Below are 115,343 nucleotides of genomic sequence, written 5' to 3'. Positions count from 1 at the left end.
GCGTGATGGTGAGCATCGACGGCGGTAAGCCGGTGGCGGCGACGAAGACCGCCGACGGGCAGTGGCATATTGACAGCACCGCGCTGGCCGACGGCGACCACACCATCGTGGCCACCGTCACCGATCTGGCGGGCAACACCGCGGACTCGGCCATCCTGACCTTTACGGTGGACACCACGCTGTCGGTGCCGACCATCGATCTGGCGGATGCGTCAGACAGCGGCAGCCTCAACAGCGACAACATCACGAACGACACCACGCCAGCCTTTACGCTGGGGAATATCGATGCGGATGTGACGAAGGTGCAGGTTCTTATCAACGGCACCGCCTATGACGCCGTGAAGGCTGAGGGCAAGTGGACCTTTACCGCCCCGGAACTGGCGGACGGCGACTACAGCATCAGCGTGCAGGTGACCGATGACGCCGGCAACACCGCGACCTCGGCGGCGCTGGCTATCACGGTGGATACAGAGGTTCTGCCAGTCAATATTGTGCTGGATAAGACGTCTGACACGGGAGAGAGCTCGACAGATAATTATACTGCGGACACAACACCGACGTTTAAGTTCAGCAATATTCCGGACGATGTCGCCACTATTACCCTGACGTTGAGCACCGGGCAGCACTACACAATAGATCTGAGCAAGAGTACTTCTTTCACCCTACCTGATGAGTTGCAAGATGGCAGTTACACTGCAACTGTGACGGTGACTGACGTGGCAGGTAACAGTGCTGACAGTAAGATTAGCTTTACTATCGATACCATTGTCGATAAACCGACAGTCGAACTTGCGACGGTATCTGATTCGGGTGACAGCCAGACCGATGGGCTGACTAATGAGACGAAGCCGCAATTCCAGATTAGTGGCGTGGATACTGATGACGTCAATACGATTACGATAGCGATTGTGAGTAGCGATGGCAGCTATAAAGATAGTTGGACACTGGACAGTGAAACCTACGAAAGCGGAGCCTGGGCCTGTCCGGTTGCGCTGGACGATGGGCAATATACGATAACGGTCACGGTTGAAGACATGGCGGGTAATCAGAGCACCTCTGACGCTGCCATGTTTGAAATAGATACTGTCACTCACATCGACTCTATCGTGCTTCTGGATGATACCGGTTCAAGCACCACCGATAACCAAACCAATGTGAATACACCTGAGTTTGCGATCGGCGTGCCGGATGATGTCACGCATGTCAGCATAATGATTGATGGTAAAGCGGCTGGTGAAGCTTCTAAGCAGACCGATGGAAAGTGGCATTTTTCCACCGCGGTGCTCGCCGATGGAGCACATACTGTGTCGGTTACCGTAACAGATGAAGCGGGTAATACCAGTAATAAAGATCTCAATTTTACGGTTGATACGACCCTTTCTGTGCCGACGCTGCAGCTTTCAAGCGATAGCGATACGGGGCACAGTGATTCAGATAATGTCACTCAGGATGTGCGCCCAACGTTTGTGATCGGCAATATCGATAGCGACGTTGTCAGCGTTTCACTGACGATTAACGGTCAGACATGGCCTATTACGGTTGAAAATGGCAGTGCTACCTTTACCGTTCCCGCCGATCTGCCGGATGGGGTTTGGCAGGCCCAATTGACGGTTGTTGATGATGCAGGTAATGAAAAGACGACCTCACTCTCCGTGACCATTGACACCTCCACCAGCGTGGACGGTATTACTCTGCAAAGTGATACCGGCGTGCAAAACGACTGGATGACCAACGATTCCACCCCAACGTTTGCGATCACCGCGCCTGCTGATGCGCATGCTGTCACTGTCAGCATAGGCTCACTGACTCAGGATGCCATTTTCCAGGAAGGGAAGTGGGTGGTGACTCTGCCATCTGCCCTTGCGGACGGTGAATATACGCTTACGGTGACCGTTACGGATGACGCAGGCAATACGGCGAATCGCGCGCAAACATTCACCATTGACACCACCCTGGAGCCGCTCACCGTCAAGATGATGGCGGCGGATGACAGTGGTGTGGTAGGCGACAATGTTACCAACGATACAAAACCTACGTTTGAACTAGGCAATGTGCCGGCAGATGTTTACAGCATCGAAGTGACGCTGAACGGCGCGACGACAACCATTAAGAAACAAGCGGATGGCAGTTGGACCTATACTCCAGAAACCGCCCTTGTTGAAGGGAAATATACGCTGGATGTACGCGTTACTGATGAAGCAGGAAACCAAAGAACGTCGACATATGATTTCACCGTGGATACCTCGGTGGATATTAATTCCATCACTCTGACGACAGATACCGGGGATTCGTCCTCCGATGGCATCACGAATGCTGCCCAACCGATATTTAACGTCACCACCTCTGATGATGTCGTCAGCCTGACGGCAACGATTAACGGTCTTGCCTGTACCGTGGTGAAAAATGCCAACGGTGACTGGACCGTCACCTCGCCGATACTCTCTGTCGCTGGAGATTACACGCTGACCGTTACCGTTGAAGATGCTGCAGGGAACACCACCAGCGACACGAAAACGATCACCTTTGATAACCAGCTTTCCGTACCGACTATTGCGTTCGACGCGGGTGATGACACGGGTTATGACGCTACCGATCATTTGACGAGTAACAATAAGCCCACGTTCCTGATAAGCAACATGGACAGCGACGTGACGCATGCCGTCATTACGCTTGATGGGGTGCCGATTACGCTGACGCAGGATGGCAGCGGTAACTGGAGCTTTACGCCTCCATCGGCACTTTCGGATGGCAATCATAAAATGATCCTGGAAGTGCAGGATCGGGCGGGAAATACCTCAACGCAGACCTTCTCCTTTACAGTAGATACTACATTATCGACGCCAACTATCGATCTCAGCAGCTCATCCGACTCGGGTGATAGCGACGACGATAATCTGACGTCGAAAACGCAGCCCGAATTTGTTATCAACAATGTTGATAGTGATATCTATTCAGTTATCGTCACCCTGAAAGGTGTCGACTATGACGTCACCAAAAATGCCGACGGCGAGTGGGTATTCCAGGCTCCTAAACTGGCCGATGGGGACTATACGATAACGGTCACGGCAACCGATAAAGCGGGGAACGAACGGACGTCCGATCTCGATTTTACCATTGATACCACGGTGGCAATCGATCAGATTACCATGTCTGATGATACCGGTTTTTCTTCGGATGACCATTTAACGAACGATACCATCCCAAGCTTTGATATTAGCGTTGCCGCAGATGTTACGCATGTCTCGGTGGCACTGGACGGCGGTGATGCTCAGACGCTGACGAAAACCAATGGCAAGTGGACCTACACCGCCAGCTCGGCGTTGTCCGATGGTGAGCATTCGATTGTCGTCAACGTGATGGATAAAGCGGGCAACACAACCCAGGAAACTTTCACCTTTACTATCGATACAACGCTTACACCTGTGACGGTGGATCTTAAAGACGAGGACGACAGCGGCAGTAGTTCCGCCGATAATTACACTAACAATACCCAGCCGACGTTTGAGTTTGGTTCGCTGGATAAAGATGTTTATAGTCTGACGGTGAACCTGAACGGCAAAGATATTCCTGTGGATTTGACCAGTCAGCCGGTGAGTTTTACGCCGGATGAAGCGCTGGCAGACGGCACTTACACCTTAATTGCCACTGTGACGGATAACGCCGGAAATACCAAAGAAACTCCGCTGACCTTCACCATTGATACGCAAACGTCGGTATCGGTGGACTTTGTCGTCGGTGACGACACGGGCTATTCCGACAGCGATAACATAACGAAGAGCAATGCCCCTGAATTTGAAATCAGCGTTCCGGCGGATGTGGAGTCGGTGAGCGTAACCCTCAACGGCACGGTGACTTCGTTGACGAAGGATGAGTCCGGCCGCTGGATCTACTCGGCTCCGGCACTGGCAGATGGCAACTACACTCTCGACGTTTCAGTAGTGGATAAAGCGGGTAACACCGCCAGCACCGAACTCAAATTTGTCGTGGATACCACCCTTAGCACGCCAACAATCGATTTAGCGGCTGCAAGTGATACGGGGACCTTGTCAAACGATCACCTAACCAACGATACGACGCCATATTTCACGCTCGATAATATCGATAGCGACGCTTATAGCGTCACTGTCACTATCAACAATAAAACCTATAACGCGACGGAAAAGAATGGAGTATGGGGCTTGCAGTTACCCGATGCTGATGCCCTCCCGGATGGAACTTATACCGCAACTGTTAAGGTTGAAGATGATGCAGGCAATACCAAATCATCCTCAATGAGCTTTACCGTTGATACCATTTGCTCGGCACCGGTTCTGGCGCTGGATAATGGCAGCAACAGCGGCAGCACTGATGATAACATCACCAACGTGACGAAACCGGTTATCAGTATCAGCGGCGTACCTGCCGATATCGCCAGTATAACGGTAACTCTTGGTGACACGACGCTGTCACTGGATCCGTCGACAACGAGCTGGCAGGTACCGCAAAGCCTGGCGGATGGCGCATATAGCGTGGTCGTGACCTTTACGGATAATGCGGGTAACAGCGCATCGACAACCTATAACTTTACCGTTGATACGGTGGTTGACTCTCCTGCCGTGCTGCTGCTGGATGATACCGGGCAGAATACCACCGATAACCTGACTAACGTCTCAGTGCCGCGTATCCAGATTAGCGCGGCGGAGGAACTCACCTCCGTCACCGTCACGCTCAATGGGCACACGCAGACGCTGGAGAAAAACGCCCAGGGCGAGTGGATTTATACCGCTGACATGCTAGCGGATGGTACTTACACCGCAACCGTGGAGATGGTCGATGTCGCGGGCAACCACCAGACAGAGACCCTGACTTTTACGATTGACACTCAGATCCCGCAGCCAACCATTTCGATGGATAGCGCCAGTGATTCTGGCGATAGCTCAAGTGATTCGTTAACCAATGATACGCAGCCGACGTTCATAGTTTCCGGCGTGCCGGACGATGTTGATACCGTGTTTGTTGTTATAAACGGTGCGAAATATACGGCGACACAAAATGAAGCTGGGGAATGGACGGTTACCTCAGCCAATCTGGCGGATGGTAACTACACCGCAGAAGTGACCGTTACGGATAAAGCCGGTAATACCGCTGAAAGCAGCATGAATTTTACCATCGACACACACGTTGCGCTGTCGGTGGAGCTGCTGGCCTCTTCTGATACAGGCTCTTCGCAGACGGATAAAATCACCAAAGATACGTCACCTACGTTCGGCGGTCTGACGGACAAAGACGCAACGCTGGTGGTGACCGTGCTGGATGAGAGCGGTAATGCGATTCAGACCCAAACGATCTCTCCTGCCTCGGACGGGACCTGGTCTATTACGCTGGGTGATTTGACTGATGGCAACTATACCATCTCGGTTACCGCGACCGATAAGGCCGGAAACACCCAGGCAAGCAACATTGATTTTGTTATCGATACAGTGGTTAACGCGCCGGGTGTTGCATTGAGCGAGTCCGATCCCGGGAATAACCATGAAGCCTTAAGTCTGGCGCCAGAATTCAGCGGTACTGCGGAAGCAGGATCGACGCTGGTGATAAGTATTGATGGCGTTACTGTCGCCAGTGTAGTGGCGGACAGCAACGGAACATGGTCATGGACGCCGCCGAGCGCCATTAACTCTGGCGATCATATTATTAGCGTCGTCGCGACCGACAAAGCGGGTAACGTCTCTGACGCCACTAACTTCGCCTTTATCATTCCGCTGATCGACGTCGATCCACCGACACTGCAGCTACAAACCGCATCGGATAGCGGTTCCATTGGTGACTTTGTCACTAATGATACGACGCCATCAATTACCGGGACATCGCTGCCGGGCAGCACCGTGACGATTTATGTTAACGGTGAGGTGGTTGGTACCGCGGCAACGGACTCAACCGGACGCTACAACTTTAACCTGCCAGAAATGGCTGAAGGGACCTACAGCATAGAGGTGAGCATCATTAACCCGAACAACGGGGAGGAGGTAAAATCTGACCCTGCAAGTCTGGTCATTGACACGCATGTGGTTCCTCTTGACTGGGATATTAACGGATTAAACGATGAAGGGTATCTGAACACCAATACCCCGGTAGTGAGCGGAATCTCTGAAGCCGGCGCGCATATCAAGGTGATGATTGACGGTCGTGTAGTGGTGGAAACGGTCGCCGCCAGTGATGGTAAATGGCTGGCATCGATTACAAACATTGGCGCTGACGGAGAGCATGAGATTAGCTTCTCGGTAACAGATGTGGCGGGTAACACAGAAACCTTCGGCCCGGAGAGTTTTGTTCTCGATACCTATATTGCGCCACTGACCGTTGATTTACGCGATACGGATGATACCGGCACCAGCGATACCGACAACATCACCCAAAAAACCAGCGTTCACCTTGACGGTACCGCAGAAGCGGGCTCAACCGTTACGATCGCCAATACGCAGGGCGAGATTCTGGCTACCATTGCCGTGGAGAGCGATGGTGCATGGAGTACGGAAATTACGCTGCAGGAGGGGATGCAAACCTTTGTGGTGACTTCCACCGATGCTGCTGGCAATACCGTCTCCAAAAATATCGATATTACCCGCGATACGCAAAATAGCATCACTGACGTAGTCCTGAGTCGTGATTCCAACAGTGCGGACACGCTGGACGCCATCACCAAAGTGACTACGCCAACCCTGACGGCAGTCACCGATCCTAATGCGACGGTTGATGTTTATGTCAATGGCAAAAAAGTTGCCACGGTAACCGCCGATGCGGCAGGGACAGTGAGCTGGACGATGCCGGAAAGCGCCGACGGTTCTTATGATATTAAAATGGTGTCGACGGATGCGGCAGGCAATACCGCAACCAGTGCAACGACTACCGTTGTTATTGATACCGTGGTTGACAATTTTAGCGTCGATACGCTGCCGGACCTGACCAATAGTAAAGCGCTGAGTGTCACAGGTACCGGTGAAAGCGGCGCTACGATTACCGTCTATTTGAATGGTGTCGCGGCAGGCCAGGTTACCGTAGCGGCTGATGGCAGTTGGACGGTACCGCTGATCCTCAATGATGATGGCGAGTACAGCCTGACGGTACAGATCACGGATGTGGCCGGAAACAGCCAGACCAGCGATCCGTTTGTCTTCACGCTGGATAGCCATACCGATTATCCGACCATCAACCTGGATGACGCATCTAACTCAGGCTCGCTGGATGACAACATAACCAGCGACAATACGCCTGCCTTCCATGGTACGGGAGAGCCGGGGGCGACGATTTCTATTCTGGTGGATGAAAAAACGGTCGCAACGGTAACGGCGGATGCCGAAGGCAACTGGACGTGGCAATACCCGACTACATTGGCTGACGGTGAATATTCCATCCGCGTAGTGGCGGAAGATACGGCGGGCAATACCGCAGAGTCGGCACGCATTCTGGTTACGGTCGATACCAGCACCTGGATTGAGCTGGATAAAATGAATCCTGATGGTGGCCTCTACTCTAACGATTATGTTACCGCCCGAACGACGCCGACGTTCCAGATCAACGGTGAAACGGGTCAGCCCGTCAAGGTTTATATTGATGGTAAGTATGTGGAAACCATCACGATCTCCGGGCGAAATTATCAATATACCGTTCCGCAAGCGCTGGACGACGGTAGCCATACCATCCGCTTTGATATTGCCGATGCCGCCGGCAATACGGCCTCCACTGGCGATCAGAAGTTCACGATCGATACGGTTAACGATACTCCCGTCACGCTGGACAATATTAACGGAGAGAGCGTCGCTGACCACACCGTTGATGGTACGATTTACATCAATGATATTTCTGCAGGTATTAAGCTGAGCGGTATGGCTGAGGCTAACAGCTATGTCACTGTCAAAATTAATGGAATGACCGTTAGCAACGTCTGGGCAGACGGTACAGGAAAATGGAGCGTAAACGTTAATCCTATGTTGCTTAGCGATGCGACATGGACCGTCCAGGTGAGTTCAGAAGACCGCGCGGGGAACGACAGTACCGTCTCAACCTTCACGATAGTGATTGATACCTCCATCAGCCAGTTCACCGCCAACGTGCAGGACGACAAAGACAGTTCGGCCGATAAATGGGTAGTTAACAACCGCACGCCTGTCTTTAATGGCGTCGGTGAGGCGGGGGCTACTGTCACCCTGATGGTGGCAGGGATGGTGGTGGCTACCACCACAGTTGCCGCCGATGGCACCTGGAGCATCAAGGCCAGCGCGTTGCCTGAAGGGACCAGCAACTTAACCTTCACCATTAAAGATACTGCCGGCAATACCCAAACCATTAACCATGACATTCTGGTCGATAGCGTTGCGCCAAATACGCCAACGGTAGAGATCTCTTCCTGGAACGAAGAGGGGAACCTGTGGATCCTCTCAGGCAAGGCGGAAGCGGGAACGACCATTGTTATCAAGGATGAGTCCGGCAACGTTATCACCACAGTTAATGTCAACAGCTCCGGCAGTTGGAGTACCGCGATTAACTATCCTGATGGCGGTAAAGTCAGCATTCAGGCAGAGGATTCTGCCACCAATATCAGCGTGCCTGTCGACCTTGATGTGATGTTCACGACGCCAGCCGTGGCGCTGGATGTAACCTCAGACGGTGGTGCGCTGGGCGACAACCTGACCAATGACTCAACCCCGACGCTGGTTTTGAGTAACATCGAGAAGGATGTCGTTGCGGTGAGCGTAACGATTGATGGAACGACGGTGCAGGCAACGAAGATCAGCGATGGCGTCTGGACCGTAACATGGGGAACTCCGCTAAGTGACGGCGAATGTGACGTTCAGGTGAGCGCAACGGATGCGGCAGGAAATACCGCAACGCAATCCTTTAGCTTTACTATTGATACTGTGCTCAGCGCGCCGGTCATCGCCATGGATGCGGCAAGCGATACTAGCACGGTGGGCGATAACATCACGCAAACCGTTAAACCGACGTTTGTCGTGACTAACGTTGACGCTGATGTGACGAAGGTAGAGGTGACCTTAAACGGCAATACGCAAACCCTGACCAAAGACGCTTTGGGTAACTGGATCTATACGCCGGAAACCCCGCTGGCAGACGGTAACTGGACCGTTGAGGTGAAAGTAACCGATGCGGCAGGGAATACTAAGCAGTCCAGCCTGGATTTCACCGTCGACACTAGTATCAGTACGCCGACGGTGGCTCTTGATGCCAGCAGCGATACCGGTGATGTCGGTGACAACCTGACGAATGAGACGACGCCAACCTTTATCCTGAGCAATATTGACCCGGATGTTACTTCGGTGATGGTGACGCTGAATGGCGAAACGCACAGCGCAACCAAAGATGAGCAGGGTAACTGGACGTATACGCCGGAAACTGCGCTGTCAGACGGTAGTTGGACCCTGAAGGTGAAAGTCACGGATGGCGCAGGTAACACTGCGGAATCTTCACTGGATTTCACCATTGACAGTACGCTAAGCACACCAACAGTAATGATGGATACGGACAGTGACACCGCAACGGCAGGGGATAATATCACCAGGGATACGACGCCAACCTTTATCCTGAGTAATATCGACCCGGACGTCACGTCGGTGATGGTGACGCTGAACGGTGAAACGCACAGCGCAACCAAGGATGAGCAGGGTAACTGGACGTATACGCCGGACACCCCGCTGGCGGACGGCAGCGGAACGTTAGTGGTGACCGTGACCGATGCGGCGGGCAATAGCGCGGATGCGTCCCTGGATTACACCATCGACACCACTATCAGCACGCCGACGATCGCCCTGGATGCGGGCAGCGATAGTGGTACGGTGGGTGATAATCTGACGAAGGATACGACGCCAACCTTTATCCTGAGTAATATCGACCCGGACGCCACGTCAGTGATGGTGACGCTGAACGGTGAAACGCACAGCGCAACCAAGGATGAGCAGGGTAACTGGACGTATACGCCGGACACCCCGCTGGCGGACGGCAGCGGAACGTTAGTGGTGACCGTGACCGATGCGGCGGGTAATAGCACGGATGCGTCCCTGGATTACACCATCGACACCACGGTCAGCACGCCGACAGTTTCCCTGGATGCGGGCAGCGATAGCGGTGCCTCAGGGGACAACATTACTAAGGACGACACCCCAACGTTTATCCTGAGTAACATCGATCCTGATGCAACTACCGTAACGGTGACCATAAACGGCGAAACCCACAGCGCCACGCAGGATGAATCAGGCCACTGGATCTGGACACCTGAAGAGGCGCTGGCTGAAGGCACCTGGACGTTGGTGGTGAATGTCAGCGATGCGGCAGGTAATACCGCCAGCCAGTCGGTTGAGTTCACGGTCGATACCCATGTCGATAATTTTGATGTGACTTTCGATGGTACGAGTAGCCAGGAAGAAACGTGGCAGACCGATGAGTCAACCTTATCGTTTAGCGGGCATGGCGAAGCGGGAGCCCTGGTTAGCGTTTCACTGGATAATGGCGATGTGCTGACGGCAAACGTGGATAAAGACGGTAACTGGAATCTCCAGCTTGAGGATGTGGCGCAGGGCGAGCATCAGCTTACCTTCACCATTACCGACGTGGCGGATAACACCAGCACCGTGACGCACGATGTGGATGTTGGAACCGATGACCCGGTGTCGCTACGCAGCAGTCTGTACAGTAGCGAGCAGGACACCTGGGATACCATAGAAGTGGAGTCGTCGCATCCGGTCTTTGAGTTCAACCTGGACGCCAGCATTACCCATGCCAGCGTTGAACTGGACGGTGTCACGCATCCGCTGGTGCCTTCGCCGTCTGGCTCTACGCAGTTCGACGTGCCTGTGGCGCTGGAGGATGGCCCACATTCTCTGGTGTTGCGCACGCAGGACAGTGCCGGGAATAGCGAACGTCAGGATATCGCCTTTACGGTGGATACCAGTAGCCGCAGCGTCGTTGCAGGCATGGACGACGCCCGCAGCGATGAAAGTGACGCGCCGCATTCTGCAGCGGATCAATCCTCTTCGCATGAAGCAGCCAGCTTCGCGGCACAAGTGATGAGCATTAGCCAGAGCGTCGAAGATAATCAGGACGATCAGCAACATCACCATCAATAAATAACCGTTTCCCCCGTACAGGACGTGCGGGGGAATGAGTGCAAATTCTATGAATGATTTTACGCTATATGATTTAGGCCTGGCTGGCGTTATGCAATACATCGCCAAAAACCACGACTCACGTATCGAAATAGATGAAGCAAAAATACCGGTCACGCTGTCGCAATATGATAAAAACGATCCGAACCATGAAGCGCAGATTAAAAACTATTTTCTATCATTAGGTCTGATGATCCACGAGGTGAAATTCTCGCGCCCCGACGATTTGCTGAATGAAAATATGCCGCTGATTATATTAACCTCCGACATGCAATGGATGGTGTGTGTCGGGTGCCAGGAAGGGGGGCTACAGCTGGTCAAGCGTAACAACGAGTTGGGTGTCGTTGCGTGCGCCAGAGAAAACATCCAGACGATTTCGGTCTTTCTGATCCAGCCTTTAAGCGGGATGACTGAATCAATAAAAATCAGCTCGATATTAAAATCCGGACTGCAAAATAATAAAGTTTTTTACAGTAAGTATTTTTTTACCTCGCTGTTTATGGCCTTGTTTGCCCTGACTATCCCGGTTTTCAGTAACATTTACTACGATAAGCTTGTACCGGGGTCATCGACCGCCTCTCTGTTTGGGGTGGTGGGTATCGTACTGGTATTTATCGTCTTTGAATTTTTACTGCGATCCTCGAAAGATATCTATCAGTCGATTGTCTCGCGCCAGGAGGATGTCAATATTGATGTCTCTTTTGTGGAGGCATTGATCTACAACACCACCAAAAGCAGCTCTATGTCCTCCGTGTTTGTTCTGTGGACAGAATTTCAAAAAATAAAGCCCGTGCTGTTAAATTCCGTTTTCCAGCGCGTGTCGGATATTCCGGTATTTATTATTTTTTGTGTGATTATTTACATTAATCTCGGTGCCCTGGTGTTAGTGCCCGTGATGATGATGATGGTGTCGCTACTGTTGGCGTGGGGATACTTCAAGTATACGGAAGTGCTGATGGATAAAATGAAGGAGAGCCAGTCAAACCGTAACGTTTTCATTACTGAATTACTCTATTCCCTACGTACCATCCATACCTTAAACAACAAAAACCTGATGCTTGATTGGGTTAATAGCAGTAACAATCAGTCATGGCTTAGCTTAAAGTTGCGTAAGGCTGGGGTCTATTATCAGTCTGCGCTTAGCGCGATGTCGAACCTGAACCAGATCCTGCTGATGGTTTTCGCTTTTTTCCTGGTCATCAAAGGTGAAATCACCACGGGGGCGATTGTCTCTTCCGTTATTGTCTCCGGGCGGATGTCGGGGATCATCTCGGGGTTATCATCAACGCTCTCTACTATTTTTACGACCAATAAAACCATTACGGATTTAATGAAAATGTTTATGCCGGCAGGGCAGGAACATGAGCAAAAATTGCTGCAATCGATTGTTAACGTGCGCGGTGATATCTCTCTACGCGCCCTGAGCTATCAGTACGATCCGCAATTACCAAAAGCGCTGGATACGCTGACGCTGGATATTCCTCATGGGCAGCGGGTGGCAATTATTGGTGAATGTGGTTCCGGGAAAAGCTCGCTGGTTTCCCTGCTCTCTGGCTACTGTCCACCGACTGAGGGCAGTATTATGTACGATGGCTACAATACCCGACATCTGGCGCAGAACTTTTTCAGCCGCTTTATCAGTATGGTGACCAATAACGACACGTTGTTTACCGGCAGCATTGAAAGTAACTTTGCCCTTAAAGATTGCGACAACCGCAAGAAGGTGATCGAGGCGCTTAATCTGGCGAACTGTACCTTTGTGCTCCAGCATCCCATGGGGCTGCGTTACCCAGTGATGTTTATGGCGCGTAACTTATCCTCAGGGCAAAACCAGCAGCTGTTATTAGCGCGTAGTTTGAGTAGCGATGCTCAGATTTACTTATGGGATGAGCCAACCTCGAATATGGATGAAATGACCGAACAGCGAATTTTCGATCATCTCGATCACTTTATCAGCGGTAAGACACTGATAATGGTGACGCACCGTCGTTATTTGCTGAAGTATTTCGATCGTGTGCTGGTCATGAAAGGGGGCAAAATCATTCGTGACTGCACGCCGGATAAACTACTAGGGCCAGCAAAAGTTGATCAGACAAAGCCGCCTGTTCGCATAACGGTTGCGTCAGCGAACGAAAAACAAGCGCGTTGACGATATTTTTTCATTGACCGGACTGATTAGTGAGCCGTTTCGCAGCACCGATTTGTTATTGCTGTATCTTCTGCGTGAATGAAGCGAAGGCTTCATATTCAAAAGGAGAATATTGAAATGGGAAAACTCACGGGCAAAACAGCATTGATTACGGGCGCATCTCAGGGTATTGGCGAAGGGATCGCCAGAACGTTTGCCCGCCATGGCGCGAACTTAATCCTGCTGGATATCTCCGATGAGATTGAAAAACTGGCGGATGAGCTGGCTGGACGCGGTCACCGCTGCACGGCGGTTCACGCGGATGTCAGAGATTTTGCTTCAGTCACGGAAGCGGTGAAACGCGCGAAGAAGGTTGAAGGCAAAATCGATATTCTGGTCAACAACGCCGGCGTATGTCGCCTCGGTAACTTCCTTGAGATGAGCGATGACGATCGCGACTTCCATATTGATATCAATATCAAAGGCGTCTGGAACGTAACGAAAGCCGTACTGCCGGAGATGATTGAGCGCAAAGACGGGCGCATCGTGATGATGTCCTCAGTCACTGGCGATATGGTGGCCGATCCGGGCGAAACGGCCTACGCAATGTCAAAAGCGGCGATTATCGGCTTAACCAAATCGCTGGCGGTGGAATATGCGCAGTCCGGCATTCGCGTGAACGCCATTTGCCCTGGCTATGTTCGTACGCCGATGGCGGAAAATATCGCGCGTCAGTCCAATCCTGACGATCCGGAATCTGTATTAACTGAAATGGCGAAAGCGATTCCAATGCGTCGTCTGGCCTGTCCGCTTGAAGTCGGCGAACTGGCCGCGTTTCTCGCCTCGGATGAGTCCAGTTATTTAACTGGCACGCAAAACGTCATTGATGGCGGCAGCACTTTGCCTGAAAGCGTAAGCGTTGGCGTCTGATTGATGCCGGTCTCCTCCCCGCGCGATGGGGAGGAGGTACCCCTTATTCTCTTTTCAACTTTCAAATCATCAAACGGTATATAAAACCGTTACTCCTTTAGCACTGGTTATAAATATGATGACCATAAGAAAGTCATTAAATTTATAAGGGTGCGCAATGGCCGTTAACTTACTGAAAAAAAGAACCCTGACGCTGGCAGCAATGCTGTTGCTGGTGGGGCAGGCGCAGGCAACGGAACTGCTGAACAGTTCATACGATGTCTCCCGCGAGCTGTTTGCCGCCCTTAACCCGTCGTTTGAACAGCAATGGGCGAAAGATAACGGTGGCGATAAACTGACGATTAAACAATCTCATGCCGGGTCATCAAAACAGGCGCTGGCGATTTTGCAGGGACTGAAAGCTGACGTTGTGACCTATAACCAGGTCACCGATGTGCAGATCCTGCACGATAAAGGCAAACTGATCTCCGCCGATTGGCAAAGCCGCCTGCCGAATAACAGCTCGCCATTCTATTCCACCATGGCGTTTTTAGTGCGTAAGGGTAACCCGAAGAATATCCACGAATGGAACGATTTGGTTCGCCCGGACGTGAAGCTGATTTTCCCGAACCCGAAAACCTCCGGAAATGCGCGTTACACCTATTTAGCGGCATGGGGCGCGGCGGACAAAGCTGACGGCGGCGATAAAGCCAAAACCGAACAATTTATGACCCAGTTCCTGAAAAATGTCGAAGTGTTTGATACCGGCGGTCGCGGTGCAACGACCACCTTTGTTGAACGCGGTCTGGGTGATGTGCTGATCACATTTGAATCGGAAGTGAACAACATCCGTAAACAGTATGAAGATCAGGGCTTCGAAGTGGTGGTACCGAAGGTCAACATTCTGGCGGAATTCCCGGTAGCCTGGGTCGATAAAAATGTGCAGGCCAACGGTACTGAAAAAGCGGCGAAAGCGTACCTGAACTGGCTGTACAGCCCACAGGCGCAAACCATCATTACCGATTTCTACTACCGCGTGAACAACCCGCAGGTGATGGACAAGCTGAAAGATAAATTCCCGCAAACCGAACTGTTCCGCGTGGAAGACAAGTTTGGCACGTGGCCTGAGGTGATGAAAACGCACTTTGTCAGCGGCGGCGAGCTGGACAAACTGTTGGCGGCGGGGCGTAAGTAAATGTTTGCTGTTTCCTCCCGACGCGTGCTGCCCGGCTTTACCTTAAGCCTGGGCACCAGCTTACTGTTCGTTTGCCTGATATTGCTGCTGCCGCTTAGCGCGCTGGTCATGCAACTGGCGCAAATGAGCTGGGCGCAGTATTGGGAAGTGATTACCAATCCGCAGGTGGTAGCGGCTTATAAAGTGACGCTGCTGTCGGCGTTTGTGGCATCGATTTTTAACGGCGTGTTCGGTCTGCTGATGGCGTGGATCTTAACCCGCTATCGCTTTCCGGGCCGTACGCTGTTGGATGCGCTGATGGATCTGCCATTTGCGCTGCCTACGGCGGTAGCTGGCCTGACGCTGGCGTCGCTGTTTTCAGTCAATGGCTTCTACGGCGAATGGCTGGCAAAGCTGGATATTAAGGTGACCTACACCTGGCTGGGCATCGCGGTGGCGATGGCCTTTACCAGCATTCCGTTTGTCGTGCGCACCGTACAGCCGGTGCTGGAAGAGTTAGGCCCGGAGTATGAAGAAGCGGCGGAAACGCTTGGCGCCACGCGCTGGCAGAGTTTTCGTAAAGTGGTGTTGCCAGAGCTGTCTCCTGCGCTGGTGGCGGGCGTAGCGCTCTCGTTTACCCGAAGCCTCGGTGAGTTTGGCGCGGTTATTTTTATCGCCGGGAACATCGCATGGAAAACAGAAGTGACCTCGCTGATGATTTTTGTTCGCTTGCAGGAGTTTGACTACCCGGCTGCCAGCGCGATTGCTTCTGTGATCCTCGGGGCGTCGTTGCTGCTACTGTTTTCAATTAACACCCTGCAAAGTCGCTTTGGTCGACGCGTGGTAGGTCACTAATGGCAGACATTACCCAATTGAAACGCTATGACGCACCCCGCATTAACTGGGGTAAATGGTTTCTGATCGGCACGGGCATGTTGGTATCGGCCTTTATTTTGCTGGTGCCGATGATTTATATCTTCGTGCAGGCGTTCAGCAAGGGATTAATGCCGGTGCTACAGAACCTGGCTGACCCGGATATGCTGCATGCCATTTGGCTGACGGTGCTAATTGCGCTGATTGCGGTGCCGGTGAATCTGGTGTTCGGCGTATTGCTGGCCTGGCTGGTGACTCGCTTCAACTTCCCTGGACGCCAGTTGTTGCTGACGCTGTTGGATATTCCCTTTGCCGTCTCGCCAGTGGTCGCTGGTCTGATCTATCTGTTGTTTTACGGTTCTAACGGCCCGCTGGGTGGTTGGCTGGATGAGCACAACCTGCAAATTATGTTCTCCTGGCCGGGAATGGTACTGGTGACGGTGTTCGTGACCTGTCCGTTTGTGGTGCGCGAGCTGGTACCGGTGATGCTAAGTCAGGGCAGCAATGAAGACGAAGCGGCGATTTTGCTTGGTGCCTCCGGCTGGCAGATGTTCCGCCGCGTCACGCTGCCGAATATCCGTTGGGCGTTGCTGTATGGCGTGGTGCTGACTAATGCCCGTGCGATAGGCGAATTCGGCGCGGTGTCGGTGGTTTCCGGCTCGATTCGCGGCGAAACCTTATCTTTACCACTACAGATTGAATTACTGGAGCAGGACTATAACGCCGTTGGCTCCTTTACCGCCGCCGCGCTGTTGACGCTGATGGCGATTATTACCCTGTTTTTGAAGAGCATGTTGCAATGGCGTCTGGAGAACCAGGAGAAACGCGCGCAGCAGGAGGAAAATCATGAGCATTGAGATTGCCAATATTAAGAAGTCTTTTGGTCGCACCCAGGTGCTGAACGATATCTCGCTGGATATTCCTTCAGGTCAAATGGTTGCTCTGCTGGGGCCATCCGGTTCGGGCAAAACTACGCTGCTGCGTATCATTGCCGGGCTGGAGCATCAGTCCAGCGGGCATATTCGTTTTCACGGCACCGACGTCAGCCGTCTGCATGCGCGCGATCGTAAAGTGGGGTTTGTGTTCCAGCACTATGCGCTATTTCGTCATATGACGGTATTCGACAATATCGCCTTTGGTCTGACAGTTCTGCCACGGCGTGAGCGTCCTAATGCGGCGGCGATCAAAGCCAAAGTGACCAAACTGCTGGAGATGGTGCAATTGGCTCATCTGGCGGATCGTTTCCCGGCACAGCTTTCCGGTGGGCAAAAGCAGCGTGTGGCATTAGCGCGTGCCCTGGCGGTAGAACCGCAGATCCTGCTACTCGACGAGCCGTTTGGCGCGCTCGATGCTCAGGTGCGTAAAGAACTGCGCCGTTGGCTGCGTCAACTGCATGAGGAGCTGAAGTTTACCAGCGTGTTTGTTACCCACGATCAGGAAGAAGCGACGGAAGTTGCAGACCGGGTGGTGGTGATGAGCCAGGGTCATATCGAACAGGCCGACGCGCCGGATCAGGTCTGGCGAGAACCGGCTACCCGTTTTGTGCTGGAGTTTATGGGCGAGGTTAACCGCCTGCAGGGGACGATTCGCGGTGGGCAATTCCACGTGGGCGCACACCGTTGGCCGTTGGGCTATACGCCTGGCTATCAGGGACCGGTCGATCTGTTCCTGCGTCCATGGGAAGTGGATGTGAGCCGCCGTACCAGCCTGGATTCGCCGCTGCCGGTTCAGGTGCTGGAAGCCAGTCCGAAAGGGCACTACACCCAATTAGTTGTACAACCCCTCGGGTGGTACAACGAACCGCTGACGGTCATCATGCAGGGCGATGATTCCCCGAGCCGCGGTGAACGGCTGTTTGTTGGACTGCAAAATGCACGTTTGTATAACGGCGACCAGCGTATTGAAACGCGTGAAGAGGAACTTGCCCTGGCGCAATCAGCCTGATAGGTTAATTTGCATAGTTATCGCCCGGTGGCGCTACGCTTACCGGGCTTTTTTACGAGCTGAAAACGTGAACACATTAGAACAAACAATTGGCAATACGCCTCTGGTGAAATTACAACGCCTGGCGCCGGATAACGGCAGCGAAATTTGGGTCAAGCTGGAAGGGAATAATCCTGCGGGTTCGGTGAAAGACCGGGCGGCGCTGTCGATGATTGTTGAAGCGGAAAAGCGTGGGGAAATTAAGCCGGGTGACGTATTGATTGAGGCCACCAGCGGCAATACTGGCATCGCGCTGGCGATGATCGCCGCGCTGAAGGGCTACCGCATGAAGCTGCTGATGCCGGACAACATGAGCCAGGAACGGCGGGCGGCAATGCGTGCCTATGGCGCGGAGCTGATTCTGGTCACTAAAGAACAGGGGATGGAAGGGGCGCGCGATTTAGCCCTCGCTATGTCTGAGCGCGGAGAAGGTAAACTGCTCGATCAGTTTAATAATCCCGATAACCCGTATGCGCACTACACCACCACCGGACCCGAAATCTGGCAGCAGACGTCAGGTCGCATCACCCATTTTGTCTCCAGTATGGGGACGACCGGTACCATTACCGGCGTGTCGCGTTTTTTACGTGAGCAGGAAAAAGCGGTCACTATCGTTGGCCTGCAGCCGGAAGAGGGCAGCAGTATTCCGGGAATTCGCCGCTGGCCTGCGGAATATATGCCGGGCATTTTTAACGCCTCGCTGGTGGATGAGGTGCTGGATATTCATCAGAATGATGCCGAAAACACCATGCGTGAACTGGCCGTGCGTGAAGGAATTTTCTGCGGTGTCAGCTCTGGCGGCGCGGTAGCGGGCGCGTTACGCGTCGCACGTGCCACGCCCGGCGCGGTAGTTGTGGCGATCATCTGCGATCGCGGCGATCGCTACCTTTCGACCGGCGTCTTTGGTGAAGAGCACTTTAATCAGGGGCTGGGAATTTAACTTGTTGGCCTGATAAGCGTAGCGCCATCAGGCAACCGCCAGGCACAATGGCCGGATAATGTTTTATCCGGCCAGGGATGATTACTCGTTACGTTTTTGCACCAGCTTATCCAGGAATTGCCACAGCTTCTCATTCATCTGCTGGTAGTCCCAGGCGCGCATCTCTTCAACCGGGCGGATGAAGCGTTTCCCTTCAGCTTCGGCCAGCTCTTGCTCTGAGTGCTGAATTAATCCTTCAATCGCATCAGCTGTGAACTCCATATGGCACTGGAAACCATAGACGAAATTACCGTATTGCACGATTTGTCGCGGGCAGCCCTCGCTTGCGGCCAGAATTATCGCCTGGTCGGTTAACCCTGGCATGTCGTTGTGCCAGTGACCGACGATAAGCGGTGAGCCGAAATGGCTGAATAACGGGTGCTGTTGGCCTGATTCGGTAAGGGTGATTGGATAGTGGCCAATCTCTTTTTCCGGGCTTTGACACACCTTCGCGCCCAGCGCTTCGCCAATTAACTGCGAGCCCAAACAGATCCCCACCACGATTTTTCGTGCCGTAATCGCCTGGTTGATCAGATGCTGCTCGGCCTGAGCGTCAAAGTATGGGCACTCTGCCTGCGTGGTGCGGGGCGACTGCGGGCCGCCAAAGACGACGAGCATATCGAAACCATCGGCATTGGCGGGAACCGTTTCTCCAGCGTATACGCGTGACCAGGTGATGGTATAGCCGCGCGATTCGGCCCACGGCAGGTACGCGCCAGCAGATTCAAAAGACTCATGAATAACAAAATGAACTCGCACTTTTTCTCTCCTGTTAGCGCTTGAGCGCCTGATGAATATCAGCCGCCAGCTTATCAATGTCGCTGTCTTCTAATGTTGACAGCGTAATGCGTAAACCATGTGCAGGCGTATTGACGCCGAACACTTCGCCTTCGCGTACCAGCCAGCCGGACTTTGCCAGCGCAAAAGCGATCGCCTGACTGTGATCTGCCAGCGGTAACCACAGATTCAGACCATCCCCGACGGGCAGTTCAATACCATATTGGCGCAGAGCTGAATTTAGCTTTTGCTGCTGGACGGCGTAAAACTGCTGCGTTTGCGCCAGCGTGTGTTGATATGTCTCGTCACTCAGGCAGGCGCAGGCTAAATCCTGCAGCAGATGGCTGACCCACTGACTGCCGGAGTTGAGCCGTAAACGCAGTTTCCCGGAAGTGACGGGATCGCTGGCGACGATAGCCAGGCGTAAATCCGGGCCTAAAGTTTTCGACATCGAACGGACAATCGCCCAGTGCGTGGTTTTCTGCGCAATCACCGGATACCAGCGGCAAGCGGACAGCAGCGCAAAGTGGTCGTCGACAATCACCAGCGTCTGCGGATAGCGGGCCAGGATTTCCTGCAATTGCGCCGCGCGGGATGCGCTCAGACTGCATCCTGTCGGGTTATGCGCGCGCGGCGTCAGAATCACCGCCCGCGCGCCTTTCTGTAGTGCGAGTTCCAGTTGGTTCGGCAGCATGCCTTCGTGGTCAACGTTGGCTGGACTGGCGGAGAATCCGGCATAACGCAGCATGTTGATGCTGCTTAAAAAGCACGGGTCTTCTACAACCACGCTATCGCCGGGCAGCAAATGGGCGCACAGCAGCCGCTCGATAGCGTCAATGGCGCCACTGGTGATATCAATTTCACCTTCGCCGGGCATGGCATTTTGCATCCATTGTGATGCCCATACCTTAAGTCCAGGTGATACAGCGGCATCGCCGTACAAGCGCGGATTCTTATTTATCTTCGCGAAATAACTACTCAGGTCAGGAAGCCGTGAGGGGGCTGGGTTACCGCCGGAAAGATCGATTAGTGGGGTATCTGGGTTCCCACCTTCCAGCGCAACGGGGGCAGTAATCCCCTTAATCACGGTGCCGTTGCGTCCCAGACTCTGTGCCAACCCGGAGGTGACCAGACGTTTGTAAGCCGCCGCGACAGTATTGCGGTTCACGTTTAATTCCGTTGCCAGTTCCCGCACTGGCGGCAACGTTTCTCCCGCTACCAGTGTGCCTGTAGCGACATGTTGACGGATACTGTCAAAAATTTCGTTAGCGGTTTTTCCGTCGATCATTATTGACCTATGACAAAATGAATTTTAGCATATGACGATAATAATGAGGCGTAAGCGCGCTGTCCAGCGAGAGGAGAAATTAATGGAGCAGGAGAGTGATATTCAGTCAGTGCTCTTCGACGACAAACATCGGGCATTACAGACCGATATCGTCGCCGTCCAGTCACAGGTGGTATATGGCAGCGTAGGCAACAGCATCGCTGTGCCGGCCATTAAAGCGCAGGGATTACGCGTGACGGCAGTACCCACGGTACTGTTCAGTAACACCCCGCATTATGAAACTTTTTACGGCGGCGTTATTCCGCCCGACTGGTTTAGCGGCTATCTGCGCGCCTTAAGCGAACGTGATGCCTTACGCGAGCTAAAGGCGGTGACGACAGGATACATGGGCAGCGCGGAGCAAATCGCCTTGCTGGCACAATGGCTGGAAACCGTTCGGGACACGCATCCGGACCTGTGCATTTTGGTTGACCCCGTGATTGGCGATACGGATAGCGGTATGTATGTTAAAGCCGAAATCCCGGAGGCTTATCGTCAGCATCTGCTGCCGCTGGCGCAGGGGCTGACGCCGAACGTATTCGAGCTGCAAATGCTGAGCGGAAAGCCGTGTCGTACGCTTGATGAAGCAATCGCAGCGGCAAAATCTCTGCTTAGCGACACGCTGAAATGGGTGGTGATCACCAGCGCGCCGGGAGATAGCGAAGAGAATATTAATGTGGCGGTAGTGACGGCTGAAACGGTTAAGGTGTTCGCTCACCCGCGGGTGAAGACGGATTTAAAAGGCACCGGCGATCTGTTCTGTGCTGAACTGGTGAGCGGCATTGTGCTGGGGAAAGCGCTGACTACGGCAGCATACGATGCCGCGCAGCGCGTGCTGGACGTCATGAGCTGGACGCATCAGTGCGGTTGTGATGAATTAATTCTGCCACCGGCAGGGGAGGCGCGATGAAAAGTTATCGGCTGGTGGTTCGTCAGCATGGACGTTTAGTCGGGCATTTTGATACCAGCGGCACAGAGGCGCTGGAAGACATTTGTATAGCGCGGGCGATGTTTGGTATTGCGGGTGGGTATGATTGTGAACTGCTGGTGTCTGATTCCGAAAGGCGGATGCTGGAAAGCGGACCGGAAGGGATGAAAATCCTGATGCGCGAGGCGTGTTACCGGCCGATGACCTCACAAATTTAACGCCGCCATCCGTTAGATAAAAAAATGGCGCCATCTGGCGCCATTCTTCTCTGCGGCAAGAATTACTTCTTGATGCGGATTACCGGAGTTTCACCCACGGTCACGCTACCGGACAGTTTGATCAGTTCTTTGATTTCGTCCATGTTGGAGATAACAACCGGAGTCAGGGTCGACTTGGCTTTTTCTTCCAGCAGCGGCAGATCGAATTCAATAACCGGGTCGCCCACTTTAACGCGCTGACCTTCTTCAGCGATACGCTTGAAGCCTTCGCCTTTCAGTTCAACGGTATCAATACCGAAGTGAACAAACAGCTCAATGCCGCTGTCGGATTCGATAGAGAAAGCGTGGTTGGTTTCAAAGATTTTGCCGATGGTGCCATCAACAGGGGCGACCATTTTATTACCGGTTGGTTTGATAGCGATGCCATCACCAACGATTTTTTCAGCAAAAACTACATCCGGCACGTCTTCGATGTTGACGATCTCGCCAGAGAGCGGAGCAACAATCTCAATAGTTCCGGTGTCTTTCTTATCATCAGAAACCAGAGATTTCAGTTTATCGAACAAACCCATGATCTTCTCCTAAGCAGTAAATTGGGCCGCATCTCGTGGATTAGCAGATTGTTTTTTCTTCAATGAACTTGTTAACCAGCGTCATTAACTCGTCCGTTGTCGGTTGAGCAAGAGCCTGCTCTGCTAACACCTTCGCATCTTCGAAGTTCGTGTTACGGATAATCTTCTTAATGCGCGGGATAGAAATGGCGCTCATAGAGAATTCGTCCAGACCCATCCCCAGCAACAGAAGTGTAGCACGTTCGTCGCCTGCAAGCTCACCACACATGCCAGTCCATTTGCCTTCAGCATGAGAAGCATCAATAACTTGCTTGATCAGCGTCAGCACAGATGGCGACATCGGTTGGTAAAGGTGTGAAATCATATCATTACCACGGTCAACTGCCAGGGTGTACTGCGTTAAATCATTGGTGCCGATACTAAAGAAATCAACTTCTTTGGCTAAATGACGCGCAATTGTTGCCGCAGCCGGTGTTTCCACCATCACGCCAATCTCAATGCTTTCGTCAAAAGCTTTACCTTCGTCGCGCAGTTCCTGTTTGTAGATTTCGATCTCTTTGCGCAGCGCGCGCACTTCTTCAACAGAGATGATCATCGGGAACATGATGCGCAGTTTACCGAAAGCAGAGGCACGCAGGATAGCGCGAACCTGGTCACGCAGGATCTCTTTACGATCCATGGCGATACGTACGGCGCGCCAGCCCAGGAACGGGTTCTCTTCTTTCGGGAAGTTCATGTACGGCAGCTCTTTATCGCCGCCGATGTCCATGGTACGGACGATGACCGCCTGAGAGCCACAGGCTTCAGCCACGGCTTTATACGCAGCGAACTGTTCTTCTTCAGTCGGCAGCGATTCACGGTCCATGAACAGGAATTCGGTGCGGTACAGACCAACACCTTCAGCGCCGTTACGCTCAGCGCCTTCAACGTCACGCACGGTACCGATGTTGGCGCAAACTTCAACCTGATGTCCGTCCAGCGTGATCGCCGGCAGATCTTTCAGTTTTGCGAGTTCCGCTTTCTCGGTCGCTACCTGCTCCTGAACGGCACGCAGTTGCTCGATAACGTCGTTGGTCGGATTGACGTAAACCTGGTTGTTTACGGCATCCAGAATCAGATAATCGTCGTTTTTCACCTGAGAGGTGACGCTACCCGTACCGACGATGGCAGGCAGTTCCAGAGAACGCGCCATGATGGAGGTGTGGGAAGTACGTCCACCCGCGTCAGTGATGAAACCCTGCACCTTGTTCAGGTTCAGCTGTGCGGTTTCTGACGGGGTCAGGTCTGCGGCAACCAGGATAACTTCTTCCTGAATCGCGCTCAGGTCGATGATCGCCAGACCCAGAATGTTACGCAGCAGGCGTTTACCGATGTCACGTACGTCAGCCGCACGTTCTTTCAGGTATTCATCATCCAGCTCTTCCAGGGCTGTGGCCTGACCTTCGATAACTTCATGCGCAGCTGCATCAGCCGTCATGTGCTTATCTTTAATCAGGGCTATGATTTCCTGCTCCAGCTCCTCATCTTCGAGCAGCATGATATGCCCTTCAAAGATGGCTTCTTTTTCTTCACCGAACGTTTCACCAGCTTTGGTTTTGATCGCTTCCAGTTGCGCAGATGCCTTGGCACGACCGCTCAGAAAACGTTCAACTTCCTGATCAACCTTGTCGGCAGAAATTTTTTTCCGGTCAATGACGATTTCGTCTTCTTTCAGCAGCAATGCTTTGCCGAAAGCGATACCCGGGGATGCTAAAATGCCTGAAATCATAACCCTACCTTACTTGTGACTGATATTTAAAAGAACTCGTTGAACTTACTCGAGTTCAGCCATCAGTTTTACCAGATGCTCAACTGCTTTCTGCTCGTCTTCACCTTCTGCGGACAGGGTGACAACGGTACCCTGAGTCAGGCCCAGAGTCTGCAGTTTAAACAGGCTTTTGGCGCTAGCGCTTTTGCCGTTGGAGGTCACAGTGATCTCAGAAGTGAAGCCTTTCGCTTCTTTAACAAACTGAGCAGCAGGGCGGGTATGCAGACCGTTCGGAGCGGTAATGGTAACTTCTTGCTGGAACATTATATTTCCCCAACTTATAGGTTTAGTGTTGTGGAACTAAAGTCTAGCCTGGCGGTTCAACTTTAGCCTGTATTGTTAGCATCGGCGTAAACTGGACGCGACACAAAAGGAGTTCGGTACAATCCGTTGTTGGCAACTTCTTGCCGCTGACGTTTCGTTCGTCATTAAACATTATGCAGCGAAAGGAAGAGTTGAACCAAATCATAAAATCGATTCAGCTAGCGCTTTTCCTGTAACGATTAATTTCGCGCATCAAAATAATTAGCTTGGTTAAATACCAGTTCCGGCGGGTTGAATCAATGCCAGGAGAGTTGAAACTTTGAAGCAGGCCACAAAAAAGCACCCAAAAGGGTGCTTTTTTACGCGTTTTTAACATGCTGGCATTACTGTTGCAGTTCTTTCTCAGTGAAGAGATCGGCAAACAGTGCAGTGCTCAGATAACGCTCACCCGATGACGGTAGAATAACCACTATATTCTTATTGGTAAAGGTTTCATCTTCCTGGAGCTTGAGCGCGGCAGCAACCGCAGCACCGGAAGAGATCCCCGCCAGAATACCTTCTTCTTCCATCAGGCGACGTGCGGTAGAGATAGCTTCATCATTGGTGATGGTAACGACTTTATCGATAAGCTTCAGATCAAGGTTACCTGGAATGAAGCCTGCGCCGATACCCTGAATTTTATGCGGACCCGGTTTGAGTTCTTCACCCGCCAGGGCCTGGGTGATGACAGGGGAGTCGGTCGGTTCTACCGCGACGGTGATCAGGTCCGTTTTACCTTTGGTGCCTTTAATGTAACGGGTCACGCCAGTCAACGTACCGCCGGTGCCGACGCCGGAAATAAAGACATCAACCTGGCCATCGGTATCTTCCCAGATTTCCGGCCCGGTGGTTTTTTCGTGGATTTCCGGGTTGGCCGGGTTGCTGAACTGCTGCAGCAGCAGGAATTTTTCTGGATCGCTGGCCACAATTTCTTCCGCTTTTTGGATCGCGCCTTTCATCCCTTTTGCGCCTTCGGTCAGCACCAGATTCGCGCCCAGCGCTTTTAACAGCTTGCGGCGCTCAATGCTCATGGTTTCCGGCATGGTTAACGTCAGTTTGTAACCACGAGCGGCGGCTACGTAGGCCAGCGCGATGCCGGTATTGCCGCTGGTCGGTTCTACCAGTTCAACGCCCGGTTTCAGTACCCCACGTTTTTCGGCATCCCAAATCATATTGGCACCGATACGGCATTTAACGCTAAAGCTCGGGTTACGTGATTCCACCTTCGCCAGAATGCGTCCGTTACCGATACGGTTCAGTCGAACCAGCGGCGTATGACCGATAGTCAGCGAGTTGTCTTCAAAAATCTTACTCATGGCCTGTCCTTAACTGTATGAAATTGGGATACCGCTTCAGCATACCTGTTGAGAAAGTATGGGGAAGTAAGGAAATCGCATATCTATATGCTGATGGGAAATAATGCCTTGCAGTATGGAATAAGAGCGGACATAAGCCAGCCCGCTTTTACACATTTTTGCATTACTTCCATAACGCATGCTTAGCACGATAGCAGTCTACCCACATCGCCGTGGCGCCACAAACCGCAACCGGCATAATGAACAGATTGAGTACCGGGATCATGGTGAACAGACTGGTCAACGCGCCAAACTGCATATTGGTCACCTTACGCGTGCGCAGCGCGACGCGCATCTCCTTAAAAGGCACCTTGTGGTTATCAAACGGATAATCACAGTACTGGATGGCCAACATCCACGCGCTGAACAGGAACCACAGCACCGGGGCGACGGTCTGTCCAATGCCCGGAATAAAATAGAGGATCAGCAACACGAAGGCGCGCGGGAGATACCACGCCAGCTTTTGCCATTCACGTTTCATAATGCGAGGAACGTCTTTCATGATGCCGAGAACGCCAGTGTCGGGTGGCGTTGCGCCCGTTAAGCGCGCTTCAAGTTGCTCCGCCAACAAGCCGTTAAACGGTGCGGCAATCCAGTTGGCGACGGTGGAGAACAGGTAGCCGAACACTAACAGTACGGAAATGGTAACGATCGGCCACAGCAAATAGCTGAGCCATTGAAGCCAGTCAGGTACGTGGCTCATTAGCGCAGGGATCCAGCTATCGAGTTGGCTAAATAACCACCAGAATGCGCCGCCCATCAACAGGATATTCACCAGTAAAGGCAGAATAACAAAACGACGAATGCCCGGTTGGGAGATGAGCTTCCATCCCTGAGAAAAGTAATAAAGGCCGCTGCGAGGTACAACTGCAGATGATGAAACCATGGTCAGGACATACTCCTTGTTATATAAGCTCTGGTAAACCTGGCGTATCTTACCGGGTTGTTGAGCGTTAAGCTGTTCGGAAATGTTCGAAAAAACAGCAAAAAGCACAATTTTGTTCATCTTTATGCCGTGAAAGCCAAGAGTGCACTTGCACTTGGCGTAATCGACAAATACTCTTAGTGAGTAAATGTTTGCCGTGGTGGCAAGGTGTTAGAACAACAGAGAATATAATGATGCAGGATTTGCGTCTGATATTAATCATTGTTGGCGCGATCGCCATAATCGCTTTACTGGTACATGGTTTTTGGACTAGCCGTAAAGAGCGGTCTTCTATATTCCGCGATCGCCCACTGAAACGCATGAAGTCTAAACGTGAAGACGAGGATTCGTTCGACGACAACGTCGAGGAAGACGAAGGCGTGGGCGAAGTTCGCGTTCATCGTGTGAATCATGCTCCCGGTAACGCGCAGGAACATGGTGTTCCTCCTCAGTCGCCGCAACACCAGTACCAGCCGCCTTATGCGTCTGCTCAGCCGCGTCAAACCGCGCAGCAGCCTGCACAAGCGCCGGTACCGCCGCCGCATGTTCAGCAGCCGCCTCAGCCTGTTCAACCGCAGCAGCCTGTGCAACATCAGCCTGTTCAGCCGCAACCGGTGCAACAGCCGGTACAGCATCAGCCCGTTGCTCCGCAGGTTCAGCAGCCCGTGCAGCAGGCTCCGCAGCCTGCGCCGCAGACCTTCCAGCCAGCAGAGCCTGTCGTTGAACACCAACCGCAGCCTGAGCCGGTCGTTGAAGAAGCGCCTGTTGCCGAAAAACCGCAGCGTAAAGAAGCGGTCATTATTATGAACGTCGCGGCTCACCATGGCAGCGAGCTCAACGGTGATGTGCTGCTCAACAGCATTCAGCAAGCCGGTTTTAAATTTGGCGATATGAATATTTTCCATCGTCATCTGAGCCCGGATGGCAGCGGTCCGTCGCTGTTTAGTCTTGCCAACATGGTTAATCCTGGTACCTTTGACCCGGAGATGACGGGCGACTTCAGCACGCCTGGCGTGACTATTTTTATGCAGGTTCCGTCCTATGGGGACGAGCTGCAAAACTTTAAGCTGATGCTGCAGTCCGCGCAGCACATTGCTGATGAAGTTGGCGGTGTGGTGCTCGACGATCAACGTCGTATGATGACGCCGCAGAAACTGCGGGAATATCAGGACCGCATCCGCGAAGTTAAAGAATCTCACGCCTGATTTTCTTCTGGCGTGACATTTCCTTGCTAAACCCCCGCCTGTCGGGGGTTTTTTATCATTGATGGTGCGATATGGAATCAATCGAACAACAACTGACAGAACTGCGAACCACGCTTCGCCATCATGAGTATCTCTACCATGTGATGGACGCGCCGGAAATTCCCGATGCGGAATATGATCGCCTGATGCGTGAACTGCGCGAGCTGGAAGCGCAGCATCCGGACCTTGTTACCCCCGACTCGCCAACCCAACGCGTTGGCGCCGCGCCGTTGTCGGCGTTCAGCCAGATTCGCCATGAAGTGCCGATGCTGTCGCTGGATAACGTGTTTGATGAGGAGAGTTTTCTCGCCTTCAACAAGCGCGTGCAGGACCGACTGAAGAGCACCGATAAGCTGACCTGGTGCTGTGAACTGAAACTGGACGGCCTGGCGGTCAGTATCCTGTATGAAAACGGCGTACTGGTCAGCGCCGCAACGCGCGGTGATGGCACCACGGGGGAGGATATTACCTCTAACGTGCGCACTATCCGCGCGATCCCGTTAAAACTGCGTGGCGATAATATTCCCACGCGTCTGGAAGTGCGCGGGGAAGTGTTCCTGCCACAGGCCGGATTTGAAAAAATTAATGAAGAAGCCCGCCGCACCGGCAATAAAGTGTTTGCTAATCCGCGCAACGCGGCCGCCGGGTCATTACGCCAGCTTGATCCCCGTATCACGGCGAAGCGACCGCTTACTTTCTTCTGCTATGGCGTTGGTGTGCTGGAAGGCGGCGCGCTGCCTGATACTCACCTCGGCCGTCTGCTGCAATTTAAAGAGTGGGGACTGCCGGTAAGCGACAGGGTAGCGCTGTGTGACTCGCCGGAGGAAGTACTCGCTTACTACCACAAGGTTGAAGAAGACCGACCGACGTTGGGCTTCGATATTGACGGCGTGGTGATTAAAGTCAACTCCATGGCGTTGCAGGAGCAACTGGGCTTTGTCGCTCGCGCGCCGCGCTGGGCGGTGGCCTTTAAGTTTCCGGCGCAGGAGCAGATGACCTTTGTTCGCGATGTTGAGTTTCAGGTCGGACGTACCGGGGCGATTACGCCCGTTGCTCGCCTTGAGCCGGTTCAGGTTGCCGGGGTTCTGGTCAGTAACGCCACTCTGCATAATGCCGATGAAATCGATCGTCTGGGGTTGCGTATTGGCGATAAAGTCGTTATTCGCCGGGCGGGCGATGTAATCCCGCAGGTGGTCAACGTGGTGCTTTCCGAGCGCCCGGAAGAGACGCGTGAAATCGTGTTTCCACAGCACTGTCCGGTGTGTGGGTCTGATGTTGAACGTGTGGAAGGCGAAGCGGTCGCTCGCTGTACCGGCGGCCTGATTTGCGGCGCCCAGCGTAAGGAATCGTTGAAACACTTTGTTTCCCGCCGCGCGCTCGATGTTGACGGTATGGGCGACAAAATTATCGATCAACTGGTGGAGAAAGAGTATGTCCATACGCCAGCAGATCTCTTCACCCTGACGGCAGGCAAGCTCACCGGACTCGATCGGATGGGGCCAAAGTCGGCGCAAAACGTGGTGAATGCGCTGGAAAAAGCGAAAGAAACGACGTTTGCCCGTTTCCTCTACGCGCTGGGCATTCGTGAAGTCGGCGAGGCCACTGCCGCAGGTCTGGCGGCGTATTTCGGCACTCTGGATGCGCTGGAAGCGGCCTCTGTTGAAGAGCTGCAAAAAGTGCCGGATGTTGGCATTGTGGTCGCGACGCACGTGTTTAATTTCTTTGCCGAAGAGAGCAACCGCGAGGTGATAGGCCAGTTGCTGGCGCAGGGCATTCACTGGCCCGCGCCGGTGGTTATCAACGCTGAGGAAATCGACAGCCCGTTCGCGGGCAAAACGGTGGTGCTGACCGGAAGCCTGAGCCTGATGTCGCGTGATGACGCCAAAGCACGATTAACCGAACTGGGCGCAAAAGTGGCCGGTAGCGTGTCGAAGAAAACCGATCTGGTGATTGCCGGCGAAGCGGCGGGTTCGAAACTGGCAAAAGCGCAGGAACTGGGTATTACCGTGATTGATGAAGCTGAAATGATCCGCTTACTGGGTGCCTGAGATGGAAAAAGAGCAGCTGGTTGAAATCGCCAACACCGTGATGCCCTTTGGCAAATATAAGGGGCGTCGGCTGATTGATGTCCCGGAAGAGTATCTGCTGTGGTTTGCCCGTAAGGATGAATTCCCGGCGGGTAAACTTGGCGAGCTGATGCAAATCACGCTGCTGATTAAAACTGAGGGGCTGACGCAACTGGTGCAGCCCCAGAAACGCCCGCTTTAAGCCTTTGCGGCGCGGCTTTTCTGCTGCGCCTGCAATGCGTCCGTCTGTTGCTTGTAGCGACGGGCCATCACGGCGCAGACCATCAGCTGAATTTGATGGAAGATCATCAAAGGCAGCACCATCATGCCAATCACCGAAGTCGGAAACAGAATATTTGCCATTGGGATCCCATTCGCCAGGCTCTTTTTCGAACCGCAGAAGACAATGGTGATTTCATCGGCTTTATTGAAGCCGCATTTCCGGGCAACAAAGACGTTTATGCCAATCACAATGGCCAGCAGAACGATGCTGACCACGCAGATAAACAGCAGTGAGCCGATTCCCACTTTGTGCCAGATCCCGTTAACCACGGCTTCGCTAAAGGCAGAGTACACCACCAGTAAAATGGAGGATTGGTCCGTTTTGGCGATCCACTTTTTATGTCGTGATACCCAGTTACCAATCCATGGACGTGAAAGATGTCCCAACACGAACGGCAGCAGCAGTTGCAGCATAATTTTCCCCACCTGCTCCAGGCTGCCTTCCGCGCCGTGCATATTCATCACCAGGCCTACCAGCAGCGGTGAAAGGAAAATACCCAGCAGGCTGGAGGCCGAAGCGGAGCACACGGCGGCGGCGACGTTACCTCCCGCCAGCGATGTAAAGGCGATGGCCGACTGCACCGTGGCCGGCAAAATACACAGATACAGGAAACCGGTATACAGCATCGGGTCAACATTAACCGGTGCCCACCATGCGAACAGAACACCCAATACCGGGAAGACGACGAAAGTGCTGCACATGACCCACAGATGCAAACGCCAATGGCTACCGCCGGCAATAATGGCCTCACGCGACAGCTTTGCCCCGTGCATAAAAAACAGCAGGGCAATGGCGGCGGTGGTTAAGCCTTCAAAAAAAGGGACAAAACCGCCCTCGGCCGGGAAAAAGGAAGCCAGTAAAACGACGGTAATTAGCGTTATCGTGAACGGATCAAGAATACGAAATAGTTTCATAAAAGCTCCTGAAATTCGGTAGGAACATTTTGCGTTTTTCCGTTTGAGAAATAAAATTGATTTATTGCATCCATATATGAATAGAATAGATGAATTACTCTCTGCGTCAGCTCCGTATCTTTGTTACCGTCGCTCAGGCTAAAAGTTTTAGCCGGGCGGGGGATATCATTGGCTTAAGCCAGTCGGCGGTCAGCCATAGCGTTAAAGAGCTGGAAGGGCAGACGGGCGTCCGGTTATTAGATAGAACAACACGAGAAGTGGTACTGACAGAAGCCGGGCATCAGTTGGCGGCACGACTGGAGCGTATTCTGGATGAACTGCACAGCACCCTGCGTGAAGCAGGCCAGGTGGGGACGCAGTTAACCGGAACGGTGCGCGTTGCCGCCAGCCAGACGATCTCCGCACACCTGATTCCACAGTGTATTGCCCAGAGTAATCAGCTTTATCCTGCGATCGATTTTGTGCTGCACGACAGGCCACAGCAGTGGGTGCTGGAAAGCATTCGCCAGGGAGAAGTCGATTTTGGCATTGTGATTGATCCTGGTGCTGTGACCGATCTGCAGTGTGAAGCCGTACTGTCCGAACCTTTTCTGTTGCTGTGTCGGCAGGATCATCCGTTAGCCCAGCGGGAATGGGTCAACTGGCAGGATCTCTATCATGAGCGTCTGGTGCTACAGGATTACGCTTCCGGCAGTCGACCGCTGATCGATGCGGCGCTGGCCCACTTTTCGATTGATGCCAATATTGTTCAGGAGATTGGTCACCCGGCCACGTTGTTTCCGATGGTAGAGGCGGGCATTGGTATCAGCGTACTGCCCGCGCTGGCGCTCCCCTTACCGCAGGGTAGCCATTTACAGGTTAAGCGTCTGACGCCGGTGGTTGAACGACAATTGATGCTGGCGCGACGTAAAAACCGTTCTTTATCTACCGCGGCTCAGGCGTTGTGGGACGTGGTGCGCATGCAGGCCAGTGAGTTAACTGCTGGTCGCGCAAGCGATCCGCTGTATAAGATATAAACCGCCCCATGCCATTTCTGGCAGAAAAATAATGTGAATTCAAACCAGTTTAGCGTACCTCATCGATACCGATTTACTATCGCTTGTCGGGATAAACGGTATTGGTAATCGATTGCGTAGTCCCGCTATAACAGTGTGGTACGCGACGTTATTTTCGATTACTCAGTATTAAGGATATCTCATGAGCCACTCTCTTTTCTCGCAAAATCCCTGGTACAGCGCCGATATTATTCGTGGCTACAAGCCGGATTTCACTCCACGCGTCGCTTTTATTCTTGGCTCAGGCCTGGGCGCGTTGGCGGATCAAATTGAGGATGCGGTGGCCATTTCTTACGAGAAACTTCCCGGATTCCCGGTGAGCACCGTTCACGGTCATGCCGGTGAACTGGTGCTGGGAAATCTGGCGGGCGTACCGGTGGCCTGTATGAAAGGTCGCGGGCATTTTTATGAAGGGCGCGGTATGACGGTGATGACCGATGCCATTCGCACACTGAAGCTGCTGGGCTGTGAACTGTTATTTTGTACTAATGCCGCAGGCTCCCTCCGCCCTGAAGTTGGGCCAGGTAGTCTGGTTGCGCTTAGCGATCACATCAATACGATGCCTGGTACACCGATGGTGGGACTTAACGATGATCGTTTTGGCGAGCGATTCTTTTCGCTGGCGAATGCCTATGATGCTGACTATCGTGCAATCCTGCAAACCGTTGCCGCAGAAGAAGGTTTCCCGCTGAGCGAAGGCGTATTTGTCTCTTATCCGGGACCAAACTTTGAAACCGCGGCAGAAATTCGCATGATGCAAATCATTGGTGGCGATGTCGTGGGGATGTCGGTGGTGCCTGAAGTTATCTCTGCCCGCCATTGCGGTCTGAAAGTGGTTGCGGTCGCAGCGATCACTAACCTGGCGGAAGGTTTGGGCGATGTGAAATTATCTCACGCGCAGACGCTGGCGGCAGCGGAACTCTCCCGGCAGAACTTTATCAATCTGATCTGCGGCTTTTTGCGCAAACTGGCCTGAATAATTAAAAATTGACCCCGCTTGCGGGGTCTTACTTTTTTGGCAAGGAACGGAAAAATGGGTATCGCATCTCGCTTAAAGCTCATGTCGTTTTTGCAATATTTCATCTGGGGGAGCTGGCTGGTTACCCTGGGTTCTTACATGATTAATACCCTGGATTTTACCGGCGCGAATGTGGGTATGGTCTACAGTTCGAAAGGGCTGGCAGCGATTATCATGCCGGGCATAATGGGGATCATTGCCGATAAATGGCTACGCGCCGAACGCGCCTACATGCTTTGCCATCTTGTCTGCGCGGGTGTGTTGCTATATGCCACTACCGTTACCGATCCGCAGACCATGTTCTGGGTGATGTTGGTTAACGCGATGGCATATATGCCGACGATTGCGTTATCGAACAGTGTTTCCTACTCGTGTCTGGCGCAATCGGGTCAGGACCCGGTCACCGCTTTCCCACCCATTCGCGTGTTTGGCACTATCGGCTTTATCGTGGCCATGTGGACGGTGAGTCTGATGGGACTGGAACTGAGCAGTGCGCAACTGTATATCGCTTCTGGCGCATCGTTGCTGCTGGCTCTGTATGCGCTGACGTTGCCGAAAATTCCGGTTGCCGAGAAGAAAGCGAACACAACGCTTGCCAGCAAGCTTGGGCTGGATGCTTTTGTCTTGTTTAAAAATCCACGTATGGCAATCTTCTTTTTGTTTGCGATGATGTTGGGGGCGGTACTGCAAATTACTAATGTCTTTGGCAATCCGTTCCTGCATGATTTTGCTCGTAATCCTGAGTTTGCCGACAGTTTTGTGGTGAAGTATCCCTCTATCTTGCTTTCAGTTTCACAGATGGCGGAAGTGGGCTTTATCCTGACTATCCCGTTCTTCCTCAAACGCTTTGGTATTAAAACGGTAATGCTGATGAGCATGCTGGCGTGGACGCTGCGCTTTGGTTTTTTTGCTTTTGGCGATCCGTCCCCGGTCGGCTTTGTGATGCTGCTGATGTCGATGATTGTCTATGGTTGCGCGTTTGATTTCTTCAATATTTCAGGATCGGTGTTTGTAGAGCAGGAAGTGAGTTCTAACATTCGCGCCAGTGCGCAGGGGCTGTTTATGACGATGGTCAATGGCGTGGGCGCTTGGGTTGGCTCAATCCTGAGCGGGATGGCGGTAGATTACTTCTCTGTCGATGGCGTTAAGGACTGGCAGACTATCTGGTTAGTCTTTGCCGCGTATGCGCTGGCATTGGCGGTTATCTTTGCATTGTTCTTTAAATACAAGCATGAGCCAGAAAAATTGGCGCAGAAATCGCTGGCGCATTAACGTGACATTCGCGGCGGGGGACTGATACCCGCCGTTTCATTTTCCGCGATGCAATGTGGTAACTTTGCGCATTATCCTTTGTCCTCAGGAGCGCATTATCCATGGAACGCACGCACCGTATCGATCTGAAGTTACTGCGTTATTTTCTTGCTGTCGCAGAAGAACTGCATTTTGGACGCGCTGCTGCTCGCCTGAATATGTCGCAACCGCCGCTCAGTACGCATATTAAAGAGCTGGAACAACAACTCGGCACTTTGCTGTTTATCCGACATTCCCGCAGTGTAGCCTTAACTCATGCCGGAAAAATTTTGATGGAAGAGTCGCGCCGATTGCTATCCAGTGCGAATCAGGCGCTGGCGAGGGTAGAGCAAATTGGTCGCGGCGACGCAGGGCGGATTGAACTCGGTGTTATCGGTACGGCGATGTGGGGAAAAATGCGTCCAGTGATGCGGCGTTTCTTAAAAGATAACCCTAACGTTGAGGTGCTGTTTCGCGAGAATATGCCAGCCATGCAGATGACGATGCTGGAACGACGTGAGCTGGATGCGGGAATTTGGCGGATGGCGACAGAACCTTCGCCTGGATTTACCAGCCTGCGTTTGCATGAATCCTCTTTCCTGGTGGCAATGCCAGAAGAGCATCCACTGACTGAACTTGCCGCGATACCATTGGAAGCGTTGCGGAACGAATATTTTGTCACAATGCCGTCCATTCATACCGACTGGGCATTTTTACAGCGCGTTTGCCAAAGCGCCGGATTTTCACCAATGATTATTCGCGAGGTGAAGGAGCCGCAAACGGTGTTGGCGATGATCAGTATGGGGGTTGGAATTACGTTGATTGCAGACAGTTATGCACAAATGAGCTGGCCGGGTGTGGTGTTCCGTCCGTTAGAGGAACGTATTCCGGCGGATTTGTATATTGTGTATGACCAGCAGCAGGCAACGCCCGCGCTGGAGAAACTGGTGGCGGCGTTGATGGTATGATGTTTGCGCCGGATGGCGACTAACGTCTTATCTGGCCTACGCGTGCGGTATTGCCTGTAGGCCTGATAAGCGCAGCGCATCAGGTAAGCAGATTCGAATCTTTCATATCGCAGGTAGCAAAAAGGCGCCGCCAGCGCCCTTTTTACATTGGTGGGTCGTGCAGGATTCGAACCTGCGACCAATTGATTAAAAGTCAACTGCTCTACCAACTGAGCTAACGACCCGAAGTGGTGGGTGATGACGGGATCGAACCGCCGACCCCCTCCTTGTAAGGGAGGTGCTCTCCCAGCTGAGCTAATCACCCACTTCGGTACTTCATATTTTAACAAGAAATCCAGCTGGCGAGAAAGTGGTGGGTGATGACGGGATCGAACCGCCGACCCCCTCCTTGTAAGGGAGGTGCTCTCCCAGCTGAGCTAATCACCCACTTCTCAATTTCTTGTTTTACACGGCGGAGACTACATAAAGTAGTTGGTGGGTGATGACGGGTTCGAACCGCCGACCCCCTCCTTGTAAGGGAGGTGCTCTCCCAGCTGAGCTAATCACCCCCGCTGTGTGGAGTCGCATTATAGGGAGAGTTGAAAATGAGTCAACGCATTTTCAAAAGAAATTGTTTGTTCGTCGTAAATTTAAACAAAACGATCGCAAAACAATCCATGCAGCATGATTTGTATACGAAAATGGCAAAGCGTGATGTTCCAACCCGATCAACATTGAGGAATCAGACCACAGTGATAGAATACGAGCCTGATAATCTTCCCTGGATTTGCCGGTTGTCGGCATCTTTATAAACGTAAGGCCATTTCATGAAAATCAAAACTCGCTTCGCGCCAAGCCCGACAGGTTACCTGCACGTCGGCGGTGCGCGCACTGCTCTTTATTCCTGGCTTTTTGCACGTAACCATGGCGGTGAGTTTGTGCTGCGTATTGAAGACACCGATCTCGAACGCTCCACGCCGGAAGCTATTGAAGCCATTATGGATGGTATGAACTGGCTGAATCTGGAATGGGATGAAGGCCCGTACTTCCAGACCAAACGTTTTGATCGCTACAACGCTGTTATTGATGAAATGCTGGAAGCAGGCACCGCATATAAGTGCTACTGCTCCAAAGAGCGTCTGGATGCGCTGCGCGAAGAGCAGATGGCGAACGGTGAGAAGCCGCGTTACGACGGCCGCTGCCGCCACGGTCATGAGCACCATGCCGCCGATGAACCGTGCGTGGTGCGTTTTGCCAACCCGCAGGACGGTTCCGTTATTTTTGACGATCAGATCCGTGGGCCGATCGAATTCAGCAACCAGGAGCTGGACGATCTGATCATCCGCCGTACCGACGGCTCCCCAACCTACAACTTCTGCGTGGTTGTCGATGACTGGGATATGGAAATCACTCACGTTATTCGTGGCGAAGACCATATCAACAACACCCCGCGTCAGATCAATATCCTGAAAGCGCTGAATGCGCCGGTGCCGGTTTACGCGCACGTGTCGATGATCAACGGCGACGACGGTAAAAAACTCTCTAAACGTCACGGTGCGGTCAGCGTGATGCAATACCGCGATGACGGCTATCTGCCGGAAGCGCTGCTGAACTATCTGGTGCGCCTGGGCTGGTCCAGCGGCGATCAGGAAATCTTCACCCGTGAAGAGATGATTAAACTGTTCTCCCTCGGTGCGGTGAGCAAGTCTGCGAGCGCGTTCAACACTGAAAAATTGCAGTGGCTGAACCATCACTACATTAATGCGCTGGCACCGGAATATGTGGCAACGCATCTGCAGTGGCACATTGAGCAGGAAAATATCGATACTCGCGTTGGGCCTCAACTGTCTGAGCTGGTGAAACTGCTGGGCGAGCGTTGCAAGACGCTGAAAGAAATGGCGCAGAGCTGCCGCTACTTCTATGAAGACTTTGCTGAGTTCGACGCTGACGCGGCGAAGAAACACCTGCGTCCGGTTGCGCGTCAGCCGCTGGAAGTGGTTCGCGACAAACTGGCCGCCATTACCGAATGGACGGCAGAAAACGTCCACCACGCGATTCAGGCAACCGCTGATGAGCTGGAAGTGGGCATGGGTAAAGTTGGGATGCCGCTGCGCGTCGCGGTAACCGGCGCGGGTCAGTCCCCGGCGTTAGACGTCACGGTGCATGCGATTGGCAAATCCCGCAGCGTTGAGCGTATTAACAAAGCACTGGCGTTTATTGCAGAGCGTGAAAGTCAGCAGTAATTCTGGCTGATTGATGACACAACGGCAGGATGCGCTCCTGCCGTTTTTTTTACCCGCTATTCAGACTCATCAATGCCCAGACGGATAAGGAAATTACGAATCCCTTCGCGCGAGATATACATCGCCAGCTTTTCTTGTTCCGTTGGCGACATATTGTCCAGTGCGCTGATTATCTGGCGACAGGCATGGCTGCGCACTACATGGGTGTATTCTGCCAGCGGTTCTTCAGCCTGATAAAACTCAGGAGCTTTGCGAAAAGCGGGAACGTTGAGCAGAAACGTGCGGACACCGGAGTCAATATGAATAAGTCTTGCACGACCGCCTTTAACGCCGGGAAATTTTTCGGTGGTCCAGTTTTGCTCTCTGATCCAACGATTGACGGTTTGTTTGGCTACCCCGAGACATTCCGCCAGCTCTTCGGTCGTCATTTTGCTGCGTAATTTTTTCATATTATTTGTTTTCGCGGATCCCTAAGCGTTGTAATAAACCCGTAATGCCTTCACGCAGGATCAATGACGTAAACATTTTCTGTTCTGATGGCGTCATCTCTTTGGCGAGTCTAATCAGCAGCGCCTCAATCGAAGTATCACCGGATAACGATAAGTTATCTGATAAACCTTCGGCTGAACGTTCAGCGCTGCGAATGTATTCACGAACTTGTTCGGTGACGTGAACCAGACGGGCTTTACCGCCCTGAACGCCTGGTTTTGGTGATGTAGCCCAACCTTCCTTGCGCACCCATTTATTGATGGTCTGTCGGCTGTATCCGGTCAGATTAGCAAGCTCTTCTGGCGTCATCCGTTCCTTGAACATAACGATTCCCTGAGTAGTCGTGGGGTTAATTAGTGGCTCATTTTATAGCACCATTTTAGTAGAAACCGTGACGCGTTTAACTACTGAATGCGAGTTGTTACGCAATGTTCTTCATTTGACTGCTTTTTCAGCGATTGAATTCTATGAGTTAATTTTGCCGTTGACACACGCGAAGGGAATTCATATGATGCCGCCCGTCAACTCGACAAGCTTTACGTGACGGGGCTATAGCTCAGCTGGGAGAGCGCTTGCATGGCATGCAAGAGGTCAGCGGTTCGATCCCGCTTAGCTCCACCAAAATTTAAACCCTCGCTGAAAAGCGGGGGTTTTTTGTTTTTACATCCTGCCAGTTCTCACCTTATATTTCTTTGGTTTGCTGAATAACACGCATAAAAAAACCGGGGAGAAAAACCTCCCCGGTCTTAACACGACAATGTTGTCTTAGGCTTACAGCACCAGTGCTGCGATGGATGCAGACAGTACGCTCACCAGCGTAGAGCCGTACACCAGCTTCAGACCAAAGCGGGAAACCACGTTACCTTGTTCTTCGTTCAGGCCTTTAATCGCGCCGGCGATAATCCCGATGGAAGAGAAGTTAGCGAAGGAGACCAGGAACACAGAGATGATGCCTTCAGCGCGTGGAGAGAGCGTAGAGGCGATTTTCTGCAGATCCATCATCGCGACGAATTCGTTAGAAACCAGTTTGGTTGCCATGATACTGCCCACCTGCAACGCTTCGCTGGACGGTACACCCATTACCCATGCAACCGGGTAGAAGATGTAGCCCAGGATGCCCTGGAAGGAGATGCTGTAGCCAAACCAACCGGTCACGGTAGCGAACAGGGCGTTCAGGGCGGCGATCAGCGCGATGAAACCAATCAGCATGGCTGCAACGATAATTGCCACTTTGAAACCTGCCAGGATGTATTCACCCAGCATTTCGAAGAAGCTCTGGCCTTCGTGCAGGTTAGACATCTGAATGTTTTCTTCGCTGGCATCAACGGTGTAGGGGTTGATCAGCGACAAGACGATAAAGGTGCTGAACATGTTCAGAACCAGCGCAGCAACCACGTATTTCGGCTCCAGCATGGTCATATACGCGCCGACGATAGACATGGAAACCGTCGACATCGCTGTTGCAGCCATGGTGTACATACGGTTGCGGGACATTTTGCCGAGAATATCTTTATAGGCGATAAAGTTCTCGGACTGACCCAGGATCAGGGAGCTGACGGCGTTAAAGGATTCCAGCTTACCCATACCGTTGACTTTAGATAACAGGAAACCAATCGCGCGGATGACAATTGGCAGAACGCGGATATGCTGCAAAATACCAATCAGCGCGGAAATGAAGACGATCGGGCAAAGCACTTTCAGGAAGAAGAATGCCAGGCCTTTGTCGTTCATGCTGCCGAAGACAAAGTTTGTCCCTTCATTAGCGAATCCGAGCAGTTTCTCAAACATCTCGGAGAAGCCTCTCACGAAGCCCAGACCGACATCAGAGTTCAGGAAGAACCATGCCAGTAACACTTCAATAACAAGCAGTTGAATAACATAACGAATGCGGATTTTTTTACGGTCACTGCTTACCAGCAGTGCGAGTACCGCAACCACGGCAAGGGCCAGGACAAAATGAAGAACGCGGTCCATATTTGCTCCAAATATGAGGCAGGTTTAGTTTTCGTGCACATTCTATGTAACAACCATAAAGAAAACGAGATCAAACACACACTATAATAAGGACCTGTGACGAGATTCAAAATTAGTGATCGGCGATACACTTCTGTTATGTTGAGTAGGGAAGTGAAAAGTTATGTCATTGTGCTAATCTAATAACAATAATTAAACATCTCACCGGTATTTCCAGAATCTTTATCGATCCATAGACAATCGCTATCAGAGAAATCAACTTCACCCATTAAAATGAATTTGATAATCATTCTCAATGGGCGTAGCTTGAAACATAGCAAAGGCTATGTTTCTGGGGCACTAAAATGACGAACGATCGCGTTGAGAGTAGCAGTGGACGGGCAGCGCGCAAGTTGAAGCTCGCATTAATGGGACCTGCGTTCATCGCGGCGATCGGTTATATCGATCCAGGTAACTTTGCCACCAATATCCAGGCAGGGGCCAGCTTTGGTTATAAATTGCTGTGGGTGGTGGTCTGGGCAAACCTGATGGCGATGCTGATTCAGGTGCTGTCGGCAAAACTGGGTATTGCCACGGGTAAAAACCTGGCAGAGCAAATTCGCGATCATTATCCTCGCCCGGTGGTGTGGTTTTACTGGGTGCAGGCTGAAATTATCGCCATGGCGACCGACCTTGCTGAGTTTATTGGCGCTGCGATTGGTTTCAAACTTATCCTGGGCGTTTCGTTATTGCAGGGGGCCGTGCTTACCGGCATCGCGACATTCTTAATTTTGATGCTGCAGCGCCGCGGGCAAAAGCCGCTGGAAAAAGTCATTGGCGGCCTGCTGCTGTTTGTGGCCGCGGCTTACATTGTGGAACTGATCTTTTCCCAACCGAACTTCGCGCAGCTTAGCAAGGGGATGATTATTCCCAGCCTGCCAAATTCGGAGGCTGTGTTCCTGGCCGCAGGCGTACTTGGCGCGACCATCATGCCGCACGTCATTTATCTGCACTCTTCCTTAACCCAGCATCTGCACGGCGGAACGCGCCAACAGCGCTATACAGCCACCAAATGGGATGTGGCTATCGCCATGACGATTGCCGGATTTGTAAACCTGGCGATGATGGCGACAGCTGCCGCCGCATTTCATTTTAGCGGGCATACCGGTATCGCCGATCTCGATCAAGCGTACCTGACCCTTGAACCGCTGTTGAGCCATGCGGCGGCGACGGTGTTTGGTTTAAGCCTGGTGGCTGCGGGACTGTCTTCTACTGTGGTCGGCACGCTGGCGGGGCAGGTGGTGATGCAGGGATTCATCCGCTTTCATATCCCATTATGGGTACGCCGTACTGTCACCATGATGCCATCATTTATTGTGATTCTGATGGGGCTGGATCCGACCCGTATTCTGGTGATGAGCCAGGTGTTGCTCAGTTTCGGGATTGCCCTTGCGCTGGTGCCGCTACTAATCTTTACCAGCAACGGCACATTGATGGGGGATTTGGTTAACACCGCCTGGGTCAAATACATTGGCTGGATGATTGTGGTGTTAGTGGTCGCGCTCAATATCTGGCTACTGGTGGGAACCGCGCTGGGTTTGTAAAAACAAAAGAGCCCGCAGGCTCTTTTGTTACATTAATGATGATGTTTGTGACCGCGCCCGCGACCGCGATGGTCGTCACGGTCATTCCAGCCTTCGCGATAGCCGCGCTCATAAGCTTTACGTTTATCCCAGCCACGATGATAGCCATTGTCATGACGCCACCAACGATTTTTGCGCCACTCATAGTTATGATGCCAGTAATCCCGGTCGCGCCAGCGGCCGCCATCCCAGTAGTTACCGTAATTATCGCGATCGCCAATTTGCAATTTTATTGATGGCAGCAGGGTGATTTCGCCAGCGTTCGCGGCCAGCGGGGTAAAAGCCAATAAGACTGCCGCCAGAATCAGTGACCTGAACATGTTTACTCTCCTTCACGATCGAGCCGTAGCCGGCCTGTTAACGTAATATTACGGGGCAGTAAAGCCCCGTTTCATCGCCTTAACTCTTAAATCGCGAGCGAGAGCACTTTTTGTTAATAAATGTGTCTTTATTTCAATCAGCTCAGAATGGCATCAATCTCGGCGCACTCTTCGGCAGAGAAATGCCGGTTTGCCAGCATGCCAACGGCGTCTTCAATTTGCGCGGGTTTACTGGCGCCTATCAGCACGGAGGTGATCTTGTCTTCCCGTAATACCCACGCGAGCGCCATTTGAGAAAGTTTTTGTCCCCGGCGTTCTGCGAGCGCGTTCAGCGCACGGACCTTTTCCAGTTTTTGTGGCGTTAACTGGTCCGGGTTAAGAAAACGGCTGGAGCTTGCCGCGCGCGAGTCCGCAGGAATACCGTTCAGGTAGCGGTCGGTTAATTGCCCACCCGCCAGCGGTGAGAAGGCGATACTGCCAACACCCTTTTCCTGTAACAGCGACAGCAGGCCACTTTCGACCCAACGTTCAAACAGGGAATATTTAGGCTGGTGGATAAGGCAGGGGGTGCCTAAATCGTCGAGTATTTCAATCGCCTGCCTGGCAAGCTCAGCCGGATAGTTGGACAGCCCGACGTACAGCGCTTTACCCTGACGGACAATATGATCCAGCGCGCGCATGGTTTCTCTGAGCGGCGTTTCTGGATCGGGCCGGTGATGATAGAAGATATCAACATACTCCAGCCCCAGGCGTTTGAGGCTTTGATTGAGGCTGGCAATCAGGTACTTGCGCGATCCCCAGTCGCCGTAGGGCCCCTCCCACATGGTGTAGCCCGCTTTGGTGGAGATGATCAGCTCATCCCGCCACGGTAAAAAATCTTCCTGCAGAATGCGGCCAAAATTTCGCTCCGCTGAGCCCGGCGGCGGGCCATAGTTATTCGCCAGGTCAAAATGAGTAATTCCCAGATCGAATGCGCGCTGTAACAGCGCCCGACTGTTCTCTACCTGCGTGGCATCACCAAAATTATGCCACAAACCCAAAGAGACAATCGGCAACCTGAGGCCGCTCTGGCCGCAGCGGCGATACTCCATTGTTTGATAGCGATTTTCATCAGCCTGATAAACCATGTAGCCTCCTGTTGGATAACGTGTGTCATTGAGTGTATACGTTTACACAAAGCAGACTGTAATGAATTTTTAATCGTCAAAACTGTACATCTTGCTTTCCACCCCCTTCACAACAACTCTCCTGGACAGTCATCACAGTTCTTCGATACTCAACATTGAGGTTACCGTCAGAAGGATAGCTGTCATGCAAACCCAATATTCCGTTGCTGATTATCTGCTGGACAGGCTGGCAGGCTGTGGCGTCGGCCACCTCTTTGGTGTGCCTGGCGATTATAATTTGCAGTTTCTTGACCACGTGATTGAACATCCCAGCGTACGTTGGGTCGGGTGTGCGAACGAATTAAATGCGGCTTATGCTGCGGATGGCTATGCCCGGGTGGCAGGGGCGGGAGCTTTGCTCACCACGTTTGGCGTGGGAGAGTTAAGTGCGATCAACGGTATCGCGGGAAGCTATGCGGAATATGTTCCCGTTCTGCATATTGTCGGCGCGCCCTGTCGCGGTGCGCAGCGTCGTGGGGAACTGATGCATCACACCCTTGGCGACGGTGACTTTCAGCATTTTTACCGTATGCAGCAGGCTGTAACGACGGCCAGCGCAGTGCTGGATGAACAAAACGCCTGCTATGAAATTGATCGCGTGCTGCGGGCGATGTTAACTGAGCGCAGGCCGGGCTATCTGATGTTGCCTGCTGATGTGGCAAAACAGCCCGCCACGCCGCCGAATGACGCCCTGATTATTCCTCTGAGCGAACCGGAAAGCAGCGTGGCGGAAGCGTTTCGCTATTATGCCCGCGAGCGGCTATTGGACAGTCCGCGCGTAGCGCTGCTGGCCGACTTTCTCGCGCAGCGTTTTGGCTTACAGCCTGTATTGCAGCGTTGGATGGCGGAAACGCCGATGGCTCACGCCACGCTGTTGATGGGGAAAGGGGTATTTGATGAGCGTCACCCGGCGTTTGTCGGTACGTACAGCGCCGGAGCCAGTAGCGACTATGTGCGCCAGGCCATTGAAGATGCCGATACGATTATTTGCGTCGGTACACAATTTGTCGACACCCTGACCGCTGGGTTTACGCAACGGTTACCACCGGAGCGCACGATTGACGTTCAGCCCCATGCGTCACGTGTTGGTACCCAATGGTTTAACGTTCCGATGGAACAGGCCGTCACTACGTTACGCGAGTTGTGTCTGGAGATGTCGTTTTCACTGCCGCCCGAACGCCCGCCAGTTGGGCGTATCCAGGTTGAGAAGGGGCTTCTGACCCAGGAAAATTTCTGGCAAACGGTGCAACACTATCTGGCGCCGGATGACATCATCCTCGTCGACCAGGGAACGGCGGCATTTGGTGCGGCAGCGCTCTCGCTACCCAGCGGTGCGGAAGTCCTGGTCCAACCGCTGTGGGGTTCCATCGGCTACGCGCTCCCGGCGGCATTTGGCGCGCAAACGGCCTGCCCGGACCGCCGGGTGATCCTGATTATTGGCGATGGTGCAGCGCAACTCACTATCCAGGAACTGGGCTCCATGCTCAGGGACGGGCAATCACCGGTGATTTTACTGCTTAACAATGACGGCTATACCGTGGAGCGGGCCATTCACGGGGCAAATCAGCGTTATAACGACATCGCCGGATGGAACTGGACCCAGGTGCCGCAGGCGTTAAGTCATGAATGTCAGGCGGAATGCTGGCGAGTGAAGCAGGCGGTCCAACTGGAGGAAGTGCTGGCCCGGCTGTCCCGTCCGCAACGGTTGTCATTAATTGAAGTGGTGCTACCGAAAGCCGATCTTCCTGAGTTATTGCGCACGGTGACCCGTGCGCTGGAATCTCGCAACGGAGGATAGCTACTCCTCGGGACGGCTGGCGATCATCATTGGTTTTCCGGCCAATAAAAGCCAGGCGGGGAGCATAACGACGCAAAGCAGCGGCAGCAAAGTGGTGTCTGGCACCACGACTGCCGCCATAAACAGGCTCAGCCACGCGTCGCGGGTAACGACCAGCACCAGCCCGAGAATCGCGCAGGAGACCGTGATGGCTGCCGGAACGGCTTCAACATGGGCGTGCAGCATCAGACCCAGCGCGACACCCACGAAGACCGCCGGAAAAATTCGCCCGCCGCGAAAACCGCTCGCTGCTGCGACCACCAATGCCGCCAGTTTGATCACGGCAAGCAGCAAATAATCCGTTGTCCCCAGCGTCTGGCTAAACGCCATTTGCTGCATTTCATCCAGTCCCTTAAATAAGGTAAGCGGTCCGCCAATTACACCCAAAATACCGAGAATAAAACCACCAACCCCAAGGATCAGTACCGGGTGTTTAAGCCGATGTATTAAATGATGCAAGCGCGGTAGACACCAGACGGCCACCATGCCCGCGGCAATGGCGATAGCAGCAACGACCGCACCGCTGAGGATATCGATCAGATGCATTTGCGTATAGTGCGCGATGGGCAATGAAAAATGGGGATGAAAGAACAGGCTGGTGGTCAGTGAACCTGCGGCGGCGGCCATTAATGGCGCAAACAGACGATCCCACAAAGGAACATCGTTTGAGCTATTCAGCGTTTGCGAAAACACCAACGCGGCGGCCACGGGAGTACCAAATAACGCCCCGATGGTGCCGGCAGAGGCGAGAATGGTCCAGTCCAGCTTAGCAATGCGCGGAAAGAGGCGGCTGCCAAGCGCCACTGCGAGGGCGATATTCACGGTCATGATGGGATGTTCCGGCCCTAAACTGACGCCGCCCGCCAGACCGAGGATTAGTGCCGCCAGCAGGCCTGGCAGCGCCGAAACGGCCACCGGCATTCCGATTAACGGTTCACAAGCCGGATCCGGACCAGCGTGGCCCCGGCTGTAGCGGATGACAAGCCCGACCATCAGTCCGGTTAACGTGAGCATACCGATGATCCACATCGGAGAGTCCTGGGCAATTCCGATGCTAATCGGCAGACGCTCCCATAAAAATTGCTGTAAAACGGAAGCGACTTTCATCACAACGATCAACACCAGGCTGGACGCTATGCCAATGATTATCGCGGGAGTTGATAGCAAGAGCATCGTTCTGGCTCGCGGATGGAGCATTTTCAATTCCTTCAAACAGAGTCATAGATATAGTTTGCACAGCCTGCGCGACCGCATCGCTGCAAATGGTGCTGAAACGATAAAGTAATTGTGTGATCTGGATCGATTTTCTACGGGCATCAGCCTTCAGGCCGTTGTTGTTATGCCCCCATGAATTTACAGTGTGGCAAAGATTTATTCTGACTTTAGCGGAGCAGTGGAAGAATGACAAAATATGCTTTAGTAGGTGATGTTGGCGGCACCAACGCACGTCTTGCTCTGTGCGACATTGCCAGTGGCGAGATTTCGCAGGCAAAAACCTATTCCGGGCTGGATTACCCCAGTCTGGAGGCTGTGGTGCGCGTGTACCTGGATGAGCATAGCGTCAGCGTCGAAGATGGTTGCATTGCCATTGCCTGTCCGATCACCGGCGACTGGGTGGCAATGACCAACCATACCTGGGCATTCTCTATTGCTGAGATGAAAAAAAATCTGGGCTTTAGCCATCTGGAAATCATTAATGATTTCACCGCCGTGTCGATGGCAATCCCCATGCTGAAAAAAGAGCATTTGATCCAGTTTGGCGGCGCGGAACCTGTCGAAGGCAAACCGATTGCGGTGTATGGCGCGGGAACTGGCCTCGGCGTGGCGCATCTGGTGCACGTTGATAAACGCTGGGTAAGTCTGCCGGGTGAAGGCGGGCACGTGGATTTTGCGCCTAACAGCGAAGAAGAGGGGATTATCCTTGAGGTTCTGCGTGCGGAAATCGGTCATGTTTCTGCTGAACGTGTGCTCTCAGGACCCGGACTGGTGAACCTGTATCGCGCCATCGTCAAATCAGACGGCCGCCTGCCGGAAAATCTGCAGCCGAAGGATATCACCGCCCGTGCGCTGGAAGATTCCTGTATCGACTGCCGCCGCGCGCTGTCGCTGTTCTGTGTGATCATGGGCCGCTTTGGCGGCGATCTGGCGTTAACGCTGGGCACGTTTGGCGGCGTGTACATCGCTGGCGGGATCGTGCCGCGCTTCCTTGAATTCTTTAAAGCCTCCGGTTTCCGCGGTGGGTTTGAAGATAAAGGACGTTTTAAAGCCTACGTTCAGGATATTCCGGTGTATCTGATTGTGCATGATAATCCGGGCCTGCTTGGTTCTGGCGCACATCTGCGTCAGACGCTGGGGCATATTTTGTAAGGCCAATGTCGGATGGTATTTAGCAATCATCCGGCCTGTATTCCCACTAAACCGCGCTTCTGACGTAATGACGATCAGTTAACGACGAGCAATCGTCGTAACTATAGCTAAGAGCGGCATATCCGGAGGTAATGAATTTGTTGCCCCCGGTATTTGTTACGTTCACCTTATGTTTTTCACTTCTCTGAAACGATTACTCCCAGTGAACGTGTTAAGGGTACTATCGCCGTACCCTTAACAATCCCGGCTCCCGGCGGGAAAATTGCCACTTCGTGGTTCCCTCCGCTTATTCCTCCAGGCTACCGGGCCGGGCGCGAGGTAGCGTCCTTGCAAAGCGCGCCCTGAGCCAGCATCCATGCTGGCTCTCCCGGCCTTACGGAAACACGTCGGCAATTTTCAGCCGGACCAGCCCACACCTGACCATTTGCGTTTTTTGTTTAAACAGCAAAACAGATTTAACTGGAAGTCAGAGCGTTGAAGCGATGACTCCGGTCCGGCTGAAAATCGATGAGTCGTTGGCGGCTGATCGGGTCTGCCCGCAGGGATGCGGGCAGAGGGGATGGCCTGCAGGGACGCAGGCTCGGCCCCGACCCGACAGGCAGACGGCATAAGACGAATGACAAAATTGCCGGGAGCAATTTTGAACAGCGCTTGCGCTGGCCCCGAAGGGGTGAGCCCCAGGGATGGGGCGAATAATCGCATCGCGACGATTTTCCCGCCGGGAGCCTGGGTTGCAAGGGAGGCGGCGGTGAGCCTCCCTTGCACGTTCACGGGTACCTGTGCTTCAGAAAAGTGAAAAGCTGAAGTGAACGGAACCCTGAGTCGCAATCACATGTTCTCCATAATGATTAACTGACAAGCATTACGCTTCTGACGCGGTTTTTTTATGCCTGCCGCCCAGCTTTCCGACCTTCGTCACACTTCCTGATTACTGGATTATATGTCCAGTAAAAGCATTATTTGTCTGATAACGGTCGCTACTTGCCTCGGACCATAATTTCTCTCGTTAACTATTACGAGGAAATGAATATGAGCAAAAAATTGATTGCTGTCTGTGCGTGCCCAATGGGGCTGGCTCACACCTTTATGGCGGCGCAGGCGCTGGAAGAAGCGGCGGTTGAAGCCGGTTATGAAGTGAAAATCGAAACTCAGGGCGCTGACGGAATTCAAAATCGACTGACGGCGCAGGATATCGCTGAGGCGACGTTAATCATCCATTCAGTTGCCGTTACCCCGGAAGATAACGAGCGTTTCGAGTCGCGTGACGTCTACGAAATTACGCTACAGGACGCGATAAAAAATGCGGCCGGCATCATTAAAGAGATCGAAGAGATGGTTGCCGCTGAACAACAATAATCATCGACAGGGAACTACGTATGGCCATTAAAAAACGCAGTGCAACCGTTGTGCCAGGCGCATCTGGTGCGACAGCGGCAATAAAAAATCCACCGGCCTCCCGCAACAGCTTCTGGGGCGAACTTCCGCAACATGTGATGTCGGGTATTTCACGCATGGTGCCGACATTGATTATGGGCGGGGTAATTCTCGCCTTCTCGCAACTGATCGCTTATAGCTGGCTCGATATTCCTGCTGACACGGGCATCATGGATGCGTTGAACAGCGGAAAATTTACCGGTTTTAATCTCTCATTACTGAAGTTTGCCTGGCTGTCGCAATCTTTTGGCGGCGTGCTGTTTGGTTTTGCTATTCCGATGTTTGCCGCGTTCGTTGCCAATTCGATTGGCGGCAAACTGGCGTTTCCGGCGGGGTTCATCGGTGGGCTGATGTCTACTCAGCCTACCCAGATGCTGAATTTTGACCCATCGACGCTGCAATGGGTAACCAGTGCTCCCGTGCCTTCCACCTTTATTGGCGCGCTCATTATCTCGATCGTTGCCGGATATCTGGTGAAGTGGATGAACCAAAAAATTCAGCTCCCTGATTTCCTGCTGGCGTTCAAAACCACCTTCTTGCTACCCATTCTCTCCGCCATTTTCGTCATGCTGGCGATGTATTACGTAATCACGCCGTTTGGCGGCTGGATCAACGGTGGAATTCGTACTCTGCTGACCGCAGCAGGAGAGAAAGGGACGCTGATGTATGCGATGGGGATTTCCGCGGCAACGGCCATCGACCTCGGGGGGCCGATTAATAAAGCTGCTGGATTTGTCGCCTTCAGCTTTACCACCGATCACGTTCTGCCGGTCACCGCGCGCTCTATTGCGATTGTGATTCCGCCGATTGGTCTCGGGCTGGCAACGCTGCTTGACCGCCGCTTAACGGGGAAACGTCTGTTCAGCGCCCAGCTCTACCCGCAGGGAAAAACGGCAATGTTCCTCGCATTTATGGGCATCAGCGAAGGGGCTATCCCGTTTGCGCTGGAAAGCCCCATCACGGCAATTCCCTCTTACATGGTTGGCGCCATTGTCGGATCGACGGCTGCCGTCTGGCTGGGTGCGGTGCAATGGTTCCCTGAGTCGGCTATCTGGGCATGGCCGCTGGTGACCAATCTCGGTGTCTATATGGCAGGGATCCTGTTAGGTGCGGTGATTACGGCGCTGATGGTGGTGTTCCTGCGCCATCTGATGTACCGCAAAGGCAAATTGCTGATTGAAAGCCTCTGATCAAAAGGATTGTAACCATGAGCTTACTTGCCTCGCTGCGTAACTGGTTAACGGCGCAACATCTCGATGCGATACTGCTGTCATCGCGGCAGAATAAACAGCCGCATATGGGGATCTCCAGCAGTTCAGGGTATGTGTTTATCAGCCATGACAGCGCGCATATCCTGGTCGATGCCCGTTATTACACCGATGTCGCTACGCGTACCCAGGGCTACCAGATCCATCTCCTCGATGGCACACAGACGTTGTATTCACGGGTGAATCACATCATTGCTGACGAAAAGCTGCAGACGGTGGGGTTCGAAGGCGAGCAGGTAAGCTGGGAAACGGCACAGGCCTGGGCAGGCAAACTGCATGGACGGCTGGTCAGCGCCGTGCCGGACGTGCTTCGGCAGGTGAAAACGGCCCAGGAAATAGCCTGTATCCGTGAAGCCTGTCGGATTGCCGACCTCAGCGCTGAACATATACGGCGTTTTATTCAACCCGGTCTGAGTGAGCGCGAGATTGCCGCCGAACTGGAGTGGTTTATGCGCACGCTTGGCGCAGACAAAGCTTCTTTTGACACCATTGTCGCCAGCGGCTGGCGCGGGGCGCTGCCGCATGGCAAAGCCAGCGATAAACGGGTTGCAGCAGGTGAATTCATTACGCTGGATTTTGGCGCACAGTATCAGGGGTATTGTTCGGATATGACGCGAACGTTTCGCATACCTGACGCCAACCAACCAGTAGAAGACAGTGCGCTATTTTCGATTTATCAGGTTGTCCTGGAAGCGCAACTGGCGGCGGTAGCGGCAATTCGACCTGGCGCGCGTTGCAATGAGGTGGACGCCGCAGCCAGGCAAGTTATTACACAGGCGGGCTATGGTAATGCGTTTGGTCACAATACCGGACACGCTATCGGCATTGAAGTCCATGAGAACCCACGTTTTTCCCCTACCGATGAGACGCCTCTGGCGGCGGGAATGCTGCTCACCGTTGAACCAGGTATTTATCTGCCGGGGCAGGGCGGAGTGCGTATCGAGGACGTGGTGCTGGTTACGCCAGACGGCGGCGAGGTGCTCTACACCATGGCGAAAACATTGTTACACACGGGAGAGGCGTGATGGACTTATCGCTACTGAAGGCGCTGAGCGAGGCTGATGCGATCGCCTCCTCAGAACAGGAGGTGCGACAGATCTTGCTCGAAGAAGCAGATCGTCTGCACAAAGAAGTGCGCTTCGATGGGTTGGGATCGGTGTTGATCCGCCTGAATGAATCAACCGGTCCGAAGGTAATGATCTGCGCGCATATGGATGAAGTGGGATTTATTGTGCGCAGTATTTCCAGGGAAGGGGCGATCGATGTCTTGCCGGTGGGAAATGTGCGTATGACGGCCAGACAGTTACAGCCAGTGCGGATTACCACCCGCGAAGAGAGCAAAATCCCGGGGCTGCTCGACGGAGATCGCAGTGGCAATGAGGTGAATGCACTGCGGGTGGATATTGGCGCGCGGTCTTATGACGAAGTGCTTCAGGCCGGCGTGTGTCCAGGCGATCGCGTCACCTTTGACACGACTTTTCAGGTTTTGCCGCACCAACGCGTCATGGGCAAAGCCTTTGATGACCGACTTGGATGTTATTTGCTGATCGCGCTGCTGCGCGCATGGCATAACGCCATCCTTCCTTGCGAGGTGTGGCTGGTGGCCAGTTCCAGTGAAGAAGTGGGACTGCGCGGAGGGCAAACGGCAGCGCGTGCGGTTGCGCCCGATGTGGCGATCGTGCTGGATACAGCCTGCTGGGCGAAAAATTTTGATTATGGCGCGGCCAACCACCGACAGCTCGGCAAAGGCCCGATGCTGGTGCTGAGCGATAAATCGCTGATTGCGCCGCCAAAGCTGACGGCATGGATTGAAAGTGTAGCCACTGATGCGGGCATCCCGTTACAACTCGATATGTTCAGTAATGGCGGCACAGACGGCGGGGCCGTACACGTCAGCGGAACGGGGATCCCGACGGTTGTTATGGGGCCAGCTACGCGGTATGGGCACTGTGCGGCATCAATTGCCGACTGTCGTGACATCATCCAGACGCAGCAGTTGCTGTCGGCGCTTATTTCACATCTTACGTGCGAAACCGTGGCTCATCTGACGGACTTCAGGTGCTGATTTCGCGCTAATCAGGAGTTGTTATGCTAACGATTCAATTTCTTTGCCCGTTACCCAATGGACTGCATGCGCGTCCAGCATGGGAGCTGAAAGAGCAGTGCAGCCAGTGGCAAAGTGAGGTGATGTTTTTCAACCATCGTCAAAACGCCAAAGCGGATGCGAAAAGCTCGCTGGCGCTGATTGGCACCGGGACGCTGTTTAACGACAGCTGTAGCTTAACCATCACCGGTCAGGATGAAGAGCAGGCCAGGCGGGTGCTGGAGGAGTACATTCAGCAGCGGTTTATCGACAGCGACAGCGTTCAGCCTGGAGCGGCGGAACTGGCGGCGCATCCGTTGCCGCGTTCGCTGATTCGGCTCAACCCGGATTTGCTGTATGGCACTGTGCTGGCAGGCGGCGTGGGGGCAGGTCAGCTCACGCTGTGGCAGAGTGATAATCTGGAGAGCTATCGCGCGATTGCGGCGAGTGCGGAAGACAACGCCAGGCTGGAGCACAGTCTGGCGACGCTGGCGGAACTGCTCAATCAGCAACTGCGTGAGCGCGATGGTGAGAGTAAAACCATTCTCAGCGCGCATCTGTCTCTGATTCAGGACGACGAGTTTGCCGGGAATATTCGCCGCTTAATGCTGGAGCAGCATCTGGGGCTGGGGGCGGCGATTATTACCAATATGGAGCAAGTATGCCACAAGCTGTCGGCTTCCGGCAGCGATTACCTGCGTGAACGCGTCAGCGACATCCGTGATATCAGTGAACAATTGCTGCACATCACCTGGCCTGAAAAGCGGCCGCGCCATGCGCTGGTGCTGGAAAAACCAACGATTCTGGTGGCTGAAGATCTGACGCCCAGTCAGTTTTTGAGCCTCGATTTGCAGCATCTGTCAGGCATGATCCTTGAGAAAACAGGGCGCACCTCGCATACGCTGATCCTCGCTCGGGCGTCGGCGATTCCGGTGCTTAGCGGCTTGCCGCTGGCAGCGATTAGCCGCTATGCCGGGCAACCCGCAGTCCTGGATGCCCGATGTGGAGTCCTGGCCATTAATCCAGACGAGGCGGTTCGCGGCTACTACGCGATTGCGCAGAAGCTGGCCGACGAATGCCAGCGTCGGCAAGCGCTTGACGCCGCCCAGCCCGCGTTAACCAAAGACAATCAACGAATTGACGTCGCAGCGAACATTGGCACCGCGCTGGAAGCGCCGGGGGCGTTTGCCAATGGCGCGGAAGGGATTGGGTTGTTTCGCACAGAAATGCTGTTTATGGATCGCGACAGCGCTCCTGACGAGCAGGAACAGTTTGAGGCCTACCAGCAGGTGTTGTTGGCTGCGGGCGACAAGCCGGTTATCTTTCGCACGATGGATATTGGTGGCGATAAGAACATCCGCTATCTCAATATTCCGCAAGAAGAGAACCCATTCCTGGGCTATCGTGCGGTGCGGATTTATCCTGAGTTTGCCGGACTGTTTCGCACGCAGTTGCGCGCCATTTTACGCGCGGCGACCTTCGGTAATGCGCAGTTGATGATCCCGATGGTGCACAGCCTCGACCAGATTTTATGGGTAAAAAGCGAATTGCAAAAAGCGCTGGTGGAGCTGAAAGCGGAGGGGTTACGTCATGCTCCGACAATTTCATTGGGTATTATGGTTGAAGTACCTTCGGTGTGTTACATCATCGACCACTTCTGCGACGAGGTGGATTTCTTCAGCATTGGTTCCAATGACATGACTCAGTATCTGTACGCTGTCGATCGCAATAATCCTCGCGTGTCGCCACTGTACAACCCGATTACGCCCTCGTTCTTGCGGATGTTGCAGCAGATTGTTCGCGTGGCGCACGAACGTGGTAAATGGGTGGGCATTTGCGGAGAACTGGGCGGCGAAGGACGTTACTTGCCGCTGCTGTTGGGCTTAGGGCTTGACGAACTAAGTATGAGCAGCCCACGGATTCCGGCAGTGAAAAGCCAGCTTCGTCAACTGGACAGCCAGGCGTGTCGCGAACTCGCTATGCAGGCCTGCGAGTGTCGCAGCGCTCAGGAGATTGAAGATCTGCTGAACCAGTTTGCGCCACAGAAAGAGGTGCGGCCGCTACTGGCGCTGGAGAATATTTTTGTTGGTGAGCCCCTTACCAACAAAGAGCAGGCGATCCAGTTCTTATGTGGCAATCTTGGGGTAAATGGACGCACCGAACATCCGTTTGAGCTGGAGGAAGATGTCTGGCAGCGTGAAGAGATAGTCACTACCGCCGTAGGTTTCGGGGTTGCTATCCCACATACTAAATCCCAGTGGATCAGCCATTCCAGTATCAGTATTGCCCGGCTTGCTCAGCCGATAGACTGGCAGTCCGAGATGGGCGACGTTGAACTGGTGATCATGCTGACGCTAGGCGCCGATGAAGGCATTAACCACGTGAAGGTCTTCTCGCAGCTGGCGCGTAAGCTGGTGAACAAGCAGTTCCGCCAGTCGTTGTTTGCCGCTACCGATGCCGAAAGCATTCTGGCGCTGCTGGAGGCGGAACTGACGTTTTAAATTCTACAGAGAGGAACGCTTTCCAGCCTGCAGCGAGGCGCTTGCAGGCTGCGTAAACGCTTCTGATAGAGAAATTATTAATTTATGGTGTGTTGAATCGGCAGTTTCCCGGCCCTTAATAACGTCATCTCTTGTTTGCAGAGCAGTACTACCGCCTGACGACCTTTTACGCGTCGGGCGGTGAGCGCTCTTTTCACGGTCCGACGATCCGCACCTGATTCCAGCATCTGAAGACACATCAGGGAAAGTGCACGTCTGTTTTTCATCGAATATTCACTTTGTTGAGTCAGCCTGCACGTTATGTGCGAAGGGGCATTATTTTACAACGATACAAGTGGATATGACTAACGCGTTGGAGTCGTCTCAATCAACGTGCTGACTGGAAACGCGCGCCGTACTCGCCCGGCGTCAGTCCAAACTGACGGCGGAACAGGCGGCAAAAATAATCACTGTCCTGATACCCGCAACGCTGTGCGACTTCGCTAATCGACAGATGATATTTCTGTAAGATGATGCGCGCCTTCGCCATTCTCACCCACCGCACGTACTCGACAAATCCCATGGTGCCATGCTGGGTAAATATTTTAGATAAGTGATTCGGCGTGATATTAAAAAACTGCGCTACGTTTTCCCGGCTCAGCGATTGGGCATAGTTGTCCTGGACCCAATTACATATGCTGTGATAGAGAAATTCAGAGCGCGGGCGCGCTATATCAGGTCGGGTGTTGACCACGCTGCGGCACAGGTGCAGCAGACTCAGCACCAGCGGTTGAATAATATCCAGGGCCTGAGGTGAGCGGCTTAAATGGGTCAATGCGGTAAGCATCGCCTCGCCTTCACCGCGCTGCGGATGTGGTAACTCAATGCGACGTACGGGACGCAACAGCGATGCGGTTCGGTTGTCGTAAAAAGAGAGTCCCAGCCAGGCTGGAGAAAATACCAGGCTCAAGAGCATCACCGGTTTATCGTTGCCTGGTAAATTCGCCGCTTTAGCCGGGATGAACAACATGTCGCCTTCCGCCAGACTGTGCTGCTGCTTTTCCAGTTGGTTGCTGTACTCTCCGCGCAGCACGATATCCAGGCGGGGCAGGTCAATACATAAACTGCCGGTCGGTAATGTGGTTCGCGGCGTAGCGAACCATACGCGCCCCAGACGCTGCGGATTTAACACCAGGCCGCTGAACAGATCGGCAAAAAACTGTTGGTCGGCGGGCAGGCCTGGCTCTTTCATTGCTCTTTCTCTGCGCTATAAGTGCATTAACTGTCTGAACTCTTTCACTTTACTCCGACTCACCGGGATTTCAAATTCCAGGTCTTTTAAGCGCAGAATGTAGGTGTTGTTAAACCAGGGTTCGATCTCGCGAATTTTATTCAAATTGACACAGAATGAGCGGTGGCAGCGGAAGAAATGCGAAGCAGGCAGTTTGCTGCAAAATTCGGTGATGTTCATTGGCATCACATACGACTCGCGCCGGGTATAGACGAAGGTCATCTTTTCATGGGCTTCAGCGTAGTAGATGTCGTTGATCGGGGTTACGATGATCCGCTCATCTTTGATCAGGTTGATCGTATCGTTTTCCCGGATCACCGGGCTGGCTGGCGAGGTTCCCGCTTGCTGCTGTTGCCAGGCGGTCTCCAGCTTTTGCAGCATGCCGACAATGCGCGATTCCTGATACGGTTTCAGAATATAGTCAAAAGCTTCCAGCTCGAAAGCTTCAACAGCGTGCTCTTTCCACGCGGTAATAAACACAATAAAGGGCTTATGCGCGAACTGGCTGATGTTTTGCGCCAACAGTACACCATCCAGCGAGGGAATATTGATATCCAGAAAAATAGCGTCAACGCGGTTGTGCTGGAGATATTTCAGCACGTCAAGACCGTCGTCAAATGTGCCGACAATCTCCATCTGGCTGTGCTCTTTTATCAGCCAGCTTAGTTCCTGTTGGGCCAGGAATTCATCTTCGACAATGATGACTTTCACGACTTCACTCCTGGTTAAAGCAATAATGTGGCCGGTGCGGCTGCGGGCGAGTGCTGATTAGGCACATAAAAGGCAATCTCTGTGCCCGGCTCCAGACGGCGGATCAGTAATCCTTCGCCATAGAGCAGCTTAACGCGATGATGGACATTCAACAGGCCAATTTTATTACCCGGCATTTCATTGGATTCGACCCGCTCAATCACTTTCGGATCGATCCCATGACCGGTGTCCCGCACGGCAATTCGTACCCGATTTCCGCACTCTGCAACGCTGATGGTCACCACGCCTTTCCCTTTGCAGGGTTGAATACCATGAACAATGGCGTTCTCGACAAGCGGCTGAATCAGCAGGCTGGGAATATAACAGCTTACTTCTTCATCAATATCATAAATAACCGTCAGCTTGTCGCCAAAACGGGCCTGTTCGATGGCGATGTAATCCTTGATTTGGTACAGCTCTTTCTTGATGTCGATCTGCTCATCATCTTTTAATTCAATATTATAGCGAAGATAACGCGACAAATTAAAAATGAGCTGGCGCGCGGTGTCCGGGTTAAGTCGCACCGACGACGAAATAGCGTTCAGGGCGTTAAACAGGAAATGGGGATTTATTTTACTCTGCAGTGCCCGCAGTTCTGCCTTATTTGCCATTTCGCGTAGCTGTTCCGCCCGAGAAACCTCAAGCTGAGTCGAGATAATTTGCGACAGGCCGATGGCCATTTCCTGTAGCGAGGAGGTGATCTGGTGAGCGTGACAGTAGTAGATCTTCAGCGTGCCGGTGACAACGCCTTTCTCCCAAAGCGGGATCACCAGCATGGAGTGTATTTCCGGTGTCCGATGTGCTTCATCATTGTTTTTTATGATGATTTTTCCGTAATTGATCGCCTGTCGCGTGGTCGGGCTGACGAAGTCATCGTTATCGCGGTAATTCAGTTCACCCACGCCAACGTAGGCCAGAACGTGCTGGGTATTGGTAATCGCGACGGCGTCTGCATGGATGTCATGGCGAATAATTTCACACACCTGGCGGAGCGACTCGCTGTTGACGTGACGGAAAAGCGGCAGAGTTTTGTTGGCGATATCCAGTGCCAGCTTGGCCTGTTTCGCGGCGCTGGCTTCTTTCTCGCCCTCCACGCTTTGAACCAGCATGACGATAAAACCAATACAGACGCTGCCCAGGATCATCGGGATACCGATTTTCGAGACGATATCCAGCCCTAGCGCGGTCGTAGGCGCCCAGGCAACGACGAGGATCATGGTCAGGGATTCGCACAGCATTCCGCCTAAAATACCTGCGCGCCAGTGCTGCGCTTTGGGGATCTTACGGTTGATCCACCCGGCAATGCAGCCTGCCAGAATACTGGTAATAAAGCAGGGTAGGGCGGTAACGCCGCCAATATCAATCAGGTAGCGGTGGGTGCCGGCGATGAGTCCCGTAATGATGCCGACCCAGGGACCGAATAAAATTCCCCCTGACATGACCGCGATAATACGTACGTTTACCAGTGAGCCTTCAACCGGTACGCCGGACCAGGTACTGAACAGGGCAAACATCGAGAAAATCGCGGTGACGGCGAGCAACTCTTTCGGGGAGTGAGCTGACTTGTGCAACAGTTCGCGAAACAGGCGGATACGAATCAGGAAAAACAGACAAAACAGCATCAGCGCTGCCCGGTCAAATACCGCCAGCAGCATATTAAATATTTCGTGCACGGGTGACTCTTGCGCAGGGGTTAAACCTCTATGATAGGCAACCTGAGTCTGGATGACCAGCGCCCGCGCAGCCTGCGGCTAATGAGGAAAAACCTTAATATTAAAAGGGGATTGTTGCATTGTTGTTGTATTTACAATACCTGTCTTCTAAGCGCAAAGATCAAGGTAATGTTTTCAACAACAAAATGTTAAATGATGGTAATTTTTAGCGGTGTGTGAAAATGAATATTTCCTCATTTTTTTTGCCTGTTCCTCATTTGTGTCGAAAAAAATATTTTGTTTTGCCTCTCGACAGAAGGAAATTATTCAGGCTATTTTCTAAACGTGCCACCATCGTGGCAGCGTCGCTCGGACGGTCCGGGCGCTAACGTTAATCTGAGGATATTATGGCTGACTCCCGCCCTGAACGTCGCTTTACGCGTATTGATCGCCTTCCCCCTTACGTTTTTAACATTACCGCTGAACTGAAGATGGCTGCGCGTCGGCGCGGCGAAGATATTATCGATTTCAGTATGGGGAACCCGGATGGGGCCACACCTCCTCACATTGTTGAAAAACTGTGTACCGTGGCGCAGCGCCCGGACACGCATGGCTATTCCACGTCTCGCGGCATTCCGCGTCTGCGTCGGGCGATTTCCCGCTGGTATCAGGAACGCTATGACGTTGAGATTGATCCTGAATCCGAAGCGATTGTGACCATTGGTTCCAAAGAGGGACTGGCGCACCTGATGCTGGCAACGCTCGATCATGGGGATACGGTTCTCGTACCCAACCCGAGCTATCCGATCCATATTTATGGCGCGGTGATTGCCGGGGCGCAGGTACGGTCAGTGCCGCTGGTCGAAGGTGTCGATTTCTTTAATGAGCTGGAGCGCGCGATCCGTGAAAGCTACCCGAAACCGAAGATGATGATCTTAGGTTTCCCGTCCAACCCGACAGCACAGTGCGTCGAGCTGGAATTTTTCGAAAAAGTCGTCGCGCTGGCTAAACGCTATGACGTGCTGGTGGTTCACGATCTCGCTTATGCCGATATCGTTTACGATGGCTGGAAAGCGCCATCGATTATGCAAGTACCTGGCGCTCGTGATGTCGCGGTTGAATTTTTCACCCTGTCGAAAAGCTACAACATGGCGGGCTGGCGTATCGGTTTTATGGTTGGCAATAAAACGCTGGTCAACGCGCTGGCACGCATCAAGAGTTATCACGATTACGGGACGTTTACACCGTTGCAGGTTGCGGCAATCGCGGCGCTGGAAGGCGATCAGCAATGCGTACGGGATATTGCCGAGCAGTATAAACGCCGTCGCGATGTGCTGGTTAAAGGGCTGCATGAGGCCGGTTGGATGGTCGAGATGCCAAAGGCTTCAATGTACGTTTGGGCGAAAATTCCTGAGCAATATGCCGCGATGGGCTCACTTGAGTTTGCCAAGAAACTGCTGAACGAAGCGAAAGTATGCGTTTCGCCGGGGATTGGCTTTGGTGATTATGGCGATACGCACGTGCGTTTTGCCTTAATTGAAAACCGTGACCGTACCCGCCAGGCGATCCGCGGCATCAAAGCGATGTTCCGCGCAGATGGCTTACTGCCTGCCAGTGCGAAATCGGCTATTGAAAGTACCGACTAACCGATCGTGAGATCTCCAAAAGCAAACAGGAGCCTGATGGCTCCTGTTTTTTTGCTGCGTCTTTTATTTAGATCATCAGGGCGAACGTACCGGCCCAAACGATGACCATAAAAGAAATGCCCATAAAGAAATATTTCACTTTTCATCTCTCCGCGTACCTGGGTACGTCTGAATGAACATATGCTTACCTGACAGAGAGCTGATGCACGCGCAAACGAAATGGAGAATATCCCTCGTTTGCCTGGCTGCATCACCTCAGAATTCTGAGCTTTAGTGCTCCAGACGGCGCTAATGTACGCCTAAAAATGAGGTGAGACAAGAGGCATTTTTCTATTTAATTTTAATAACTTACAAGTGTCGTGATTCGGCGACAGTTTAATTTCTGCCGGTAATAAATTGCTATTGAGCGACGTAATGATTAGTCGGAGAATTCTCATATCACCATAGTATGAATGCGGTTAATTTTTCGCGGAATTCAATAATGAAAAGGTTAAAAATGACCAGATTAATGATGTTAGCACTCGTTCTTACGCCAGTGACGTCGATGGCGGCCTCACCGTTGGCGTTTAATTTCAGCTGCGCAAGTATTGGTGGTGTGAATAGTGATGGTAAAGGTAACGTTTGGATTGACGGTGCCAAGGCGACCGTAAAGAGCTTCAATGAAAACTACTGGGAAGCCAAAAGCGGCAAAAATACGCTTTCCATCTCCCGTAAAGATGACGGCAACCCGGAAGTTTCATGGGCAGGGCCAAATCGTAAGCACGGAATTTGTCAGCCTGAAGACAATATTGACTACGCCCCGGGGGAAAAATCGCCCCACAGCGGCCCTTCTTTCTCCTGCTCAGCGGTGGCAAAGGGAAGTATTGAAGAGGTTATTTGCCAGAGTCCATCACTCTCCGCGATGGATGTTAAGTTGAACGGGGTTTACAAACAGGCGTTGGTTAAATCGAAAAATAACCCAACGCTGAAAGCGGAGCAGCGCGGCTGGGTTAAAGGACGAAACGAGTGCTGGAAAGAGCAGGATAAACCAGCCTGTATTGCTCGTAACTACAATGAGCGCATGGCTGAACTACAGAACGAGTGGGGCGTTAAGTAATTCAGCCACAGACAAAAAGAAAGGCCGTAAGGCCTTTCTTGTTAGATATATAACGAGGCTTCACCCATGGGGCGGGTTTTGAAGCGACGGTGGATCCAGAGATACTGCTCGGGCGCGCGCATGATCTCTTTTTCGATAATTTTATTCATATAAGCCGCAGCCTGGCTTTCATCTGCCGGGTAACCTTCCATTTGTGGTGTGATAAACAGGCGGTAACCTGAGTTATCTGCTTTTCTCACCATGGTTACGGTCAGCATCGCTGCGCCCGACAGGCGTGACAGCACGTAAGTACCATTAGTGGTTGCCACGTTTTTAACGGCGAAGAAAGGCGCGAACGAGCTTCCTTTACGACCGTAGTCCTGATCGGGAGCAAACCATACCGCTTCCCCTTTTTTCAGGGCGCCGACAATGCCACGCAGATTATTTCTGCCGATCATGGCTTTGTTGGAACGCATACGACCGCGGGTTTGGATCCACTCCATCAACTTATTGTTGTGCGGGCGATAGGTTGCCATCATAGGCTGGCACAGCCCCATTACGCGGCCACCTAATTCGAGCGACATAAAGTGTACGCCTACGACCATCACGCCACGGTCTTCCATCTGGGCGCGTTTCAGGTTGTCCAACCCTTCTACATCAAACCATTTGCGAACGCGGTGATCCGGCCAGAACCAGGCCATACCTGTTTCAAGCAGTCCCATGCCGAGTGAACGGAAGTTCTCATCGACCAGTTTGTCTCTCTCTTCCTGCGACAGATTGGGGAAACAGAGTTCGAGGTTTTTACGTGCAATAGATTCACGGCGCTTTAAAAATGGACGAGCCAGTGTTCCTGTACGGGTACCAAGAAAACATAATACGGGATAGGGAAGTTGTACCAGTAACCAGAGCACACCGACGCCAAACCACGTGAGCCAATAGCGCGGATGTAAAAACGCGCGTGAAAATTTACATTGGGGAAACATAAGCACCTGTTGTTGATACGAAATAGATGTATCGCGAAGACGCTGGGTCTGGCGCGTTACACTCTGCACAGATCGTTAGGCCGCCATAAACGACATTGGTTCCTGCAGAGAGTGTAAAACTGAGTCAGGACAAAACCACGAGGGGCATGAATGATCGGACGCACAATGTACACCCGAAGATTAATGTCAGCCAGAAATAATTACTCAAGTTTCGTAAATATTTTGGGGGCGATTAAGAACAAAAAAAAGACTATTTATAATTCATTGTTTTTATGATGAATAAATAAACTCCAAGTGTATATCTAAATAGTAAGCAGATGAGTGATTTTTGTAACGTAAATGTTGCTTAAATTGCGAACTGATGGAAATTATCTTAGAATATAAAAACAAGGGAGTGTAAGGACTTACGTAAAGTTTTATGGCAAACAGGAGGTATCGCTATGCTCTATTTTTGGACCTTTCTCGCATTGAGTATTCTGAGCGTCAGTTGCTACATCTGGCAGGTAATGGGCGCTGCGGCGTCAATAAGCGCTTTTATCGGCATGGTCATACTCACCGCCTTAATTTACGTTTTTACTATGCGGTTGACTAATGGTAACGAAATGGTAACCGGATTATTCCTTTTTCTTGCCCCAACATGCGGTTTGATCATTCGCTTTATGGTGGGTGACGGTAGGCAATAATCCGGCGTGTTACGATTGGAAATGAATTTTCACGTTTAGCTGTTTTTTATTTAGCTGAGAGTAGGGAAGTGCCAGCTGCGCTGGCACTTTTTGCGAGACTGAACTCGATTAACGGGCGTCAGCCAACTGGAGTGATGCTTCTTCTTGCTGAGCATTTTTCCGCTGTTGCTCAAGTTCCAGCGCTCCGCGATGAGAGAGGTAGCAGAACAGGATGCAGCAGACAATTCCCCCCATCAGCAGATAGAAACCGCCATGCCATCCCATTTTGTCGACCATTACGCCAAACAGGCTGGTGCCCAATGACGCGCCAAAAATGTAGCTCATAAATCCGCGCAATCCTACTGCGGAACCCACTGCGAAGCTGGGTACGATTTCCATGGTCTGAACGGAGGCCAGGAACTGAGGAACATAAATCAGGCAGCCAACGATGGCGGCAAAAATAGTCACCATCAACAGCGATTCGCTTTTCCAGTAGCCGATCAGACAGACGAAAATCAGTGCCATACAAATCATGGCCAATGGCATGCGACGGCCTTTAAACAGTTTATCGGTAAGCCAACCCGCCAGTAATGTGGAAGGGATTGCCGCCCATTCGAAAAATAAAAAAGCGACGCTCATTTCCTCTTTCGAGAAATGTTTTTCGGTTAACAGATAAATTGGCAACCAGCTAATCATGCCAAAACGTACCATATAGACAAAAACATCTACCAGTGAAACATACCAGGCATTTTTATTACGCAGGACATAAGTGCAGAAGATCTGGAAGGCGCTCATATTTTCTGGCGCCTGGACAGCGTGTCGGGCATTTAATACAACTTTTTCTTCCGGCATCATTTGTTCCAGAGCCGGTAAACCTTCCTGGCGCGGTGAACCTTTCCCCAGCATCAGCACGATAAATGCAAACAGGACGGCAACGCCGGCCGGAACAATATAGCTGGCGCTTTGCCAGTGTTCACTTCCCAAAATGGCAAAGGCGGCACCAACGATCGGGGCAACAATACCACCACCGACATTGTGTGAGATATTCCAGAATGCGCCAACGCGTCCACGTTCTTTACGCGGAAACCAGTTGGCGATAGTAATAAATGAAGGGCCGACACCCATCCCCTGGAACAAGCCGTTGAAGACAACCAGCGCGGCAAAAATCCAGAATCCGGTACTGAATCCTAAACCTACGTTGACGATGGCGCACAGAATCAAACCGCATGCCATAAAGACTTTCGGGCTGGCTTTGTCTGCCAGGCTGCTCATAATGCCTTTACTGATCCCATAGGCGATAAGCATACAACTGCTGAGTAAACCGATCTGCGTGGCGCTGAGATCCAGATGCTCCTTCAGATAAGGCGTTGAGAGCGTGAAGTTATTACGCACAATATAGTACGCAAGATAGCCCAGGAATACGCTGAGTAATGCCTGAATGCGATAGCGGCCATAAGTTTCCTGGACTTTCTCCGCCGGGACTTTATTTGCCGCAGGCCCTGCCTTAAATATTGATAACATATCATCACCTAAATTTATATTGATGTGAATATCAGGAGTTTTCGTGGTGAAGAGTGAAATAGGCAGGAGAGAAACTCAAGTCGATGAAATGTGTCATTATTGACCCATTTTGTGGGTGGCGCGGCGGATTTTGACTCTTTTTAAATAATGGTATTTTATTTCTGTTCTTTTGCGCGGACTTTTATTGCTGGCATGTGCGGATATTAACAAATTCATACTGTATTTTCGGGTATTCTTTGCTGATGTAGTCACTTTCCGTTTGGTAAACTTGCGAATAACCTTATTCCTCTCTGCTGTAGTGATAAACGGGTAAGTTTTGTCTCAATATTATTTTTTGCACATGTTGGTATTTATGAACGGGATCACAAACAGACTTTTCTGTTGGCGGCGTTTTTGGGCAATCTTGCTCTGTTTCATGTCGCTGTTGGCGAGTCGCCAGGCGTTGAGTAAAGAGCTGGTGATGGCCACAACCTTTTCTCCCGGCGCCACGGCCTGGATTATCCAGCGCTGGCAGACGCAGCCGGGATCGGTGATGATTCGTACGTTAAACCGGACCAGCAGCTCGCTGGAACAACTGCTTGATACCGCGAATGCGGAAAACGTTGATCTCATTTTGACCTCATCGCCCATGCTGTTACAGCATCTTCAGGAGCATCAGAAGCTGGCGCACTTTGATAATGCGCTGCCGGAAAGCCAGAGGCTGGTGCCTGAGTCTATTCGTTCTACCTCTGTGGCGGTGGCGATATCCGGTTTTGGCCTGCTAATTAACCGTTCCGCGCTGGCGGCGCGACACCTTTCTCCTCCTGCTGACTGGGCGGATTTAACGCAGCCTAAATATCAGAATGCGTTGTTGATGAGTAGTCCGTCACGTTCCGATACCAACCATCTGATGGTTGAGTCGCTGTTGCAGCAAAAAGGGTGGGAAGAGGGCTGGGCGACGCTGTTAGCGAGCGCGGGTAATCTGGTGACGATTTCATCACGCAGTTTTGGCGTCGCCGACAAAATTAAGAGCGGTCTTGGCGTTGCCGGGCCGGTCATTGATAACTATGCCAACCTGTTGCTCAACGATCCGCATCTGGCCTTTACCTATTTTCCTCGCTCCGCAGTGTCGCCAACCTATGTCGCCGTTCTCAAGAACAGCCAGCACGCCAGTGAAGCGCGTCGTTTTATCCGCTACTTATTAAGTCCGGAAGGACAGCGGATCCTTGCGGATGCGAATACGGGAAAATATCCGGTTACCCAGCTCGCGCCAGATAACCCACGGGCCGCTCAACAGGCTATGTTGATGAATCAGCCTGCGCTTAATTATCGGCTGATCCTTAAGCGGCAGCGGCTGGTGCAACGGATGTTTGATACCGCCATCAGTTTTCGTCTCGCACAACTGAAAGATGCCTGGCGAGCGCTATACAGTGCGGAAGCGCGCCTTAAACGCCCGTTACCCGAAATCAGAGCCTTACTGACCAGCGTCCCGATAGATGCCAGGCGTAGTGAAGATGAGGCCTGGCTTGCTCAGTTCGATAACAAAAGCTTTGCCGAACAGCAGATGATGGAATGGCAACTGTGGTTTCTTAAAAATCAACGTCAGGCGATAGCAAAACTGGAAGAATTAAAATGAAAGGTGGATCGATACTGCAACGCCTGCGGCAGCTCAACATCAGCAGCAGCCTGCGGGGAGCCTTTCTGACGGGCGCACTACTGACGTTGAGCGTAAGCTGCGTCAGTTTGTACTCATGGCATGAGCAGAGCTCGCAGATACGCTATTCGCTTGATGATTACTTCCCGCGCGTGCATTCCGCTTTTTTGATTGAAGGGAATCTTAACCTGGTTGTGGATCAACTTAATGAATTCCTGCTGGCCCCCAACACGACGGTGAGGCTGCAACTGCGCAATCAGATAATTTCGCATCTGGATAAAATCGAGACACTGAGCCGGGGGCTACAACCCGCAGAGCAACAGCAGCTGGCGGTGATTTTGCAGGACAGCCGGGCGTTGATGGCGGAACTGGACCGGGTGCTCTACAACATGTTCCTCGTGCGTGAAAAAGTGAGTGAACTCTCCGCACGCATCGACTGGCTACACGATGATTTTAACACCGAGCTGAATTCACTGGTGCAGGATTTTACCTGGCAACAGGGGACGTTGTTGGATCAAATCGAGGCAAAAAGTGGCGATGCGGCGCTGTATCTCAAACGTGCCAGAGAGGTGCAAAACGAGCAGCAGCAGGTTTACACCCTGGCAAGAATTGAAAATCAGATCGTCGATGATTTACGCGACAGGCTTAATGAACTGAAATCGGGCAGCGACGACGGGATGCTGGTGGAGAACCATATCCGCTACCTGGAGAATCTGAAGAAAACCGCCGATGAAAACATCCGTACCCTCGATGACTGGCCCAGTACCATCACCCTGCGGCAAACCATTGATGAACTGCTGGAAATCGGGATGATGAAAAATAAAATGCCCGATACGATGCGCGATTATGTCGCTGCGCAAAAAGCGCTCATTGATGCCAACCACGCCAGAGAGGCAACACTCGGGCGCTTTCGAACACTGCTTGAAGCGCAATTGGGAAGTAGCCATCAGCAAATGCAGATGTTTAACCAGCGGCTGGAACAAATTGTTCGCGTCAGCGGCGGACTTATTCTATTGGCGACGCTGCTGGCGCTCCTTCTCGCCTGGGGACTTAACCACTACTTCATTCGTTCCCGGCTGGTGAAGCGTTTTACCGCGCTCAACCAGGCTGTGGTGCAAATCGGTCTGGGGCGAACGGACGCCACTATCCCGGTTTACGGGCGCGATGAATTGGGGCGTATCGCGGGCCTGCTGCGCCATACCCTGGGCCAGTTGAATGCGCAAAAAAATCAGCTTGAGCAGGAAGTGGCGGAGCGTAAGGAGATTGAGTCCGATCTCCGGGCGACGCAGGATGAGCTGATCCAGACGGCTAAACTGGCGGTGGTCGGCCAGACCATGACCACTCTGGCACACGAAATTAATCAACCGCTGAATGCGCTGTCGATGTACCTGTTTACGGCGGGAAGGGCAATTGAGCAGGGGCAATCCGCTCAGGCCAGAAGCACGTTAACCAAAGCGGAGGGGCTGATTACCCGCATCGATGCCATTATCCGTTCGCTGCGTCAGTTTGCGCGCCGGGCTGAGCCGGGCGCGCCTTTACATCCGGTCGATCTACGACAAACGTTTACTGCTGCCTGGGAACTGCTGGCTATGCGCCATAAGCAGCAGGGCACGCTGACGCTTCCTGCTCACAGTGTGTGGGTGGCAGGTGATGAAGTGCGTATTCAGCAGGTACTGGTAAACATACTGGCAAATGCGCTGGATGCCTGTCCGGCTGCCGCGGAAATAGAGGTTCACTGGCAGGCTGAAGGCCACCGATTATGTGTCTTAGTCTGTGATAACGGCCCCGGCTGGCCAGGCGCGTTGTTGCCATCACTATTAAAGCCGTTTACCACCAGTAAGGATGTGGGTCTCGGTATTGGTTTATCGATTTGTGTATCGTTAATGACGCAAATGAACGGCGAGCTGCGCCTGGCCTCGACGCCGGGGCGCAATGCCTGCGTCGTGCTGCAATTTAATCTGACGGATGTAAACGATGTTGTGTGATGAATATGCTGTTTTGCTGATTGATGACGATGCCGATGTTCTCGACGCTTACACGCTGTTGCTTGAACAGGAGGGTTATCGTGTATACGCATGCAGTAACCCTTTTGACGCCCGAAATTGGCTACAGGCCGACTGGCCGGGGATTGTCCTGAGCGACGTGTGTATGCCTGGCTGCAATGGAATCGATCTCATGACGTTGTTTCATCAGGATGATAATCAGCTGCCGATCCTGTTGATCACCGGCCATGGCGACGTCCCGATGGCCGTGGAAGCGGTGAAAAAAGGGGCATGGGATTTTCTGCAAAAACCGGTTGACCCCGGCAAACTGCTGTTGTTGGTAGAAGATGCGCTGCGTCAGCGAAAATCGGTGATTGCGCGTCGCCACTATTGTCAGCAAAAGCTGCAGGTTGAGCTGATCGGTTACAGCGAATGGGTCAATCAGTACCGCCAGCGTCTGCAGCAGCTGGCGGAAACGGATATTGCCGTCTGGTTTTATGGCGAGGCGGGAACGGGGCGTATGACGGGAGCCCGTTATTTGCATCAGCTTGGGCGCAGCACCGAGGAACCGTTTATCCGCGGTGAATTGACGCCAGGCAATGCGGGACAACTCAATGACCTTATTACCCAGGCGCAGGGTGGTACGCTGGTCCTGAGCCATATTGAATGCCTGACGCGCGAACAGCAGCACCAACTGGTGCACCTGCAAAGCCAGGAGCGGCGTCCTTTTCGCTTAATCGGCATTGGCGCCACATCGCTGGTGGAACTGGCGGCAACTAACCAGATTGTGGCCGAACTCTATTACTGTTTCGCGATGACGCAAATCGCTTGTCAGCCTTTATCACAGCGTCCCGATGATATTGAGCCCCTGTTTCGCCATTATCTGCAGAAAGCCTGTCTGCGCCTGAATCATCCGGTACCTGACGTTGACGGGGAACTCATGAAAGGCATGCGGCGCCGCGTGTGGTTAAGTAATGTTCGGGAGCTGGCGAACGCCGCTGAGCTTTTTGCCGTTGGGTTGCTTCCGCTGGCTGAAACCGCAAATCCGCAGCTGCATATGCCTGAACCGACGCCGCTCGATCGCCGGGTGGAGGAGTACGAGCGACAGATTATTACCGAGGCGTTAAATATTCATCAGGGACGCATTAATGAAGTGGCGGAGTATTTACAAATCCCGCGTAAAAAACTGTATTTACGCATGAGAAAATACGGGCTGAGCAAAGAACACTATAAGTTTTAGTGGCGAGGTTCCAGAAGAAGAGACGTTGACAGTATTTCGGTGGCGGCGCGAGCGCTCACCGAAATACGCGACGGAAGTCTGAATTATCTGTTTTTTTTTCTTACCACATCAAATCATCAGGGACGACAAAATCAGCATACGGATCGTCTTCGTCCTTCGCTTCCTGGCTAAGCTCGCAATTTAATACAATATAGCTTGCATCGCGCTGGGCAATTTTATCGGCGACGACAGCCGGAATGATGGCATATTCGCTATCGCTGCTGCTTTCAGCCGTCAGACGCGCAATGGCCAGACGGCCCTTGATTAACTGCGACTGGGTCACTTTATCAACATAGACTTTTTTGATTAGGTTATTATCAGTGAAGTTGTAACCAATATCGCCACGAGAAATGGTGATTTTATTCATTTCAATAAGTTGTTTGATCTGCGCTTTATACTCTTTAGACAGCGCAGCCTGCTTTTGCTGCTCGCTGAGCTGTTTATCACGCTCGGCCTGTGCTTTCTTATTTTCTTCCACCGCTTCTCTGGCTTCACGAGCCTGAACGCGCGATTTTTTCGCCGTTCTCTGCACTTTTGCCATTTTTTTGCTGCTGACCAGACCGGCCTTAAGCATCTGTTCCTGTAGGGTAAGTTTTGTCATCGTCGCTTCTAATCCAATAAAATCGTTGTAAGGATTATAACCTTAACGTTCGGTGGGAAGCCAGATGAGGCGCGCTCTGCATGTAGCTCTTTGGGCGCCACTCGCGGTGGGAGCGATCTTGTGTCTTTCTGCCGTTGAGCATCAAGTTAATCATTACCCTCCTTAGAATAAGATATAACATGCTATATATTCTCAAATAATAAAATATAGATTTGGGAATGTAATATAAATGGATGTTTATCCTGTTTGTTCTAATTATATAGAGGTATATTGAACAATATTAAACCAAATAAATAGCCATGTATCTCTTGAAAAGATGTAAAGTGCAGCAACACCACGCCGATAACCATGACGAAAATATGGATAAGGGAGGTAAGTGGCATGTGGTGGGTTTATCGAATGCCGATGAAAATGAAGTTAATAATCGCGCTGCAACCACTATTATTGGCGTTATGTTGGTTTGCTGGTTCAGGAATATGGACGCGCATCGAAACAGAACGACAGATGGAGAATATTGCCCAACTGACAGCCCTCGCGCGCAGTGCCGGAAATGTGGTGCATGAACTGCAAAAAGAGCGTGGAATGAGTGTCGGGTTTCTTGGGGCCGAAGGGAAGACGTTCAAAGATGAACTAAACGCACAACGGGCCTTAACCGATCGCGAGATCGAGGTATTTGTGGATTCGCTGTCCGATACCGCCTTACAGGCAGGGGATGTCACCACCTCTGTCGCCGCGTTTAAGAAAAATATTCTGTCACTGGCGACACTCCGGGAAAAGGTGACGCAATTGGGTCTGCCAGCCTCTGAGGTGGTTAAGTTTTATACCAACGTTATCGCTGATGTACTGAATTTTGTTGGCCGGTTAGGGACGTTGACGGATTCCGGCGAGATGGCGAATTCATTCGCAGCCTACTACAACCTGCTGAATTTGAAGGAACAAGCGGGTATTGAGCGGGCGCTGCTGGCAAATATCTTTTCCTCTGGCCATTTCGCCGACGGACAATTACATCAGCTTAGTGATGTGGTCAGTAAACAGAATGTCTGGCTGGCACAATCTTTGCGCCTGAGTCCACCTGAACAGGCCGCCATGCTCAAAAGTCGCTTACAATCCACCGACGCTACCCAAGCGCTTTCATTACGCGAAGCTGCGTTTAGTCATGCGGCGAATGGTGGATTTGACGTCGATCCTACCGTCTGGTTTAAAGTACAAACCCAGCGTATTGAAGTGATGCGACAGATTGAAAATGTGGCAGCGAATCTTCTGTGGGAAAGTGCGATAAAACTCGCGCAGGATGCACGTAAGAACTGGCAGATATATATGGCCGTGAGCCTGCTGGCGCTACTGGCATCATTGGCGTTCGCCGGGGCCATCGCACTCAATATGCACCGTCAGTTCAGCGACACGCTAAACAAGATTGCGGGTATGAACGGCGATCTGACTCAACGTCTGGCGACACCAGGGAAAGACGAGCTTTCTTCGCTCAATCGCGCCTATAACACGATGCTGGAAAATATTCAGCACATCGTGCAGGAGATTAAACAAGGCTCTCTGGTGCTGTACGATGCCAGCAGCAGTATTACGGCGGGAAATCAGGATCTGGCCCAGCGCACCGATGAACAGGCCGCATCGATTGTAGAAGCCGTGGCCAGTATGGAACAGCTCTCAACGACGATTACGCAAACGGCGGACAATGCCCGCGAAGCGGAGCTCCTGACAATAAGATTGGAAAAAGAGGTTCGCCAGGCCAGTAACGTCGCCAGCGCGGCAAATCAGAGCATGGGGGATATTCGCTCCTCCAGTGAGAAAATCTCAACTATCGTTACCTCAATTGATGATATTTCCTTTCAGACGAATTTGCTGGCGCTGAATGCGGCTGTTGAAGCGGCTCGCGCCGGAGAGATGGGAAGGGGGTTTGCGGTAGTAGCCAGTGAAGTGCGTAACCTTTCACAGCGCTGTGCTAAAGAAGCGAATCAGATCCGGGAGCTGGTGGCGCAGAATATGGTAAAAATCAGCGAGGGCGTTGAGCGGGTTACCACATCAGCTACCGCGCTAAAAGCGGCGGCGGATAATACCACCAGTATGAAGCAATATATCGGCGATATCGCCCGGGTAGCGACGGAACAATCGCAGGGTGTTTCCCAGATAAATCTGGCGCTGAGACCCATGGAGCAAGTTACACAGCAAAACGCGGCATTGGTTTCTCAGGCCGCGAATGACAGCCAGCGGCTGGATAATCTCTCAGTAACCATGAGGGATCTGGTTAATCGTTTTGTTGTCTGACATGACACCGCTATCCCGATCCGGCAAAGATGTCGGATCGGGAGGGCTCGTTACCTCAGGATGAGCCTTATTCTATTAACGTGGCGCCAGAACTACCCTTCGCCGGCCATACAACGTTACCGCAGACAAGTGAAAATCGACATTTGCTGTCCGTAACTTTCGGGATTTGAGTTCTTTCATGGTGATACCGCGAACATGACCCTCATCTATCAGACGCTTAATCTCCGCCGTGCTGAGTAAAAGCTGGCGCTTCAATATCGATAGCGCACTGATCTGAAAAGCACAGGTAAGCCTGATGCTGACGGCGAAGTGCTGGTCAATGTTGATGCTGGCCTGCCATTGTTCCTGAACACGAAAATCAGGCTTACCCGCAAGCTCAGCGTTGTTTCGGCTCAGAGTGGCTTTATCATGAGAATAATAGTGAACCGTACTGGCATCATTAGTGATAAACCGCTGGTACAGCTCTCGGTTAATTTTGCTGATGTGAAGCCGTGAGAACAGCGAGATATTCCACGTATATTCACAATGCATACATTTATAAATGCTCCAGATATCGAGCACTTTTTTTTGTGAATTGACCCTGAAGGACCCTGAAGGTGCAAACTCGCGTTTTACATTACATGCGGGACAGCGTTTGGTAATACGCTGGTACCCGGCAGGAGTGACAGTCCATGTGACTTTCATACCGTACCTTTTTTAACCCAAATAAATTCGGATCCGTATTGAACGAACCATCGTTTTTATATGAGAAAAATATTTGTCAGATATTTTTCAGTGGGTTAAGAAAAGATTTCTAACACGGTGACCCTGTCCGCCAGCCAATGAATTCCATGAGATTATCAGTGTGATAACAATTAAGTATATGAGTTGAATCAATATTTGTTAGGTTGCCGGGCTTTCGGTAGTCGTCTGTCGCTGGTAAAGTGAGCAGCAAATACCGAAATGTGGCCAGAAGGGAATGCCGTGTGAGCGGACGTATTGATTATCAGACTGAAAAGTACAGCTTTACAGAGGCTGCTGAAAGTTCTCGTCTTACCGGCCAATGGGCTGACGTCATTGCTGAATGTCGGGAAATGAAGGCCGGACCGGAAGAGCGTCTGCGTATTGCCTTACTGAACGTGGACTATGTGACCAGCTTTGAGCTGCCTTTTCGGTTGTTATTACTTCGCACCCCGCAATTGATTGCCAGCGTGCGTGACGCGCTACAGCTTAGCCAGAAAAACGTCATCTTTAATGGTAAACGCTTTGGGTGTGTATATACCCTGAAAGCGAGCCTTGACGGTATACCGGATGAATTTCAGTATCGCCTGTCGCATCGTATCCGGCGCATAGATCCAGAAGGGTTGACCGAAGCCCCTTACCAGCAGATCGCAAAAGCGGTGAAATCTCCACGGGAACGCCTGAAGATGGCGCTCGAATCAGGACTTGATGTCACGGCGTTGGACGGGCTTTTCTGGTTTGGCAGCCAGCGTATAGCAGCTGACGTACTGAGGTTGAGAAAATCAGGGATGCGGGTAGCGACGGGCCAGATATTGGTGTCTGATAATCTCACTGCAACAATGAGGCCAGTACCGTTTTATCGCCTGGCTCAGGGCTGAGCTAAAGAGATATTTTCCTCCAACATTCAATGAGATAGTTAATCGCATCCTGGGGAGGCAGCGCCCGGTCGATGTGGGACTGAATCATGGCATCGTTGCAGCAGATATGAAAGCATTCAGCCAGCTTTCGGCAATATCACGGGCAGAATTCAGCAATGGCTCGCCGGTTGTGGCAGGGCACCAGGCCTGATTGGCAACCTGACGACAAGCCAGGGGCGACAGTTTGGCCGGCAGCGTAAAAGGGGGATTCATTAATAACCGTTCTCGGCTTAATGGGAATTTATGGCATATGCTGGCAGAGGTATTTTGAAAAGCCAGATCATTTTCACACTTCAATTTTTAAAACTCGATCTGTTTCGGCGATTAATCAATGATTGCTGGAGTATATATCTATTTTATAAATACTTTAACGCATTCATAATTATTGTTGTGAAGAGTTATTTTTCAATGGAGAATAAGTTTCTGGAATAAATAATTTGATTTTCTGGAAAATGGTTTAACATTTAAAATATACATAAAACCCACTCTGAATTCTCTGCTTGATGTACATGGTGGGTAATTAATAATTGTCAAAAGATATTGTTTATGTTGTTTGTATTTATGGGGTGAAGTTTGCGGATTGAATAATCATCAGATTGGCAAAACTTAATCGGAGCTGGGCGCTAAATTGTTACTTAACCGAAATAATTAATAACGGGAATTAAGTGGCGCGATGGCAGGTTGTATACGCTTAAATCCTTTATGGGCAATGGATCCGGAAAGAAATATTTGTTCATTTTCTGAAATGGAAAATAGCAGTGACGGGCTTTAAGTGAAATTATTATTTACATTTGCATCGGGCGTGCAGACTTGTTAACGCCATCAACCGGCGTACGATTTTCATCGTAACCCTCTGTTTTATTCATCATTATTTATCGCTGTCAGGGCGGTGGAGTCGTTCTGTGGAAAGCCCCTTTGGCTTTCACTTCTTCTGCTGTCGTAGACACGTCAAATGAAGGAACATTGCATGTCCGGTTCGTACCAGGAAGAAATACCCAAAGCTCGTATTAACTTATATTTAGCCCTGCACACCGGTGGGGCCCAGAAAAAAACCGAGCTGCCGCTGAAACTGCTGACAGTTAGGGACTTCTGTCATGGCCGGGAAAATCGTCCGTTGTCTGAACGCGAAAAGGTAAACATTTCGAAGAGCAATTTCGACAGCGTAGGCGACGATCTGCAGGCGTCCCATCCGTTTCGCGATACCAAAGTCATTGTTGAAGACATTGAGGACAAGCCGGGTTTCTTCCGTGTGAAACGCTTTGCAATCCCTCATTTCCAGGTCGATGGCATGGACGTCAATCTGTCTGTGGCATCCCGGATGCCTAAAGCAAAAGCATAAGGCAGGACAAGGATGAAAATTTATCGTCCACTGTGGAACGAGGGGGCTTTGCTGTCCCCTCAGCAGTTCCAGCAGCAGGCTGAATGGGAATCTTTTCGCAGTGCCGGTGCATCAGCGCTAGCCACCCCGTTCCCTTGGGGCGTGGAAAAGATTGAGTTTAATGACAGTTTTCTTTCGTCCGGCCTGATCCAGATTACGCAGTTACGCCTCTGGCTGGAAGATGGTTCACTGATTGATGCGCAAAGGAGCGATCTGCTTCCCCCTCCTCGCGAGTTAGACCCGAATCTGTTGGCTGGTCTGGATGCGGTAACAGTCGTTATCGCACTCCCTCATTTGCAGCCCGGTGTTGTTAATGTTGAACAGGAAGGCATGGCCGCTGACCGTCCGCTTCGTTACCGGGAGGAATGGGTAACTATACCGGATGTTTTTGGTTCTGAAGAAGAATCCATGGCAGTTGCCCGGTTTAATTTCACCATCCGGTTTGCCCATGAAAGTAATGAGGCCTGGAAAGTCTGCCCGGTAGCAAGACTGCTCCGGGATGGACAAAATGCGTGGCGACAGGATCCGTCTTTTATTCCTCCAGTGGCGTCATTCGGAGCAAGTCCGGTTCTTCGCGAACGTCTGGTGCTGCTCAATCGCCAGTTACGCTCCCGACGCCAGCGTCTGATGACCATGCGTCGTGAAAGCAACGAAAGACTTGCCGATTTTGCTGTCGCGGATGTTTCCCTTTTCTGGTTGCTGAATGCACTGAATTCTCACGCCAGAGTGCTGACGGAATACGAACGTTTTCCTTGCCGTCCACCTGAACAGGTGTGGGCGGAGCTCGCTCGTCTGGCAGGCAGTATGCTGACCTTTTCCCTGGACCATGACCTTGACGCTATACCGGGGTATGACCATGAGGAACCAGCCAATGCGTTTCCCCCGCTGTTTGACCTGATAGCGGGGTTGCTGGAGGCAAGTCTGCCATCCCGGGTCATTGCACTGGAAATGTCCCGCCCGGACGGACAGACATGGAAGGCCAACCTTCACAATATTCGTCTGCGTGAAGAGGCTGACCTCTGGCTCTCTGTGCGCTCAGATATCCCGGCCTGGCAGGTTGCCGACAAATTCCCGGCACTCTGTCAGGCGGGGTCACCTGATGAGGTTAATACCATATATGGCGCCGCGCTCAGGGGGATTCCCTTGATTCCGGTGAGCAGGGTCCCGGCAGCATTGCCTGTACGTATGGAGAACCAGTACTTCGCGCTTGATATGGAAAGCTCCGCTGCGCATGAAATGCTGGAGCAGGGGGTGTGTATGTTCTATGTGCCTGAGTTACTTGGCGCTCTGGAACTTGAACTGTTTGCGGTATTGCGCTCATGAGACAGGATATTGATATCGACCAGCTGATGACGGAGACCTGGCTCACCGTCACCATGCTGAAGAACGGCGCTGTCACGCTTAATGGCTCTGCGCTTTACCACAAATGCGTTAAACAGGTTGAAAGTGTGCGGGAAGCGCTGGAGCGTGCCGGTTATGACGAGGCCAGTGTCGGGCATATTTCCTACGCACAATGCGCCCTGCTTGACGAGACGGTGATGAGCCGTAAGCCTGAAAAAAGCGAGGAAGGAGAGGCGACGAAAGTTGATGAAGGCCAGATAGCCTGGCGTAAAGCGCCGCTTCAGGCCCGATTTTTTGGATCACTTCGGGCAGGTGAAGCGCTATGGGATCGCATTGCAGAAGTCCTGCGTCAGCCCTCACCGAACCCGGCCGTTTTAACCTGTTATCACCGGGTTATTGCCCTGGGTTTTCAGGGGTTATACAGCCTGAAAGAGGTCAGCCAGTCGCAGCGTGATGAGGTAGTGAAAGCCCTTTCTGAACGTGTTTCTCCCCTTGATGCAGGTCTGTCACTGGTTGTTGACCTGATGGGGAAACATCGTTGGAGTCTGTTCCGTTCAGTCTGGTTCTGGATAGCGCTTGCCGTCATTCTTACCGGCGTTATCTGGTGGGGGGGCCATCTGTGGCTTCAGGCTCTGTTGTCAGCACAAATACCGGAGCTGCATGGCTAATGCGTAGAACAGTCATCATTCCGGTAGTTCTGCACACCCTGGTAGCCGTTGCCACGTTGCTGTGGTTGCTGTGGTGTTTCATCCCGACAGGCAACGTTTTTAACGGTCTGATCACTCTGCTGCTCCTCCTTCTGGCAGGCGGGTATGTTGTTAAAAACTGTCGGAGTGAAGAGCCTGCTTCTGACGTTACCCTCCCGGTTGCTGAACTGCCATTACTCGACACCCATGGCCCCGTTGTACTGGTGTGTGGTGACATGCTGGAAACGTTGTTTCAGGGAGGTCCTCTGCGTAAAACAGCCCAGGGATGGTGGCTACGGGCCGGTGACGTCAGCCGGTTAACTGACATTGTCCGCAGCATACAGAAGCAGTTCCCGCGCCAGGTTGGACAGCTCTCGGTGATGTACCGTTGCCTGCCAGACTATCATCAGGATGAAGCCGTTCTGCGTTCCGCACTGAAAACGCTCCGCCAGCAGTGTAAACAGATTAAATCCCTGACGGGATTCACACTGCCGGTTGTGTTGAGTGCCGAATTTTCCGGGCCTGAAACGCCGTGGATAATCGTTCGGGGTGATAAGCGGATTGTATGCCCGGTTAATGATTCGCCTCAGGCATTCATTGACTGGCAGCAGGCGGGAGACAATATCCTGGCGCTGCCAGCAGTCAGCCAGGCATTTTCCTTTATCCGTAATATGCTGGCCAATGAGCTGGAGAAACCTGACCGGTTAACACCACCTGTGCGCGTATTTTCCGTGGCTATGCGCCTCGGAGTAATCAATCCAGAGACTCAGTCTGTCTGGTCCGATTGGCTCTATTCCCGCACCTGCTTGCAGTTTTCACGGGAATCCCTGCAGCCACTTCATACCGGTTTGTTCCCGGATGCCGTTCTGCCACTTTTGGTACCGTTTACTTCGACAGTTCAGGGGGGCCAGCGTACCCGCCGTTTGGTTCTGTTGATGTGGCTGTGCGTTCTGACGGCTATGGGCATGTCCGCGCTTAATAATCGTAATCTTATTCGTCATGTCAGTGCCAATTTACAGCGCTGGAATGCTATTCCCATGAAACATTACCGTCCTAAAGCAGAATCACTGGCCGCACTGAAACAGGATGTGCTCCTGCTTGAGCGGTGGCAGCGTCAGGGAGAGCCTTTACGTTACAGCCTGGGCTATTATCCGGGGCAACGCCTGTGGCTGGCCTTGCAGCAGGCTATCGATACCTGGACTCCCCCACCTGCCCCTAAACCAAAACCGGTACCCAAAATTGTACGGCTCGACAGCATGTCGCTGTTTGATTCTGGCAAATCAGCACTTAAAGACGGCTCAACCAAAATACTCGTCAACGCACTGGTGGGGATCAAAGCCAGAACAGGCTGGCTCATTGTGGTTAGCGGCCACACAGACAATACCGGCAGCGTACAACTCAACCAGACCCTGTCTTTGCAACGAGCGGAGGCCGTCCGTAACTGGATGCGTGATACCGGGGATATACCGGAAAGTTGTTTTGCCGTGCAGGGTTACGGTGACAGCCGACCGATTGTATCAAACGACACGCCTGATGGCCGTGCGCACAACCGGCGTGTCGAGATCAGCCTGGTACCGCAGGCTGACGCCTGTCGTCTGCCAGATGCAAAACTCGCGCCACAGGATGTAAGTGACGTTTCAACTAAACAAATGGAGAAGTAAACATGGCAATCCCGGATTTTCTGCGGCTGAAAGACGATGGCGGCGCTGACATCAAGGAGCCTTCTTTTGAGAAGCATAACCACCTTGAGCAGATCGAGCTGTGCTACGAAAAAATCTCCTGGACCTACAAAGACGGCAACATCATTCATTCCGATTCCTGGAACGAACGTACCACGGCGTAAGCCCCTGGCGGACATATCCCTTCTGTCCGCCGTTTTGTATTGCTCTGCACAGTGCCTGTCAGGTGGACGCTTTGCAGAGCCGTCACACAATTTATCGGCATGAACCTTATGGGCATCGGTTGACGGTCAAGGGCGGTAGCGTGCCTGAACAAGAGGGAACGACATGGAACATTATTCAGCAGTCCTGCTACGACGACTTAACCCTTATTGCGCCAGAGCACTGGAGGGGGCGGCTTCTTTATGTCAGATCCGTGCGCATGCAGAAATCACGCCTGAGCACTGGTTGTTAAAGTTGCTGGATCAGGGGGAAGGTGACCTGCCGGTTCTGAGTCAACAGTTGTTAAGCCATATAGCGGCAAAACAAAAGCCCTCCTCATTACAACTGACCTGGGATGACGAAAAGGGCATTGTGCTGGCGTTTGATGAACGGGCAGAAGGAGATCCGTCATGAGCAGTTCCCTGATCAACAAGGCAAGTAGCGTGGTACCGCAGCTTTTAGGGCAGTCGCGGTACCGGGTTGAGGTGCATGAATGCAGCGAATTTCTGGATGTTCTGCACTACAGCGCGGTGGAATCCCTCAGTCAGCCATGGCGGTATGACGTGGCGGTCACCAGCTCCTCTGTGGATATTGCCTGCGGCGCGTTACTGCTGAAACCCGCGTCATTTACTTTCCAGACCCCGGTGTTTGACGGAACACCGGCGCTGCCGGTCAGGACGGTGTTTGGCGTGGTGGAATCCTTTCGCCGCGTGTCCACCTCGAATGATGAGACCCACTATGCGCTGACGATCGTTCCCCGTATCGCCCTACTGGAGTATACGAAAGGGAGCGAAATCTACCTCAGTCAATCAGTGATTGAGGTGGTCGAACAGGTACTGCGTAAACACGGTCTGGAAGGGCATGATTTTGAGTTCCGGCTCTCCCGCGAATATCCCTCCCGGGAGCTCATCACCCAGTGGCGGGAAACTGACCTGGAATTTATCCAGCGCCTGCTGGCGGAGGTGGGCATTTACTGGCGCTATGAAATGGACAGCCGTCTTGAGCAGGACGTGGTGATTTTTCAGGACAGCCAGCAGCAGTATGAATTTGGTGTCACCCTGCCATTGCGCAACCAGGCCGGGATGAGCGACAGCGGGCAGGAGAGCATCTGGGATATTCAGACCGCATATAAGGTGGTGAGCGGGAGTGTGGCCACCCGGGACTACAACTACCGTGAAGCGCTGAAACCTCAGGACAGTGCCGAAAGCATTTTCAGCAAGGAAGGGATCACCACCGGGGAAACATACCATTATGCGGAACCTTTCCTGACAGCCGATGACGCTGAAAGCACTGAGACCGGGGCATACTTCGCCCGCCTGCGTCATGAACGTATTCTGAACGCGCAGTCCCGCGTCAGCGGGCATTCCTCCAGCCCCCATCTGGTTCCGGGTCAGGTACTGGAAACGGACGGCACGTTACCCGATGCTGTCAGGGAAGGCATCGTCATCACCACAGTATGCACCAGCGGTTCACGCAAAAGCAGCTTTACGCTGACGTTTGAGGGTATCCCATACAGCGAAACCGTCTGCTGGCGTCCGGCACTGCTCAGTCGCCCGGTAATATCCGGCTCGCTTCCGGCCCGGGTGGAAAGCACACAGAAAGGTGATACGTACTCCTGGCTCGACGCACAGGGCCGCTACCGGGTGAAACTGGACTTTGACCGCAACAATACCGAACAGGGCTATGCGTATTTGTGGCTGCGGCTGGCGAAACCCTATGCCGGTGATACATACGGATTCCACTCACCGCTTCTCGACGGAACGGAAGTGGCTGTCGTATTTGACGGCGGAGACCCGGATCGTCCCTACATCGCTTATGCCCTGCATGACTCAGATCATCCGGATCATGTCACCAGCGATAATCATACGCGGAACGTGTGGCGCACGCCGGCGAACAATAAGCTGCGGATGGAAGATAAGCGCCAGGAAGAGCATATCAAGCTTGCGACGGAATATGGCAAAACGCAGCTGAACCTGGGGCACCTGGTCAACAGCCAGCGAGAAAAGCGCGGCGCCGGTTTTGAACTGCGAACGGATGAACATGGCGCAGTACGTGCGGCAAAAGGGCTGTTCCTGACGGCGGATGCCCAGGCCAAAGCGCAGGGCCCGGTGCTGGAAATGACCCCTGCCATTAACCAGATTCACCAGGCCAACAGCCAGATGCAGGCCCTGAACAGCGCCGCCGAAGCCGCCGGAGCCCTGGTCTGTGACATCAACACCCAGATTAATTTTGTGACCGACAAAATCAGGGACCTCCAGTCAGCGGTCCTGCTGGGTAGCGCTCCGCAGGGGGTGGCAATGGCCTCAGGTGAACACCTTCAGCTCAGCAGCATCGGCAATACCATGATCAATGCAGGCCAGCATCTTGATATCGGTGCGATGAAAAATTTGTCCGTGAGCGTTGAAAAAGCCCTCGGTCTGTTTGTGCATAAAGACGGGGCGAAGTTGGTTGCCAACCAGGGAGACATCGAGATTCAGGCGCAGCACAACACGATGGCCCTGTTTTCTGAAAAGCAGCTGACGGTGACCAGTAGTGAAGATGAAATAATTATCAGCACGCCGGAAACGCTGACGCTTAACGGTGGCGGGTCTTACCTGAGGCTGAGTAAGAACGGCATTGAGCACGGTTCATCAGGTGAGTTCATTATGAAGACGTCGAATTATATGGTACCGGGTACTGGCGCGAATCTTCCAAATGAAACCCCAAATTTCAGCCTGACGGATATTATCCAGGAAAATAAGATCAGCAGTAAGTCATTCAATGACTGATACAAAAATAGTGAACAGGGAACATAGACTATGAAATCAACGCTTAAAAATTTATTGCTTCTGTTAACTTTTGTTTTCGCAATATTTTTAAACTTCAGTTTTGGAGAAAATAACAGCCCGACACTCGATGCGAAAAGTCCAGAATTCGTTGTTAAAAAGTTTTACTCTGACTATCTCACCGCGTGGAACGACCCTGATGTGGAGAGTGGTGCAGAGAAAAGTCAGAAGGCAATTGATAGCTATACGACGCAACACCTTCAGCAACTTAACAGTGACAATGATACTGGGGCTGATTATTTTATCAACGCTCAGGAAATATGTCCTGACTGGGTTAATGAAATCGAGGTTAAAATATCTTCCGTGAGCAGTAATAAGGTTGCAGCTGAGTTAACGCTTGGACATGCTGATAGTGAATCAAAATATGATATCGGCCTTGTTCTCAAGAATGACAAATGGCTAATGAATTCGGTGAAGTTCATATCCAGAAAAACAGGCCATTGCAACAAGAGCTAACGGAGAGAGACAATGTTCAATCAAAACACTGCTCTGAGCACATTAAAATCAAATGCGGCGTTTATTGCTGCTATAAACAAAAAGAGTTTTGATAGCGGCAAAGATAAAAAACTGAGATATGGAAAGTCCAGATGTGCGCATTATGTAAAAGTGGCATTGATTTCTGGTGGGCTTTCGGCAAAAAATTCCGGAATTAACTCAGCAAAAGATTACGGGCCTTGGTTGGTTGAAAATAATTTTAGACCTGTTGAAGGTGTAACAACGGTAATTAGTGGTGGCGTTTATTCCATCTCAGGACAACAAGCCGGTGATGTTGCAATCATTCAGGCCGTGGGAAAGCATACCGATGGCCATATGACCATGTTCGATGGAGCCAAATGGGTATCTGACTTTGTGCAGGACCGTGGATTCTATCCTGCCCCAGCGTACAGGGAAAATAGTGTTGCATATAAACTTTATCGCTATGCTGGTGCAACGGCTGTAAATAAAAGTACAGCCTCTACTAAGGGGAAAATAAATATCGTTTGGCCTATCCCCTCTAACAACCGTGGAACTGAATTTCGTAGTCAGGAAGATATCCTTTCGCATCTGGGTGGGGAGTCAACCGGACAATACGCAATTGGCCGTAGTGGGATGTGGCATGGCGGTATTCATATAACACATACCACGACACCGTGGTGTGCTCTCAGTGGCAAGGCACCTTTGGAGGCATTCGATTTCCCGGTTGCTTTCAAAGGCGAGCAGGCTGTACGTTGCATGGCTGACGGCGAAGTAGTTGCTTATCGGATCTGCAAGGACTATCTGACGCTTGCTTGGGAATCCGGCCCACTGAGTTTTTCCGGCTCATTTGTGCTGGTAAAACACTACATTCAACCGGGTGATAAAGAATCCAGCGGGCTGCATTTCTACACCCTGTATATGCATCTTGCGCCGTATTCAGCTTATGAAGCTGAAGCAGAAAATCAGTGGCTCATTCAGGATACTCTAAGAGCATATTCTGAAATGGACTGGCTGACGGCGAAACTGACTTCAGATACAACTTCACCACAAATTGCCGGGCACATGCCTAAAGGGGCAAGAGTGGAGTGGGACCCAGCAGACAGCAATCTTAATGCCACAGGAAATAACAAGCGAAAATATGGCCTTGTGATACTAAAAGGATTACCAGAAGAAACCAGCAGTACCCTCACACCTGGTCATCGCTATTGGGTTGTTGTGGATAACAACAATATTAAGCCAGCGCCGGGGGCCGCTCCAGGCTGGTGGCGGCATTTGCTTCCTCCCGCAAAGGAAGTCATGGTATTCGATAAAACAGTGAGTCTCAGTTCTCCATTTGCTATTAAGGCCGGTGACCCGATTGGCCACATGGGCTACTATCAGGCACCAAAAGACGGTGGTTATGAGGCACGATACCAGGTACATATCGAATGCACGAGCATGGATGATAATCTGGAGAACTTCCTGACCAACCCAGAAAAAGTGGGGGAGAAAAACCCGCTCTGGTTGAAGTATTCTCCTGGTCTTGCTCTTTTCACAAAAGATGTTGCGAAGGGCACTTTCGCAAAGGGGGCGACGTCAACAACGCGGACAGGAATTCTACCGTTGAGTCAGGTCACAACAGAAACTGATAACTCAACAAAGCAAGAATACTGGCAGCTGCGGCCGGAAAATGCCTATGTGCCCAAAGGACAGGCGGAGCCTCAACTTCTGTCACAGTATGATCTGGCGAAGCTAGGTTTTAGAACTGAAACCTCAGAGCCTACCAGTTTTGATTACCTGGATGGAAAAAACCAGCCTGTTGGATTCTTCCGCAGCCTTATCAACTCGCTCTATGAGGCTGCGACCGATGATACGCGAACCAGTCATGCCTTGGTTAAGCATAATTATCAACGCCTGCTGGATAAAATTGACAGCGGAAGTGAACGCTATTCGCCAATGGAATACTGGAGAGCACTTCACAACCCTGATTATCGTGACGTCATTCAGAAAACTATTGTAAAACATCCCAGCGACTGGTACTTCAAAAAAGACGATGCTATCTGGCAACCATTCCTGAATCCGCTGAAAAAAGACGCTCCGGAGTGGAAGAAATACAGCGAAGATTTTCTTGATCAAATGGTATGGATGCAGGATTTGTCCACTGAGAAGCTCGGGCCTTCATTATGGCATATGCATCCAATAATGTTTTTGGGGATGATGAAGCTCAATAACAAAATTAGATACATATATACTGATTATAAACTTACACTACAAGAAACGTTGAAGAAGCAACTGACAGTGTTAAATATGTATGGAAATGACCCAATATCACCCGCGTCAAGAGAACGTGTTGTGGGGGAATATATCAACCCAGAGAAATATGAAGATAAAGAGGGGGGTGGTATATTTCAGTTCTTGGTGATCAAAGGCTACATGGGAGTTCCAGAGGAACAATTAAAGGCTTTTTTAAGTGGTAAAGGAACACTATCTGGCCAAGAGAAGATATTTATCGAAGCGGCTAAGAAATACGATATAAATGAATGTTATCTCGCTGCTCACGCGGTAGTTGAAACAGGAAACGGTAGTCCAAGAGGAATGGGGGGAGGACGAACGTTCAATTATAAAAATCAAGGCGAGAGGAAAGTATACAATATGTACGGGATTGGGGCCGTTGACAACAATGCTACATTGGGCGGACTCGGCACAGCTTACTATAAAGGATGGTTTACCCCTGAACTTGCCATTGATGGTGGTGCTCAATATATATCTGCAAATTTTGTTAACAGTACAAAACATAAATTCCAAAACACTCTTTACAAGATGAAATGGAATCCTGAAGCCCCAGCCAGTCATGAATACGCATCGTCTGTCAACTGGGCAAATGAAATATCTAAAAACATCCGAAAAATTTGTGGCCATGACCTTTCGGCAATATCTTCCGATATAGTGTTTGATATCCCTAGATACAAGGAGTGATTGTGAAAACCTACCTACCATTTTTTATTTTAACATGTTCAATGATCACAGGCGCACACGGAGCTTGCCTTGACAATTTAGCATCTAAAAATATCTTAATAAATTCACCTCCAAAAGAAATGATTGTAAACACACAGAATCGCTTGTATTTCTATTCTGCTCCAGAAGAAGACTGCAAAATTAAAGATTTGTTTGTTGTGAATAGTGATCATTTGCTTGCATATCATGAAAGTCAAAACTTCACATATGTAAGTTATTTAAGTGACAAAAATAAAATAACAAGCGGGTGGGTTCATTCAAATGGCGTGAGTACAGTAGCACCTCAAAATAACACACAAGATGTTATAAATATAAATGATTTTCTAGTAACCTATAAAAGCAAATCGCCTATTTTATTAGGTTTCTCATCTAAAAAAATTAATAGCTGGGCACAGAAAAGCAGACTGGAATTGTCTGACCCATCATTGGCTGGAATTGATGAAAACAACTGGACAGTATCATTCGATGGAGGATATGTCGGACTTAACGAAGTTGATAAGTCCATAGAAGGTAGGATCGATAATGATAGCGAGACCTATTTAGCTATCTTTAACATATCTGGCGCGGGGTTCGAAACATATCGTGGTATCTCAATTGGCAGCAGTTGGAATGATATGTTAGATAAATATGGCAAAGGCAAGGGGATTGTTGACGGACAATCATGTTTATCTTACCCTTACTTTTGGATGAAATTAACTTTTTGCAAAAAAGACGATTCAGTTAGCATGATAGAAATGTCTGATGTCCCACCTAAATAATGGTTCTGAGAAATGAGTCTGTATCTGGAGGGCTTTGCGATGACTACCATTATTTCGACAATGAACTGATTTTTGATGATCCAGTTTTAAAGGGACCAAATAATGAAGCATCTCAATTTAAATTTGTTTTTGTCATTGTTGCTATTTGCAGGGAATTCAATCGCTTCAACTAATTGCAAAGCAGACAATAGTTATTATTCTTACAATCCCTCTCAAGAACCAGTACCCAAAGAAGCTACATCAAAGGGAGGAGTTTATTTTTATTCTTTACCCAATAGCGATTGTAAGACGAGCATATTCATCATCAATAATGATAAAGTGCTTAAGTATAGAGAAAACAAAGAATATAGTTTCGTAAACTTTGTTAATAAAAATGGCGCAGTCGTTGATGGATGGGTAAAGAACGAAGAAATTGCCCCTGGTGATGAACAGAATAATGAGTTAACCTACGATGATTTTGCATGGACAGAAAATGGCCAAAAAACCGTTCTTTTAGGAAAGGCCACACCTGAATTAAATAAGTGGGCTAAAGAGTCTGGTATAAAATTTCCTGATCCCGACAATCACAGTTTTAATAATGGGTTCGAATCCTGGACTTTAACAATTAAAAACGAAATTGTGACAATATCTCAGGCCAATGAGATAATAGCGAAAAGATTAGGTTTTGATGATACATATGTGTCAGCGATCACATTTATTGATAATAAATACAAAACCACACGAGGCATTAAAGTCGGCGACAGCTGGAATATGGTAACTTCAAAATATGGAATGAGTAGTCATAAGGATACTGAGGACGGTTGCAGATTTTATCAGTACTTTGATATGAAGCTAAGCTTCTGCCTTGATTCATCGAATATTGTACAGTCTATTTCGTTTGAAAACTACCCGAAAAAACCATAGCAGTTATTGCTGATTCAGCATACATAGACATGGATGATTCATACTTGGTTCAAGGTAGAGCCTTAATAAAAATACATACTTCAAAGCGATAAAAGGACTTTTAATGAAGGAATGCATAATTCTGAAGTTTATCTTCCTAATCTCAATTTATTTATATTCCAGTGTTGCATTTGCGAACGACGTTTGCGGAAATTATGGAAGAGAATCTGAAGCATCGCAAACTTACATTAATCCGGATAACAATTCTTTTGAAGTGATATCCACAAAGCGGCTTCATTTCTTTAGCTCCCCGAATAAACCTGCAAAATAAAAGACCTTTTCTTGGTGCCAGGAGATATTATATCCGGGCATACAGAATACAACGGCTATGTTTCTGCTTCTTATGCAAAAAATGAGTCATGGTCAGTCACTGGATGGCTTGACAAATCACAACTAAAACACATCGACATAAAAAGCAATCACCCTATAAAAATCATTGTGAATTAGTTTCTGATTTAGCGGCGACTCAGGCTTTTAGCGGAGGGCTCAAAACACCAAGCAATGCATTCGCAACAGCGGTTAAGACAAAGGTTATGCTCTATAATGCGCCTGACCGAAACTGCCCAAAAGAAAGCACTTTTATTATTAAAGGTGACAATGTATATGCCCTCAAAAAATATGCGGATTTCATTTTGGCACAGTATGTGACAACTTCGGGAAAAGATGTATTCGGCTGGATTCCCCAATCAGAACTAAAAGAATTCAATCCAACCACCACACTTCATAATAGCACTCAAATTAATATTATTGACTTTATCGTCATAAAAAATAAGAAATGGATTGGGATTGGTTCTTTCTATAGCAATAAACTTTCTGGCATAGATGAAGACGAAACAGGTTCTTCTTATATAGGAGACTTCCCTAATGGTGTCGGAGGGTTATATAAATACACAATGCATAATTATAAAGATATAAGTTTGGTTTCCTCAAATGCCAATTATGATAAGAGACAATATACAATTGATGATGATTATATAATCTCGGCAATTAACATAGAAACGCCAGCGTATTCTACGCTACGCGGAATAAAAGTTGGCGACCCTGCTGATAAAGTGTTTAAAGCCTATACTGCGAATCAGGCACAAATAACACCTGAAAAAATCAGTTACACGCTAGGTGATATGTATCTGGATTTCACACTAAAAGCTAACAAAGTAGCATCAATTAACATGGGGATACCTATCCCTGGAGAGGAATAAAATGCTCCAGATTATCCGTAAAGGCGATAAAACTACCCACGGTGGTTCAGTACTGACCGCCTCAGAAACGATGAAATTTGGCGGTATCGGCGTTGCCCGCAAAGGCGACAAAGTGTCCTGCCCGGTTCCGGGACATGGCCCTACAACCATCGTAGAAGGAAACCCTGATTACCTTGATCATGGTATCCCGGTTGCCTTTCACGGCCACAAATGTGCCTGTGGTTGCACATTGATTAGTTCATTTGCCGCAGCAAAGGTTGCCTGATTATGCCCGTCTGGCTGGATGCCATCCCTGAAAAGGCTCCTAAGATAGCGCGTCCCAGCACCGGCCGTTGGCTGCTTTTTCTCGCGTTTGTCATGCTGGCGGGCATAGCACTCACGCTATGGTGCTGGACGTCAGAGCGAAGCGGCTTTGTCTTCTGGTTCACCGCTCTGGCTCTTCCATTTTGCACCTGGGGGCTTATTTTCGGTTTACGCCGGTTTGCCTATAAAGCAGAACAGGTTGGTGCTGAATCACGCAATGCCGCGCGGGAAGCACTCATCGACAGCGAAATTCTGCGCGGTCAGCGCTGCGCCTGGATCCTCGGCACATATATTCAGAGTCCGGCCGGAAACAAAACCGGCGACCTGCTGGAGGTAATGAAGGTCGCTGCTCCCGCTATCGATTTCTCACACCCAAGAGGATGCGACAAACCGGTCAGATACGCGGCATTAACAGAATATCAGACGGATTTATCGAAAGCGCTGACGGCAGCGGTTACCAAGCTGACCACGCGTGTAGATGTAATCGTTCAGCCACTTCCTTCAGAGCTGCCATACTGGCTGATGCTGGACTGTGACAGTGACCTGTATCCCCTGGTTGAAGAGCAGCTAAAAGCCGAGCTCTTACTCAAAACAGGTAGGATATTTCGCCTGCTGGCTGGAAAAGGTCTGGGTGCGTTTGATGTCTGGCTGGACAAGCGATGGGACAACCCGGGCATTCTGGTTGCTATCACGCTGTCCTTACCGCCTTCTCCCCGGGAAGAAGACGCTGATGCCGTCTCGATGGTGGTATTGAGCAACCGCAAAACTCACGCCTGGCCGGATGCGCTCCGCCTTCATCGCCCCGAAAAGGGAGCAGAAACAACGCTCACAAAGTCACTCACCCGGGCGCTGCTCTGGGCAAATACCAGGCCCGACGAACTTAAAGGAAGCTGGATCTCCGGCCCCACGTTGACGAAAGGCAGCAGCTGGAATAATGCCTGCGAAGAGAGCGGAGTTGAATTTAGCCTTTCAGAAGACAACTTCAGTATCGACCCTGTGCTGGGTTACTCCGGCCATGCGGCTCCATGGATTGCTATCACGCTCGCCGATGCAGTCTTTGAACAACGAGGGGTGCAGGTTATCGCCGCACAACCCGCCGCTGACAAAGATGACATCTGGATCGCCGTCATCACCAAAGAAGAAGTTCGCAAGGAATCGCCCAGGAATGTCTAAGGTAAAAGTAAAAACTCTCATTGGTTCTGTTGTAACTGTCGCCTTTTTTCTGACGGTCATCGTGGCATTTCTGTTTTATGCCTTTCCGGAACGCGTGGCTTCGGCCACCGGCTTCGGACTCTATGACCGCCAACGCATACTCACATTATGCGCCATACTGGTTGCTGCGTTGTTTTTACTCGGCTGGCTGACTGAGAAGGCTTTCGACCACGCGGGTAAATCCGGGTTGTATTTCCAGTGGGGGCAGAAAAAAGCGGAGTGTGTCTCTCCGGTGATGAATGCCATTGCCAGCGAAGACGACGACGAAGAACCTGTCTTCAGCGAAGAAGCGGTGTCTGAGCATCTGCGGTTTCGCTATGGACGTCGCTGGCAACATAAGGTGCGACTCCTGCTGGTGATGGGTAATCCGGACGACGTCCAAAAAGCGGCCCCGGGCCTGTGTCATGACCTATGGCAGGAAGGCGACGGCAACGTGCTGATTTATGGTGGTGACGCGCAGTCACTTCCGGATGAGATCTTCCTTTCAAAACTGAAGCGCCTGCGATCCAGGCAACCGATTGATGGCATCATTCAGGTAATAAGTACCTCAGCCCTCCCTACGGATAGTGAACGGGATGCCTTCTTGCGTTGCCGCCAGAAAGCCGACCATCAGCTTGGCTGGCAGGCGCCTGTCTGGCTGTGGCTGACTGACAACGCTACCGGTGCTCAGCAGGGCGAGGAAACGGCGGCGACAGGGGTTATCTTCGGGCCGGAATGCACCGTAAAAAGCGCGGGTGAAGGGTTTTCTACACTGGCGCTACACCTGCAAAAAGTGGGTATGGCAAAGATACTGAATAATCCGGCTGATTTCGGTCTGCTTCAGTTGTCCCTCCGACTACGGCAGGAGCTGAAAGACAGTCTGGCTGTTTTGCTCAGCGGGCTAATGCAGGGATCCGCGGCCTGGCGTTTACGCGGTGTTATGTTCAGCCCAGAACTGGCTGTTGCCGGAACGATACCAAACACACGCCTCGACACACCGACCTGGAAAGCCATCATTGATGACTGTGATGCCGTCAGCGGCAGGAAGCTGGGCTTCGACTGGCTGAAGATACTGCGGTTAATTCTGCTTTCCCTGATTGTTCTGTGGGGGGCCGGTACACTGCTGTCCCTGATCGTTAACCGTACCCAAATTTATCAGGCGCAGGAAACCGCGAGGCAGGCAGCAGATACCGCAAAACCACTGGCTGTACGCCTGCACAACCAGCTCGTACTACAGCAAGCCATTGCCCGTCTGCAACATCGTGAGGCGACCGGCGCTCCATGGTACACACGATTTGGTCTTAACCAGGACGGCGACACGCTGGCCGCACTCTGGCCGCTGTATGCGAAAAATAACGCACAGCTGATGAGGGATGCCACAGCAGATAGTCTCAGGCAGCAGTTGAATGCCTTTGTGCAACTTCCTCCTGCCAGTGATGCCCGTACACAGGGTACACAGTATACCTACGACGTGCTCAAAAGTTATCTGATGATGGCTCGTCCGGACAAAGCGGACGCAGAATGGCTGGCAAAAAACGTGCTGAAAGCCTTACCGAAACGCCAGAATGTGCCGGATGGCACGTGGCAGGCGCTGGCCCCGAAACTGCTGAGCTTCTATGCGCAGAACCTCCCGGCACACCCGGAATGGAAAATTAAGCCTGATGCTGAACTAATCAGCACGGTCCGTCAGATCCTGCTCAAGCAAATAGGCCAGCGGAACGCTGAGTCCGGGTTATATCAGGAGATGCTTAAGCGTGTGGCCAGCAACTGGCCTGATTTAACGCTTGCCGATATGACCGGCGATACTGATGCCTCAACGGTATTCCGCACTGACGAAGTCGTCCCGGGAATGTTTACGCGTCAGGCCTGGGAAGAGCAGGTACAGGATGCGATTAACGAAGTCGTCAAAGCCCGCCGCGATGAAATTGACTGGGTGCTGACGGAGAAGACACATCAGACAGGGAGTGATATCTCCCCGGAGGCATTGAAGGCCCGCCTGACTGAACGCTACTTTACCGATTTTGGTAATGCCTGGCTGAAAATGGTCAACAGCATTCAGTGGCAGGAAGCTGCGTCACTGTCTGAGGCGATTGCCCAGCTCAGTCTCATTGGTGATGTCCGTCAGTCCCCGCTGGTTGCCCTGATGAACACGCTAAACTTCCAGGGGAAAACGGGGCAGAAGGGGGAGCTACTTGCCGACTCGATAGTGGACTCAGCGAAGAAGCTGATCGGTCAGAAAAAAAAAGCAAAACAGTTTATAGAGCAAGCTCAGGGTCCTAAAGGACCGCTCGATGGGGTGTTTGGGCCACTTATGGGGGTGATGGAAGGTAAAGAAGGTACCGGTAGAAACGGTAATCTCAGTTTCCAGTCCTGGCTGGCCCGCGTAACTCAGGTGCGGCTCAAGCTTCAGCAGGTCACCAGCGCCCCGGATCCGCAGGCCATGTCTCAGATGCTGGCTCAGACCATATTCCAGGGCAAAGCCATCGATCTGACCGATACCCGCGACTACGGCAGTCTGGTTGCGGCGAGTCTGGGGCAGGAGTGGAATGGATTTGGTCAGTCGTTGTTTGTACAACCGCTTGATCTGGCCTGGCGGCAGGTACTTGTCCCGGCTGCGGGTAGCCTCAATGCCCGTTGGCAGGCAACCATTGTCGATCAGTGGAATAAGGCCTTTGCGGGACGGTACCCGTTTAAAGCCACTGGCAGCGATGCCTCCCTGCCATTACTGGCTCAGTTCCTGCGTAGCGGCTCGGGTCGAATCACTGCCTTTCTGAAAACGAATCTTGGCGGGATCCTCCACCAGGAGGGGAATCGCTGGGTCATTGACCCTTCCGCAAGTCAGGGGATGGTTATCAGTCCGGATTTTCTCCGGGCGATTAATCAGTTGGCTGAGCTGTCTGATATCGTGTTTTCTCAGGGCGATGCCGGTGTTAACTTCGAACTGATGGCGCGTCCTTCACGGGATGTTGCCAGGGTGCAACTGACCCTCGATGAGCAGCATCTGGATTACTTCAATCAGATGGAAAGTTGGCAGAGTTTTATCTGGCCGGGGAATACTTACTATCCAGGTGTCTCGCTCAGCTGGCGTAGTGTAAACAGTGGCATGCAACTCTACGCCAGTAATCAGGGTAACTGGGGCTTCATTCGCCTGTTGAACAAAGCCCGGATCACACCTCTCGATGCCAGCCGTACACAACTGGTGTGGATCACTGCCGATGGCAATCCTCTGAAGTTTGTGATGCGCAGCGAGCTCGGCAATGGCCCTCTTGCATTACTGAAGCTACAGGGATTCACGCTGCCCGATACTATCTTCAGTGTCGCCGCTGGTGCAGAAGAGCGCCAGTAACGATGGGCGGGCAAACTTATCCCCGTGGTAGTTTATGACCTTTCGGCAGTGGCAGGCATGGCTCTGTGACTGGCTGAAGCATAATCTCGCGCCAAAGGAAGGATTCCTTTGTCCCATGATTATGTAACGTTTCCCACCGCATATCGTTTATATGACGCTCGCTCAGGATCCGCTTTCCCGGAAGCACACTCCGATGAGGATAGAGTATCTCGCGTTAACTGAACCGCCCGACCCGTGCCATGGTGCTCTGTGGCTAATTTTCTATTTAAAAATTTTCAGGAATGCCGTGCATGGATGATTTGACCCTGCGCTATTACGAAGCAGAGATGCGTTACCTGCGTGAGGCGGGTAAAGAGTTTGCCCGAGCCCATCCGGATCGGGCAGCAATGCTTAATCTGGATAAACCCGGCGCCCGCGATCCCTATGTGGAACGTCTGTTTGAAGGCTTTGCCTTCCTGATAGGCCGTCTGCGTGAAAAGCTGGATGATGATCTGCCGGAAATGACCGAAGGGCTGGTAAGTCTGCTGTGGCCGCATTATATGCGGACTATCCCGTCGCTGGCCATCGTCGAGTTCTCTCCTGACTGGCGTAGTCTGCGTCAGGTTGAAATGCTGGCGGAAGGCTTCTCCGTTTTGTCACGTCCTGTCGGGCCGCATAGAACCGCCTGTCAGTACCGGACGACCCGCGATGTGCCGCTACAACCACTGCACCTTGCAGATGCTCGCCTCCATACTGAAACCGATGGCCGCTCTGCTATCCGTCTGCGCTTCGAATGCCCTGAAAAAGTGGACTGGAGTAAAGCCGGGGTAGACAAAGTCGCCATTTTTCTTAACGCAGAGAGTCCGGTTAGCTCTGCGCTGCATCTGGCAATGACCCGGCGTGTACATGCAATGTATGCCCGTCATGCCGGGACGCATACTGAACGTTATCAGTTTGATGGCTGGTGCAAACCCATGGGTTTTGATGACAATGATGGCCTGTGGAAGAAAGCCGATACTGCCTTCAGTGGTTACCAACTACTGCTTGAATATTTCAGCTTCCGTCCAAAGTTTATGTTCGTTGAGCTGCGCGGCCTCGACGCCATCGGGCTCAATGCGGCCAGCACCTGGTTTGAAATCGACATTGTGCTCAGTGAAGCCTGGCCATCCGATCTGCCTTTTGAGACAGAAAACTTCCGGCTGCACTGTGCCCCGGTCATCAATCTTTTTACCCTCGAAGCCGATCCGCTGACACTTGATCCGCTGGATAACGAATACCTGCTCAGGCCGCTGCGTCTTCAGGATGGTCACACCGAGATTTACAGCGTCGATAACATCCACGGTGCGGTGAAGAATGGTAAACACCCCTATGTACCGTTCACCAGTTTCCGGCACCGGGGCGGTATGATGCGCCACGATGCCCCTGAACGTTATTACCACACCCGCGTGAAACGCGGCCCCTCTGGCCTGTATGACACCTGGCTAATTCTCGGGGGACGTTCATTCGAGCTGGAGCAACTGTCCGAAAAATCAGAATCCCTCTCGATGCGAATAACTGGCACCAACGGCCAGCTTCCGCGCAAAGCGCTGGAAAGTACGCTCCTGGACAGAGTGGTCAAAACCGGCAAAGTGCCCGTCAGGGTACTGAACGTCACAGCACCGACGATGCCGCTATATCCCCCGGCAAACGACCGTTTTCACTGGCGGGTGATGAGCCACCTTGGTTCAAACTTCCTCAGCATGATGGACAATCCGGAGGTTCTGCGGGGCACGCTGGCGCTCTATGACTGGACCGACGATGAAATGAACCGACGTCGGCTTGAAGCAATTGTTGCCGTGAAGCACACCCTGATCCGCCGTTTTGAGAAGGGCTTTATGCTTCGGGGCGTGGACATAGAGGTCACGCTGAACATGGATAATTTTGCAGGCGAGGGCGATGTAAATCTCTTCGGCGAGATGCTGCACCGGTTCTTCGCGCTCTATGCCGATATTCACCTTTTTAACCAGCTCACGCTGGTACTGCAGCCGACAGGAAAACGACTGAGATGGCACGAGAATCACAGCCAGCACGTACCGGGCTGACGCTGGCCCTTAACAAAGACATCTGGCGGGCCAATTTCTATCGTTTCTGCCAGTTGCTGGAACAGGAAAATCCGGACGCGCCAAAACTGGGCGCCACCAGCCATCCGGGCGATGATCCGGTACGATTCAGACCCTGGCCTGGTATGGGTTTCCCGGTCAGTACCCTCAAAGCGGTGGAGACCGACGAAGACCATCCGACATTACCCCCAACGGTCCGCACGACATTTCTCGGGATGTATGGGGTGGACTCCCCTCTGCCGACGTCCTGGCTGGATGATATTGCGCAGCGCCGCGAAGGACACGAGGCGGTCACCTCATTTCTGGATATTTTCAGCCACCGCATCACCACGCAGTATTACCGGATTTGGCGAAAATACGCGTATCCGGCGACGTTCGAGGCGGGTGGCCGCGATGCCACATCACAGTGTCTGCTGGGGCTGGTGGGACTCGGTATACCAGGCACGGCGGAACAGGTGGCGACACCGGTTTCCCGTTTCCTGGCCCTTCTGGGCACCATGCGTTTGCCCACACGCAATGCCGAAGGTATCCGGGCCCTGGTAAGCCTGCTGGCACCGAATACCCGGGCATTCATCACCGAACCCGATCCGGTTAAGGTCCATATCGAAAATCGCAGTGGGCTGGGCACCGAAAACTGCGTCCGTCTTTCGCAGCGGGCCACGCTGGGTAAAACGGCAAAGGAATCATGTAGTCGTGTGCTGGTGACGCTGGAGACAGCGGACCCGGATGAGGCGGAAGGTTGGTTACCCGGAGGTGTCCTCCATACCGATTTGCTGGTCCTGCTGCGTGTCTATCTCGGCTACCGTAGCGATGCCCGACTGAGCCTCACCGTACCCGTGCGGTTGTTGCCTGAGCCGCGACTTGGCAAAGGCAGGCGTATCCAATTGGGCCGTACCGGTTTGCTGGGCCTGAAAGCAGGCAAATTCAGCAATAGCCGGGAGAGTCTCACCGTCAGTCTGGGCTGCTATGAAGGGTTGCAATGTTCTGCGCTCCCGCCCGCTGAAGACGGACATTACCGCTTCGAATAATTACGTACTCCCTCTCTCACAAAAGGAACTTTTGAATGACAACAGTAACCCGCTGGCGGGCGCTGACACTTATTGCCTGTAGCCTGCTCGCTGGCTGCGGTCTGACGCAGACCGTCACGGACGGTACGGTCAGCATCACGAATTCCATCTTCTACAAGAAAATTAAAACGCTGCATCTGGATTTTACTCCGCGCACGGCCGTAAACGCCGATGGCGCACAGACGCCGCTGGCGACAATGGTGCGAGTCTATCAACTCAGGGATCGTAAAGCGGTTGAAGCCGCCGATTACCAGACGTTGCTGCGCCAGGCCGATACGGTACTTAAAGAGGATGTGCTGGCGGCGAAAGAGCTGCTGATAATGCCCAAAGGCAGCGTGACGCTCAATATGCCTATGGATGAAGACGCTCACTTCGTGGCGGTGGTGGGGCTGTTTAATCGACCGGATCAGAAGGAGAATCGTTGGCGCCTGGTGCTGACCCGTGACGAGCTCGACCCGGACAAACCCCGTAAGATTGAACTGGGTGATGGCTGGCTCAGCCTCGTGCCGGTAAAGGAGTGACGTGATGGATAACTGGCCAGCGCTTTTTGACGGACAAAACCGCTATATCCTGATGATCAATGACAGCCCGGTAAAGCCGGATGTTCTGCGTTTTCGCGGCAGGGAAGCTCTGAGCGAGCCGTTTTCGTGGGAGATTGCATTCACCACACCGCAGGAGAACATTCCCCCGGAACAGGTACTGATGAAATATGCGACGTTGCTGATGCGTGGCGGTAAAAATGTCCATGGAATAGTAACCCACCTGGAATGGCTCTCCACCTCAGAAGACCAGTCTCACTACAGTCTCACACTCAGTTCCCGCCTGGCGTTGCTGTCGGAAACCCGGCAGTGTCGCCTGTTTCGGTTCCAGTCGGTACCGGAGGTGGTAGAACAGGTGCTTCGCGAACATGGGCTGGAAGGGGCCGATTTCGAGTTTCAGCTGGAACGAGGCTACCCGGATAGGCGTCTGATAACTCAATGGCGGGAAAGCGATTTGCAGTTCATCCAGCGTATTCTTTCTGAGGTAGGGATATACTGGCGCACGGAGATGGATAACGCCCGTGCATTGGATACGTACGTTTTTGCTGACAGCCAGCTTGGCTACCGGTTTGGTGTGCGCCTGCCCTATAGCGAACCGTCCGGTTTGAATGACAGCGCCGAAGAGTCGGTATGGGATTTTCGTACTACGCATAAAGTGGTCACCGGTAAGGTCAAGACACGTGACTACAACTACAGCAAGGCTTCCACGCCGATGGATGCGGCGGTCAGCGTGCGCAGTGATGCTGTCACCACCGGGGAGCATTACCGCTACGCAGCGCCTTACCGTGACGCGGGTGATGACACCAGTCCGGAGCCGGAGACCGAATCCGGCGCCTTTTATGCCCGCATCCACCACGAGCGGGAGCTCAACAAATCAGCCCGCATCCACCTGTACAGCAACGCTGCCCAACTCACCCCTGGGCAGGTACTCGAGCCGCAGGGGAATGTGATAGCCGACCTGAAAGAAGGTATGATCCTCACCCTGGTGACCTTCGAGGGGGCTCGTGATTCCCGTCTGCACGTGTCTGTCTGGGGAATGCCTTACACTGAGCGTTACTGTTTTCGCCCGGCGGAAATCCCGCGTCCGGAAATTCACGGCACGCTTCCGGCCCGAATTGAAAGCCGGGAAAAAAATGACATTTACGCCCATATGGATGATCAGGGGCGCTATCGGGTGAAGCTGGACTTCGACCGTGAAAATACGGAGCCAGGTTACGGCTATTTGTGGCTGCGAATGGCGAAGCCGACTGCCGGTGAAACGCTGGGCTGGCATACGCCGCTCACTGACGGGACAGAAGTGGCGATAGCGTACAGCAACGGTGATATTGACCTGCCGTACATAGCATATGCGCTGCACGATTCCGAACATCCCGACCTCGTGAACCGGGACAATCACACCCGGAACATCCTCCGGACACCGGCCAACTCAAAATTACGCATGGAAGACAAGCGCGGTGAGGAGCACATCAAGCTCGCCACGGAGTATGGCAGGACGCAGCTCAACAGCGGGCACCTGGTGGACAGCCAGCGGCAACTTCGCGGCACAGGAGCTGAGCTGCGTACCGATGAGTGGGGAACGATACGCGCCGGGAAGGGGCTGTTTGTCAGTGCGGATGCACAGGCAAAGGCGCAGGGTGACGCGCTGGACAGGGACGCCGCGCTGAAGGAAATCGGTCAGCTTAATCAGCATCTGCAACAGCTGGGAATGGCGGCAGAGCAGGCGCAGTCCCTGAAGGCGGATATCGACAACCAGATACAGATGTTTGAGCAACGACTGAAACCGCTCAATGAAGCCGTGCTTTTCTCGGCGCCTGAAGGAGTGACTCTGACCAGCGGGGAGCATCTGCAAATGACAGCCGCGAAGAATGTTGCTGTCAACGCAGGAGGTGATATCAGTGTCGGAGCGATGGGCAATATGACAGCGCTAGCCGGGGATAAGCTGGGGGTGTTTACCCGGAGCGGACAACTGAGCCTGAAATCCGGCGAGGGGCCAGTAGAAGTACAGGCGCAAAATGCCAGCATGAGCTTGTTTGCAGAGAAGAAGCTGACTCTGGGTTCGGCAAGTGATATTTCCATTACCGGGAAGAAGCGAATTACATTAATTGGCTGCGGCAGCTACCTGCGGCTTGATGCTGGAAAGGTTGAATACGGTACGACTGCAACCTATCAGCGTAAGGTAAAAAAAACGATGGCGGCTGGCAGCGCGACTCTGGAGCAACATCCAGTAGCGTTGCCAGCAGCAGTATCGGACGAAAAAATCAGCAGCGACATGTTATTACGCAAACCAGGAGAAACCGATACTCAGTGGGCTGAACGTCTGGTGAAACTAAACGTAGCTGCCCGACTTATTGAGCAGAAAACCGGGATTCCTCGCTCCCGTATCGCTAAATGGCCCATCTACCGAAAAATTATAGAAGAACAAAATCAGGCCAAAGCAGAGAAAACCCAGGGGAGACAACAAGCCGCTCAACTTATGTGTGATAAAGATATCGTTACCCATAAAGATCTTGTCGTGATATCAAGGAAAACCGGTATTCCAACGGGCACTTTGCGGCGTATGGACGAATATCGCGCCCGGAGGCCTGAGAAACAAAAAGAAACCAGGATACAGGATAAAGAAAAAGCGAAGAAACTCTTGCTTGAAAAGCGGTCGGTGAGAGCCATTGCAAAAGAGACTCAGGTTGCCGAAAGAACATTGCATAACTGGAAGCATGATCTTAAGAATTTAAAAACAAATGATGTTGCTGCCTCAGTCTCTGAAAGAGAAAATGTACTGATGAAGCAAATTGCGACAATAAAACAGGTGGTCGGCAAGGAGTGTAATGCTGTTCAATCTGTTCAGATAAAAATGAAAGCCTTATTGAGTTCTGCTATTGACGAACTGGATCCCTTTGTTCGGGACTGCACAACAACAGCAATTGGGGTGGATAACAACAATCAATATTACCTTTCATCAAGTAGCTATCCTGTTTGTCAGAAATTAAAAATCTGGGCACGTAGTCATCGTATCACTGTTGTGGAAGATGCCGGGCATGCCGAGGCCGTTTTGGTTAATAAGGTCAGCAAAATAAAACACATTGAACCCTCCCGGGATGTTTGTCTTGAATGCGAGCATAAGATGCTGAAGCATCATGTCACCACCAGTCGGCCTTTTTCACATAAACTTAGCAAAGGCCAACGCACCGGAAAGTCTTATACCGAGGAAGAACGCCAGTTCGCTAAAACCATGAAGGCAGAATCTTCGACAAAAGCAAATAATGTAGCCAAAGCAAGACGCCTTTTAGTCGAAGGTGATTTATCTCTCACCGATATTGGGAGGCAGACCGGAATTAATAAAAGCACTATGGTTTCATGGCCAGAACATAAAATCTGGGTGGAGAAACAGAAAAAACGTAAAGCAGGTGATCCAAGGAAAGCTAAGGCATTAGCAATGTCCCTGGAGGGGATTAGCCAGAATGAAATTGCAAACAAACTCAAAACTTCAAAAACCAAGATAAGTCAGTGGATAAAAGAGTCTAAACAAAAGAATACTGACTACGCCATACCTACGACCTCAGGTAAACGAGCAGCTTTGCGGCAGGGGCTCAGTCACACCACGCGTGCGCACATGCAGTCTTCATTGCGAAGTGAAATTCGCGTAGCATCGGAGGGCCTTAATCAGCAAGGATTACTTCGCTGGCTTCAGGAACCCGGTATGAGTCAACATTCTTACCATGACATACTGGATGTGCTGGAAGAGGAAGAAATCGATTTTAATATTAACGATTTTATCAGTGCATGGAACGCGACAGGGCGCCCGTTACCAGAATAGAAAGAGGCAATGTCTCTCAGTGCTATTATTGTAAGCCGACACGGTAACTTACTCTTAACGAATCATCACATAGTCAGGAAGTTGAAATGTATAGCAATCACTATTTTGGTAAGTATGCTGAAGATATCGAGAAACTCGATTTTCACCGAAAGTTAATGCTGGGTGTTTTAGTTTTGCGTGATCTAAGTAATTGTGTCGCGCACTTTGATGGTATTTATGATGAGAAGCTTCTCCCGTTTTATGAAAATATGATTAATGCGTTGAAATTAGCTTCGGCTTCTGGATTGCCTGCTTCATCCTTATGCCATTTACGGGATGCCTGTATAAGGAGAGTTCCTGATACGGACACTTTCCCTGCTAAAGAAGGAACATTTGCTCAATATGCAATGATTAGCGCCTGTTACCTGCTGGCATTTGCGTTGGAATATAATGTCGGAGATTTTTATCGTTCACTGGACTTTTATATTGAGAATCTCTGTGCTCAGAACCAGTGTGCGGAAGAACCATTAAATGATGCGATGCTAAATGAATACATTACAGCAATATGGGCCTCTTTAATCGCAAGTCTTGAACAGGAGGCGCACATTACTTCTGCGGCTGATGGGATGAAATGAATTTATCATATCCATAACAGAAAAACGAAGTCTACACGCGCAGAAATTCACCTTCTCTTTATAAACTGCTTACCAGCAGTTTTCATGGGGAGTTACCGAGCTATATCGTCAGCAAAAAAGAACAGTTGATCCTGTCGGTAACGAAAGCGTCAGAGCCTGGAACCTTGAGGTTTTATGATAATGAATAATCCTGACCCATCTGAAAGGGTGTAGTCCGTCTCGTCGGGAGCTGCATTTTTAATCTGAATATTAGTTAAGGCATAGATATCTCTCCCGACGTTCTGACTGTGTGAGAGTAATGAAAAGAGATACTTTTGTTCGTGGCTGCGAAAGCTATCGGCTGGAAATGGTGGGATACTGATTTCGGCCCTAAGCCTTGCGTGGTACGGGGTTCGTAGGATTATTTAGCAGGGGATGTAAGCGTTCGGAATGTCCCCTGCAGGAATCGAACCTGCAACTAGCCCTTAGGAGGGGCTCGTTATATCCATTTAACTAAGGGGACGAAGCGGCACGAGTATAGCGTTTTTTACCCTCAACGGTAAGTCTCAAGCCGCCTGACTGCTCAAACAGTCACCATTCAAGCCTGTTTTTTCTGGTTTTTCTGTTTCGATTCTTCGCGTTTTGCTTGCTGCCTGGCTTCTTCCTTGCGTTTGTTGCTCATATCATTGCGGATCTGCGCGTGGCTCATCAGCGCAAAGATAAACGTACCGCCGCAGATATTTCCGGCGAGTGTCGGTAACGCAAAGGGCCAGAAGAAATCACTCCAGTGCAGCGTACCATTAAAGACCAGATAGAGAATTTCCACCGAGCCGACGACGATATGCGTGGTATCGCCCAGCGCAATCAACCAGGTCATCAGAATAATGACCACAATCTTCGCCGCACCGGCCGCAGGGAACATCCAGACCATTGTAGCAATCAGCCAGCCAGAAATAATCGCGTTAGAAAACATCTCTGTTGGGCTGTTTTTCATCACGTCCATACCGATTTTGACAAAGGCGTCGCGGGTCTCTTCATCAAAAATCGGCATATATTCAAAGGCCCACGCCGCAATGCCGGTACCGATAATATTACCCAGTAAAACTACACCCCACAGGCGCATTAGCAGACCAAAATTGCCGAGGGTAGGATTTTGCATAACCGGTAGTACGGCAGTGACGGTATTTTCGGTAAAAAGCTGTTGGCGGGCCATGATGACGATGATAAACCCGAAGGTATAACCAAGGTTCTCGAGTAGAAATCCACCTGGCACGCTTTCTAACTGCACGTGGAAAATCCCTTTTGCCAGTAACGAGGCGCCCATCGACAGCCCGGCAGCGATGGCCGACCACAGCAGCGCCATCGCATCGCGTTCCATCTCTTTCTCCCCATCCTGGCGGATATGTTCATGAATCGCCATGGCGCGCGAGGGGAGTCTGTCCTCATCGACCTCTATCTTTTTACCTTCTAACTTTTCATCACTTTCGACCTGGATTTCGTCGCTGTGCCGATCAATTTTTTCTTTCTCAATATCATTCATAGCCGAATCCTGCATAAGCACGTATTGCTAAAGCGTAGCGGTTTTTATCCGAAAATCAGCGGGAGAAAGTCTGAGATAGCAAAAATGGTAACGTTTGTTTTTATCGGGTTAGCTAAAATAGAACCGCCGCGTAGTGTGCATAACCAGGCTATGATCAAATCAGTAAGACCGGGTATATAGACATCGTTTGACGTGCTGTTACAATCGCTCACATCTTAACAGGCGGATACGTCATCGTTCCGTCATGGATGGCAATCAGCGATAGCCATATTACACAGGGAGACACTTATGAAGCTTCGCCTGTCGGCGCTTGCGCTGGGAACCACACTTTTGGTGGGGTGTGCGAGCTCCGGTACTGAACAGCAGGGGCGTTCGGATCCATTTGAAGGGTTCAACCGCACAATGTACAACTTTAACTTTAATGTTCTAGATCCCTATGTTGTTCGACCGGTAGCAGTAGCCTGGCGTGATTATGTCCCGCAGCCGGCGCGTAATGGTTTGAGCAACTTTACGGGCAACCTTGAAGAGCCGGCCGTCATGGTCAACTATTTCCTGCAAGGCGATCCTTATCAGGGGATGGTGCATTTTACCCGTTTCTTCCTGAACACCTTGTTGGGTATGGGCGGCTTTATCGATGTGGCGGGTATGGCGAATCCGAAGCTACAGCGCGTTGAACCACACCGCTTTGGCAGTACGTTAGGCCACTATGACGTGGGTTACGGACCGTATATGCAGCTTCCGTTCTACGGTAGCTTCACGCTGCGCGATGATGGTGGCGATATGGTGGATACGCTGTATCCGGTACTGTCCTGGCTGACCTGGCCGTTGTCGATAGGTAAATGGACAGTCGAAGGGATTGAAACCCGCGCACAGCTGCTTGATTCCGACGGTCTGCTGCGTCAGTCTTCCGACCCTTACATCATGGTACGTGAAGCCTACTTCCAGCGTCATGACTTCATCGCGAACGGCGGGAAACTTAAACCAGAAGAAAACCCGAACGCGAAAGCCATTCAGGATGATTTAAAAGATATTGATTCCGAGTAAGGAATTGAGGCAAATAAAAAGGTGAGCTAAAAAAGCTCACCTTTTTTAATGTCTGCAGAAAATCAGAATGCGTAGTTGAAGTTGGTACCGAACAGCCAGGCTTTACCTTCAGAATCGAAAGTATACGGGCCTTCTTTGACGGTCACTTTCTGACCGTGCATATAAGAAACACCAACATCAATAGATGCGTCATCATTGAATGCGTAAGTCGTACCCGCGCTCAGCCACAGGCGGTCCTGGTCTGGAATGGAGATGGAACGCTTGCTTGCAGGAACCGGGCTGTCGTCATAGGCGATACCGGTACGGAAGGTCCAGCTTTTATCCATATAGTAGGTCGTGCCCAGCGCGATGCGGTAAGAATCCTTAAAGCCTTCTTCTTTATAGAACAGCGTCTGGCCGTTGGTGCCGGTTGCTTTCAGCTCCTGGAACTGGCTCCAACTGGTATAAGCCATGCTGTAGTGAATAGCCCATTGCGGAGCGATGCGGTTATAGCCCGACAGTTCCCACATTTCCGGCAGGTTCAGCGTCAAAGAACCCGGGACGGTGGCATTGGTTGTGCCCCATGGGAACGCGGTGCCTGCGCCAGGTAACGCATTGGCCTGGGAACGAATACCGCTTTTGTAATCACCATCGAAGTCGATTTTAACTTCAGAGCGGTAGGTCAAGCCGTAACGGTTATTTTTATCCAGCTCGTACAAAATACCGGCGTTCCAGCCGTAGCCCCATTCGTCACCCTTCAGGCTGGCGATCTTCTGGCTTACTTTCGGCAGTGCGGCGGTCTGCTCACCGGAATAACGCTCAATTTTAGCATCGGCGTAAACGGCATTAAAACCAACACCAAAGCTCCAGCTGTCATTCAGACGGTAGGCACCGCTCAGGTTAAGGTTGACCGTTTTAAGATCAGTCTTCCCACCGTACTCACCGACGATATAGCTGTCATTAAACTCGGTTGCCAGACCATAGTTTGAGGTGACAGAAGCCCCCCAACCAAACTGCTCGTTGATAGGCATCACGAAGTGAGCGTTGGGAACCCACGCTGTAGGGGCGATGTTATCTGCGTCGGTGCTACGTCCGGTGAATGGCGATTTACCGGAAATATTAACGTCTGGATCGATATACACCGCGCCCGCAGAAAAAGTGGGGCGATCGAACATCATAATCAGTGCCGGGTTACGACTGGCGTTACCTGCATCATCTGCAATAGCGCCTTCACCCGAATATGCCCGGCCAAGGCCAGAGGAAGAAAATTCGTTTAACTGAAAGCCTGCAGACCAGGCCTGTGTGGAGATAATTGCCACTGCGACTGCGAGAGCAGACTTTGTAAACAGGGTTTTCTGGCTCATGACCATAACCTCATAGATTTATTTTTATACAAACAATGTTACATACCGTAACAGGAGCGCGAAGTGTAGGGTCTGAGGTACGACATAGAAATCAGACCAGTGCCGAGAGTATAGGTCTGACCAGCTGAAATGTTGCAAGTATGTTTATAAATATTTTCAATTCTGATCTCGGAAACGCGATCCAGCTGGCAAAATTGCGGGTATGCGCACTCACCTGTTTGGGTGATTTTTGTTTTAGATCATTTTTAAGTGTGATTTCGGTCACTTATCGCATTTCATACAATTAACGACTGGAGAGGCGAAAGAGGGGAGCGTAAAATATCCCTATCGTTTATCTGGCACCTCAGGTGCGAATACAGAGGAAATCTACAATGAGTAAATGCAGTGCTGATGAAACCCCGGTTTGCTGCTGTATGGATGTTGGCACCATCATGGACAACTCCGATTGCACCGCGTCATACAGCCGTGTGTTCGCGAATCGCGCAGAGGCAGAAGAAACGCTGGCCGCTCTGACTGAAAAGGCGCGTGGCGTGGAATCTGAGCCTTGCCAAATCACCTCTACCTTTACCGAAGAATCAGATGGTGTGCGTCTGGATATTGACTTTGTTTTTGCTTGTGAAGCTGAAACGCTGATTTTCCAGTTGGGCCTGCGTTAATCCCTTCTCTTTATACCCTTGCTGCCTGGTAGCAAGGGTATTTTCGTAACAGTCAGTGATTATTCACTGTGTCTTAGCTCCCACTTTCTTTTCTCTCCGCTTGGCTAAATGTAAAAAATTGGTTAAGACTGTGATCAGGTCAGACCACTTATTTTTATTTTTTACAGGGGAGTGTTATGAGTCAGGCTTTACCGCTGGTTACCCGCCAGGGCGATCGCATCGCCATTGTAAGCGGATTGCGTACGCCATTTGCCCGTCAGGCAACCGCATTTCATGGCATTCCCGCCGTAGATTTGGGGAAAATGGTTGTTGGTGAACTGCTGGCGCGTAGCGAAATACCCGCTGATGTGATCGAGCAACTGGTCTTTGGCCAGGTGGTACAAATGCCTGAAGCCCCCAATATTGCTCGTGAAATCGTACTGGGAACCGGTATGAATGTGCACACGGATGCCTACAGCGTAAGCCGAGCCTGCGCTACCAGTTTCCAGGCAGTAGTGAATGTCGCGGAAAGCCTGATGGCGGGGACAATTCGCGCCGGAATTGCCGGCGGGGCGGACTCGTCGTCTGTCCTGCCGATTGGCGTCAGCAAAAAGCTGGCGCGCGTGCTGGTGGATGTCAATAAAGCCCGCACAACAGGGCAACGCCTGAAACTGTTTTCCCGGCTGCGTTTACGTGACCTGATGCCTGTACCCCCCGCTGTCGCTGAATATTCCACCGGCTTGCGCATGGGGGATACGGCCGAGCAAATGGCGAAAACCTATGGCATTACGCGCGAGCAGCAGGACGCCCTGGCGCATCGTTCTCACCAACGTGCCGCTCAGGCATGGGCTGAAGGAAAGCTCGCCGATGAGGTGATGACCACCTACGCGCCACCGTTTAAAGATCCTCTTTCCGAAGATAACAATATTCGCGGCAACTCTACGCTGGCCGATTACGCCAAACTGCGTCCGGCGTTTGACCGAAAGCACGGCACCGTTACTGCGGCGAACAGTACCCCGCTGACGGACGGCGCAGCCGCCGTGATATTGATGACGGAGTCGCGTGCGAAAGAGCTGGGACTGGTGCCGCTGGGGTATTTACGCAGCTATGCTTTCACCGCAATTGATGTCTGGCAGGACATGCTGCTGGGACCGGCGTGGTCAACACCGCTTGCGCTGGAGCGAGCTGGACTGACGATGACGGATTTAACCTTGATCGATATGCATGAAGCCTTTGCCGCACAAACGCTGGCGAATCTTCAGTTGCTGGGCAGCGAACGTTTTGCCCGCGAAGTGTTGGGTAGGGCACATGCCACTGGCGAGGTTGATGACAGTAAATTTAACGTGCTGGGTGGGTCTATTGCCTATGGACATCCTTTCGCTGCTACCGGTGCGCGAATGATCACGCAAACCCTCAATGAATTACGCCGGCGTGGCGGCGGCTTTGGTTTAGTCACCGCCTGTGCGGCAGGTGGTTTGGGGGCGGCAATGGTTCTGGAGGCGGAATAATGGAAATGACATCGGCTTTTACGCTAAACGTGCGTCTGGATAACATTGCTGTTGTCACTATTGATGTGCCCGGAGAGAAAATGAATACCCTGAAAGCGGAGTTTGCTTCTCAGGTTCGGGCCATCCTGAAACAAATTCGCGACAACAAAGCGCTGCGCGGTGTGGTGTTCATTTCAGCGAAACCCGATAATTTTATCGCCGGAGCAGATATCAACATGATTGGTAGCTGCCGCAGCGCGCAGGAAGCCGAAACGCTGGCCCGCCAGGGGCAGCAGATTATGGCGGAAATCCATGCGTTGCCGATCCCGGTTATCGCCGCGATTCATGGCGCATGTCTGGGTGGTGGCCTGGAGATGGCGCTGGCCTGCCATAACCGTATTTGTACCGATGATGCTAAAACCGTACTGGGTTTGCCGGAAGTCCAGCTTGGTCTGTTGCCCGGCTCCGGCGGCACGCAACGCTTGCCACGCCTTATTGGCGTCAGTACTGCGTTGGATATGATCCTCACAGGGAAACAATTGCGCGCAAAACAGGCGCTTAAAGTGGGGCTGGTGGATGAAGTCGTGCCGCAGTCCATATTGCTGGAAGCTGCCGTTGAACTGGCTAAAAAAGACAGTTCCTCACATCGGAGTCTGCCCGTACGTGAGCGGGTATTAGCGGGGCCGCTGGGGCGAGCGCTGCTATTCCGTATGGCCAGTAAAAAGACGGCGCAAAAAACGCAGGGAAATTATCCCGCGACGGAACGTATCCTTGAGGTCATTGAAACCGGCCTTGCCCAGGGAAGCAGTAGCGGTTATGACGCAGAAGCCCGCGCATTTGGGGAATTGGCGATGACACCCCAGTCTCAGGCGCTGCGGCACATCTTTTTTGCCAATACCGACGTGAAAAAGGATCCAGGTAGTGATGCAAAGCCCGGTCCGCTAAACAGTGTCGGCATTCTGGGTGGCGGTCTGATGGGCGGAGGTATCGCCTATGTGACGGCCTGTAAAGGTGGCTTGCCAGTACGTATCAAGGATATTACTGCTAAGGGAATCAACCACGCGCTGAAGTACAGTTGGGATCAGCTTGAAACGAAAGTTCGTCGCCGTCATATCAAAGCCAGCGAGCGCGATAAACAGCTGGCGTTAATTTCTGGATCTACCGATTATCGCGGTTTTGCGCATCGCGATCTGGTTATTGAAGCCGTGTTCGAAGATCTGGCGTTAAAACAACAGATGGTGGCAGAAGTTGAACAAAATTGCGCACCTCACACTATTTTTGCTTCCAACACCTCATCTTTACCAATTAGTGATATTGCGGCTAAGGCTGCCAGACCTGAACAAGTGATTGGTTTGCACTTTTTTAGCCCGGTGGAAAAAATGCCGCTGGTTGAGGTCATTCCGCATGCAACGACCTCTGAGCAAACTATTGCAACAACCGTCAAGTTGGCGAAAAAACAGGGTAAAACACCGATAGTCGTCAGAGATAAGGCCGGATTTTACGTTAACCGCATTTTAGCGCCTTACATCAATGAAGCTATACGCCTGTTAACCGAAGGCGAGCGGGTTGAAGCCATTGACGCCGCGCTGGTTAAGTTTGGTTTTCCGGTTGGGCCAATCCAACTTTTGGATGAGGTCGGAATTGATACGGGCACTAAAATTATACCTGTGCTTGAAGCGGCGTATGGAGAACGTTTTAGCGCGCCTGCAAATGTTGTTGCTTCAATTTTGAATGACGATCGCAAAGGTAGAAAAAATGGTCGTGGTTTCTATCTTTATGGGGCGAAAGGGCGTAAAAGCAAAAAACAGGTCGACCCTGCAATTTATACGCTTATTGGCGCTCAGGGCCAGGCTCGACTCACCGCCACGCAAATTGCTGAGCGGTGTGTCATGTTAATGCTCAATGAAGCAGCTCGCTGTTTCGACGAGAAGGTCGTCCGCAGCGCCCGTGATGGCGATATCGGCGCTGTATTTGGTATTGGTTTTCCGCCATTCCTCGGCGGCCCGTTCCGGTATATGGATTCCCTCGGCGCGGGTGAAGTAGTTGCGGTTCTGCAACGGCTATCAACACAATATGGCTCGCGGTTTACGCCGTGTGAGCAGTTATTGCTGATGGCGGAACGCGGTGAAAGATTCTGGAATAGTAGGGAAACTGACCTGAATTCATGAGGTCAAAGGTAGGATGAATCCGCACTGAATGTATGGCTCATGCTCAAAATGTAAACAGAGATTGACTATACTTACGCCGTTGAGGTAAAAAACAGCGTTTCATTCGGTGAATGGATAAGGCACAATGCCGGCCACCATATCGTTACCACGGTCAATAGGGGCCGTGATTAACTGGTGTTGGTGATTCTGGTTAACAAAAGCGGTGCAATATGCAAGTTTTTATCATGCGTCACGGCGACGCGGCCCTCGATGCCGCCAGTGATTCGGTTCGTCCTTTAACCTCTTGTGGTTGTGACGAATCTCGCCTGATGGCGAACTGGCTGAAAGGTCAAAAAGTGGATATCGAACGTGTTCTGGTGAGCCCGTTCCTGCGAGCCGAACAAACGCTGGATGTGGTGGGGGAATGTATGAACCTGCCAAGCGGCGTGGATGTTTTGCCGGAGCTGACTCCCTGCGGCGATGTTGGTCTGGTCAGCGCCTATTTACAGGCTCTGGCCAATGAAGGTATCACCACGGCGCTGGTGATTTCTCACTTACCTTTAGTGGGGTACCTGGTGTCTGAGCTTTGCCCAGGCGAAACTCCGCCGATGTTTACCACGTCAGCGATTGCCAGCGTTACGCTTGATGAAAGCGGAAAAGGGGTTTTCAACTGGCAGATGAGCCCGTGTAATCTCAAAATGGCGAAAGCGATATAAGTAGGCCGGATAAGGCACAACCGCCATCCGGAAAATAAAAGAGCCGCAAACGCGGCTCTTTCTGTTTTTCTGCATCAGGGAAGTTCTGGCGGCAGCCACTCTTCCACTTCAATCAGCACCAGCAGTGCGGCGTCGCCACCATACTCTTTTGGTGCCTGATGAAAGGCCATCACGTGCGGATGCTGTGCCAGCCAGAGAGGCGTTTGCTGTTTAAGAATATGCTTTCCGTGGCCATGCATAACGCAGGCGCAAAACACATGCTCACGACGACAGGCGGCGATCAGCGCGCCTAATTCCTGTTTGGCCTGTTGCTGGGTCAGTCCATGCAAATCAAGAAACAGCTCCGGGGAGTAGTCGCCACGGCGCATTTTCTTGAGTTCGAAATGGCTGACGTCGGCACGTAGATATCTTACCGGGCCGTCTGTGTTCAGCAACGGCTGAAATTCGTCAGAAAAATAGTGGCTGGCATCAGCCTGTTCCTGCAACAGCCTTTTAACCGGAACCTCGGTGATTTTTTTACGTAGCGGTCGGTGAACAATAGTGTCTTGCTTAATTTTACGCGTGCCGGTCATCAGCTGGCGAAACAGCGTCTGATCCTCCTCGCTGAGCGATGTTTTCTTTTTCATTCGAGAGTCTCATCTTTTATTTTCCGTTAGTTTAACCCGACTCGACGGGCATCCGATCGCTTAAAACGCAATTTTCGCGTTCAGGCCCGGTGTGGATGCTGATTTATCGCCGTCTTCGTGGCAAACTAGCCGCCGAAATTAATACGAGCATGCCCTGGAGGAATACGTGGATAAAATTTTCGTCGATGAAGCAGTGAGTGAACTGCATACCATTCAGGACATATTGCGTTGGGCGGTCAGCCGTTTTAGCGCGGCGAACATCTGGTATGGCCATGGCACGGATAACCCATGGGACGAGGCCGTACAGCTGGTGCTGCCGTCGCTCTATTTGCCGCTGGATATACCTGAAGATATGCGCACCGCGCGTCTGACCTCCAGCGAGCGCCATCGTATTGTTGAACGCGTGATTCGCCGCGTCAACGAGCGTATCCCGGTTGCTTATCTGACCAATAAAGCCTGGTTCTGCGGGCATGAGTTTTATGTTGATGAACGCGTGCTGGTTCCACGCTCACCGATTGGCGAACTGATCAATAATCGTTTTGCGGGCCTCGTCAATGAGCAGCCGCAGCATATCCTCGATATGTGTACCGGCAGCGGCTGCATCGCTATTGCCTGCGCGTATGCTTTCCCGGAAGCCGAAGTGGATGCGGTGGATATTTCCACTGACGCGCTGGCGGTGACTGAGCACAATATTGAAGAACATGGTCTGATCCATCACGTGACGCCGATCCGCTCCGATCTGTTCCGCGATCTGCTGAAAGTGCAGTATGACCTGATTGTGACCAACCCGCCGTATGTCGATGCGGAAGATATGTCCGATCTGCCAAACGAATATCGTCATGAACCTGAGCTGGGTCTGGCGTCCGGTAGCGATGGGCTGAAACTGACTCGCCGCATTCTGGGGAACGCTCCAGATTACCTGGCAGATAACGGTATTCTGATTTGTGAAGTCGGAAACAGCATGGTACATCTGATAGAGCAATACCCGGATGTACCGTTTACCTGGCTGGAGTTTGACAACGGCGGTGACGGTGTATTCATGCTGACCAAAGAACAGTTAGTTGCTGCTCGCGAGCACTTCAGCATTTATAAAGACTAAATACACGCGCACAAACACAACACTCATAACGGAGCCGTGATGGCAGGAAACACAATTGGGCAACTCTTTCGCGTAACCACATTCGGCGAATCACACGGGCTGGCGCTCGGTTGTATTGTCGATGGTGTTCCGCCGGGCATTTCTCTGACAGAAGCTGACCTGCAGCACGATCTCGACAGACGTCGCCCAGGTACGTCGCGTTACACTACGCAGCGCCGTGAACCGGATCAGGTGAAAATCCTCTCTGGTGTGTTCGAAGGCGTGACCACCGGTACCAGCATTGGTCTGCTGATCGAAAATACCGATCAGCGTTCACAGGATTACAGCGCGATTAAGGATGTTTTTCGTCCTGGTCATGCCGACTATACCTATGAGCAAAAATACGGTCTGCGCGACTATCGTGGCGGTGGACGCTCATCCGCACGTGAAACAGCAATGCGCGTGGCGGCAGGGGCGATTGCCAAAAAATATCTGGCGGAAAAATTCGGCGTTGAAATTCGCGGCTGTCTGACGCAGATGGGCGATATCCCGCTGGAGATTAAAGACTGGTCTCAGGTAGAGCTTAACCCGTTCTTTTGCCCGGACCCGGATAAAATCGAGGCGCTCGATGAACTGATGCGCGGCCTGAAAAAAGAGGGCGACTCCATCGGAGCAAAGGTCAGCGTGGTGGCAAGCGGCGTACCTGCGGGTCTCGGTGAACCTGTATTTGACCGCCTGGATGCCGACATTGCCCATGCGCTGATGAGCATTAACGCCGTTAAGGGCGTAGAGATTGGCGACGGGTTTGACGTTGTCGCGCTGCGCGGCAGCCAAAACCGTGATGAAATCACCAAAGACGGTTTCCAGAGTAACCATGCGGGCGGCATTCTGGGCGGGATCAGCAGCGGGCAGCAAATTGTTGCACATATGGCGCTGAAACCGACGTCCAGTATTACCGTTCCTGGACGCACGATTAACCGCTTTGGCGAAGAAGTCGACATGATCACCAAAGGACGCCACGATCCGTGCGTTGGGATCCGCGCCGTGCCGATCGCAGAGGCTATGCTGGCGATCGTATTAATGGATCACCTGCTGCGTCAGCGGGCACAAAACGCGGACGTGAAGACTGACATTCCACGCTGGTAATACATGAAAAAAACGGCACTTGCGGCGTTAGCTCTTTTTGCCAGCACCGCCTGCCTGGCGGCGACGCCCTGGCAGAAAATTACCCATCCGGTGGCGGGCAGCCCGCAGTCTATCGGCGCATTCGCCAATGGCTGTATTGTTGGCGCCGAGACGCTGCCTGTACAGTCTGAACACTATCAGGTGATGCGCACCGATCAGCGACGTTATTTTGGTCATCCGGATCTGGTGATGTTTATCCAGCGTCTGAGTAATCAGGCGAATAATCTGGGGCTGGGCACGGTGTTAATCGGCGATATGGGTATGCCGGCCGGTGGGCGGTTCAATGGCGGTCACGCCAGCCACCAGACGGGACTGGATGTCGATATTTTCCTGCAGTTGCCGAAAACGCGCTGGACCCAGTCACAACTGCTGCGTCCTCAGGCGTTAGATCTGGTCTCACGGGATGGCAAACATGTCGTGCCGTCGCTGTGGAAGCCGGAGATTTTCAGCCTGATTAGGCTGGCGGCAAAAGATAATGAAGTCACGCGCATTTTTGTGAATCCGGCGATTAAGCAGCAACTGTGTCTGGATGCAGGGACCGACAGGGACTGGTTGCGTAAAGTGCGACCGTGGTTCCAGCATCGTGCGCATATGCACGTACGATTACGTTGTCCTGCTGACAGCCTTGAGTGCGAAGATCAACCGTTGCCTCCTCCAGGCGATGGCTGTGGCGCAGAGCTGCAAAGCTGGTTCGAACCTCCTAAACCTGGAACCACCAAGCCTGAGAAGAAGACACCGCCGCCGTTGCCGCCTTCCTGCCAGGCGCTACTGGATGAGCATGTACTCTAATGGATCATTTTGTCTCTCTGTTTATGGTGTCGCCACTGCTGTTAGGTGTGCTTTTTTTTGTGGCAATGCTGGCAGGTTTTATTGACTCTCTGGCCGGAGGCGGCGGTTTACTCACCATCCCGGCATTGATGGCGGCCGGAATGCCGCCCGCGCAAGCGTTGGCCACCAATAAGCTACAGGCCTGCGGGGGATCCATCTCTTCCTCGATCTATTTTATTCGCCGGGGCGTGGTGAATCTGGCGGATCAGAAGCTCAACATCTTCATGACTTTTGTCGGTTCCATGAGCGGCGCGTTGTTGGTCCAGCATGTGCAGTCCGACATATTACGCCAGATCCTGCCGGTGCTGGTTATCTGTATTGGCCTCTACTTTCTGTTGATGCCCAGAGTGGGCGAAGAAGACCGGCAGCGTCGGCTGCACGGTTTGCCTTTCGCGCTGGTGGCCGGGGGCTGCGTTGGGTTTTACGATGGCTTTTTTGGCCCGGCGGCGGGATCGTTCTACGCGCTGGCTTTTGTCATGCTGTGCGGCTATAACCTGGCAAAATCGACGGCCCACGCCAAAGTATTAAATGCCACCTCGAATATCGGTGGACTGTTGCTGTTTGCCCTCGGCGGCAAAGTGATTTGGGCGACCGGGTTTGTGATGCTCATTGGCCAGTTCATTGGCGCACGGATGGGATCGCGACTGGTGCTCAGCAAAGGACAAAAACTCATTCGGCCAATGATCGTTATTGTCTCCGCCGTAATGAGCGCCAAGCTACTTTACGATAATCATGGACAGGAGATTCTCCACTGGCTGGGGATGAACTAATGAATAACACCCATCACTACGAACAGTTAATTGAGATTTTTAACGGCTGCTTTG

At 51.8% G+C, this 115,343-nt stretch carries 88 protein-coding genes, 6 tRNA genes and 5 pseudogenes (2 of these 99 running past the window's edge); 67 read left to right on the top strand and 32 right to left on the bottom strand.

The window, feature by feature from the left end; translation table 11 throughout:
* The 8 genes from OOJ59_RS10895 to cysM form a co-directional block, all read left to right on the top strand.
* A protein-coding gene (locus OOJ59_RS10895; RefSeq protein ID WP_268063389.1) for an Ig-like domain-containing protein crosses the window boundary here: on the top strand, positions 1 to 11,114 show its 3' portion. The gene continues 2,419 nt to the left of window position 1, outside the view; the window shows 11,114 of its 13,533 coding nt (coding positions 2,420-13,533); its start codon lies off the left edge, out of view; it ends in the stop codon at positions 11,112 to 11,114.
* Positions 11,115 to 11,148: 34 nt separating this feature from the next.
* Complete coding sequence (locus OOJ59_RS10890; protein WP_370605958.1) at positions 11,149 to 13,302, top strand: peptidase domain-containing ABC transporter; 2,154 nt, start codon at positions 11,149 to 11,151, stop codon at positions 13,300 to 13,302.
* 117 nt (positions 13,303 to 13,419) lie between these two features.
* Positions 13,420 to 14,211 carry an SDR family oxidoreductase UcpA gene (ucpA, locus tag OOJ59_RS10885; protein WP_160955661.1) on the top strand — a complete coding sequence of 264 codons (792 nt, stop codon included), beginning with the start codon at positions 13,420 to 13,422 and terminating at the stop codon, positions 14,209 to 14,211.
* 157 nt (positions 14,212 to 14,368) lie between these two features.
* Entirely contained in the window at positions 14,369 to 15,385 is a 1,017-nt protein-coding gene (locus OOJ59_RS10880; RefSeq protein WP_069324493.1) for a sulfate ABC transporter substrate-binding protein, read from the top strand.
* Complete coding sequence (cysT, locus tag OOJ59_RS10875) at positions 15,386 to 16,219, top strand: sulfate/thiosulfate ABC transporter permease CysT (RefSeq protein ID WP_038642497.1); 834 nt, start codon at positions 15,386 to 15,388, stop codon at positions 16,217 to 16,219.
* Positions 16,219 to 17,094 carry a sulfate/thiosulfate ABC transporter permease CysW gene (gene cysW / locus OOJ59_RS10870; RefSeq protein ID WP_038642495.1) on the top strand — a complete coding sequence of 292 codons (876 nt, stop codon included), beginning with the start codon at positions 16,219 to 16,221 and terminating at the stop codon, positions 17,092 to 17,094. Before cysT ends, cysW begins: the two co-directional genes overlap by 1 nt.
* A complete protein-coding gene (gene cysA / locus OOJ59_RS10865; RefSeq protein WP_003038066.1) occupies positions 17,084 to 18,181 on the top strand; it encodes a sulfate/thiosulfate ABC transporter ATP-binding protein CysA in 1,098 nt (365 codons plus the stop codon). Before cysW ends, cysA begins: the two co-directional genes overlap by 11 nt.
* A gap of 67 nt (positions 18,182 to 18,248) precedes the next feature.
* Positions 18,249 to 19,160 (top strand): cysteine synthase CysM, encoded by a 912-nt coding sequence (gene cysM / locus OOJ59_RS10860; RefSeq protein ID WP_038642491.1) that lies wholly within the window; start codon positions 18,249 to 18,251, stop codon positions 19,158 to 19,160.
* Positions 19,161 to 19,241: 81 nt separating this feature from the next.
* Here cysM and OOJ59_RS10855 read toward each other — a convergent pair whose 3' ends face one another.
* Positions 19,242 to 19,958 carry a type 1 glutamine amidotransferase gene (locus tag OOJ59_RS10855; RefSeq protein ID WP_121529376.1) on the bottom strand — a complete coding sequence of 239 codons (717 nt, stop codon included), beginning with the start codon at positions 19,956 to 19,958 and terminating at the stop codon, positions 19,242 to 19,244.
* A gap of 13 nt (positions 19,959 to 19,971) precedes the next feature.
* Entirely contained in the window at positions 19,972 to 21,264 is a 1,293-nt protein-coding gene (ptsJ, locus tag OOJ59_RS10850; protein WP_160955660.1) for a MocR-like B6 salvage transcription factor PtsJ, read from the bottom strand.
* A gap of 82 nt (positions 21,265 to 21,346) precedes the next feature.
* Between ptsJ and pdxK the strand changes: the two genes are divergently transcribed.
* Positions 21,347 to 22,213 (top strand): pyridoxine/pyridoxal/pyridoxamine kinase, encoded by an 867-nt coding sequence (pdxK, locus tag OOJ59_RS10845; protein WP_160955659.1) that lies wholly within the window; start codon positions 21,347 to 21,349, stop codon positions 22,211 to 22,213.
* Positions 22,210 to 22,449 (top strand): cytoplasmic protein, encoded by a 240-nt coding sequence (locus OOJ59_RS10840; protein WP_160955658.1) that lies wholly within the window; start codon positions 22,210 to 22,212, stop codon positions 22,447 to 22,449. The genes pdxK and OOJ59_RS10840 overlap by 4 nt, the downstream gene beginning before the upstream one ends.
* A gap of 62 nt (positions 22,450 to 22,511) precedes the next feature.
* Here OOJ59_RS10840 and crr read toward each other — a convergent pair whose 3' ends face one another.
* The 5 genes from crr to cysZ all read right to left on the bottom strand — a co-directional run bounded on the left by crr (position 22,512) and on the right by cysZ (position 27,372).
* Entirely contained in the window at positions 22,512 to 23,021 is a 510-nt protein-coding gene (crr, locus tag OOJ59_RS10835) for a PTS glucose transporter subunit IIA (protein WP_000522253.1), read from the bottom strand.
* Between the two features lie 40 nt (positions 23,022 to 23,061).
* Positions 23,062 to 24,789 carry a phosphoenolpyruvate-protein phosphotransferase PtsI gene (gene ptsI / locus OOJ59_RS10830; RefSeq protein ID WP_160955657.1) on the bottom strand — a complete coding sequence of 576 codons (1,728 nt, stop codon included), beginning with the start codon at positions 24,787 to 24,789 and terminating at the stop codon, positions 23,062 to 23,064.
* 45 nt (positions 24,790 to 24,834) lie between these two features.
* Complete coding sequence (gene ptsH, locus OOJ59_RS10825) at positions 24,835 to 25,092, bottom strand: phosphocarrier protein Hpr (RefSeq protein ID WP_002913505.1); 258 nt, start codon at positions 25,090 to 25,092, stop codon at positions 24,835 to 24,837.
* 383 nt (positions 25,093 to 25,475) lie between these two features.
* Positions 25,476 to 26,447 carry a cysteine synthase A gene (gene cysK, locus OOJ59_RS10820; protein ID WP_038642476.1) on the bottom strand — a complete coding sequence of 324 codons (972 nt, stop codon included), beginning with the start codon at positions 26,445 to 26,447 and terminating at the stop codon, positions 25,476 to 25,478.
* 163 nt (positions 26,448 to 26,610) lie between these two features.
* On the bottom strand, positions 26,611 to 27,372 hold the full coding sequence (cysZ, locus tag OOJ59_RS10815; RefSeq protein ID WP_069324501.1) for a sulfate transporter CysZ: 762 nt from the start codon (positions 27,370 to 27,372) through the stop codon (positions 26,611 to 26,613).
* Between the two features lie 230 nt (positions 27,373 to 27,602).
* Between cysZ and zipA the strand changes: the two genes are divergently transcribed.
* The 3 genes from zipA (at position 27,603) to OOJ59_RS10800 (ending at position 30,923) form a co-directional block, all read left to right on the top strand.
* Complete coding sequence (gene zipA, locus OOJ59_RS10810) at positions 27,603 to 28,616, top strand: cell division protein ZipA (protein ID WP_087856974.1); 1,014 nt, start codon at positions 27,603 to 27,605, stop codon at positions 28,614 to 28,616.
* A 71-nt stretch (positions 28,617 to 28,687) separates the two neighbouring features.
* Entirely contained in the window at positions 28,688 to 30,703 is a 2,016-nt protein-coding gene (gene ligA, locus OOJ59_RS10805) for an NAD-dependent DNA ligase LigA (protein ID WP_085049685.1), read from the top strand.
* A gap of 1 nt (position 30,704) precedes the next feature.
* Positions 30,705 to 30,923 carry a DUF3820 family protein gene (locus tag OOJ59_RS10800; RefSeq protein ID WP_268063388.1) on the top strand — a complete coding sequence of 73 codons (219 nt, stop codon included), beginning with the start codon at positions 30,705 to 30,707 and terminating at the stop codon, positions 30,921 to 30,923.
* Here OOJ59_RS10800 and OOJ59_RS10795 read toward each other — a convergent pair.
* Entirely contained in the window at positions 30,920 to 31,918 is a 999-nt protein-coding gene (locus OOJ59_RS10795) for a bile acid:sodium symporter family protein (protein ID WP_038642468.1), read from the bottom strand. The genes OOJ59_RS10800 and OOJ59_RS10795 overlap by 4 nt on opposite strands.
* Positions 31,919 to 32,007: 89 nt before the next feature.
* Here OOJ59_RS10795 and OOJ59_RS10790 point away from each other — a divergent pair, with 89 nt between their 5' ends.
* From OOJ59_RS10790 to OOJ59_RS10775, 4 genes are all read left to right on the top strand, one after another.
* Positions 32,008 to 32,934 (top strand): LysR family transcriptional regulator, encoded by a 927-nt coding sequence (locus OOJ59_RS10790; protein ID WP_069324504.1) that lies wholly within the window; start codon positions 32,008 to 32,010, stop codon positions 32,932 to 32,934.
* Between the two features lie 181 nt (positions 32,935 to 33,115).
* The gene (gene xapA, locus OOJ59_RS10785) at positions 33,116 to 33,949 is read left to right on the top strand and encodes a xanthosine phosphorylase (RefSeq protein ID WP_087856971.1); all 834 of its coding nucleotides are present in this window, start codon (positions 33,116 to 33,118) and stop codon (positions 33,947 to 33,949) included.
* Positions 33,950 to 34,006: 57 nt separating this feature from the next.
* Positions 34,007 to 35,263, top strand: a complete 1,257-nt coding sequence (locus OOJ59_RS10780; protein ID WP_087856970.1) for a nucleoside permease — start codon at positions 34,007 to 34,009, stop codon at positions 35,261 to 35,263.
* A 101-nt stretch (positions 35,264 to 35,364) separates the two neighbouring features.
* Positions 35,365 to 36,249: a LysR family transcriptional regulator gene (locus OOJ59_RS10775; protein ID WP_085049683.1), complete on the top strand. Its 885-nt coding sequence runs from the start codon at positions 35,365 to 35,367 to the stop codon at positions 36,247 to 36,249.
* A 148-nt stretch (positions 36,250 to 36,397) separates the two neighbouring features.
* Here the strand turns inward: OOJ59_RS10775 and OOJ59_RS10770 are convergent.
* From OOJ59_RS10770 to OOJ59_RS10755, 4 genes are all read right to left on the bottom strand, one after another.
* Positions 36,398 to 36,473 (bottom strand) — tRNA-Lys (locus OOJ59_RS10770).
* Positions 36,474 to 36,477: 4 nt separating this feature from the next.
* Positions 36,478 to 36,553 (bottom strand) — tRNA-Val (locus OOJ59_RS10765).
* 46 nt (positions 36,554 to 36,599) lie between these two features.
* Positions 36,600 to 36,675 (bottom strand) — tRNA-Val (locus OOJ59_RS10760).
* A gap of 46 nt (positions 36,676 to 36,721) precedes the next feature.
* A tRNA-Val gene (locus OOJ59_RS10755) sits at positions 36,722 to 36,797 on the bottom strand.
* 258 nt (positions 36,798 to 37,055) lie between these two features.
* Here OOJ59_RS10755 and gltX point away from each other — a divergent pair.
* Entirely contained in the window at positions 37,056 to 38,471 is a 1,416-nt protein-coding gene (gltX, locus tag OOJ59_RS10750; RefSeq protein WP_038642458.1) for a glutamate--tRNA ligase, read from the top strand.
* Positions 38,472 to 38,527: 56 nt separating this feature from the next.
* Here the strand turns inward: gltX and OOJ59_RS10745 are convergent, their stop codons facing one another.
* Together OOJ59_RS10745 and OOJ59_RS10740 are read right to left on the bottom strand one after the other, a co-directional pair.
* The gene (locus OOJ59_RS10745; RefSeq protein ID WP_038642449.1) at positions 38,528 to 38,920 is read right to left on the bottom strand and encodes a MerR family transcriptional regulator; all 393 of its coding nucleotides are present in this window, start codon (positions 38,918 to 38,920) and stop codon (positions 38,528 to 38,530) included.
* A 1-nt stretch (position 38,921) separates the two neighbouring features.
* A complete protein-coding gene (locus OOJ59_RS10740; protein WP_006683575.1) occupies positions 38,922 to 39,284 on the bottom strand; it encodes a YfeC-like transcriptional regulator in 363 nt (120 codons plus the stop codon).
* A gap of 221 nt (positions 39,285 to 39,505) precedes the next feature.
* Here OOJ59_RS10740 and OOJ59_RS10735 point away from each other — a divergent pair.
* Positions 39,506 to 39,581, top strand: a tRNA-Ala gene (locus OOJ59_RS10735).
* A 150-nt stretch (positions 39,582 to 39,731) separates the two neighbouring features.
* Here the strand turns inward: OOJ59_RS10735 and nupC are convergent.
* Positions 39,732 to 40,934, bottom strand: a complete 1,203-nt coding sequence (nupC, locus tag OOJ59_RS10730) for a nucleoside permease NupC (protein WP_038642445.1) — start codon at positions 40,932 to 40,934, stop codon at positions 39,732 to 39,734.
* Between the two features lie 273 nt (positions 40,935 to 41,207).
* Between nupC and OOJ59_RS28210 the strand changes: the two genes are divergently transcribed.
* Positions 41,208 to 41,282, top strand: a complete 75-nt coding sequence (locus OOJ59_RS28210; RefSeq protein ID WP_419866972.1) for a hypothetical protein — start codon at positions 41,208 to 41,210, stop codon at positions 41,280 to 41,282.
* Complete coding sequence (locus OOJ59_RS10725) at positions 41,279 to 42,517, top strand: Nramp family divalent metal transporter (RefSeq protein WP_038642443.1); 1,239 nt, start codon at positions 41,279 to 41,281, stop codon at positions 42,515 to 42,517. Before OOJ59_RS28210 ends, OOJ59_RS10725 begins: the two co-directional genes overlap by 4 nt.
* A gap of 32 nt (positions 42,518 to 42,549) precedes the next feature.
* On the opposite strand, the gene ypeC is transcribed toward OOJ59_RS10725, so the two are convergent.
* A complete protein-coding gene (ypeC, locus tag OOJ59_RS10720) occupies positions 42,550 to 42,876 on the bottom strand; it encodes a DUF2502 domain-containing protein YpeC (RefSeq protein WP_003834889.1) in 327 nt (108 codons plus the stop codon).
* Between the two features lie 137 nt (positions 42,877 to 43,013).
* Positions 43,014 to 44,003: an L-glyceraldehyde 3-phosphate reductase gene (gene mgrA / locus OOJ59_RS10715; RefSeq protein ID WP_121529368.1), complete on the bottom strand. Its 990-nt coding sequence runs from the start codon at positions 44,001 to 44,003 to the stop codon at positions 43,014 to 43,016.
* Between the two features lie 184 nt (positions 44,004 to 44,187).
* On the opposite strand from mgrA, the gene OOJ59_RS10710 reads away from it, so the two are divergent.
* Positions 44,188 to 45,840 carry an alpha-keto acid decarboxylase family protein gene (locus OOJ59_RS10710; RefSeq protein WP_160956351.1) on the top strand — a complete coding sequence of 551 codons (1,653 nt, stop codon included), beginning with the start codon at positions 44,188 to 44,190 and terminating at the stop codon, positions 45,838 to 45,840.
* Here the strand turns inward: OOJ59_RS10710 and OOJ59_RS10705 are convergent, their stop codons facing one another.
* A complete protein-coding gene (locus OOJ59_RS10705; RefSeq protein ID WP_268063387.1) occupies positions 45,841 to 47,076 on the bottom strand; it encodes an ion channel protein in 1,236 nt (411 codons plus the stop codon). It lies immediately after the preceding gene.
* A 204-nt stretch (positions 47,077 to 47,280) separates the two neighbouring features.
* Between OOJ59_RS10705 and glk the strand changes: the two genes are divergently transcribed.
* The 6 genes from glk to ptsP all read left to right on the top strand — a co-directional run bounded on the left by glk (position 47,281) and on the right by ptsP (position 55,532).
* Positions 47,281 to 48,246, top strand: a complete 966-nt coding sequence (gene glk / locus OOJ59_RS10700) for a glucokinase (protein WP_038642435.1) — start codon at positions 47,281 to 47,283, stop codon at positions 48,244 to 48,246.
* Positions 48,247 to 49,275: 1,029 nt separating this feature from the next.
* A complete protein-coding gene (locus OOJ59_RS10695; protein WP_003028254.1) occupies positions 49,276 to 49,602 on the top strand; it encodes a PTS fructose transporter subunit IIB in 327 nt (108 codons plus the stop codon).
* A 20-nt stretch (positions 49,603 to 49,622) separates the two neighbouring features.
* Complete coding sequence (locus OOJ59_RS10690; RefSeq protein WP_038642433.1) at positions 49,623 to 50,870, top strand: PTS fructose transporter subunit IIC; 1,248 nt, start codon at positions 49,623 to 49,625, stop codon at positions 50,868 to 50,870.
* Positions 50,871 to 50,887: 17 nt separating this feature from the next.
* The gene (ypdF, locus tag OOJ59_RS10685; protein ID WP_160955450.1) at positions 50,888 to 51,973 is read left to right on the top strand and encodes an aminopeptidase; all 1,086 of its coding nucleotides are present in this window, start codon (positions 50,888 to 50,890) and stop codon (positions 51,971 to 51,973) included.
* Entirely contained in the window at positions 51,973 to 53,013 is a 1,041-nt protein-coding gene (ypdE, locus tag OOJ59_RS10680; RefSeq protein ID WP_160955451.1) for an aminopeptidase, read from the top strand. Before ypdF ends, ypdE begins: the two co-directional genes overlap by 1 nt.
* Before the next feature lie 23 nt (positions 53,014 to 53,036).
* A complete protein-coding gene (gene ptsP, locus OOJ59_RS10675) occupies positions 53,037 to 55,532 on the top strand; it encodes a phosphoenolpyruvate--protein phosphotransferase (protein ID WP_160955452.1) in 2,496 nt (831 codons plus the stop codon).
* A gap of 77 nt (positions 55,533 to 55,609) precedes the next feature.
* Here ptsP and OOJ59_RS10670 read toward each other — a convergent pair whose 3' ends face one another.
* From OOJ59_RS10670 to OOJ59_RS10655, 4 genes are all read right to left on the bottom strand, one after another.
* Positions 55,610 to 55,798: a hypothetical protein gene (locus OOJ59_RS10670; protein WP_071888160.1), complete on the bottom strand. Its 189-nt coding sequence runs from the start codon at positions 55,796 to 55,798 to the stop codon at positions 55,610 to 55,612.
* Between the two features lie 101 nt (positions 55,799 to 55,899).
* The gene (locus tag OOJ59_RS10665) at positions 55,900 to 56,763 is read right to left on the bottom strand and encodes an AraC family transcriptional regulator (protein ID WP_268063386.1); all 864 of its coding nucleotides are present in this window, start codon (positions 56,761 to 56,763) and stop codon (positions 55,900 to 55,902) included.
* 15 nt (positions 56,764 to 56,778) lie between these two features.
* Positions 56,779 to 57,513 carry a two-component system response regulator YpdB gene (gene ypdB, locus OOJ59_RS10660; RefSeq protein WP_038642424.1) on the bottom strand — a complete coding sequence of 245 codons (735 nt, stop codon included), beginning with the start codon at positions 57,511 to 57,513 and terminating at the stop codon, positions 56,779 to 56,781.
* A 14-nt stretch (positions 57,514 to 57,527) separates the two neighbouring features.
* On the bottom strand, positions 57,528 to 59,225 hold the full coding sequence (locus tag OOJ59_RS10655; RefSeq protein ID WP_071888159.1) for a sensor histidine kinase: 1,698 nt from the start codon (positions 59,223 to 59,225) through the stop codon (positions 57,528 to 57,530).
* A gap of 386 nt (positions 59,226 to 59,611) precedes the next feature.
* Between OOJ59_RS10655 and alaC the strand changes: the two genes are divergently transcribed.
* Positions 59,612 to 60,850, top strand: coding sequence for an alanine transaminase (gene alaC / locus OOJ59_RS10650; protein WP_042306985.1), 1,239 nt, complete (start codon positions 59,612 to 59,614; stop codon positions 60,848 to 60,850).
* A 67-nt stretch (positions 60,851 to 60,917) separates the two neighbouring features.
* On the opposite strand, the gene ypdK is transcribed toward alaC, so the two are convergent.
* Positions 60,918 to 60,989 (bottom strand): membrane protein YpdK, encoded by a 72-nt coding sequence (gene ypdK / locus OOJ59_RS10645; RefSeq protein WP_010723117.1) that lies wholly within the window; start codon positions 60,987 to 60,989, stop codon positions 60,918 to 60,920.
* 342 nt (positions 60,990 to 61,331) lie between these two features.
* On the opposite strand from ypdK, the gene OOJ59_RS10640 reads away from it, so the two are divergent.
* Complete coding sequence (locus OOJ59_RS10640; RefSeq protein WP_160955453.1) at positions 61,332 to 61,946, top strand: lysozyme inhibitor LprI family protein; 615 nt, start codon at positions 61,332 to 61,334, stop codon at positions 61,944 to 61,946.
* A gap of 41 nt (positions 61,947 to 61,987) precedes the next feature.
* On the opposite strand, the gene lpxP is transcribed toward OOJ59_RS10640, so the two are convergent.
* Entirely contained in the window at positions 61,988 to 62,908 is a 921-nt protein-coding gene (gene lpxP / locus OOJ59_RS10635; RefSeq protein WP_038642416.1) for a kdo(2)-lipid IV(A) palmitoleoyltransferase, read from the bottom strand.
* Positions 62,909 to 63,348: 440 nt separating this feature from the next.
* On the opposite strand from lpxP, the gene OOJ59_RS10630 reads away from it, so the two are divergent.
* Entirely contained in the window at positions 63,349 to 63,591 is a 243-nt protein-coding gene (locus OOJ59_RS10630) for a DUF2545 family protein (RefSeq protein ID WP_038642414.1), read from the top strand.
* A gap of 108 nt (positions 63,592 to 63,699) precedes the next feature.
* On the opposite strand, the gene pgtP is transcribed toward OOJ59_RS10630, so the two are convergent.
* Positions 63,700 to 65,091, bottom strand: a complete 1,392-nt coding sequence (gene pgtP / locus OOJ59_RS10625; protein ID WP_038642412.1) for a phosphoglycerate transporter PgtP — start codon at positions 65,089 to 65,091, stop codon at positions 63,700 to 63,702.
* 421 nt (positions 65,092 to 65,512) lie between these two features.
* On the opposite strand from pgtP, the gene pgtC reads away from it, so the two are divergent.
* From pgtC to pgtA, 3 genes are read left to right on the top strand one after another with little or no spacing between them, the layout of a single operon-like run.
* Positions 65,513 to 66,706: a phosphoglycerate transport regulator PgtC gene (pgtC, locus tag OOJ59_RS10620; protein ID WP_159121053.1), complete on the top strand. Its 1,194-nt coding sequence runs from the start codon at positions 65,513 to 65,515 to the stop codon at positions 66,704 to 66,706.
* A gap of 11 nt (positions 66,707 to 66,717) precedes the next feature.
* The gene (gene pgtB / locus OOJ59_RS10615; protein WP_170973253.1) at positions 66,718 to 68,709 is read left to right on the top strand and encodes a two-component system sensor histidine kinase PgtB; all 1,992 of its coding nucleotides are present in this window, start codon (positions 66,718 to 66,720) and stop codon (positions 68,707 to 68,709) included.
* A complete protein-coding gene (pgtA, locus tag OOJ59_RS10610) occupies positions 68,699 to 69,946 on the top strand; it encodes a two-component system response regulator PgtA (RefSeq protein ID WP_160956459.1) in 1,248 nt (415 codons plus the stop codon). The genes pgtB and pgtA overlap by 11 nt, the downstream gene beginning before the upstream one ends.
* Positions 69,947 to 70,046: 100 nt before the next feature.
* Here the strand turns inward: pgtA and OOJ59_RS10605 are convergent, their stop codons facing one another.
* A complete protein-coding gene (locus OOJ59_RS10605; RefSeq protein ID WP_038642407.1) occupies positions 70,047 to 70,586 on the bottom strand; it encodes a DUF2058 domain-containing protein in 540 nt (179 codons plus the stop codon).
* Positions 70,587 to 70,967: 381 nt separating this feature from the next.
* On the opposite strand from OOJ59_RS10605, the gene OOJ59_RS10600 reads away from it, so the two are divergent.
* Positions 70,968 to 72,866 carry a methyl-accepting chemotaxis protein gene (locus OOJ59_RS10600; protein WP_160956458.1) on the top strand — a complete coding sequence of 633 codons (1,899 nt, stop codon included), beginning with the start codon at positions 70,968 to 70,970 and terminating at the stop codon, positions 72,864 to 72,866.
* Between the two features lie 75 nt (positions 72,867 to 72,941).
* On the opposite strand, the gene OOJ59_RS10595 is transcribed toward OOJ59_RS10600, so the two are convergent.
* The gene (locus tag OOJ59_RS10595; RefSeq protein ID WP_160956457.1) at positions 72,942 to 73,550 is read right to left on the bottom strand and encodes a DUF1062 domain-containing protein; all 609 of its coding nucleotides are present in this window, start codon (positions 73,548 to 73,550) and stop codon (positions 72,942 to 72,944) included.
* A 281-nt stretch (positions 73,551 to 73,831) separates the two neighbouring features.
* On the opposite strand from OOJ59_RS10595, the gene OOJ59_RS10590 reads away from it, so the two are divergent.
* The gene (locus OOJ59_RS10590; RefSeq protein ID WP_085047793.1) at positions 73,832 to 74,464 is read left to right on the top strand and encodes a DNA-binding protein; all 633 of its coding nucleotides are present in this window, start codon (positions 73,832 to 73,834) and stop codon (positions 74,462 to 74,464) included.
* Positions 74,465 to 74,548: 84 nt separating this feature from the next.
* Here OOJ59_RS10590 and OOJ59_RS10585 read toward each other — a convergent pair whose 3' ends face one another.
* Positions 74,549 to 74,716, bottom strand: a complete 168-nt coding sequence (locus OOJ59_RS10585) for a hypothetical protein (RefSeq protein ID WP_160956456.1) — start codon at positions 74,714 to 74,716, stop codon at positions 74,549 to 74,551.
* Between the two features lie 754 nt (positions 74,717 to 75,470).
* Here OOJ59_RS10585 and OOJ59_RS28205 point away from each other — a divergent pair.
* The 21 genes and pseudogenes from OOJ59_RS28205 to OOJ59_RS10485 form a co-directional block, all read left to right on the top strand.
* Positions 75,471 to 75,668, top strand: a pseudogene (locus OOJ59_RS28205) (type VI secretion system contractile sheath small subunit); the annotation flags it as partial.
* A pseudogene (locus tag OOJ59_RS28200) lies at positions 75,669 to 75,842 on the top strand (type VI secretion system contractile sheath large subunit); the annotation flags it as partial.
* Positions 75,843 to 75,854: 12 nt separating this feature from the next.
* Positions 75,855 to 77,204 (top strand): type VI secretion system baseplate subunit TssK, encoded by a 1,350-nt coding sequence (gene tssK, locus OOJ59_RS10575; protein WP_160956322.1) that lies wholly within the window; start codon positions 75,855 to 75,857, stop codon positions 77,202 to 77,204.
* Positions 77,201 to 77,890, top strand: a complete 690-nt coding sequence (tssL, locus tag OOJ59_RS10570) for a type VI secretion system protein TssL, short form (RefSeq protein WP_160956323.1) — start codon at positions 77,201 to 77,203, stop codon at positions 77,888 to 77,890. The genes tssK and tssL overlap by 4 nt, the downstream gene beginning before the upstream one ends.
* Positions 77,890 to 79,569 carry an OmpA family protein gene (locus tag OOJ59_RS10565; RefSeq protein ID WP_160956324.1) on the top strand — a complete coding sequence of 560 codons (1,680 nt, stop codon included), beginning with the start codon at positions 77,890 to 77,892 and terminating at the stop codon, positions 79,567 to 79,569. The genes tssL and OOJ59_RS10565 overlap by 1 nt, the downstream gene beginning before the upstream one ends.
* A gap of 47 nt (positions 79,570 to 79,616) precedes the next feature.
* Positions 79,617 to 79,751, top strand: a pseudogene (locus OOJ59_RS10560) (type VI secretion system tube protein Hcp); the annotation flags it as partial.
* A 163-nt stretch (positions 79,752 to 79,914) separates the two neighbouring features.
* Positions 79,915 to 80,088, top strand: a pseudogene (locus tag OOJ59_RS10555) (Clp protease N-terminal domain-containing protein); the annotation flags it as partial.
* 110 nt (positions 80,089 to 80,198) lie between these two features.
* Entirely contained in the window at positions 80,199 to 82,556 is a 2,358-nt protein-coding gene (locus tag OOJ59_RS10550; protein ID WP_160956326.1) for a type VI secretion system Vgr family protein, read from the top strand.
* A 30-nt stretch (positions 82,557 to 82,586) separates the two neighbouring features.
* Positions 82,587 to 83,069, top strand: a complete 483-nt coding sequence (locus OOJ59_RS10545) for a DUF3828 domain-containing protein (RefSeq protein WP_160956327.1) — start codon at positions 82,587 to 82,589, stop codon at positions 83,067 to 83,069.
* A 12-nt stretch (positions 83,070 to 83,081) separates the two neighbouring features.
* Positions 83,082 to 86,024 carry an N-acetylglucosaminidase gene (locus tag OOJ59_RS10540; protein WP_160956328.1) on the top strand — a complete coding sequence of 981 codons (2,943 nt, stop codon included), beginning with the start codon at positions 83,082 to 83,084 and terminating at the stop codon, positions 86,022 to 86,024.
* A gap of 2 nt (positions 86,025 to 86,026) precedes the next feature.
* A complete protein-coding gene (locus tag OOJ59_RS10535) occupies positions 86,027 to 86,821 on the top strand; it encodes a hypothetical protein (protein ID WP_160955522.1) in 795 nt (264 codons plus the stop codon).
* Positions 86,822 to 86,923: 102 nt separating this feature from the next.
* Positions 86,924 to 87,724 carry a hypothetical protein gene (locus tag OOJ59_RS10530; RefSeq protein WP_160955521.1) on the top strand — a complete coding sequence of 267 codons (801 nt, stop codon included), beginning with the start codon at positions 86,924 to 86,926 and terminating at the stop codon, positions 87,722 to 87,724.
* Between the two features lie 572 nt (positions 87,725 to 88,296).
* Positions 88,297 to 88,962: a hypothetical protein gene (locus OOJ59_RS10525; protein WP_087857294.1), complete on the top strand. Its 666-nt coding sequence runs from the start codon at positions 88,297 to 88,299 to the stop codon at positions 88,960 to 88,962.
* 1 nt (position 88,963) lies between these two features.
* A complete protein-coding gene (locus OOJ59_RS10520; protein WP_032418592.1) occupies positions 88,964 to 89,227 on the top strand; it encodes a PAAR domain-containing protein in 264 nt (87 codons plus the stop codon).
* Between the two features lie 2 nt (positions 89,228 to 89,229).
* On the top strand, positions 89,230 to 90,438 hold the full coding sequence (locus OOJ59_RS10515) for a hypothetical protein (RefSeq protein ID WP_087857295.1): 1,209 nt from the start codon (positions 89,230 to 89,232) through the stop codon (positions 90,436 to 90,438).
* The gene (locus tag OOJ59_RS10510; protein WP_160955520.1) at positions 90,431 to 93,802 is read left to right on the top strand and encodes an ImcF-related family protein; all 3,372 of its coding nucleotides are present in this window, start codon (positions 90,431 to 90,433) and stop codon (positions 93,800 to 93,802) included. The genes OOJ59_RS10515 and OOJ59_RS10510 overlap by 8 nt, the downstream gene beginning before the upstream one ends.
* A gap of 290 nt (positions 93,803 to 94,092) precedes the next feature.
* Positions 94,093 to 95,862, top strand: a complete 1,770-nt coding sequence (tssF, locus tag OOJ59_RS10505) for a type VI secretion system baseplate subunit TssF (RefSeq protein WP_160955519.1) — start codon at positions 94,093 to 94,095, stop codon at positions 95,860 to 95,862.
* Positions 95,826 to 96,908 (top strand): type VI secretion system baseplate subunit TssG, encoded by a 1,083-nt coding sequence (gene tssG / locus OOJ59_RS10500; RefSeq protein ID WP_150345254.1) that lies wholly within the window; start codon positions 95,826 to 95,828, stop codon positions 96,906 to 96,908. The genes tssF and tssG overlap by 37 nt, the downstream gene beginning before the upstream one ends.
* A 35-nt stretch (positions 96,909 to 96,943) precedes the next feature.
* Positions 96,944 to 97,468: a type VI secretion system lipoprotein TssJ gene (tssJ, locus tag OOJ59_RS10495; protein WP_160955518.1), complete on the top strand. Its 525-nt coding sequence runs from the start codon at positions 96,944 to 96,946 to the stop codon at positions 97,466 to 97,468.
* 4 nt (positions 97,469 to 97,472) lie between these two features.
* Positions 97,473 to 99,692, top strand: a pseudogene (locus tag OOJ59_RS10490) (type VI secretion system Vgr family protein); the annotation flags it as partial.
* Between the two features lie 1,691 nt (positions 99,693 to 101,383).
* Positions 101,384 to 101,911: a hypothetical protein gene (locus OOJ59_RS10485; RefSeq protein WP_137347704.1), complete on the top strand. Its 528-nt coding sequence runs from the start codon at positions 101,384 to 101,386 to the stop codon at positions 101,909 to 101,911.
* Between the two features lie 430 nt (positions 101,912 to 102,341).
* On the opposite strand, the gene OOJ59_RS10480 is transcribed toward OOJ59_RS10485, so the two are convergent.
* Positions 102,342 to 102,413, bottom strand: a tRNA-Arg gene (locus OOJ59_RS10480).
* Between the two features lie 75 nt (positions 102,414 to 102,488).
* A complete protein-coding gene (locus OOJ59_RS10475) occupies positions 102,489 to 103,421 on the bottom strand; it encodes a formate/nitrite transporter family protein (protein ID WP_110498802.1) in 933 nt (310 codons plus the stop codon).
* A 297-nt stretch (positions 103,422 to 103,718) separates the two neighbouring features.
* Here OOJ59_RS10475 and mlaA point away from each other — a divergent pair, with 297 nt between their 5' ends.
* Complete coding sequence (mlaA, locus tag OOJ59_RS10470) at positions 103,719 to 104,474, top strand: phospholipid-binding lipoprotein MlaA (RefSeq protein WP_038642393.1); 756 nt, start codon at positions 103,719 to 103,721, stop codon at positions 104,472 to 104,474.
* A 62-nt stretch (positions 104,475 to 104,536) separates the two neighbouring features.
* Here the strand turns inward: mlaA and fadL are convergent, their stop codons facing one another.
* On the bottom strand, positions 104,537 to 105,817 hold the full coding sequence (gene fadL / locus OOJ59_RS10465) for a long-chain fatty acid transporter FadL (RefSeq protein WP_038642391.1): 1,281 nt from the start codon (positions 105,815 to 105,817) through the stop codon (positions 104,537 to 104,539).
* A 371-nt stretch (positions 105,818 to 106,188) separates the two neighbouring features.
* On the opposite strand from fadL, the gene OOJ59_RS10460 reads away from it, so the two are divergent.
* The 4 genes from OOJ59_RS10460 to sixA all read left to right on the top strand — a co-directional run bounded on the left by OOJ59_RS10460 (position 106,189) and on the right by sixA (position 110,802).
* Positions 106,189 to 106,473, top strand: coding sequence for a YfcZ/YiiS family protein (locus OOJ59_RS10460; protein ID WP_038642389.1), 285 nt, complete (start codon positions 106,189 to 106,191; stop codon positions 106,471 to 106,473).
* Between the two features lie 176 nt (positions 106,474 to 106,649).
* A complete protein-coding gene (gene fadI, locus OOJ59_RS10455; RefSeq protein ID WP_087857348.1) occupies positions 106,650 to 107,960 on the top strand; it encodes an acetyl-CoA C-acyltransferase FadI in 1,311 nt (436 codons plus the stop codon).
* Positions 107,960 to 110,107, top strand: a complete 2,148-nt coding sequence (gene fadJ / locus OOJ59_RS10450) for a fatty acid oxidation complex subunit alpha FadJ (protein ID WP_087857349.1) — start codon at positions 107,960 to 107,962, stop codon at positions 110,105 to 110,107. Before fadI ends, fadJ begins: the two co-directional genes overlap by 1 nt.
* 209 nt (positions 110,108 to 110,316) lie before the next feature.
* Positions 110,317 to 110,802, top strand: coding sequence for a phosphohistidine phosphatase SixA (gene sixA / locus OOJ59_RS10445; protein WP_038642383.1), 486 nt, complete (start codon positions 110,317 to 110,319; stop codon positions 110,800 to 110,802).
* Positions 110,803 to 110,876: 74 nt separating this feature from the next.
* On the opposite strand, the gene smrB is transcribed toward sixA, so the two are convergent.
* Entirely contained in the window at positions 110,877 to 111,428 is a 552-nt protein-coding gene (gene smrB / locus OOJ59_RS10440) for an endonuclease SmrB (RefSeq protein ID WP_006683613.1), read from the bottom strand.
* Positions 111,429 to 111,594: 166 nt separating this feature from the next.
* Between smrB and prmB the strand changes: the two genes are divergently transcribed.
* The 5 genes in view from prmB to OOJ59_RS10415 are tightly spaced (at most 39 nt apart) and all read left to right on the top strand, a layout consistent with a single transcriptional unit that may run on beyond the window.
* The gene (gene prmB, locus OOJ59_RS10435) at positions 111,595 to 112,527 is read left to right on the top strand and encodes a 50S ribosomal protein L3 N(5)-glutamine methyltransferase (RefSeq protein ID WP_268063385.1); all 933 of its coding nucleotides are present in this window, start codon (positions 111,595 to 111,597) and stop codon (positions 112,525 to 112,527) included.
* Positions 112,528 to 112,566: 39 nt separating this feature from the next.
* The gene (aroC, locus tag OOJ59_RS10430; RefSeq protein WP_038642369.1) at positions 112,567 to 113,652 is read left to right on the top strand and encodes a chorismate synthase; all 1,086 of its coding nucleotides are present in this window, start codon (positions 112,567 to 112,569) and stop codon (positions 113,650 to 113,652) included.
* 3 nt (positions 113,653 to 113,655) lie between these two features.
* Positions 113,656 to 114,480, top strand: a complete 825-nt coding sequence (mepA, locus tag OOJ59_RS10425; RefSeq protein ID WP_038642368.1) for a penicillin-insensitive murein endopeptidase — start codon at positions 113,656 to 113,658, stop codon at positions 114,478 to 114,480.
* Entirely contained in the window at positions 114,480 to 115,289 is an 810-nt protein-coding gene (locus OOJ59_RS10420; RefSeq protein WP_038642367.1) for a sulfite exporter TauE/SafE family protein, read from the top strand. The genes mepA and OOJ59_RS10420 overlap by 1 nt, the downstream gene beginning before the upstream one ends.
* Positions 115,289 to 115,343, top strand: the beginning of a protein-coding gene (locus OOJ59_RS10415) for an elongation factor P hydroxylase (protein WP_038642365.1). It continues 494 nt past the right edge of the window; only the first 55 of its 549 coding nucleotides appear in the window; its start codon is at positions 115,289 to 115,291; its stop codon lies beyond the right edge, outside the window. Before OOJ59_RS10420 ends, OOJ59_RS10415 begins: the two co-directional genes overlap by 1 nt.

The sequence above is a fragment of the Citrobacter sp. W9 genome (assembly GCF_026719375.1).
In the GTDB taxonomy this organism is placed as follows: Bacteria; Pseudomonadota; Gammaproteobacteria; order Enterobacterales; family Enterobacteriaceae; genus Citrobacter; species Citrobacter werkmanii.
Note: the sequence above shows the minus strand (reverse complement) of the source record. Positions and strands in the feature narration are given on the sequence as shown.

Coding starts and splice junctions, on each gene's coding strand:
- OOJ59_RS10890 (WP_370605958.1), top strand. CDS start 11,149: ATGAGTGCAAATTCTATGAATGATTTTACGCTATATGATTTAGGCCTG.
- ucpA (WP_160955661.1), top strand. CDS start 13,420: ATGGGAAAACTCACGGGCAAAACAGCATTGATTACGGGCGCATCTCAG.
- OOJ59_RS10880 (WP_069324493.1), top strand. CDS start 14,369: ATGGCCGTTAACTTACTGAAAAAAAGAACCCTGACGCTGGCAGCAATG.
- cysT (WP_038642497.1), top strand. CDS start 15,386: ATGTTTGCTGTTTCCTCCCGACGCGTGCTGCCCGGCTTTACCTTAAGC.
- cysW (WP_038642495.1), top strand. CDS start 16,219: ATGGCAGACATTACCCAATTGAAACGCTATGACGCACCCCGCATTAAC.
- cysA (WP_003038066.1), top strand. CDS start 17,084: ATGAGCATTGAGATTGCCAATATTAAGAAGTCTTTTGGTCGCACCCAG.
- ptsJ (WP_160955660.1), bottom strand. CDS start 21,264: ATGATCGACGGAAAAACCGCTAACGAAATTTTTGACAGTATCCGTCAA.
- pdxK (WP_160955659.1), top strand. CDS start 21,347: ATGGAGCAGGAGAGTGATATTCAGTCAGTGCTCTTCGACGACAAACAT.
- OOJ59_RS10840 (WP_160955658.1), top strand. CDS start 22,210: ATGAAAAGTTATCGGCTGGTGGTTCGTCAGCATGGACGTTTAGTCGGG.
- crr (WP_000522253.1), bottom strand. CDS start 23,021: ATGGGTTTGTTCGATAAACTGAAATCTCTGGTTTCTGATGATAAGAAA.
- ptsI (WP_160955657.1), bottom strand. CDS start 24,789: ATGATTTCAGGCATTTTAGCATCCCCGGGTATCGCTTTCGGCAAAGCA.
- ptsH (WP_002913505.1), bottom strand. CDS start 25,092: ATGTTCCAGCAAGAAGTTACCATTACCGCTCCGAACGGTCTGCATACC.
- cysK (WP_038642476.1), bottom strand. CDS start 26,447: ATGAGTAAGATTTTTGAAGACAACTCGCTGACTATCGGTCATACGCCG.
- cysZ (WP_069324501.1), bottom strand. CDS start 27,372: ATGGTTTCATCATCTGCAGTTGTACCTCGCAGCGGCCTTTATTACTTT.
- zipA (WP_087856974.1), top strand. CDS start 27,603: ATGATGCAGGATTTGCGTCTGATATTAATCATTGTTGGCGCGATCGCC.
- ligA (WP_085049685.1), top strand. CDS start 28,688: ATGGAATCAATCGAACAACAACTGACAGAACTGCGAACCACGCTTCGC.
- OOJ59_RS10800 (WP_268063388.1), top strand. CDS start 30,705: ATGGAAAAAGAGCAGCTGGTTGAAATCGCCAACACCGTGATGCCCTTT.
- OOJ59_RS10795 (WP_038642468.1), bottom strand. CDS start 31,918: ATGAAACTATTTCGTATTCTTGATCCGTTCACGATAACGCTAATTACC.
- OOJ59_RS10790 (WP_069324504.1), top strand. CDS start 32,008: ATGAATTACTCTCTGCGTCAGCTCCGTATCTTTGTTACCGTCGCTCAG.
- xapA (WP_087856971.1), top strand. CDS start 33,116: ATGAGCCACTCTCTTTTCTCGCAAAATCCCTGGTACAGCGCCGATATT.
- OOJ59_RS10780 (WP_087856970.1), top strand. CDS start 34,007: ATGGGTATCGCATCTCGCTTAAAGCTCATGTCGTTTTTGCAATATTTC.
- OOJ59_RS10775 (WP_085049683.1), top strand. CDS start 35,365: ATGGAACGCACGCACCGTATCGATCTGAAGTTACTGCGTTATTTTCTT.
- gltX (WP_038642458.1), top strand. CDS start 37,056: ATGAAAATCAAAACTCGCTTCGCGCCAAGCCCGACAGGTTACCTGCAC.
- OOJ59_RS10745 (WP_038642449.1), bottom strand. CDS start 38,920: ATGAAAAAATTACGCAGCAAAATGACGACCGAAGAGCTGGCGGAATGT.
- OOJ59_RS10740 (WP_006683575.1), bottom strand. CDS start 39,284: ATGTTCAAGGAACGGATGACGCCAGAAGAGCTTGCTAATCTGACCGGA.
- nupC (WP_038642445.1), bottom strand. CDS start 40,934: ATGGACCGCGTTCTTCATTTTGTCCTGGCCCTTGCCGTGGTTGCGGTA.
- OOJ59_RS10725 (WP_038642443.1), top strand. CDS start 41,279: ATGACGAACGATCGCGTTGAGAGTAGCAGTGGACGGGCAGCGCGCAAG.
- ypeC (WP_003834889.1), bottom strand. CDS start 42,876: ATGTTCAGGTCACTGATTCTGGCGGCAGTCTTATTGGCTTTTACCCCG.
- mgrA (WP_121529368.1), bottom strand. CDS start 44,003: ATGGTTTATCAGGCTGATGAAAATCGCTATCAAACAATGGAGTATCGC.
- OOJ59_RS10710 (WP_160956351.1), top strand. CDS start 44,188: ATGCAAACCCAATATTCCGTTGCTGATTATCTGCTGGACAGGCTGGCA.
- OOJ59_RS10705 (WP_268063387.1), bottom strand. CDS start 47,076: ATGCTCCATCCGCGAGCCAGAACGATGCTCTTGCTATCAACTCCCGCG.
- glk (WP_038642435.1), top strand. CDS start 47,281: ATGACAAAATATGCTTTAGTAGGTGATGTTGGCGGCACCAACGCACGT.
- OOJ59_RS10695 (WP_003028254.1), top strand. CDS start 49,276: ATGAGCAAAAAATTGATTGCTGTCTGTGCGTGCCCAATGGGGCTGGCT.
- OOJ59_RS10690 (WP_038642433.1), top strand. CDS start 49,623: ATGGCCATTAAAAAACGCAGTGCAACCGTTGTGCCAGGCGCATCTGGT.
- ypdF (WP_160955450.1), top strand. CDS start 50,888: ATGAGCTTACTTGCCTCGCTGCGTAACTGGTTAACGGCGCAACATCTC.
- ypdE (WP_160955451.1), top strand. CDS start 51,973: ATGGACTTATCGCTACTGAAGGCGCTGAGCGAGGCTGATGCGATCGCC.
- ptsP (WP_160955452.1), top strand. CDS start 53,037: ATGCTAACGATTCAATTTCTTTGCCCGTTACCCAATGGACTGCATGCG.
- OOJ59_RS10670 (WP_071888160.1), bottom strand. CDS start 55,798: ATGAAAAACAGACGTGCACTTTCCCTGATGTGTCTTCAGATGCTGGAA.
- OOJ59_RS10665 (WP_268063386.1), bottom strand. CDS start 56,763: ATGAAAGAGCCAGGCCTGCCCGCCGACCAACAGTTTTTTGCCGATCTG.
- alaC (WP_042306985.1), top strand. CDS start 59,612: ATGGCTGACTCCCGCCCTGAACGTCGCTTTACGCGTATTGATCGCCTT.
- OOJ59_RS10640 (WP_160955453.1), top strand. CDS start 61,332: ATGAAAAGGTTAAAAATGACCAGATTAATGATGTTAGCACTCGTTCTT.
- lpxP (WP_038642416.1), bottom strand. CDS start 62,908: ATGTTTCCCCAATGTAAATTTTCACGCGCGTTTTTACATCCGCGCTAT.
- OOJ59_RS10630 (WP_038642414.1), top strand. CDS start 63,349: ATGCTCTATTTTTGGACCTTTCTCGCATTGAGTATTCTGAGCGTCAGT.
- pgtP (WP_038642412.1), bottom strand. CDS start 65,091: ATGTTATCAATATTTAAGGCAGGGCCTGCGGCAAATAAAGTCCCGGCG.
- pgtA (WP_160956459.1), top strand. CDS start 68,699: ATGTTGTGTGATGAATATGCTGTTTTGCTGATTGATGACGATGCCGAT.
- OOJ59_RS10605 (WP_038642407.1), bottom strand. CDS start 70,586: ATGACAAAACTTACCCTACAGGAACAGATGCTTAAGGCCGGTCTGGTC.
- OOJ59_RS10600 (WP_160956458.1), top strand. CDS start 70,968: ATGTGGTGGGTTTATCGAATGCCGATGAAAATGAAGTTAATAATCGCG.
- OOJ59_RS10595 (WP_160956457.1), bottom strand. CDS start 73,550: ATGAAAGTCACATGGACTGTCACTCCTGCCGGGTACCAGCGTATTACC.
- OOJ59_RS10585 (WP_160956456.1), bottom strand. CDS start 74,716: ATGAATCCCCCTTTTACGCTGCCGGCCAAACTGTCGCCCCTGGCTTGT.
- tssK (WP_160956322.1), top strand. CDS start 75,855: ATGAAAATTTATCGTCCACTGTGGAACGAGGGGGCTTTGCTGTCCCCT.
- tssL (WP_160956323.1), top strand. CDS start 77,201: ATGAGACAGGATATTGATATCGACCAGCTGATGACGGAGACCTGGCTC.
- OOJ59_RS10565 (WP_160956324.1), top strand. CDS start 77,890: ATGCGTAGAACAGTCATCATTCCGGTAGTTCTGCACACCCTGGTAGCC.
- OOJ59_RS10550 (WP_160956326.1), top strand. CDS start 80,199: ATGAGCAGTTCCCTGATCAACAAGGCAAGTAGCGTGGTACCGCAGCTT.
- OOJ59_RS10545 (WP_160956327.1), top strand. CDS start 82,587: ATGAAATCAACGCTTAAAAATTTATTGCTTCTGTTAACTTTTGTTTTC.
- OOJ59_RS10540 (WP_160956328.1), top strand. CDS start 83,082: ATGTTCAATCAAAACACTGCTCTGAGCACATTAAAATCAAATGCGGCG.
- OOJ59_RS10530 (WP_160955521.1), top strand. CDS start 86,924: ATGAAGCATCTCAATTTAAATTTGTTTTTGTCATTGTTGCTATTTGCA.
- OOJ59_RS10525 (WP_087857294.1), top strand. CDS start 88,297: ATGCTCTATAATGCGCCTGACCGAAACTGCCCAAAAGAAAGCACTTTT.
- OOJ59_RS10520 (WP_032418592.1), top strand. CDS start 88,964: ATGCTCCAGATTATCCGTAAAGGCGATAAAACTACCCACGGTGGTTCA.
- OOJ59_RS10515 (WP_087857295.1), top strand. CDS start 89,230: ATGCCCGTCTGGCTGGATGCCATCCCTGAAAAGGCTCCTAAGATAGCG.
- OOJ59_RS10510 (WP_160955520.1), top strand. CDS start 90,431: ATGTCTAAGGTAAAAGTAAAAACTCTCATTGGTTCTGTTGTAACTGTC.
- tssF (WP_160955519.1), top strand. CDS start 94,093: ATGGATGATTTGACCCTGCGCTATTACGAAGCAGAGATGCGTTACCTG.
- tssG (WP_150345254.1), top strand. CDS start 95,826: ATGGCACGAGAATCACAGCCAGCACGTACCGGGCTGACGCTGGCCCTT.
- tssJ (WP_160955518.1), top strand. CDS start 96,944: ATGACAACAGTAACCCGCTGGCGGGCGCTGACACTTATTGCCTGTAGC.
- OOJ59_RS10485 (WP_137347704.1), top strand. CDS start 101,384: ATGTATAGCAATCACTATTTTGGTAAGTATGCTGAAGATATCGAGAAA.
- mlaA (WP_038642393.1), top strand. CDS start 103,719: ATGAAGCTTCGCCTGTCGGCGCTTGCGCTGGGAACCACACTTTTGGTG.
- fadL (WP_038642391.1), bottom strand. CDS start 105,817: ATGAGCCAGAAAACCCTGTTTACAAAGTCTGCTCTCGCAGTCGCAGTG.
- OOJ59_RS10460 (WP_038642389.1), top strand. CDS start 106,189: ATGAGTAAATGCAGTGCTGATGAAACCCCGGTTTGCTGCTGTATGGAT.
- fadI (WP_087857348.1), top strand. CDS start 106,650: ATGAGTCAGGCTTTACCGCTGGTTACCCGCCAGGGCGATCGCATCGCC.
- fadJ (WP_087857349.1), top strand. CDS start 107,960: ATGGAAATGACATCGGCTTTTACGCTAAACGTGCGTCTGGATAACATT.
- sixA (WP_038642383.1), top strand. CDS start 110,317: ATGCAAGTTTTTATCATGCGTCACGGCGACGCGGCCCTCGATGCCGCC.
- smrB (WP_006683613.1), bottom strand. CDS start 111,428: ATGAAAAAGAAAACATCGCTCAGCGAGGAGGATCAGACGCTGTTTCGC.
- aroC (WP_038642369.1), top strand. CDS start 112,567: ATGGCAGGAAACACAATTGGGCAACTCTTTCGCGTAACCACATTCGGC.
- mepA (WP_038642368.1), top strand. CDS start 113,656: ATGAAAAAAACGGCACTTGCGGCGTTAGCTCTTTTTGCCAGCACCGCC.
- OOJ59_RS10420 (WP_038642367.1), top strand. CDS start 114,480: ATGGATCATTTTGTCTCTCTGTTTATGGTGTCGCCACTGCTGTTAGGT.